We start from the raw sequence: 114770 nt of genomic DNA, 5'->3' as shown, positions 1-114770 counted from the left end.
GCGGATCAGGCGACTGGTGTCGTCTATGGCGACCGCCCTCGCGTGGTGGCGTTGATCGGCATTGATGATGTGATCGTTGTTGATACTGCTGATGCGCTGCTGGTGACGACGAAGGAGCATGCGCAGCGGGTGAAACAGACGGTGCAGACGCTTAAAGATCAGGGTCGTGTCGATCTTTTGTGATAAATGCGCCCGCGTTTCATGAATGCAGCTATTTTTCAAGAAATGCATCCGACTAGGCAATATATAATCTAGATAGCCATCCGATGTGATGTCTATCATATATATTACTAATATATCAAGACCTTGATATTGGCTTAATTCCGTTGCTAGGCTCAAACGCCATGAGTACCGAGAATGAATCCGGGATGAGACCCGGGCCAATGATCGAGAGTTCGCCGAGCCAAGAAGAACCAAAGACCCGCATCAACAAAGTGGTGTTCTATGGTTCGGCCATCGGCGTCTTGGCCATCGCCCTGTGGGCCATCTTCGACAAGGAATCCGCCGATACGGTGATGACCGCCATGGTCACCTGGATCGGCAAGAACCTGGGGTGGTACTACACCCTGGTCGTGGTCAGCGTGCTGGTGTTCGTCGTGCTGGTGGCGCTGAGCAAGGTGGGCAAGACCCGACTGGGTCCGGACCACTCGCGCCCGACCTTCAACTTCTTCACCTGGACCTCGATGCTGTTCGCCGCAGGCATCGGCATCGATTTGATGTTCTTCTCGGTGTCCGAGCCGGTGACCCAGTACCTGGCGCCGCCGCGTGGCGACGGCTCCACCGCGGAGGCCGCCCGCCAGGCGCTGGTGTGGACGCTGTTCCACTACGGCCTGATCGGCTGGGGCCTGTACGCGCTGGTCGGCATGGCGCTGGGCTACTTCGCCTACCGCCACAACCTGCCGCTGAGCATTCGCTCGGCCCTTTACCCGATTTTCGGCAAGAAGATCAACGGCCCGATCGGCCACGGCGTGGACATCGCCGCGGTGCTGGGCACGATCTTCGGCATCGCCACCTCGCTGGGCATCGGCGTCGCCCAGCTGAACTACGGCCTGTACTTCATCTTCGGCGTCCCTGAGAACAATGCCTGGAAGATCGCGCTGATCGGCCTGTCGGTGGTCATGGCGACCATCTCGGTGCTCACCGGCGTGGAGAAGGGCATCCGCCGCCTCTCCGAGCTGAACGTGATCCTGTGCATTGTGCTGATGCTCTACGTGCTGGTCACCGGCAAGACCGCGTTCCTGATGGATGCGATGATCAGCAATGTGGGCGACATGCTCGCGCAGTTCCCGTTCATGGCGCTGGACACCTTTGCATATGACCGCCCGGATGCCTGGCTGAACGGCTGGACCCTGTTCTTCTGGGCCTGGTGGATCGCCTGGGCCCCGTTCGTCGGCCTGTTCCTGGCGCGCATCTCCCGCGGCCGCACCATCCGCCAGTTCGTTTTCAGCGTGCTGATCGTGCCGATGGCCTTCATCCTGACCTGGATCTCCATCTTCGGCAACAGCGCACTGGCGCTGATCATGGACGGCAATGCGCAGTTCGGCGAGATCGCCATGAACACCCCGGAGCGCGCGTTCTACTCGCTGCTTGAGCAGTACCCGGCCGTGCCGCTGGTGGCGGGCATCGCCACCTTTACCGGCCTGCTGTTCTACGTGACCAGCGCCGACTCCGGCGCCCTGGTGATGGCGAACTTCACCTCACACCTGAAGGACTCCGAGGCCGACGGCTCCAAGCCGGTGCGCCTGTTCTGGTCGCTGGCCATCGGCATCCTGACCCTGGCCATGCTGCTGGTGGGCGGCGTGCCGACCCTGCAGGGGGCCACAGTGATCATGGGCCTGCCGTTCTCGGTGGTGCTGGTCTTCGTGATGGTCGGCCTGTACAAGTCGCTGCGCGTGGAATCGGCCCTGGCCAATAGCTACGACAGCACGCTGCACTCGGTGCTCAGCAGCCGCAGCAGCTCCCTGAGCGACCGGCGCAACTGGCGCCAGCGCCTTTCGCGCCAGGTCAGCTACTCGGGGCTGGAGCAGACCGAGGCATTCATCACCGACACCGTCAAGCCGGCGCTGCGCGAGGTCTACGAGGAATTCCTGGCCCAGGGCGTGGACGTCGAGCTGGAAATCCAGCAGGTCGGCGGCCTGCAGCTGGAGTCGGTGGACCTGATCGTCGTCACCCACAAGGAGCAGCGCCCGTTCAAGTACCAGGTGTACCCGGTGCGCGTGAACATGCCGTCCTATGCGCGCATGACCACCAGCGCGGATGTCTACTACCGCCTGGAAGCCTTCAACCAGGAAGGCAGCCATGGGCACGATTTGATCGGCCTGTCCGAAGAGCAGATCATCGCCGATGTGCTGGACCAGTACGAATCCCATATGGCATTCATCCACCACCAGTCGCTGAGCGCCGAACGCAGCCAGATCAACGAGGACGGCTGCGTGAAGACCGACTGGAAGCGGGACTTCGACACCGGAATGATCCCGGTCCTCGAACCGAAGGCCCACGATGTGCTGGATGAAGAACTCGAAAACCTAGACAAGAACCAACAAGAAACGATGAGGGAGAACTCATGACCGTGAGCAGCGCAGAATCGCTAACCAAGAGCCCGAACCAGCAGTTGCTGACCACCGGAGAAACGATCTTCATCGACGGGGCCTTCGGCCCGGCGGCTTCCGGGGAGACCACCGGAATCTACTGCCCGGCCGACGGGGCGCAGGTGGCGCTGGTATCGGCCGCCAGCCAGGAAGATTCGGAACGCGCCATCGCCGCGGCCCGCAAGGCCTTCGACTCGGGCGTATGGACCAGCGTGCAGGCTCCGGAGCGCGGCGCCTTCCTGCTGAAGGTCGCGGCCCGACTGCGCGAGCGCAAGGAAGAGTTCGCCACCGCCGAGACCCTGGACACCGGCAAGCGCATCATCGAATCGCGCATCGACATGGACGATATCATCGCCTGCTTCGAATACTTCGGCCGCCTGGCAGGCCAGGATTCGGGACGCATCGTGGACGCCAACGACGCGAACGTGCTCAGCCGCATCGTCTACGAACCGCTGGGCGTGGCAGCGATGATCACCCCGTGGAACTACCCGCTGCTGCAGGCCGCGTGGAAGATCGCCCCGGCGCTGGCCGCCGGCTGCTCCTTCGTGCTCAAGCCGGCCGAGCTGACCCCGTCCACCTCCATCCTGATGATGGATGTGCTCAACGAGCTCGGCCTGCCTGCCGGCGTGGCCAACCTGGTCACCGGCACCGGCTCCAAGGCCGGAGCGATCCTCTCCGAGCACCCGGACGTTGACCTGGTCTCCTTCACCGGCGGCCTGATCACCGGACGCAAGATCGCCGCGGCCGCTGCAGGCACCGTGAAGAAGCTTGCGCTGGAACTGGGCGGCAAGAACCCGAACGTGATCTTCGCCGACGCGGACTTCGACGCGGCAGTGGACAACGCGCTGAACGGCGCCTTCGTCCACTCGGGCCAGGTCTGCTCGGCAGGCTCCCGCCTGCTGGTTGAAGAGAGCATCGCCGAAAAGTTCGTGGACGCGCTGGTGCGCAAGGCGGAGCAGATCACCCTGGGCGGCCCCTTCGACGAGAAGTCGGAAACCGGCCCGCTGATCTCCGCCGACCACCTGTCCAAGGTCCACGCCTACGTGCAGGGCGGCATCGCCGAGGGCGCCCGCGTGCGCTGCGGCGGACGCAAGGCCACCGAAGAGGACGGCGAGGGCCTGAGCCAGGGCCACTACTACCTGCCGACCGTGATCGACCAGGTCACCAGCGACATGAGCGTGGCGCAGGACGAGGCCTTCGGCCCGACCGTCACGGTGGAGACCTTCAGCTCTGAAGATGAGGCAGTGAAGATTGCCAACGACACCGTGTACGGCCTGGCCGGCGCGGTGTGGACCCAGGACGCCGGCAAGGCGCAGCGCGTGGCAAACCGCCTGCGCCACGGCACTATCTGGATCAACGACTACCACCCATACCTGCCGCAGGCGGAATGGGGCGGTTTTGGCCAGTCCGGCAACGGCCGTGAACTTGGCCCGACAGGGCTTGCCGAGTACCAGGAAGCAAAGCACATCTACCAAAACCTGAACCCGCAGGTTACCGGCTGGTTTGCCGAGAAGTAACGAGAAAGGGCGAAAAATTGAACATTGAAAAGAAGGACTTCGACTACATTGTGATCGGCGGCGGTTCTGCCGGCGCTGCGGTGGCTTCTCGCCTGAGCGAGGATCCATCGGTGAGTGTTGCACTGGTTGAAGCAGGTCCCGACGACCGCGGCTACGATGAAGTGCTGCAGCTGGACCGCTGGATGGAACTGCTGGAATCCGGCTTGGACTGGGACTACCCGATCGAACCGCAGGAAAACGGCAACTCGTTCATGCGCCATGCCCGTGCCAAGGTCATGGGCGGCTGCTCCAGCCACAACTCCTGCATCGCCTTCTGGGCGCCGCGTGAGGACCTTGACGAGTGGGAGTCGAAGTTCGGCGCCACCGGCTGGAACTCCGAGATGGCCTACCGCCTGTACAAGAAGCTGGAAACCAATGAGGACGCCGGACCGGATGCACCGCACCACGGCGACTCGGGCCCGGTCAAGCTGATGAACGTGCCGCCGGTGGACCCCTGCGGCGTGGCAATCCTGGACGCCGCAGAGCAGGCAGGCATCCCGCGCGCCAAGTTCAACAACAACGAGACGGTCATCAACGGCGCGAACTTCTTCCAGATCAACCGCCTGCCCGACGGTACCCGAGCCTCCTCCTCGGTCTCCTACATCCACCCGATCGAGGGACGCGAGAACTTCTTCCTGCTCACCGGGCTGCAGGCGCGCAAGCTGAACTTCGACGCCGACAAGCGCTGCACCGGCGTGGACGTGGTGGACGGGGCCTTTGGCCGCACCGTGACGCTGAACGCCGCCCGCGAGGTCGTCGTCTCCGCCGGCGCCATTGACTCGCCGAAGCTGCTGATGCTCTCCGGCATCGGACCTGCCGAACACCTCAAGGAGGTCGGCGTCGAGGTGCTCGTCGACGCTCCAGGCGTGGGCGAACACCTGCAGGACCACCCGGAAGGCGTGATCCAGTGGGAGGCTAAGAAGCCGATGGTTGAAACCTCCACCCAGTGGTGGGAAATCGGCATCTTCGCACCGACCCAGGAAGGCCTCGACCGTCCGGATCTGATGATGCACTACGGTTCGGTGCCCTTCGACATGCACACCCTGCGTTGGGGCTACCCGACCAGCGAGAACACCTTCTGCCTGACCCCGAATGTCACCCATGCGAAGTCGCGCGGCACCGTGCGCCTACGCAGCTGCGACTTCCGCGACAAGCCGAAGGTCGACCCTCGTTACTTCACCGATCCAGAGGGCCACGACAAGCGAGTGATGACCTTCGGCATCCGCAAGGCCCGCGAGATCGTCGCCCAGTCGCCGATGGCAGAGTGGGCCGGCGAGGAGCAGTTCCCGGGCAAGGACGTGCAGACTGACGAAGAGATCTTCGACTACCTGCGCCGCTGCCACAACACCGTCTACCACCCGGCTGGTTCGGTGCGCATGGGCTCCGAGGACGATGTGATGAGCCCGTTGGATCCGCAGCTGCGGGTCAAGGGAGTCTCGGGCCTGCGCGTGGCCGACGCTTCGGTGATGCCAGAGCTGGTCACCGTGAACCCGAACATCACCGTGATGATGATCGGTGAACGCTGCGCCGAGCTGATTCAGGAAAATCCTGTGGAAGCCCGCCAGAGCGAACTGGTTAGCGAAGCCTAGTACACGCCGCCGGGGCGCCGCCAGTATTGGCGGCGCCCCGGCGCTGTGTTGCGTCTTTGACATTCACATTACGGATAAACTGTCTTCCCTAGGCTCAGGACGCGTATCGTCGAAAGGTGTCTTCAGTGAGTGAAATCGGCAGTTTGAGGTCCGTGGACGAATGGACCCGATCCCTGATGCCTGCGTTGATTAATTTCCGCCGCGAACTGCACCGCAATCCGGAACTGTCCTTTGCCGAGTTCCAGACCACCGAGCGGATCCTCGAAGTGTTGCGTGCCGGCGGGCTTGAGCCTGTCAAAATGCAGGAGACCGGCGCCTATGTTGACATTGGCGAGGGCCCCATCTGCCTGGGCCTGCGCGCGGACATCGACGCCCTGCCGGTGCTTGAAGAAACCGACCTGGACTACAGCTCAAGCATCGAGGGAGTGGCCCACGCCTGCGGCCACGACATCCACACCACCATCATGCTCGGCGTCGCCCTGGCCCTGGCCAAGATCCGCGACGCGGGAGAACTGCAGGGCAAGATCCGCGTGATCTTCCAGCCGGCAGAGGAGAAGCTTCCCGGCGGCGCGCTCTCGGTCATCGAGCAGGGGCTGCTCGACGACGTGCCGCGCGTGCTCGCGCTGCACTGCGACCCGCGCATCGACGCCGGCAAGATCGGCACCCGCATCGGCGCGATCACCTCGGCCAGCGACACCATCCGCATCGAGGTCAACGGCCGCGGCGGGCACACCTCGCGCCCGCACCTGACCGAAGACATCGTCTTCGCCATGAGCCAGATCGCCACCCAGGTCCCTGCGGTGCTCGGCCGCAAGGTCGACGTGCGTTCGGCAGTATCTGTGGTCTGGGGCCAGATCCATGCGGGCAGTGCGCCCAACGCGATCCCTGCCACCGGCTACCTGGCCGGCACCATGCGCTGCCTGGACGGGGACATCTGGTACGAGGCTGGCGAGCTGCTTGACGCGGCGGTGCGCCAGATCGCCGCGCCCTATGGCGTGGAGATCAAGCTGCAGCACACCCGCGGCGTGCCCCCGGTGCTCAACGCCCCCGATGAGACGGCGCTGATCGAGTCGGCGGCCCGCCGCGAATTCGGCTCGGAGGCCATCGAGTTGACCCCGCAGTCGATGGGTGGGGAGGACTTCGCCTGGATGACCCAGAAGGTCCCCGGGGCGATGCTGCGCCTGGGCACCCGCACCCCGGGCGGGAAGACCTATGACCTGCACCGCGGGGACTACATCCCCGACGAGCGCTGCATCGAGGTCGGCGTGCGGATCATGTGCGCCGCTGCGGTGCAGGCGATCGCCGAAGCCGTGGCCGATTAGGGCAAACGCAGAAAATTCGGCAAAGTTTTTGCTGTGGCCAGTTGAGTTAATCAATTGCCTTAGTGACTTGGACTTTGACGTTAAGCGCTTGCCGTTTTGCGTCTGAATATCGCCCAAAATGTAATGTTTGGCGTCTTTACGTCTGTGATATCTCCGATAGGCTATGGAGACGATGGGAACGTTTGCACAGTGCTGTGCAATCGGAGGGCTTGGGTAATGGTGCCCTACGCGGGAAGAAAGACCCCGTGACTCCCGGTTATCTCGCATAACTTTTTGGAGGAAAAGATGCGCTTCGTATCGCGCAAGACCGGTTTGGCCGCGGCCATGATCGGCATCTCGGCTTTGACTTTGAGCGCCTGTGGCGCCGCACCGGAAGAATCAGGCGCTAAGGCCGAGAATTCCGACTACATCGGCTGCATCGTTTCCGACTCCGGCGGATTCGACGACCAGTCCTTCAACGAATCTTCCTACCGCGGTCTGCAGAACGCCAAGAAGGATCTCGGCATTCAGGTGCGCGACGCAGAGTCCAAGCAGAACTCCGACTTCGCCCGCAACCTCGACGGCATGATGGGTGCAAACTGCAACCTGACCGTCACCGTCGGCTTCCTGCTGGCAGACGCCACCGCAGATGCAGCGGCGAAGAACCCTGAGAAGCATTTCGCGATCGTCGACAACCAGTACAAAGAGCCGATCAAGAACGTCAAGCCGATCATCTATGACACGGCTCAGGCCGCCTACCTGGCCGGCTACGTTGCCGCCGCCACCTCCAAGACCGGCACTGTCGCCACCTTCGGCGGCATGAAGATTCCTACCGTCACCATCTTCATGGACGGCTTCGCCGACGGCGTTGCCAAGTACAACGAAGACAAGGGCAAGGACGTTAAGCTCCTTGGCTGGGACAAGAAGAAGCAGGACGGCACCTTTACCGGCGACTTCGAGAAGCAGGACAAGGGCAAGCAGGTCACCAAGAACTTCATCGCCGCCGGTGCTGACGTCGTCATGCCAGTGGCAGGCCCAGTGGGCAAGGGCGCAGGCGCCGCAATCCAGGAAGCCAACAAGGCAGGCTCCGACGCCATGCTGGTATGGGTTGACTCCGACGGCTTCCTGACCGCTCCCGACTACAAGGACATCATGCTGACCTCGGTCATCAAGACCATGGACAAGGCTGTCGAGGATGTCATCGCGGCAGACGTCAAGGGCGAGTTCAGCGCAGACCCATACGTCGGCACCCTGGAGAACACCGGCGTGGACATCGCGCCATTCCACGACTTCGATTCAAAGGTCTCCGAAGACACCAAGAAGGAAGTTGCCGCACTGAAGGAAGCCATCATCAAGGGCGACCTGAAGGTTGAATCGCCAGCGAGCCCAAAGAAGTAGTCAAGGCACGCTAACCATGGAGCGCGCTACCGCCCACCGCAATCGCTGGTGAGACGGTAGCGCGCTCTATGAGTGCCCAAGGGCAATCCAAGTCTGAACTACTTGATACAACGAACAACGAAGATGGTGGAATCGTGAAACTCGAACTGCGAGGAATCTCGAAAGCCTTCGGTTCTTTCTACGCCAACAAGAACATCGACCTGACGGTCGACGACGCACAGATCCACTGCTTGCTCGGTGAGAACGGCGCAGGAAAGTCCACGCTGATGAACGTCCTCTACGGGCTGTACCAGCCGACCGAGGGACAGATCCTGCTTGACGGCAAGCCGGTTGAATTTTCCGGTCCGGGCGACGCGATGGCAGCTGGCATCGGCATGGTGCACCAGCACTTCATGCTCATCCCAGTCTTCACCGTGGCAGAGAACATCGCCCTGGGCGCGGAAGCTACCAAGGCCGGCGGCGTGCTGGATTTGGCTGTCACCCGCAAGAAGATCCGCGAGATCTCGGACCGCTACAACTTTGACGTGGATCCAGACGCGCTGGTCGAAGACCTGCCGGTGGGCGTGCAGCAGCGCGTGGAGATCATCAAGGCGCTGGTGCGCGATGCACGGGTGCTGATCCTCGACGAGCCCACCGCGGTGCTGACCCCGCAGGAAACCGATGAGCTGCTGGAGATCATGCGCCAGCTCAAGGCCAATGGCACTTCCATCGTCTTCATCTCCCACAAGCTGCGCGAAGTCCGCGCGGTCTCCGATGTGATCACCGTGATCCGCCGCGGCCAGGTCATCGATTCGGTATCGCCAGAATCATCCACCACCGAACTGGCCAACCTGATGGTGGGCCGCGCGGTGGAACTGAACCTCTACAAGGAAGCAGCAGCCCCAGGCCAGGCCACCTTGCAGGTTCGCGATCTGAGCGTCGTCAACGCCGCCGGAACCACCACGCTGGATGCGGTGTCATTCGACATCCACCAGGGAGAAATCCTTGCCGTGGCAGGCGTCCAGGGCAATGGCCAGACCGAATTGACTGAAGCCATCCTGGGCACCCAGCCGGTCACGGCAGGTTCGGTCAAGCTCGAAGGCACCGAACTGGTCGGTAAGTCCGTCAAGCAGGTGCTGCGCTCCGGCGTCGGGTTCGTCCCCGAAGACCGCTCGGTGCATGGACTGGTCACCCAGTTCACCATCGAGGAGAACTTGGTGCTCGACCTCTACGACAGGGCTCCTTTCGGCAAGGGCATCTCCATGAACCTCGGCGCCGTCAAGAAGAACGCGACCCAGCAGATCGCCGACTTCGACATCCGCACCGACAACCAGCTGAACCCGGCATCCAGCCTCTCGGGCGGCAACCAGCAGAAGGTTGTCATGGCCCGCGAGCTCTCCCGCGACCTGAAGCTGTTCATCGCCTCGCAGCCTACCCGCGGCGTGGACGTGGGATCCATCGAGTTCCTGCACCGCCGCATCGTGGCTGAACGCGACAAGGGCACCCCGGTGATGATCGTGTCCACCGAGCTGGACGAGGTCATGGAGCTGGCCGACCGCATCGCAGTGCTCTACAAGGGCAGGATCAACGGGATCGTGCCGGGGGACACCTCGCGCGAAGTCCTGGGCTTGATGATGGCAGGCGCCAGCGCCGAGGAAGCCTTCGCCCAGGCCGAATATGCCAAATCAGATAACGAGCCGGTGGAAGCCAAGCCGGTTCCCGTCGAACACCAGGAAGGAGAAGCCCAGTGACCAAGCAGAAATCTGAGAGCGATCTGTTCCGCCAGATCACCCAGGGTCCGGGGCTGGTCTCCGTCCTCGGCGTTTTCGTGGCGCTGCTCATCGGCGGCCTGCTGATTGCCGCCACCGATTCGAAGGTCGCCGAGACCGCAGGCTACCTCTTCGCCCGCCCCTCCGACTTCTTCTCCGCAGTGTGGGCCGCGGGAACAGACAGCTACATCGCCCTGTTCAACGGAGCCATCTACAACTCCTCGCAGGGGTTCAAGCCATTCCTTGAAACGCTGACGGTGGCCACCCCACTGATCTGCGCCGGCCTGGGCGTGGCCCTGTCATTCCGCGCTGGCCTGTTCAACATCGGCGCCCAGGGCCAGATCATCATCGGCGCTGTCATGGCAGGCTATGTGGGCTTTGCCTGGCACCTGCCGGTAGGCCTGCACCTGCTGCTGGTAGTCATCTTCGGCTTGATCGGCGGTGCCCTGTGGGGCGGGCTGGTCGGCCTGCTCAAGGCAAAGACCGGCGCCCACGAAGTGATCCTGACGATCATGTTCAACTACGTGGCGCTGTACCTGATCGACTACCTGATGAACACCGAGGCCTTCCGCCGCCCGGGGGAGACCAACCCGATCTCCCCGATCCTCGATGCCAGCGCGGTCTTCCCCTCGCTGCCCGGCTCGAACTTGCACCTGGGCTTCGTGATGGCAATTCTGCTGACCCTTGCTGTGGCATGGATCTTGAAGCGCTCGACCATCGGCTTTGAATTCCGCGCCGTGGGCCACAACCCGGAAGCAGCGAAGACCGCCGGCGTCAACGTCGCACGTACCACCATCTTGGTCATGGCGCTGGCCGGCGCACTGGCAGGCGCCGCGGGCGTAGCCCAGGTCGCCGGCACCGAAAAGGTGCTGACCAACGGCATCGCCGGGTCGCTGGGCTTTGACGCCATCACCGTGGCGCTGCTGGGCCGCTCCACCCCGTGGGGAACCTTCTTTGCAGGCCTGCTCTTCGGCGCCTTCCAAGCAGGCGCGGTGAATATGCAGATCGCCACCGGCACGCCGATCGACATCGTCTTGGTGGTGCAGTCCTTGATCGTCCTGTTCATCGCCGCCCCACCTTTGGTGAAGACCATCTTTGGTTTGAATCCCAAGAAGAAGCGCGCAGCAACATCGGAACCAGTGAAGGCAGGTGCCAAGTGACCACCACCTTGCAGCCGGCAATAACCATTCTGCCGAGCAAAAAGACCCCGATCATCCTTTCGGTGATCGCTGTCATCGTCTTCCTGTTCTTCGGAATCATGGGCAACAGCGACGTCGCGCACTTCAAGCTGGACAGCGCAGGCGACGCCTTCGCCCTGCCCGAGCTGGCATTCCCCGGCAAGGTCAGCAACATCATCATCGGCGTGATCCTGCTGGCGGTGGCCGCCTATTCCTGGATGCTGCGCAGCAAGGCCCAGCAGCTGGCCACCTGGATCATCGGCGTCGCCTCCGGACTGTTCGTCCTGTCGTTCTTGATCTGGGTTGTCTCCGGCGCGAATATCACCACCATCTCGCTGTCCAGCCTGCTGGCCGGCGCAGTGGTGCTGGCCGTGCCGCTGGTCTTCGGCTCCCTGTCCGGTGTGCTCTGCGAGCGTTCGGGCGTGGTGAACATCGCCATTGAAGGCCAGCTGCTCGGCGGCGCCTTCACCGCGGCCCTGGTGTCATCGATGACCAAGAACGCGTTCTTCGGCCTGATCGCCGCCGGCATCGCCGGCGCACTGGTATCCCTGGTCCTGGCGCTGTTCTCCATCAAGTACGTGGTCAACCAGATCATCGTCGGCGTGGTGCTCAACGTGCTGGTCTCCGGCATCACCGGCTTCTTGTTCACCACCGTGATGCAGGAAGACCCGGAGCTGTACAACTCGCCGGTCCACCTGCCAGTCATCGCGATCCCCGGCCTGTCAGCCATTCCGGTGATCGGCCCGATCCTCTTCCGCCAGTCGGTCATCGGCTACCTGATGTACATTGCCGTGTTCGTAGTCTGGTTCGGCCTGTTCAAGACCAAATGGGGCCTGCGCGTGCGCGCCGTGGGCGAGCACCCGAAGGCCGCCGACACCCTGGGCATCAAGGTCAACCGCACCCGCTTCTGGAATGTCACCCTGGGCGGCATCGTGGCAGGCATCGGCGGCTCCTTCTTCACCTTGGTGGCCATCGACTCCTTCACCAAGGAAATCTCCGGCGGCCGCGGCTTCATCGCCCTGGCGGCGGTGATCTTCGGACGCTGGAACCCGATCGGCGCCTTCCTGGCCGCGCTGCTCTTCGGCTTTGCCGACAACCTGCAGGTGATCCTGACGATCATCGGCACCCCGGTGCCGAGCCAGTTCATGGCCATGATGCCGTACCTGGTCACGATCTTCGCCGTGGCAGGCCTGGTAGGACGCTCCCGCGGACCAGCCTCGGTCGGCGAACCGTATGTTAAGGAATAACGGGAACACAATGGAAAACAACACCGCGCCGTGGCCGCAGCTTGAAGCTGCGGCTGCGGCCGCGCTGTCCAAGGCCTATGCACCCTACTCGAACTTCCGCGTAGGGTCGGCGGCCTTGACCAGCGATGGTCGGCTGGTCTCCGGCTGCAATATTGAAAACGCCGCCTACGGGGTCACCCTGTGCGCCGAATGCTCCATGGTCGGCGAACTGTTCGCCACCGGCGGCGGCACCCTTGACTACTTTATGTGCTTCGGCCAGCTGGGCGATGGCCCGCTGGAGCTGATCACCCCGTGCGGCCGCTGCCGGCAGCTGCTCTTCGAACATCGCGGCCGCAATCTGCAGATCAAGCTGGCCCAGGGAATCGTCGGCATCGACTACCTGCTGCCCGAGGCCTTCGGCCCGCACAACATCACCGCTTAACACCTGCCTAGGAGAATTGGAGGCCCACCCATGGCTGCCGAGAAATTCAGCGCCGTCGAAGTCATCCGCACCAAGCGCGACGGCGGCGAGCTGAGCGCGGAAATGATCGACTGGACCATCGACGCCTACACCCGTGGCGTGATTGCCGAAGAGCAGATGTCAGCGCTGAACATGGCGATCTTCTTCCAGGGCATGAACCGCACGGAAATCTCGCACTGGACTTCCGCCATGATCAATTCGGGCGAACGCATGGACTTCTCCGCGCTGGCCGACCCGGCGGGGAAGATCCTCGCCACCACCGACAAGCACTCCACCGGCGGCGTGGGGGACAAGATCACCCTTCCGCTCGCGCCCCTGGTGGCAAGCTTCGGCGTGGCAGTGCCGCAGCTCTCCGGCCGCGGCCTGGGCCACACCGGCGGCACCCTGGACAAGCTGGAGGCGATCCCCGGATGGCGTGCAGAGCTGTCCAACGACCAGCTGTTCTCCCAGCTGTCCACCGTCGGCGCTGTCATCTGCGCGGCGGGCACCGGGCTGGCCCCGGCGGACAAGAAGCTGTACGCGCTGCGCGATGTCACCTCCACCGTTGAATCGATCCCGCTGATCGCCTCCTCGATCATGAGCAAGAAGATCGCCGAGGGCACCGGAACCCTGGTGCTGGACGTCAAGGTCGGCTCCGGCGCGTTCATGAAGAATGAGTCCAACGCCCGCGAACTGGCCGAGACCATGGTGAACCTGGGCACCGACGCCGGGGTGAACACCGTGGCCCTGCTGACCAATATGGACACCCCGCTGGGCCTGACCGCCGGCAACGCGATCGAGGTGGAGGAATCCGTCGAGGTGCTCGCCGGCGGCGGACCGGAAGACGTAGTGGAACTGACCGTCGCGCTGGCCGTCGAGATGCTGGCGGGCGCCGGGATCAAGGACGTGGACGTACGCGCGGCGCTGAACGATGGCCGGGCTATGGACAAGTGGCGCGCCATGATCAGCGCCCAGGGCGGCGACCCGGACGCCAAGCTGCCGGTGGCCAAGGAATCGCACACGGTGGTGGCCCCGGCCGAGGGCGTGCTGCTGAAGCTGGACGCCATGGACATCGGGCTGGCTGCCTGGACCCTGGGCGCAGGACGCGCCCGCAAGGAAGACTCGGTGCAGGCCGGGGCGGGCGTGCGGCTGCACGTGAAGCCAGGTGCGCTGGTGCGCCGCGGCGAACCGATCGCCACCCTGCTCACCGATACCCCTGAGAAGCTGGAGCGCGCCATCGAACTGGTGCAGCGCGCAGTCATGATCGGCTCCGAGGCAGACCGCCCGGACATGCGCCTGATCCTTGACAGGATCTCGGCGAGCTGACCTTTTCGTCTGAAGAAGCACCCGCTGCGCGCGGGTGCTTCTTCAGTTAAACCGGCAGAACGGATGAACTTCTCAGCAACCTTTCGGGAACTTCTTGCGTGTTGCCAGTCGTTGAACAGGTCAGCTCCACCCACGGTCTGGTGTCCGCTGTGATAACAATCGGCCAGAAGTTTGATGCGTGCGCGCGGGCGCTCGAGTGAAAATGGAAGGGTGCGGCGCACATTGCTCGCACTGGGGGAAAGAGTTTTAACACATGATGGAACTGGTCAACGAGGCAATCAGCCAGGCTGCAAGCGCCTGGTGGGTGTTGCCCCTGCTTTTCCTCTTTTGCATGCTCGACGCAATCTTCCCCATTGTCCCCAGCGAATCATTCGTTGTTTCCCTCGCCTCGGTGGGCGTGCACACCGGCACCCCCAACCTGTGGCTGGTAGGCCTGCTGGCCGCGGCCGGAGCGATCATCGGCGACCAGATCACCTACTTCATCGGCCGCAAGCTCGGCTCGCGCGGTTTCAAATGGATGAACAACCCCAGGGCGCACAAGGTCTTGACCTATGCGGAGAAGAAGCTTGAAACCTCCGGGGCGCTGCTGATCTTCACCGCCCGCTACATTCCCATCGGCCGCGTGGCGGTGAACCTGACCGCCGGGGCCACCGGCTTCAGCCACCGCCGCTTCACCTTCTTCGACACCATCGGCGTCATCACCTGGGCAGTGTATTCGGTGGGCATCGGCGCCCTGGCCGGCAACTGGATGCACGACAACAAAATCCTTGGCATTGCGGTGTCCATCGTGGCCGCGGTGATCCTCGGATTCGTGATCGACCGCATTGTGAACTGGCTGCTGGGACGCTACCACAAGCGCATCGAGCAGCATCAGCAGAAGCTTGACTCCAAGGTGCTTGAAACGGTGCCGCCGGCGGCGGAAGAGCGTTAACCAGCCGGTTTGACCAGCGTCACATCTTGGCAGGCAGATCTTTACCCGCTAGAACTGTCAGTCGGCGCATTTTGCGACTAGGCTCAGTGGTGTGACTGAAGAACTGATTCATACTGCCTACGATCCCGAATTCGACTTCCGGGATCTGCCTAAAGTTTCACTGCATGACCACCTTGACGGCGGCCTGCGTCCAGAGACCATCATTGAGCTCGCCGCCGAGATCGGCCACGAGCTGCCTACCACTGACGCCGAAGCTTTGGGCGACTGGTTCCGTGAATCAGCCGACTCGGGATCCCTTCCACGTTACCTGGAGACCTTCGAGCACACGGTTGCCGTGATGCAGACCCGCGAAGCGCTGATCCGCGTGGCCCGCGAGTTCGTCGAAGACCTGGCCGACGACGGCGTGATCTACGGCGAGGTGCGCTATGCACCCGAGCAGCACCTGCGCAACGGCCTGAGCCTGGATGACGTCGTCGACGCCGTGCAGGAAGGCCTGGACCAGGGCTGCGAAGAGCTGAACAGCGAGGGCCACCCGATGCAGGTGGGCCAGATCCTCTCCGCCATGCGCCACGCAGACAACGGCTTGGAGATCGCCAAGCTGGCCCTGCGTCACCGCGGCCGCGGCGTGGTCGGCTTTGACATCGCCGGCGCTGAGGAGGGCTTCCCTCCTTCGCGGATGAAGGACGCCTTCGACCTGCTGGCAGACAACCTGTTCCCGACCACCGTGCATGCGGGCGAGGCGGCAGGCTTAGACTCCATCAAGGACGCCATCCTGGTGGGCCGCGCCCAGCGCCTAGGCCACGGCGTGCGCGTTGCCGAGGACATCGAGATCGAATTCGGCGGCGTTGACGACGACGGCGAAGAGGTCAGCGAAGACACCGGCCTGGTCTCCCTGGGCCCGGTGGCCAACTGGGTGCGCGAACGCGGCATCCCGCTGGAGATCTGCCCTTCCTCCAACCTGCAGACCGGCGCCACCGCAGAATTCGGCGAGGGCATCGAGTCCCACCCGATCGACCTGCTGGTGCAGACAGGCTTCAACGTCACCATCTCGCCGGACAACCGCCTGATGTCCGGCACGAGCCTGTCCGACGAATACGAGCTGCTGGTCGAGGCCTTCGACTACGATCTGGAAGATCTGCTGGACCTGACCTTGAACGCGGCGGAAGCCGCCTTCGTGCCGCTGGAAATGCGCGAGCTGCTGGTCGAGTACATCAACGACTACTACGACCACCTGCTGGACGATGACGACGAAGACCTCGACGAGGACTACGAAGAGAACTAGACGCCATCTTTAGCCGCCAGTCGGCACCAAGAACGCCCGCAGGAATTCCTGCGGGCGTTCTTCGCCTCTGGCCTGTCATGTTGTAGTTTTGGGCTTAGCAGTAAGCCAGCACCAAGGAGCGATGATGATCGAAATTCTCAGTCCCGCCGAACTGCTCAAGGCGCAGGCCGCCGGCGAACTGGTGGGCACGATCCTGGCGAGACTGAAAAGCGAATGCGCCGTCGGCACGAACCTGCTGGAGATCGACAGGCGCACCAAGGCAATGATCGAACAGGCAGGGGCAGTCTCCTGCTATGTGGACTATGCGCCGTCCTTCGGCCGCGGCCCCTTTGGCCACTACATCTGCACCGCGGTCAACGACGCGGTGCTGCACGGAAAGCCGCACAACTACAAGCTGAAGAACGGGGACCTGCTCACCCTGGATCTGGCGGTGACGCTGAACGGGATTTCAGCCGACGCCGCCATCAGCTTCATCATCGGGGACAAGCAGGATCCGGCCGACCAGAGGATGATCGACGCCACCGAAGCAGCGCTGGCCGCCGGAATCCAGGCGGCCCAGCCCGGGGCGCGCATCGGGGACATCTCCTACGCCATCGGCGGCGTGCTCTCGGCCGCCGGATACCGGATCAACCTTGAATACGGCGGCCACGGCATCGGCTCGACCATGCACCAAGACCCGCACATCTCCAACAACGGCAAGCCGGGGCGCGGCTATGTGCTGCAGCCGGGACTGCTGCTGGCCATCGAGCCATGGGTCATGAAGGACACGAACCGGCTGAAAATCGATGCCGACGGCTGGACGCTGCGCAGCGCCACCGGCGCCCGCACCGCGCACACCGAACACACCATCGCCGTTACCGAGGACGGCCCGCAGATCCTGACGCTGCCTGCGCCCTAGCCGGCCTGCGGCGGCGGGTGCGGGCGATAGCATGAAGCCATGCCTAGTTTCCACAGCCCCATGGATGAACTGATCGCCACGGTCCAGATACTGCGCGAGCGCTGCGCCTGGACCAGGGCGCTGACCCATGAAAGCCTGCGCACCTACCTGATCGAGGAGAGCTATGAGGTGCTCGACGCGATCGGCGCGAAGGATCCGGCGCTGCTGAAGGAAGAGCTGGGAGACCTGCTGTTCCAGATCCTGCTGCATTCGCTCATCGAGCAGGAGGCTGAGGCTTTCACCCTGCAGGATGTCGCCGCGGCGCTGAACGCGAAGCTGCTGCGCCGCAACCAGCATGTTTTCGATGCGCAAGGACATATTCGGCCAGAGATTACTAAGGACATTCAGGAGATCATCCGCGTCTGGGATGCCGCCAAGCAGGCCGAGCGGGCGCAGGGTGAAAGGCCTCGGAAAAATGCGGGCCTGCCTGCCGGGCTGCCCTCGCTCACCCTGGCCCAGAAGCTGCTCGATCGCCATTCCCGCGCCGATTCGCCTGCGGCCGCCGGGCACCGCGGCACTGCTCAGCTGCGCGAAAGGGTGCAGGATGAAAAGCAGCTGGCGGCCGAGCTGATGGCGCTGACGGCACGGGCCCAGGAGCTGGGATTGGATGCAGAATCGGTGCTGCGTGAGCAAATCCAGCGCAGCTACGGCACCGCGCAGGACGAAACATCATCGTCGGAATTGCCCGCGAAGCGCTAGGCTAGAGACAGGCAAAGGCGCCGACGGTCACTCAGCGACCGCTGGCTGGCCAGCCCTTAGACCACCCCTTTCTACAAGGAGTCCATACTCATGGCATTGATTGACGCCATTCACGCGCGCGAAATCCTTGATTCCCGCGGCAATCCGACCGTTGAGGTCGAGGTACTGCTCACCGATGGCTCGCACGGGCGTGCAGCCGTTCCTTCGGGCGCATCCACCGGCCAGTTCGAGGCTGTAGAGCGCCGCGACGGCGACAAGGACCGCTACCTGGGCAAGGGCGTGCTCGGTGCAGTCGAGTCCGTCATCGACGAGATCGCCGAAGAGCTCGAGGGCCTTGACGCCACCGACCAGCGCGCCATCGACCAGGCCATGCTGGACCTGGACGGCACCAGCAACAAGTCCAAGCTGGGCGCCAACGCCATCCTGGGCGTCTCCCTGGCAGTTGCCAACGCCGCAGCAGTCAGCGCAAACCTGCCGCTGTTCAAGTACCTGGGCGGCCCTAACGGCCACGTCCTGCCGGTGCCGCTGATGAACATCCTCAACGGCGGCTCGCACGCCGACTCGGATGTCGACATCCAGGAATTCATGATCGCTCCGCTGGGCGCCGAGTCCTTCTCCGAGGGCCTGCGCTGGGGCGTCGAGGTCTACCACAACCTCAAGTCCGTACTGAAGGAAAAGGGCCTGTCCACCGGCCTGGGCGACGAGGGCGGCTTCGCCCCGAACCTGCCTAGCAACCGCGCGGCACTGGAACTGATCACCGAAGCAATCCAGCGCGCCGGCTACACCCCGGGCGCCGACATCGCACTGGCACTGGACGTCGCCTCCTCGGAGTTCTTCGAGAACGGCGCCTACCAGTTCGAGGGCGAAGGCCGCTCGGCACAGTGGATGAGCGACTACTACGGCCAGCTCGTCGCCGACTTCCCGCTGGTGTCCATCGAGGACCCGCTGGATGAGAACGACTGGGACGGCTGGAAGACCCTGACCGACGCCATCGGCGACAAGGTGCAGCTGGTGGGCGACGACCTGTTCGTCACCAACCCTGAGCGTCTGGCCGAGGGCATCGAAAAGGGCACCGCCAACTCGCTGCTGGTGAAGGTCAACCAGATCGGCACCCTGACCGAGACCCTGGACGCCATCACCCTGGCCCAGCGCGCCGGCTACACCACCATCACCTCGCACCGTTCGGGCGAGACCGAAGACGTGACCATCGCAGACATCTGCGTTGCCACCAACGCAGGTCAGATCAAGACCGGTGCACCGGCTCGCTCCGAGCGCGTGGCTAAGTACAACCAGCTGCTGCGCATCGAAGAGGACCTGGGTGCTTCGGCTGTTTACGCTGGCAAGAGCGCTTTCCCGCGTTTCAACAGCTAATCACCAGCAATAGCGAATAAGCTCGTCGGTAGTGGATACCGGCGGGCTTTTCGTTATTTAATGGAATTATCGCGGTGAATTCCGCGAAGCACCGAACGGAAAACGCACCATGGGGAATGGGGGAATATGGCTCAGCGACCACCGCGCATGCCACGGCGGAATACCCCGAACCCGGGGGAGAATGAGCCAGCACCACAGGCAGCGGCGCAGGAATCTGCGCCTTTTGCGCCGACAGGCGCGGTCCACGACGCGGAGCCTGCCACCGACGCGCTGCATATCGTCGATTCAGGTTCCGAAGAATCCAGGACGCCGCGCATCCCCAAGATTCCACGGCCTTCCGCCGCGCGAAGCACCCCAGCCCCAAGCCGCGCGAACCCCGGACGACGGGCCAAGCCCGAAGAACCGGCGGCCGGCGCGGTATCGGATGCATCACACCAGTCCCAGGCCTCCGGCAAGCCCGTGGCCAAGAAGCCGCTGCGCGAGCGCGCCAAGGCAAAGCAGAACGAACGCCGCCGCGAAGACCGTGCGAAGTTCTCCATGGCGGTGCGCCGCAAGCCAGGCCAGAAGCCTGAACCTGCGCAACCAGTAGAGCAGGGCCAACCGGTGGCAGCGCACAGGTTCTCCGGGCGCATTGCCGCGCTGATCGTCGTCTTCGGCTTCTTCGCCGTCATGCTGGTGCCCACGGTGAATTACTACCGCACCCAGATGGCCGAGATCAGCGAGCTGCGCGCATCGATTTCCAGCATGGAGGCGCAGCGCGACGACCTGAAGGCGGAGATCGCCCGCTGGGACGATCCGCTGTACATCAAGCAGCAGGCCCGCGAGCGGATAAACTTAGTGATGCCCGGGGAGAAGCTGTACATGGTCGTCGGCCAGAAGCCAGAAGACCAGAGCGCAAGCACCGGCAACGGCAGCACCTACGAGGTGCGCCAGGAACTGCCATGGGTTGATGCACTGATCGATTCGGTCCATCGCTCCGCCACCGATTAATCAACGAAGCAAAGAGAATCATCGTGACTGAACAGCCCATCCGTGAAGCCCTGGACGCAGCCGGCCGAGTACCCAGCGAACAGGACCTGGACACCCTCAGCCGCCAGCTGAACCGTCCGGTGCGCGATGTGGTGGAGATCGGCGCGCGCTGCGTGTGCGGCAACCCGCTGGTAGCCACCACGGCTCCGCGCCTGAGCTCCGGAATCCCGTTCCCCACCACCTACTACCTGACCCACCCGGTGATCACTTCCGCCGTCTCGCGCCTGGAAGCCGCCGGCCTGATGAACGAGATGAACGAACGCCTGGGCGAAGACTCGGCACTGGCCGCGGCCTACACCGCGGCCCATGAAGCCTACCTGGCCAACCGCGACGCCATCGGCGAGCGTTCGGGCACCGGGGCCGTGCCGGAGATCGCAGGGGTCTCCGCGGGAGGCATGCCCACGCGCGTCAAGTGCCTGCACGTGCTGGTGGGCCACTCGCTGGCAGCCGGCGAAGGCGTGAACCCGCTGGGCGATGAGGCCCTGGCGGGCATCGCTCAGTGGTGGACCAAGGACAAGTGCTACTGTGTCGGCGCCTGGGACACCGACAGCGCGGTGCCGAGCCAAGACCGCTCGCGCCATGTGAAGACCCAGGAAAAAGCCGAGGACCCGGAAGTCAAGCGCGCTGCGCGCGCCGCCAAGCGGGCCGCCCGGGAAGCTGCACAACAAGCGGGGGAGCAGGACTGATGCGCGTCGCAGGAATCGACTGCGGAACGAACTCCATCCGCCTGCTGATCGCTGATGCCACCACCGGCGAATCCGGGACCCAGCTGAACGACGTGCTGCGCACCATGAAGATCGTGCGCCTGGGCCAGGGCGTGGACGCCACCGGCGCCTTCGCGCCCGAAGCACTTGAGCGCACCTTCGCCGCGGCCAAGGAATACAAGAAGCTGTGCGACGAGCACCAGGTCGAGGCCATCCGCTTCGTGGCCACCTCCGCAGCCCGCGACGCATCGAACCGGGAGTTGTTCATCTCCACCATCACCTCGATTCTGGGCGTGGAGCCCGAGGTCATCTCCGGCGACGAAGAGGCATCACTGTCCTTCGCCGGCGCCGCCTCGGTGCTCGGCGCGCAGCAGGGCCAGGCGCTGGTCATCGACCTGGGCGGCGGATCCACCGAATTCGTGGTGGGAGACGCCTCCGGCCCGCTGGCAGCCAAGAGCCTGGACATGGGCTGCGTCCGGGTCACCGAGCGGTTCCACCTCGACGGCCTGCGCTCCCCGCAGAGCCTTGCCTTCATCGACAGCACCCTGGGCACCCTTGCCGGTGCTGTGGACCTCTCGCAGGTCAAGCAGGTCATCATGGTGGCCGGCACCTTCACCACGCTGACCGCGCAGGCGCTGGGGCTCAAGGAGTACCAGTCGGAGGCCATCCACGGCGCACGGCTGAGCTTTGACCAGATGCGCCAGGCCACCGCCTCCATGCTTTCCTATTCGCGCGAGCAGCGCCTGGCCCTGGGCTTCATGCATCCGGGCCGCGTGGATGTCATCCAGGCGGGCGCCGTCATCGTCGAGCGGATCCTGAAGTACCTGGAGGAAGCCACCGGCAGCAAGGACCTGGTCCTTGTTGCGTCCGAGCACGACATCCTCGACGGCATCGCGGCATCCGCTGCGGACCGCACCCAGTAACAGCACTGGAGAACCCGGCAAGGAGATGAACTTGAACCCACCAGTATCCACTGGCTATTCCCTGATGCGCACAGCGGTGTCGTTCGCGCTCGTCGCCTTGCTGGCATTTGTTTTCCTGCTGCCAAGCCCCGCCGCCCGCGCCGATGACATGCGAGATGCCGAATACTGGCTGAAATCCCTGGGCATCGCCGAAGCGCAGAAAGAAACGAAGGGCGAAGGCGTCAAGGTAGCGATTATCGACACCGGCATCGACGCCAGCCACCGCGACCTGAAGGGCGCAGTGGTCGGCGGCGCCGACATGTCCGGCTCGGGCGAGGCGAACGGCGAAAAGCCCATCGGCATCATGAGCGAGCACGGCACCCTGGTGGCTACGCTGCTGGCCGGACGAGGCAACAACCAGCAGGAAATCGACCGGATCAAGTCCGAGAACCAGCGTTTGAAGTCTGCCTGGGAACAGGAAAAGAAGAACGTTGAGGAAAACAACAAGGACGAGGACAAAGAGCACAAGGACGTCCCCGAAGAACCCACCTATGAGGATGTTCCCGAGCCGGGCAAGGGCAAGAACGGCGTGCTCGGCGTAGCGCCCAAGGCCGAGCTGCTCTCGGTTTCGCTGTGGATGGGCGAAGGCAATCCTTCGGGGATTTCTGTGGAACAGCAGATCCCCCGTGCCGTGAAGTGGGCTGTGGACAACGGAGCCAGCGTCATCAACATGTCCTTGGGCTCCACCAGCCCCGCCTGGCCAGAAAGCTGGGACGAAGCATTCAAATACGCCGAAGAGCACGACGTGGTCATCGTGGCAGCGGCGGGCAACCGTTCCGGCGGCATGAACCAGGTCGGTGCCCCTGCGACAATTCCAGGCGTGCTGACCGTGGCCGGCGTGGACGAGAACGGCAAGGCATCCCAGGATTCCTCCACCGAAGGCATCTCCATCGGCGTTGCCGCACCGGCCGAGAAGCTGGTCGGCGGCCTGCCCGACAACGGCTATGCCCGCTGGTCCGGAACGTCCGGCGCTGCCCCGCTGGTGGCAGGCGTCGCAGCGCTGATCCGTTCCAAGTACCCGGACATGTCGGCCAACCAGGTGATCAACAGGATCCTGAAAACTGCCAAGGACACCGGTGCCCCTGGAACCGACAACCTCTACGGCTACGGCATTCTCGACGCCAACGCGGCGGTCAATGCGGCAGTGCCCATCGTGAAGGACAACCCGCTGGGAACCATCACCGAATGGATCCGCGTGCATCGCCGCAATGCTGAAGAAAGCCCCGAATCCACCGATCCGGGCGTCTCCATGGAGAAATCGAATTTGAAGCAGGTGGCAGCTCCGGAGCCGATCGCACCGGATGACTCGGTCCCGCTCACGCAGCCGGTCATCGTGATCGGGGGAGCGGCGCTCCTGGCGCTGCTACTATTGGTCGGCTCGCTGCAGCTTGGACGGGCAGCGCGCAGGCAGAAGCTTACGGCCAGCGTCTCGTCGGCGAAGATCAGCGATCTGAACGTCAGCGGCGGCAAGGCCGACAGGGATATCTTCGACGACATCCCGGAAGACGATAAATAGAAAAACCTGGGCAGCGGCGGGAATCAATCCACGAATTGATTCCCGCCGCTGCACTTCATCCGCAATCGATGATGTGTCCTATGACACTTAATGTGAACTTCGCCGTATTCTAGCGGTTTTTGAGTGTCCAACGGCACTGAATTCATTAGTGAATGTTTTCACTAACTCCGAAAATCCGCGTAGAATCAACAGTATGTCGATCATCGAAAGCTCCTCCCAGAAGCGTCCGCGCATTCTCGTCGTCGGCGGCGGCTATGTTGGCCTGTACGTCGCGATGAAACTGCAGAAGAAGGTCAAGAGCCACGGTGGCATCGTTACCGTGGTCGACCCAAACCCATACATGACTTACCAGCCGTTCCTGCCAGAAGTTGCAGGCGGCCAGATTGAGCCACGCCACGTCGTGGTGTCCCACCGTCAGCACCTGAAGCATGCAGAGCTGGTCAACGGCCGCGTGCTGAGCATCGACCACGCCGGCAAGAAGGCTGTCATCGCTCCAGTGAACGGTGACGAGTTCGAGATGGAGTACACCGACATCGTGATGTCGGCAGGCGCCGTCACCCGCACCTTCCCAATCACCGGCCTGGCTGAGACCGGCATCGGCCTGAAGACCATCGAAGAGGCCATCGCCCTGCGCAACAAGGTTGCCGAGCGCATTGAGTCCGCTTCGAACATGACCGATCCGGAAGCCCGCAAGCGCGCCCTGACCTTCGTGGTCGTCGGCGGCGGCTTCGCCGGCATCGAAACCATCGCCGAGCTTGAGGACATGGCCCGCCACCTGGTCAACCTCAACGACCGCGTCGAGCTGAGCGAACTGCGCTTCGTCCTGGTTGAGGCCATGGGCCGCATCATGCCAGAAGTTACCGCAGAGCAGGCCGAATGGGTTGTCGAGCACCTGCGTAGCCGCGGCATCGAGGTGCTGCTGAACACCTCGCTGGCCGACGCCACCGACGGCTACATGCAGCTGATCAACATGGCTGACAAGTCCCCAGCCGACCAGTTTGGCGCGGACACCTTGATCTGGTGTGCAGGCGTCATGGCAAACCCAATGGTCCGCTCCACCGACTTCCCGATTGAGCAGCGCGGCCGCATCGAGACCCGCACCGACCTTCGCATCAAGGACGCGAATGGCGATGCGCTGGACGGCGCTTGGGCTGCCGGCGATATTTCCGCAGTCAAGGACGTCACCGGCGGCCTGCCGGACGGCACCTGCGTACCGAACGCACAGCACGCAGTGCGCCAGGCAAAGCTGCTGGCAAAGAACCTCTACGCAGTACGCTACGGCGTGGGCAGCGTGAAGGAATACAAGCACAAGAACCTCGGCGCAGTTGCCGGCTTCGGCCGCAACAAGGGCGTTGCCAAGGTCGTTGGCATCAAGCTCAAGGGCTGGCCAGCATGGATGGCCCACCGCGGCTACCACGGCATGGCCATGCCGACCTTCGAGCGCAAGTTCCGCGTTCTGGGCGACTGGATGGTTGCCTTCTTCTTCACCCGCGACGCGCTGCAGCTGAACAACCTTGAAGCTCCGCGCACCGCTTTCGAAGAAACCGCTAAGCCAAAGAAGTAGCGCTTAGCCAGCGATGACCGACATGATCGATGGGGACCTTTGAAACAAGGTCCCCATCGACCGCGTCTGGGAGAATTTTATGTTTTCCGAATCGATCGCGTAGGATTTGAGAGTCCTGCCCCTATGGTGGAATTGGCATACACGGCTGACTTAAAATCAGCTGCCGCAAGGCTTGTGGGTTCGAGTCCCACTGGGGGCACCGGAAGAAGGCCGCATACATCCCAGACGGGAAGTATGCGGCCTTTTCGTATTGTTTTGGACCGTTCCAAGACACTCGTCGACGAGGTGAATCGTTGATCCGGGAGGCACTTGAAATCATCCCTTTGACTGAGTCATTTCACAGCAAGTTTTACTAGGCTTAACAGCAGGAATAACCGCACAAACAGTGCGAGCCGACCACACTACCTACGGGGGAATAATTTTGAGCGGCAACCCAATTTTTGGTTCGAAGAGCCAGTCTGAGGCGTGGGGCACCAAGCCCGGTGCCCCGGTTGGATTCCGTGACACTGCAAACCTGAGCGCTGACCAGCTGAACACCATGTACCAGCAGCCAGCCGCAACCGGTGCGGACATGGGTCGAATGACCGTCGGCGACACCATCAACAAGACGATCTTCTGTCTTGCGCTGGTCGTCATCGGTGCAGCGATCGGCTGGGTTGTTCCCGCGCTGATGCTCCCGGGCGCGCTGGTCGGTTTCGTGCTGGGCCTGGTCAATGCCTTCAAGAAGGTCCCATCGCCAGCATTGATCCTGGTGTACTCGGCGGCCCAGGGCCTGTTCCTCGGAGGCCTGTCCGAATTCCTCGACGGCCTCTACAAGGGCGTCGCCATCCAGGCAGTCGTCGCGACCTTCTGCGTCGCCGGCGTGACCCTCGCGCTGTACCGCTCGGGCAAGTACCGCATGACTCCGAAGCTGAACAAGATGTTCTTCATCGCGATGATCGGCCTGGTCGTTTTCTCGCTGGTGAACATGGTCATGATGCTCACTGGCACCGTTGAAGGCATGTTCGGCATGCGCAGCGGCATGCTGGGACTGGCCATCGGCGTGATCGCAGTGCTGCTGGCTACCTACGCACTGGTTTCGGACTTCACCATGATCGAAGAGCTTTCCCGCCAGGGCGCTCCGGCGATTATGGCATGGCGCGGCGCTTTCGGCCTGACGATGACCCTGATCTGGCTCTACACCGAGATTCTGCGCATTCTGGCCATTCTTCGAGAGAACTAACCTTCAAATCGAAAAGATTTTTCTGGACCAGTGCCCAATATGGGCACTGGTCCTTAGTTTTTGTCACAATTCAGCATGGACTGAAAGTCCTACTAAATGACGGGGTAGCGTAGGGATATGAAGACTAATCGGCTAGAGCGCCTGCGAAGACTGCGCAGCACGCTTCCGAGTCCGCGACGCGACGCCACCCCTACGTCGAGTGTCGAGGACCTTAATCTGCGAACCGCAGAAGATATGCCTTACCCGGTACGTCTTGCGGCAAGCTGGGCTTGGCGATTCCTGATTATCGTGGCAGCACTGGGCGTCATCTTTTGGCTGATTTCCAAGGTATCGCTGCTGGTGATTTCGGTATTGATCGCCACCCTGATCACAAGCCTGCTGGCGCCACTGGTCAAGACCCTGCACAGCAAATTCGCGGTTCCCAAGGGACTTGCCGTAGGCATCACCCTCATCGGGTTCCTGGCCCTGGTGAGCGCCGGGCTCTCGCTGGCAGGCCAAAGGCTCGGCGTCGGCTTCGCGGACTTGTGGAACCAGGCACTGATCGGAATCCAGCAGGTCCAAGACTGGCTGTTCAACGGTCCGCTGAAGCTGACCAACGACGATGTACAGAAGGTCCTGGACGATACGCTCACGGGACTGCGCGGCAACGCGACGAATATCTTGAGCGAGGCCATCAGCTGGGGATCGGCCGTAGGACAGATCCTCACCGGGGTCCTGCTGACATTCTTCACCGTCATCTTCCTGCTGCTTGACGGACGCAGGATCGGGCTGTTCCTGATCAACCTGCTGCCGCGCCGCGCCCGCCCCGCCATGGACGGCGCGCTGACCCGCGGCTGGACCTCCCTGGTCCGCTACGTCAGGGTGCAGATGCTGGTTGCGCTGATCGACGCAGCTGGCATTGGACTGGGAGCATTCTTCCTGGGCGTCCCGCTGGCCATGCCATTGGGCGTGCTGGTCTTCCTCGGCTCGTTCATTCCGATCGTCGGCGCCCTGTTGACCGGAGCGCTCGCGGTCCTGCTGGCGCTGGTGTCCAATGGGTGGATCAATGCATTGATCATGCTGGCCATTGTGCTGGCAGTGCAGCAGGCTGAATCGCACATCCTGCAGCCGCTGATCATGGGCAAGGCTGTCAGCCTGCACCCGTTGGCAGTGGTGCTTGCGGTGGCCGGCGGCACCATGATCGCCGGCATCCCCGGAGCGCTGTTCGCTGTGCCGATGCTGGCAGTACTGAATACCGTGGTCAAATACATCGCAGGAAGAACCTGGGAAAAGGATCCCTACGTAGCCGAGATCTACGGGGAGGAACTGGCATCAGCCGGACCTCCGCCGGAAGCCGCCGACCCCGAAGAGTCTTCACCGCCAACCACAAAAACTTCACCCCAGCCGGAAACCCGGCAACCAGAAAAATCGGTAAACGAGGAATAAACAATGAGCACTGAGACGAAACTGCCTGTCACCCTGGCTGATATCGAAGCCGCAGCGAAAGTGCTCAAACCAGTTATTGACCGGACCCCGGTGGAGCACTCCAGGGTTCTCTCGCAGCACGTGGGCAGCGAGGTCTACCTCAAGTGCGAAAACATGCAGCGCGCCGGCTCCTTCAAGGTCCGCGGCGCCTATGTCCGCATGGCAAAGCTCAGCGACGAAGACAAGGCCCGCGGTGTCGTGGCGGCCTCTGCAGGCAACCATGCCCAGGGCGTGGCCCAGGCGGCAAGCCAGCTGGGCATCAAGGCCCGCATCTACATGCCGCTGGGCGTGGCGCTGCCCAAGCTGACGGCGACCCGGGACCACGGGGCCGAGGTAGTGCTCTTCGGCAGCAATGTGGACGAGGCCCTGGCCGAAGCCCAGCGCTATGCCGATGAATCCGGCGCCGTCTTCGTGCACCCCTTCGACCACCCTGACATCATCGCCGGGCAGGGAACCATCGGTCTGGAACTGCTCGAACAGCTGCCGGATGTGGACACCGTGCTGATGGGTGTGGGCGGCGGCGGACTGCTGGCAGGCGTCGCCATCGCGTTGAAGGAACGCGCCCGCCAGCTGGGGCGCACCATCCGCGTGGTCGGCGTCCAGGCGGAGAACGCTGCTGCCTACCCGCCATCGCTGGCGGCCGACGCCCTGGTGCCGCTGGACACCGTGCACACCATTGCCGACGGCATCGCCGTGGGCAAGCCCGGCCAGCTGCCCTTCGCCATCATCAAGGAGCTCGTGGACGACGTGGTCACGGTCTCTGAAGACGCCCTGGCCCGCGCGCTGGTGGTGCTGCTCGAACGCAACAAGCTGGTAGTGGAACCCGCCGGCGCGGTGGGCGTTGCAGCCCTGCTGGAGAACCGCTTGGAGGAGCACGGGATCAACCCGGCAACGACAGCTGTGATCCTTTCCGGCGGCAACATCGACCCGCTGCTGATGCTCAAGGTGATCCAGCGCGGTCTGTCGGCTGCTGGCCGCTTCCTGACCATTCGCATGATGCTCCCCGACCGCCCGGGCGCCCTGGCCCAGATCTCCCGCATCATCGCCGAATCAGACGCCAACGTCACCCGACTGGATCACACCCGCATCGGCGGCTCCCTGTCCATGGGCGATGTGGCGATCACCATCGATTTGGAAACCAAGGGCCACGAGCATTCAAAGCAGGTGCTGGGCAACCTTCGCGCCGAGGGCTTCGACCCGCACATCACCAATACCGCGGGCGGCTCGGTCGCCTAGGTGAGCCCGGGCACGGCGAAGGCGCCGGCATCCACGAGCAATCGTGGACGCCGGCGCCTTGCGCGTTGCCTGGAACTTAGGCGGAGTATGGCTTGGCGGAGATGATCTCCACCTTGATGTCGCGGCCGTTAGGGGCCACGTAGGTCAGCTTGTCGCCGACCTTGGCGCCATGGACAGCCACGCCGATAGGGGACTGCTCCGAGTAGACCTCAAGGTCGGTGTCGCCGGCGACTTCGCGCGAGCCGAACAGGAACGTGGTCTCATCGCCCGCGATGTTGGCGACAACCAGCATGCCAGGCTCGACGATTCCGTCATCCGCAGGTGCCTCGCCGACGTGGGCGCGGCGCAGCAGATCCTTCAGGTAGAGGATACGTGCCTCTGCCTTGCCCTGCTCTTCGCGAGCAGCATGGTAGCCGCCGTTTTCCTTCAGATCACCCTCGGAACGCGCCTGTTCGATACGAGCGACGATCTCGGCGCGGCCTGGGCCGGAGAGGAAAGTCAGTTCGTCATTCAGCCGGTCGTAGGCTTCCTGAGTCAGCCATACGACAGGTTCGTTGCTGTTGGTGCTCACGGTGGTACTTCCTTTGGTCAGTCAGGACATCGTCGGCTTCCCGGTCTGGAAAGTGGAAAGCCACCTCAACGGTGGCATCGACGACGTCGGATTCGGTACGCTCAGCGGGTGCAAGTATTCAAATGATGCAAGCAAAGACCCCGCCAGCTTGGTGTTCCGGGATGGTTTGTCCGGGACATGCGCAATGCGGGGCGAAACGTATCTTTTCATCGATAGTAGTCGCGATTGCGCAATAAACCCAATAGTTTCAGCTATTAGGGGAGGAATCAGAGGGAATGTTAACCTGCGAAGTTCTGCGGCACGACGTAGCAGGCTTCGACTCCGGCGGTAACTGCCTTATTGTCGGTGTGCAGATCGACGGTCACCGTTTCCTTGATGACACCGGTCCGCTCGCCTGGATCCATTAGCAGGGTCTTGAAGCCAACCACTGCCTTCGACTCGTTCAACGCGCGCACATCGCACTGCACGCGGTCTTTGGCGTTGTACTCCACCGAGATGGTTGCCTGGGCCTGGGTCGGGGAGTCGATGGCGAATCCGACATCCTGGAAGGAGAGCGCTTCGTAGTTCGAAAAACCCATATAGGCCGCCCCGCCGACGCCCACTACCAGCGCAGCACCGATGAGGATGTTGCGATTTTTCCTTGAAAGGTTACGTTTCTTGGGGTTGTTGTAGCGAGCCGTTAAGCTTGGATCAGACATTACGTGCCTTGCACCACTCTCTTGCCTTAGCGGCGGCCCGCGTCATGTTTCGGGGCAGCCGTTTTTTGGGTCCTAGGGGTTAAGTTTAGCGCCCTGTTGCCCAAGGGAATAATGAGTGGTCGGACCGTGGTTGTTAAACATGGCGGGACTTTTGGGCTCCGCCAGCCTGTGCCGGTGTAAAAGGAAGAAAACCAGTGGTGAACCACGAGATTAAGAAGATCGGCCCCTCCGAGGGGCTGCGCCTCATGGCAATTCATGCCCACCCGGATGATGAATCCTCCAAGGGAGCCGCCACCATGGCCGCCTACGTGGAAGCCGGGGCCGAGGTCATGGTCGTGAGCTGCACCGGAGGAGAACGCGGGGATATTCTCAACGCCGCCGCCGGCGAGCTGGCCCATGCGCATCGCGATCTTGCAGGTGTGCGCCGCACGGAAATGGCCGAGGCGGCCGCAGTGCTGGGCATCAAGCACCGCTGGCTGGGATACGTCGATTCGGGCCTGCCGGAAGGCGACCCGCTGCCGGACCTTCCCTTCGGCGCCTTCGCCCTGCAGCCCGTCGAGGTTGCCGCCGCAGGCGTGATCAAGCTGATCCGCGAATTCCGCCCGCACGTGATCGTCACCTACGACGAGAACGGCGGATACCCGCACCCGGACCACATCCACACCCACAAGGTCTCCACCTTTGCTTTCGAACATGCGGGCAATCCGGAGATGTATCCAGAGCTGGGCGAACCCTGGTCGGTAGGCAAGCTGTACTACGACCGCGCCTTCTCCCCGGAGCGCTTCCGCACCCTGCACTACGCCATGCTGGAAGCTGGCTACGAGTCGCCCTACACCGAGCGCGTGGCGCAGTGGGAAGCCGACGAAGAGAACCAGATGTTCAAGTGGGTTTCACCACACACCACCACGACGCAGATCTACTGCGCCGACCATTTCTCTCAGCGTGATCAGGCTCTGCTGGCCCACCGCACCCAGATCGACCCGGAAGGCTTCTTCTTCGCCGTCCCGGAACACGTCTATGCTGAAAGCTGGCCATGGGAGGACTACACCTTGATTTCTTCCAAGGTTCCTACCGATCTGCCAGAGTCCGACCTGTTTGCAGGACTAAGATAGTAACTAGAGATTTCTAGCTGAGAAAAGAGTTGTCTTAACACCGTGAATGCGATCTACGCGTCAGTGATCCTAGCCTCCGGGACCAGCTTCGGCACTGAAAAAGCCAGTGACTACGGCCCCGGATTCCTGGGCTTCATCTTCACTGCCTTTATGGTCATCATGGGCATCTTCCTGATCCGCGACATGATCCGTCGAGTCCGCCGCGTGCGCTACCAGTCCGATGCTGAGGCGCGACAGGAAAAGATGGTCAGCGACGGCGAGCAGCGCCGCCTGCAGGAACCTGAAGCTCCGATCGACCCGAAGACCAGCGAAGGCTAAGACTAAGTGCTAGCTTGGAGGCGTGGCACAACGACTCTCAAGCTCATCCAGCGCCTACCTGCGCCAGCATGCACACCAGGAAGTTGACTGGTTCCCGTATTCTGACGAGGCGTTCGAACAAGCGCGCCTGCGCGACGTTCCGGTCATGCTCTCCATTGGGTATTCTGCATGCCACTGGTGCCACGTCATGAGCCACGAGTCTTTTGACGACCCGGCAGTCGCCCAGCTGCTTAACGACAACTTTGTTGCCATCAAGGTGGACCGCGAGGAACACCCGCTGGTGGACGACACCTACATGATGGCCACCCAGGCGCTGACCGACGCCGGGGGATGGCCCATGACCATCTTTGCCCTGCCCGACGGCCGGACCTTCCATGCCGGAACCTACTACCCGGCGCAGCCGCGGGGCCGGACCCCCTCCTTCACCCAGGTGCTCACTGCGGTGCACGACGCCTGGGAAAACCGGCGCGCGGCGCTGGCCGAACAGGCTCAGATGCTGGCCGGACACCTCGCCGAGCTGGGCAGCCGGCAAAATGCGCTGCTGAGCCTGCCGGCGGATACTCCCTCGCACGAAGCGCTGGCAGCCGCCAGCGACGTGTGGATCGCCGAAACTAAGCCCGAAGGCGGGCTGACACCAGCCCCCAAATTCCCCGCCACCTGGGCATTGAAAACTCTGTGGCGGTCGGTGCTCCTGGACGCCGAACGCAGCGAAGCGGCCTTTGACGCGGCGGCAGCCAACCTTGAGGCAATTCTCCATGGAGGGCTGCAGGACCACGTTGGCGGCGGATTCGCCCGCTACTGCGTGGACGAGCACTGGTCGGTTCCGCACTTTGAAAAAATGCTGTATGACAACGCGGGGCTGCTTAGCCTCTGCGCCCGCACCGCGGTTTTCGCCCAGCACTACGCCCAAGAGGACGGCGGCAGGCAGCAGCAGCGGGCACTAGCGCTGGCGGCCACCGCACGCACTGCCGCGCTGCGGGCCGCGGACTTCCTTGAAAACCAGCTGCTCACCGGATCCGCCGGAGACAAACACCGCGCCTTCGCCAGCTCGCTGGATGCCGACTCGCACCGCGACGGGCGCAGCGTTGAAGGCGCCTACTACACCTACACTCGGGCAGAGATCAACCAGGTGCTCGAACGCCTTGAAGCGCTGCCCGCCAATCTGGTCCGCCTGGCTGAAGTGGCCGAAGATCCGGGGCACTTCCACCTTTCGCTGAACCGTGCTCCGCAGGGAAGCGAAGTGCAGGTCTGGGAGGAGTTCACAGGCCAGCTGCTTGCCCTGCGCTCGGAAAGAGCGCTGCCGGGACGCGATGAAAAGATCATTGCAGGGTGGAACGGACTGGCTATCGAAGCGCTCTGCGAGGCCTCCATTCTGCTTGATGCTCCGAACCTGCTTGAGCTTGCCGCACAGGTGGCGGCCAGCCTGTGGGAAGTGCACTATGACGAATCCGCAGGCACACTGGCGCGAGTGAGCTTCGGCGGGAAGGCAGCCAGCGGCAATGAGGCGACGCTGCAGGACTATGCCGCGCTGGCCCTTGGCTTTGAAGCGCTGGCCTCAGCCTTGGGGCGCAGCACCGAACAAGGGAAGCTGTGGGCGCAGCGCACGGATTCGCTGCTGCAGCGGGCCGCCGAATTCATCGATCCCGAGACCTCGATTCCCCGGGATTCGATCCAGCTGGACGCGCGGCTAGACTCGCAGCGCAACTCAACCACCGCCGCCAGCGTGCTGGACGACGCGCTGCCGGCCGCCGGGGCGCTGTACGCCAAAGCACTGGCCCAGCATGCCATCGCGGCGATGGCTGCGGGAACATCTGCGGCCGCGGACGAAGCCGACTTTGAACTGGCAGGCAAGCTGTCGGCCCATGCCCTCGCGCTGGCACCGCAGGCGCCGACGCAGGTGGCCACCGCCCTGGAAGTCCAATCGGTGATCTCGGGGCAGGTCCACTATGCCGCAGTCAATGATGCAGCCCGCGAACAGGCTCAGGCCCTGCGCAAATTGTGCACCGCGCTGGGTTTGAGGTACCGCATCGATCCGGCCCTGGAACATCAGGGAACCGGCCTGCAGATCCAGCCGTGCAGGCACCAGCTGTGCAAGCTTCCCGTTTCGTCGATCGCGTCTTTCATGCAGGTGCTGCGCACGGAATAAACCGGCGGCGCCCAGAGCGCTGATGAATCGAACCGGGGGCCGAACGCGGTAGATTTAATAACGACAGTTTTTGGCATTCGACGAAAGGCAGGGCCAGGTGCGGCTTCCCAACCTTGTGTACCGTTACTATGAACGGCGCTTGGCGAAGTCCCTTCCTGCCGACAAGCTGCCGCACCACATCGGCGTAATGGTCGACGGCAACCGCCGCTGGGCCAAGCTCGCCGGCACCCCGACCGTCACCGGGCACCAGGCGGGCGCCGACAAGATCCTGGAATTCCTCGACTGGTGTGAAGAGCTGGATATCAAGCTCGTCACCTTGTACATGCTCTCGACCGACAACCTCAACCGGGAACCAGCCGAGCTGCGCGACCTTCTGGAAGTCATCGGCTCCACCCTTGACCGCCTGGGTGAAACCAACAGGGTCAAGGTCCAGCAAGTAGGTGCCCGCGACCTGCTGCCCGAAGAACTGGCGCAGAAGCTCACCGCGCTTGAAGCCGCCACCGCCAACCGCACCGGTGTGCACGTGAACGTCGCCATCGGCTACGGAGGCCGCCGCGAGATCCTCGACGCCATCCGATCCCTGCTCAAGGACGCCGCCAAGGATGGGCGCACCTTGGAACAGGTGACCGAGAACCTGAGCACCGATGACATCGAATCCTACCTTTACACCAAGGGCCAGCCGGATCCCGACCTGGTGATTCGAACCAGCGGGGAGCAGCGGCTCAGCGGATTCCTGACCTGGCAGAGCGCCTATTCCGAGTTCTACTTCTGTGAAGCGCTGTGGCCAGACTTCCGCCGCGTCGACTTCCTGCGCGCCCTGCGCGACTTTGCCGACCGGCAGCGCCGCTTTGGAGCCTAGGAAATTCTTCTGAGGGGCGAAGGTTTTCCTGATGGAAAGAAGTTATTCACCCCCACCCCATGTTCTAGTCAGGGCAACCGGTCTATGGTGAGCAGTAAGGCAGTGGCATACAGCCGCTGCTGAGCGAAGGGTTTCTCACTAGATGACCACAGCAGCGTTCACCGGTGTCAGCACCGGATTCGCCGTGAGGCATCCGGTGTCGGGATTCCCCACATTTGCGTGGGGGGATACCCCACGCCGGATATGAGAATAGGTGCGCTGCCATGACCCGAAACGCTGATGAGGGTGTCCGGACCTACGTAATCGATACTTCGGTTCTGCTCTCTGACCCGAAGGCGATGTTCCACTTTGAGGAACATGACGTGGTGATCCCATTGACCGTTATCACGGAGTTGGAACACAAGCGCAAAGACCCGGAGCTGGGGTATTTTGCCCGCCAGGCCCTGCGGCTGCTTGATGATTTGATTGCCAGCCATGGTGGGCTGGCCAAGGCGGTGCCAGTATCCGACGCCGGCGGAACGCTGCGCATTGAATTGAACCATATTGCCGCTGATGTGCTTCCCGTTGGCATGCGCGGCGCCGACAATGACACGCGCATCCTCGCCGTAGCCAAGAGCCTGCTCGACGAGGGCAAAGACGTGGCGCTGGTGACCAAGGACCTGCCGATGCGCATCAAGGCGTCAGCCATCGGCATCTTGGCGGAGGTCTACCGCAACGAGCTGAGCCCCTCCACCGGGTGGACAGGGGTGCAGCAGCTGGAACTCGACGAGCAGTCGATGGCTGCACTGTATGAGCGGGAGCACCTGAGCAACCTCGAAGCGGCCGCCGACGCACCGGTGAACACCGGTTTTGTGATTACCTCCCCGCGGGGCAGCGCGCTGGCGCGCAAGACGGACGCCACTACCTTGAAACTGGTGCGCGGCGACCAGCAGGTCTTCGGGCTGCACGGACGCAGCGCCGAACAGCGCATCGCCATCGACCTGCTCACCGATCCGAGCGTGGGCATCGTCTCCCTGGGCGGCAACGCCGGCACCGGCAAGTCAGCGCTGGCGCTGTGCGCTGGCATGGAAGCTGTGCTGGAGCGGCGCGAACACCGCAAGATCACCGTGTTCCGTCCGCTGTATGCCGTGGGCGGGCAGGAGCTGGGCTACCTGCCGGGCTCCGAGGGGGAGAAGATGGGCCCCTGGGCCCAGGCGGTCTTCGACACCCTGGGCTCCATCGTCTCCAAGAACGTCATCGACGAGGTGGTCGACCGAGGCATGCTCGAAGTCCTGCCGCTGACCCACATCCGCGGACGCTCGCTGCATGACTCGTTCGTCATCGTGGACGAGGCACAGTCGCTGGAACGCAATGTGCTGCTCACGGTGCTTTCGCGCATCGGCCAGAATTCAAAGGTGGTGCTCACCCATGACGTGGCCCAGCGCGACAACCTGCATGTGGGCCGCCACGACGGCGTCGCGGCGGTGGTTGAGCAGCTCAAGGGGCATTCATTGTTCGGCCACGTGACCCTGATGCGCTCGGAGCGCTCTGCCATCGCGGCGCTGGTTACCGAAATGCTCGATGCGCCGTTTATGAGCTAGGAGCTCTTCCGTTCATTTCGCAGCTCCCACGGGATCGGCGCACGGACGTCGGTCAGCGTGGGAGCCGGCGAAGTGAACAGGGAATCAATGTAGTACTCGTTGTGCGCCACGATGCTCAGCTGGACATCCTCGGCGTCCGACCCGGGGTCGAGAATCTGCCGGTTGACGCAGATGCCGGTTGCCAGATCCAGCATGATCAGTGCGTGGGATCCTGCCGGGACCAGCGGAAAATCATCGTTGACGGCTTTGTAGCTGTAGCCGGCGGAGAGCACCGCCGCCAGCACCGGCCGGTCGTTGAATGTCGTCTCGGCCAGCTCATGGATGAAGGTCGGATGGTCGAAGGCCAACTCCAGGGAAGCCGGTTCGGTGCCTGCCAGCTCGAAAGGGTCAAGCATCGAGGCAAGATAGTCCAGCGGCAGCAGGCCATCGAATCCGGCGATCTCGGGCCGGCGCAGGATCAGATGCCCTTCGGTATATACCGGGGAAGTGAGCGATGCGGGCAGCTGCCACGAGGACATGCTGGCCGCCACGTAGTCGCGCCCGCGGTCAGCGGTGAAGAACTCCTTCTGGTACACCAGCTGGTCGTCCTCGTTGTGCACTGCGACGGCTTCACGCTGGCGGATGATCAGATCCAGATTTCCGCTCAGCGAGCGCGCCGGGTCGGCAAATAGTGCGGGAACCTGGAATTTCAGCCTCAGCGAGGTGGACAGCCAGGGTGCAGAACGGGCCAAGGCGCGGAACCTGCGCCGTGCAGCGGATCCTGGTGCGGGCTGCCCGGGGAACAGAAGCGGAGCTGATGGCTCAATCATGAGTCCAGTCTAGGAGCTGTGGGCCGAGTTATCACTGCTTTTGCACAACTGCCATGCAGTCCGCCTGCAGCGCCAAACTCGCGCCTATGCTGTAGGCATGATGGTCTTCGGCTCGCTGTCGCTCACCTCCGTGGCCAGGGAATCCTGGCCGGCGGCGCTGCTCGTCGCGCTGCTGTTGGGGCTGTTCCTGTGGTTTGGGGCCCGGCTGTCGGCCAAGGATCTTGCCACCCATCGGCTGCCCAATACCTTGGTGGCCCGGTGGCTGCTGGCTTCCTTCATCCTGCTGGCGGTGCTCAGCGCCATCAGGATGGACTTCTGGCCAATGCTGCAGGCAGTGCTTGGCATGGCGCTGCTGTGCGGGGGATATCTGCTGGTGGCGCTGCTTTCTTCCGGCGCCATGGGCATGGGAGATGTGAAGCTTGCAGCGGTGCTGGGCCTGAACCTGGGCTATTTCTCCCTGGTGGCGCTGTTTGCGGCCACGGTGATCAGTTTTGTGCTGGCCAGCGTGGTGGTGCTCATTGGAGTTCTGCTGCGCAGATTGACCTTGAAGTCTGCTGTTCCCTTTGGCCCGTTCATGCTCGTTGGCGCGTTGGCCGCTTTGCTTATGGCACGATAGGCCTATGCCTACACCTCAGTTCATTAACGATCTCAGAGCCCATATTGGACATGACATGCTGTGGCTGTCGGGGGTGAAGATCGTGGTGTTCAAGGAGAACAGCGTGCTGCTGGTCAAGCGGGCCGACAACGGCAAATGGACGCTTCCGGCGGGCATAATCGAGCCAGGCGAGGAAGCTTCGCATACCGCCTACCGCGAGGTGCTTGAAGAAACCGGCATTGTCAGCGAGGTGACCCATCTGGTGGGGATCGGCGTGACTGCCCCGACCATGTATCCCAACGGGGACCATGCCCAGTATCTGGACGTGGTCTTCAGGGCAAAGCATGTCGAAGGGCAGGCTAGGGTGCATGACGACGAGAATCTGGAGGTGCAGTACTTTGAGCTCGATGACCGTCCAGCGCTTCCGCCGCTGCATGAACGCGCCATTGCCTGGGCGCTGGAGCCGAAGCCGGGTGGGTACTTCGCCGCCTAGCGGCCGCCACAGATCCTAGGCGGCAAAAAAGGGGGATGCACCTCTTCGTTTGGAAAAGGTGCATCCCCTCATTGGCGGGTGCTGCTATTTCGTGCCAGCGTCCGAGCCGGGATCGGAGCTGTGCGCGGCCTCGTTCGTCGACGCCGCGGCTTCCTTCTGCGCGGCTTCGATGGCTTCAGCTTCCTCGCCGCCCACTGCTTCGCCGCGGGCCACCATGCCGGCCTGGTCGGAAAGCGGGATCTGCTTGAGGAACAGCGCCAGCGCGAAGGCGACGACAAGGAACGGAATCAGGTACCAGAACACCGGTGCCAGCGAATCCGCGTAGGCGGTGACGATTCCGTCCTGCAGCTGCTGCGGCAGCTGGGACATGGCAGCTGGATCCAAGGTCGCGGTGGCCTGGCCGGCATCGGCGGCGCTGGCCCCGGCGCCGGAGAAGACGTCCATGAGCTTCTCGGAGAGCCGGTTGGTAAACATTGCGCCGAAAATGGCCACGCCCAGCGAGGCGCCGACCTCGCGGAAGTAGTTGTTGGTGGAGGTGGCCACGCCGACCATTTCAGGGGCCACTGCGTTCTGCACCACCAGCACCACGACCTGCATGATCAGGCCCATGCCCGCACCCAGGATGAACAGGTACACGCAGATCAGCCACAGCGCGGTGTCGGCGCTCAGCGTGGTGAAGCAGACCATTGCCGCCAGGGTGATGATGGTGCCTGCGATCGGGTAGCCCTTGTAGCGTCCGGACTTGGTGATGGCGATGCCGGAGTAGATTGAGGTGCCCATCATGCCGGCCATCATCGGGAGCATCAGCAGGCCGGATACCGCCGCCGAGGTGCCCGAAGACATCTGCAGGAAGGTCGGGACGAAGGCGATGGCGGAGAACATGCCGATGCCCAGGGTGAAGCCGATGGCCGTCGCGTTGATGAATACCTTGTTCTTGAACAGGCTCAGCGGAATGATCGGATCCTCCGCGCGCGCCTCGACCGCCAGGAAGATGAGCATAGCAACGACCAGGCCTGCGCCCCAGGCCCAGGTTTCCAGTGCATCCCAGCCGTGGGCGGACGAACCGCCGAAGTCGGTGAAGAAGATCAGGCAGGTGGTGGCGATGGAAAGGAAGACCACGCCGAGGATGTCGATCTTCTTTTCGGCCTTCTTGTTCGGGATGGTCAGGGCAAACCAGGCGATCAGGAAGGCCGCGACGCCAACAGGGATGTTGATGTAGAACGCCCACTGCCAGGTCATGTGGTCCACGAAGAATCCGCCCAGCAGCGGGCCGGCTACTGCCGACAGGCCGAAGATGCCGCCCAGCGGCCCCATGTATTTGCCTCGTTCAGAGGCCGGAACGATGTCGGCGATGATGGCCTGCGACAGGATCATCAAGCCGCCGCCGCCAAGGCCCTGCATGGCGCGGAAGACCACGAAGGTCCAGAAGTCGGTGGAGAATGCTGCGCCGACCGAGGCCAGCGTGAACAGCGCAATGGCGATGAGGAACAGATTGCGCCGTCCCAGTACGTCGCCGAACTTGCCGTAGATCGGCATCACGATGGTGGTCGCCAAGAGATACGCGGTGGTGATCCACGCCTGGTGTTCCACGCCGCCCAGCTGGCCGACGATGGTAGGCATCGCCGTAGAGACGATGGTCTGGTCCAGGGATGACAAAAGCATGCCGGCGATCAAGGCGGAGAAGATGATCCAGATGCGCCGCTGGGTCAAAAGCAGCGGTGCATCACCCGGTGACTTCCGGGGTTCTGCGGTGGTTGTCATGGTGTTCCTTGCGAGTAGGAATGGAAGTTTTAGTCGTGGGGGAGGAAGAGCGGCTGGGAGAAGAGCTCCTTCGCCGCAGTCAGCACGGTGATGAATTCATCGGCAAGGCTCTTGGCCCCGGCGTTGGCGACGTAGTTGTCGATGGCTTTCATGCAGCAGAAGCGCATCGCGTGGGCCAGGAAATGGAACATCGGATGGTCTGCCGGGACGCCTTCGCGCTGGGAGAGCAGGTCGAGGAACTCCTGCTCCTTTTTCGGTCCCATCTGCATCATGCGCTGCAGCAGCTCGGGTTCGCGGTGGGCCACCTTGAACATTCCGTGGGTGCAGACGATCGCCTGCTCGTCGAAGGTGAGCTGTTCGAGAACCAGTGCGACGGTATCCGCCAGCAGTGTGGGGGAGATGCCGGTGATTCCTTCGGGGCGCGCCGCGATGAACCGTTCCAGCGCGCCCTCTGGCATGTCGTCGCTGCTGTGCCCGAAGATGGCGTCGAGTTTTCCGGGGAAGTAGTTGAAGAAGGTGCGGCGGGAGATTCCCACCTGTTCGCACAGCTGCTCGATGGTGAAGCCGTTGTATCCCAGCTCGGCGGTCAGGGCGCGGGCGGTGCGGGTGATGGACAAGCGGGTCTTCAGCATCCGCTTGCTCAGTCCTTCAGCGGCTGGCTCCGCCGAGTCGCTATCTTTTGCACTATTTCCCATACGGTGCAGTTTTGCACTATTTGACTGATAGTGCAACAAATGTGATTTGCTCCATAAGCCCGCCCCGACCAGGCCGCCGTCGCGAAGTTGGGGCGGCTGGCCAAACGTGCCTAAGCTGACTTGATGGAAGCAATTGAACTGCGCAAACCCACCGCCGCCCTCCACGCCTCATGGCTGCAAAGCTGGGAAGAATGGGGCACGACAGATCAGGACGGCGCATCGGTGTTCTTTGCCGAAAAGTTCGGCTGGGACCTGTCCACTGCGGCCGGCTTCAGCCAATGGGTGCAGCTGCTGAACGACCTGGAAAACCCGCAGTTCCAGCCGCCGGCCGGATTCGTTGCCCAAAGCACCCTGTGGGTCTGCCAAGGCGACGAGTATCTCGGGGCAGTCAGCCTGCGCCATGAGCTGGCCAATGACTACCTTGCCGTCGTCGGCGGCCACATAGGCTACGGCATCAGGCCAGGAGCCAGGCGCCGGGGACTGGCGAAACTTGCGCTCGCCGGAGCCTTGGACGAGGCACGCGGGCTGGGCCTGGAACGCGTGCTAGTCACCTGCAATGATTCGAATGTCGGGTCATATAAGACCATCGAGTCGCAGGGCAGCGTGCTGGAACGGGTCATTCCTCGGGCCGAGATTGCCGAAACTTTCGGTGCGCAGGATGCGGTGCGGCGCTACTGGATCGAGTTGTAGGCGGCGGGTCTAGGACTCGGGCAGCACTTCCTTGAGCACCCGGATGGTGTTGCCGCCCATAATGGCTGCGATCTCCGATTCCGAGTGGCCGCGCTGCAGCAGTTCCTGGGTAATCAGCGCGATCTGACTGGCGTCCCACGCGACTTCGGTGGCCCCGTCAAAGTCGCTTCCCAGGCCTACGCTCTGGATTCCGCCGACCTTGATGACGTGTTCGATGGCGTCAACCACTGCGCCGACGCTGAGCGTGCAGACTGCCGCATCCCAATAGCCGATGCCAACCATGCCTCCGGTGGCTGCGATCCTGCGGATCTGCTCGTCGCTGAGATTGCGATTGACCTTGCAGGTGGCCTGCACCCCGCCATGGCTGAAGACCACCGGACGGGTGGCCATGGACAGCACGTCATCGATGCTCTGTTCGCTGGCATGGGCAAGATCCACCACGATGCCCAACTGTTCCATGCGCTTGACGGCCGCGCGGCCAAGATCGGTCAGCCCTCCCTTGGCTTCGCCGTGCATGGAACCGGCAACTTCGTTGTCGAAGAAGTGCGTCAGCCCCGCCATGCGCATGCCATCTGCATACAACAGGTCGAGGTTCGCCAGGTCGCCTTCCAGGTTCTGCAGACCCTCCACCGAAAAGAGTGCTCCGGTGACCTTGTCGCCCTGTGCCCTGTCGGCCAGCAGCTGCTCCAGCTGACCCTTTGTGGTGATGGTCCGCAGCGATCCGTTCGAGCGTGCCGCGTTGTCCTTGAGCTTTTGGGCGTGGAACCGCGAGCGTTCCAGCAGGGAGAACCAAGTCCTGGGAGGCTGCAGCTGGGCGATGCTCAGCAGGGTGATGTTATCCGAGTCGGCGCTGTTCGAATCATAGTTCTGCCCCACCGGGGATTTCGACACCGAAGAGAAAATCTGCAGCGCAACATTGCCTTCCTGCAGCCGCGGCAGATCCACGTGGCCTCGCTGAGCCCGTGTGAGCAGTGAACGGTCCCACATCAGCGTGTCCGCATGCATATCGGCAATTGCCAGCTTGTTGTGCAGCGCTTGGGCAGGTTCATCTACCGCGGGCAGGTCGGTCTTCGCCAGCTGGTTTCTGCCGCGTTCAACGATGCCCGGGGCAACAACGAAGAACGCTGCCAGGGCAAGGGCCAGACCGGCGCCGATGCCCAGCAGCAGGCGTTTGGTACGAGATGATGTGGCCTGGCTCATGAGCCGAGACTAGCAGAGCAGACCCTAGCCGCGGCCAGAATCCCCGGGAATGAACCAAGCCCGCGAGTGTTCGAAGCGCCGGGCATGTCCATTGATGCCGGCAGGCCGCAGGTCGATCTCGTCCAGGCGGCCCACCGACGGCGGGGCGCCTGGGGCAGTCATGGGTTCTGCGGCGTCTTCCTGATCCGGGTCGAAATAGGCGGAATCATTGATTTCAACCGCACCCTCAGAGTTGATCCGGCCGGGGAATCCGGTGAATGCCGCACCGGCGAACCCAACCAGCAGGCGGGTCTGGGAGGACGTGGCGGCAGAACGCGGCACCTCGGAGAGCATTTCCCACAGCCATGACGCTTCGGCGACGCGGCAGAACTCTTCCGTGCTCAAGGAGTTGACTGCAGTGATTCCGTGCGCAGGACAGTGGGTGCTGGCGCTGATGAAGTCGCTGTCGCGGATCTCCTGCGCATCATCGGGAAAGAGCTGGATGAGCTCAGAAAGGCAGATGCAGCGATCCGCCAGTGCGTCATTCGCGGTGGAAATGTCGCCGCCTGCCAAGCCGTCGTCGAAGACCATCCCCAGTTCCGCTTCCACCTGTCCGAGGTCCCAGACCACCGGCCCCACGGCGGAGCGGGCCGCCAATGCGGTGGCTGTCCGGAAGATCCAGACCACGCCGATGCAGCCCAGCAGAAGCGCGCCGGCCATCACAACGTCGGAGAAGCTCTGGTCCTCCAGCTCTTGGGCGCTGCGGCCGGCCTCGTCGGCAAAGACCTTGCCGGCAAACCAATACAGCGCCCCCGCGGCGGCCAGCGAAACGAACGCCCAGAAAAGATTGAAGCCCATCATCCCGCGCAGCGCCGCCGCGGCGTCGCCATCCAGCTTCAGGTCCTGGCCCGCCGCGCTGTTGCGCGCCAGCCGGCGCAGGTAGCGGATCTGCGCGGTGAGCAGGACGGAATCGATGAGCAGGGGGATGGATGCCGCAGCTGCTCCGGCAGTCCAGAAGACTGCCTCCGGGGAGCCGTCAATGAAGTGGGTGGCAGCCGCTATGCCCAGCAGTATCGGCGCCAGGGCGGTATTGAATCCCCGGACCAGCCATCCTGCCGCGCAGAACAGCACGACCAGTCCGATGCTGGCAAGCCCGAACATGTCAATCCTGCGGTAGAGGCCGTCGAAGACCGGCGCGTCGAAATCCTCGAAGTGGTTGAAGCTGAAGAAGATGGCCACGGCGGTGGCCAGGACAACCAGCCATGAGGCCATCTGCATGCCGCGGCGTGAAAAGCGCCGGGGGATCTGGGCCCACTGCCTGCTGGTGGGGACAACCCGGCGGAAGCCTGCTGGTCTGGATGATCTTTGCATGCCTCATTCTCCGTTGCGGCGGGTTAGATCACCAATTCTGCAGGCCCGTCACGGTCCCTGCAGGAACGGCGAAGCGCCCGGGGCAGTTCACGCTGAACTGCGCCCGGGCGCTTTGCCGGTATTCCTTGGGACCCAGCCGGCTAGTGCTTGCCGACCATGGTGGAAACATCCAGCAGCGTGTCCAGCTGTGCTTCGGTCACTTCGCCGCGTTCGACAAAGCCCAAGGCGATGGTCGCCTCGCGGACGGTCAGCCCGTCGGCGATCGCCTTCTTGGCGATCTTCGCCGCATTCTCGTAGCCGATCAGCTTGTTCAGCGGCGTCACGATGGACGGCGAGGCTTCAGCCAGGAAGCGTGCGCGCTCAACGTTGGCGGTGATGCCGTCGATCATCTTGCGCGCCATCACGGTGGTGACGTTGGAGAGCAGGCGGATGGACTCCAGGAGGTTGGAAGCCATGACCGGGATGCCCACGTTCAGCTCGAAGGCGCCGTTGGTGCCAGCCCAGGCGATCGTGGTGTCATTGCCGATGACCTGTGCGGCTACCTGGACGGTGGCCTCGGAGATCACGGGATTGACCTTGCCCGGCATGATCGAGGAGCCCGGCTGCAGGTCGGGGATGGAGATTTCGCCCAGACCGGTATTTGGGCCGGAGCCCATCCAGCGCAGGTCGTTGGCGATCTTCATCAGCGAGATGGCGATGGTGCGCAGCGCCGCGGAAGCCTCGACCAGCGCGTCGCGGTTTGCCTGGGCTTCAAAGTGGTTGCGGGCCTCGGTGATCGGCAGGCCGGTGTCTTCGCCCAGCAGCTTGATGACCTGCTGCGGGAATCCTTCAGGGGTATTGATGCCGGTGCCCACCGCAGTGCCGCCCAAAGGCACCTCTGCTACGCGCGGCAGCGCGGCCTGGATGCGTTCGATCCCGTAGCGGACCTGTGCCGCATAGCCGCCGAATTCCTGGCCCAGGGTGACCGGGGTGGCGTCCATGAGGTGGGTGCGGCCGGACTTGACCACGTCCTTGAACTCGGCCGACTTGGCTTCCAGGGAGGCGGCAAGGGTATCCAGGGAAGGGATCAGGTCGTTGAGCAGGGCGTCGGTGGCTGCCACATGGACCGAAGTAGGGAACACGTCGTTGGACGACTGGGAAGCGTTCACATGGTCGTTGGGGTGCACCTCGGTGGTGCTGCCTGATGCTTTCAATGCGCGGGTTGCCAGTTCGGCGATGACCTCGTTGGCATTCATATTCGAGCTGGTGCCCGAACCGGTCTGGAAGACGTCGATGGGGAAGTGGGCGTCGAATTCTCCGGTGGCCACCTGGTCTGCGGCGTGGATGATGGCTTGCGCGCGCTCATCGTCCAGGACGTTCAGGGCCAAGTTGGCGCGGGCGGCGGCCTTCTTCACCTGGGCCAGTGCCTTGATATGCGCTGACTCCAAGCCCTTGCCGGAGATGGGGAAGTTCTCCACGGCACGCTGGGTCTGGGCTCGGTAGAGGGCTGCGGCGGGTACGCGGACCTCGCCCATGGTGTCATGTTCAATGCGGAATTCGTCACTGTTGGTCATAGGGCCAGATTACGCCCGATCTGCAAATAAATAACAGACCTATGCCGTAAATATCACAACCAACAGTGACGTTCCACGAAGTAGGGAATAAACCTCTTAGTCGAGGTCCAGTCCGAGGCTTGAAACCAGCTGCGCCTGTCCGTCTTCCAGCACGTAGGCGACGCCTGCCACAGCGGTGCGGCCCTCGTCGATGGCCTTGGCAATCACGGTGGAGAGTTCAACCAGGCGATCGGTGGTCTGCTTCACGTGTTCGATGACGGTGCCGTTGACGTCGGTGATGCCCTGGCGTTCCGCCGCCTGCACGGACGGGGCGATGTGCTCAATGAGGTCGCGGACGAAGCCCTTGGGCATCTCGCCGTCGTTCTTCGCGTCGATGGCGCCGGTGACAGCGCCGCAGGAGTTGTGTCCGAGGATGACGATTAGCGGCACGTTGAGCAGGTCCACGGCGAATTCCAGCGAGCCCAGGCTTGCCAGATCGATGACATGCCCCGCGGTGCGCACCACGAACATGTCGCCCAGGCCCACGTCGAAGATGATCTCCGCGGCCAGGCGGGAATCCGAACAGCCGAAAATTACGGCGAAAGGTTCCTGGCTGTTCACCAGCGACTGGCGGCGGGCGCTGTCCTGGTTGGGGTGTTCGGTTTCTTCATTGACGAAGCGGAGGTTGCCTTCGCGAAGGCGGGCCCAAGCTTCGTTGGGAGTCATAGACTGCTCTACGGTTTCATGAGGCATAGTTAGGATTCTACGGGGTGCAGTGTTCGATTATCGAATGAATCCCGTTTTGCCGGTGAAACATTAAGAAATCTAGTCCAGCTGGGCGTCGACCTTTTTGGCCATTTCCACCAGCTCTTCCTGGCCGGTATCGCTGGAGAGGATGATCGTGGACTTGCCCTGTTCGGAGATTAAGTAGGTATTCGCATCCTTGGTGCGCTTCTCCCACGAAACTCCGTCGATCTGCTCGGTTCCGGCGGGAGCCGCCGCATCGGTGATCAGCGCAACCCAGGTGGGGTTGGCATCCTTGGCCTGGCGTACCCAGACGAAGCTCTTGTCATCGGAGACCACGCCGAACTCCCAGTAGGGAACCCCTTGGACCGCGTTGTTCTGCCAGCGGGCGAAGTTGGCGTACTGGCCTTCGTCCAATGGAGGGGCCAGCAGCTCGTAGCCCACGGCGTCACCGGCCTGCTGCGCGGTGGCAGCCAAATCGACCTTGGAATCGAAGGCCTTGTCGCTGGGCTGCGGGTTGAGCAGGTACAGCGGAAGAAAGACTGCAATGCAGAAGCCGATGGACAGCAGCATGCCCTTGAGGGTCTGGTTGGCGCGCTTTGCCTGCTTTTCGGTCAGCTGCGGCTTGTAGGGGAGATCCTCAAAAGTAGCGTTGGGGTCGTCAATGCCCCGGCGCTGGGTTTCAACGTTTCCGGAATCGGCGTTGCTGGAAGCGGAATCGGGCATGGCGTTCTGGTTATTCTCGGGCTGCACAACACTTATTCTCCCCGAACTTCCTGTGTAATTCGAACTTCAGTGCCATAGCCCACGTCGGGCTGTGTGCGAAGCGTCGACGACACGCAACGCCCCGGGAAAACCAAACACGGTAGAATAGAGGTGTTTGCATAGGTGCAAGACTACGACTGAAGTGATTGGATCTTTCGTGACCGAAAAGAACAATTTTGCCCACCTTTCTTCGCGACTGTCGGTAACCGACGCGGAGCCGGACCGCAACCTGGCGCTGGAGCTTGTCCGCGCCACGGAGGCGGCTGCCATTGCCTCCTCGCCATGGGTTGGCTTCGGTGACAAGAACTCCGCCGACGGCGCAGCAGTGGACGCAATGCGCGGCCTGCTCTCCACCGTCAACTTCAACGGTGTCGTGGTGATCGGCGAAGGCGAAAAAGACGAAGCCCCGATGCTGTTCAACGGCGAGCAGGTCGGCAACGGCGAAGGCGCCGAGTGCGACGTGGCAGTCGACCCGATCGACGGCACCCGCCTGACCGCACTGGGCCTGAACAACGCACTGTCCGTGCTGGCAGTAGCCGACCGCGGCACCATGTTCGACCCATCGGCAGTCTTCTACATGGAGAAGCTGGTGACCGGTCCGGAAGCAGCCGAACTGGTTGACCTACGCCTGCCGGTCAAGCAGAACCTGCACCTGATCGCCAAGGCCAAGGGCAAGAAGATCAGCCAGGTCACCGTGACCGTGCTGGATCGCCCGCGCCACGCAGGCCTGATCGAAGAGATCCGCGAGGCAGGCGCCCGCACCAAGCTGATCATGGACGGCGACGTTGCCGGCGCCATCGCCGCAACCCGCGAAGGCACCGGCGTGGATGCGCTGATGGGCATCGGCGGCACCCCTGAGGGCATCGTCACCGCCTGCGCCATCAAGTCGCTGGGCGGCGTGATCCAGGGCCGCCTGTGGCCAACCGATGACGAAGAGAAGCAGAAGGCCATCGACGCAGGCCACGAGCTGGGCCGCGTGCTGACCACCAACGACCTGGTGACCTCGGACAACTGCTACTTCGCAGCCACCGGCATCACCGATGGCGACCTGCTGCGCGGCGTGCGCTACAAGAACGGCCGCATCTCCACCCAGTCGATCGTGATGCGTTCCAAGTCCGGAACCATCCGTTTCGTCGAGGGCGAGCACAAGCAGGACAAGTGGGATGCCTACACCCGCTAAGCCAGCGGTCAGGCAGCCATAAGACACCGCGAGCCGCGAACCACCATCTGGTGGTTCGCGGCTCGCGGGTTTAACAGCGGAAGTGCGTCAGCGCTCTTGGGCACTAGCGGCGAACAGCGTGCCGGCCTCAAGGGCAGCGGCGGAGGCTGGCAGCTCGTCGGCGCCGACCAGCACGGACTGGCCGCGGGTGAGCGTCTTTTCTGCCTGCGCGGTGCGCACGGTGAAAGATCCAGCGGTGCACAGCAGTACCGAGGCCCCGTGCAGCTGCAGTGTCACCGGCTCCTGCGCCTGGGGGCAGTCGATGACCTGCAGCTGGAACTCATCGAAGTCCGGCTGGTAGAGGCTGCTGTTCTCCGCGGCCCCAACTGGTTCGAGCAGGGGAGCGGGGGCTGGCTGGGCAATGGTGACATCCAACAGCTCGGCCACGTCGATGTGCTTGCTGGTCAGCCCGCCGCGCAGCACGTTATCCGAGTTAGCCATCACTTCGATGCCCAAGCCGCGAAGGTAGGCATGGACATTGCCCGCGGCCAGGCTGATGGCCTGGCCCGGGCGAAGGAACACCAGGTTCAGCAGCAGCGCCACCAGCACTCCGCAGTCGCCAGGATAGACCTGGTTGATGCGCACCAGCTCGGCCAGCTGCACCTGGGCGCAAAGCCCTGCATCGGCGGCGATCGCGGCGCACAGGTCCGTCACGACAGCTGCGATGTCCTGGTCCGAACCCAGCACGAACTCAAGAGCCTGCGCCAGCGGGTCGGGCCCCTGCAGAACCTCGACGAGCTGCGCAAGCACGGCGGCGCTGTCTGCATTGACATGAGGCTGCAGTGCAGCCAGGTCGTTGATGATGGCCGCTGGTTCGCGGAAGCCTGACAGCGCCGCGAAGTCGGTCAGCGCATAGAGCATCTCCGGCTTGTGGTTGGCGTCCTTGTAGTTGCGGTCGGCTGCATCCAGCGGCTTGCCGGAGGCGTTTTCCTTGGCAAAGCGCGACTTGGCCTGTTCCAAGGTCGGGTGGACCTGGATTGACAGCGGCTGGGCCGCCGAGAGGACCTTGACCAAGAACGGCAGCGAACCGTAGCGCTGGGCGATGTCCGCCCCCAGAATCCGCTGCGGGTCTTCCGCGATCACCTGATCGAGGCCTGCTCCCTGCACGGTGCGGCTGGGGCACCCGGGATGGGCGCCCAGCCACATTTCAGCCTGCGGGCTGATGGATTCCTCCAGCCCAAGCAGCTCGGTGATCTGATTTTCGGATCCCCAATGGTAGTCCCTGATCGTGTTGTTCAGTTCAAACACGTCTGATTGCCTATACCTTTCACAAACGGATACGGGTTGCCAGTCGGTTGGGGGGGTCTTAACCGTTTAGGGCACCGAGCATTCGTCGTTGTTGGCGGCGATCGCCGCAATGCGCGAAGTGTAGCCGTTGATCTCAAGCTGGACCAGGTACTCTTCGGTGATCGGGCTACCGTCCGGCTGGAGGAACTCTGAGCTGTCGCCGTTGGACAGCTTCGGGGCGTTGTTGATGTCCGAAGCGTCATCGGTCTCTTCGGCGGACTCAGTGGCAGGTGCGGTCGAGGATTCGGCCGCCTCGGTGGACTTGGCAGGATCTTCCGACTTCTTGGATTCTTCCTGCTTCTTCTCCTTCTTCGGAGCGCTCTGCTTCTCGATGATCGACTGGATGCGCTCCTGGATCTTGTCGAATTCAGGATAGGTGGAGAAGGAACGCGGGAAGTCCGGAGCGCCGAGGGTCAGACGGGCGAAGGGCTGGGAGGAGACCTTCTCCGCCACGGCGACGAACGACGAGAGCTGGCTTGCAGGAATATTCGTCTCCACCAGCTGCTCGCCGGCAGACATGATATTCGTGAAGTTCGTCAGAATGGTCTGCGGGGTGGCCTGCTTGATGATTGCCTGCTGCAGGCACTGCTGGCGCTTGATGCGGTGGTAGTCGTCGGTGAAATCGCGGGAGCGGGCGAACCACAGCGCCTGCTTGCCGTTGAAGGTCTGGGTGCCGGGGGCGAACCAGTGGGTGCGCACGTTGGTGCCTTCCCACTTCTTGGCGTTGTAGGGGACCCAGCCGCCGGAGTTGATAGTCACTCCGCCCAGCGCGTCGACGAAGGTGGAGAAGCCAGCCATGTCGACCATGACGTAGCCCTGGACCTTCAGGCCGGTGGTGCCTTCCAGCGCATCCATGGCCGCCTGGGCGCCGACGTTCTTCACCGACTTCGGGAAGAGGTCTGCATGGTTGTCCACCGCGTCGCGGTAGATCGCGTTGAACAGGCATTCGTTGCCGCAGTTGTAGCCGTCGGGCCAGGCCTTGGTCATCGGGGAGCCGGGGGCGAAGCGTGCGCCCTGGAAGTTGCGCGGCATGGAGATCAGCAGGGTCTTGCCGGTCTTTGCGTCCACTGACATCAATGCCACGGAGTCGGTGCGCACGCCGTCGCGGTTCGAGCCCGAGTCGGCGCCGAACACTGCAATGTTGTAGCGGCCGTCCACCGGGTCGAAGGCAGGTCCTGCCTCGAAGACCTTCTCAATGGTCTGGCGTCCGGTATTCAGCAGCGAAGCGCCGTAGATGAACACGCCGCTAGTGGCCACCACCGCGGCCAAGGTGAAGACCGTGACGATCACGCGCATGCCCGGGGCGAGCATCTTCGGCTTGATGATGACCAGCGTGTTGATGAACATGATCAGCCACAGCACCGCGAGGGTGCCGAGCACAATGATCAGAAACAGCTGGAAGTTGGGGTGTGCCACCCATCCGAGGATGATGGAGCGGTTGGTGAAGTAGATGACCACCAGCCCGATCACTGCAAGCCAGCACAGCATGGTGACCGAGACGGCGATGCGTCCCAGCTTGCGGTTGCCGGCGATAAGCTGTGCGCTGCCCGGGAAGAAGATGGTCATCAAGACCAGTATCAGGGCGCGCTTGCTGCGCTGCGGAGAGCTAATGGTCTCCGGGTTGCGCAGGGGACTCGGAGCGCGGTGAGTGGCTGAACCCATGTACTTGTGTGACTTTCCCTAGGAGGCGAAATTCTCGTTGGCGACCTCTGCACGCAGCGAAGCGCCCTTGGCGTGGGCTGAATCGCGCAGAGAATCTGCGAACTGAAGCAACTTTACCTGCAACGACTGTGCAAGCTCGTCGGTTCCAGCTGCGAGCATGCGCACTGCGAGCAGGCCTGCGTTGCGCGCGCCGCCGATGGAAACGGTTGCTACGGGCACGCCTGCCGGCATCTGGACGATGGACAGCAGGGAGTCCATTCCATCGAGCTTAGCCAACGGAACTGGTACTCCGATGACAGGAAGCGGTGTAACTGATGCAAGCATGCCGGGCAGGTGGGCGGCGCCGCCGGCACCGGCGATGATGATCCGCAGCCCGCGCTCGTGGGCCTGCTTGCCGTACTCGATCATTTCGGTGGGCATGCGGTGTGCGGAGACCACATCTGCTTCGAAGGGGATGCCGAACTCGGCCAGGGCCTGGGCCGCAAGGCGCATAACTGGCCAGTCGGAGTCCGAGCCCATGACAAGGCCGACAAGTGGTGCTTGGGTCATTGCAGTGTTTCCTTGGGTGTCGTGAATAAAGCGCCGCCGCCGTTGTGCAACAGCGGCAGCGCTCGTGAAAATATTAGGCTTCGGCCGGTACGCCGTCGCGGATCAGCGCGGCGACCTGGTCGGCCTTTGCGCGAAGTTCATCAACGGTTTCACCGTTGTTTCCCACGACGTTCACATGCCCGATCTTGCGGCCGGGGCGGACCGACTTGCCGTAGGCATGGACCTTGACCTCTGGCGCGGCCGCCAGTGCCGCGGCAAAGGAGGAGAACAGGTCCTGGTTTGCGCCGCCGAGGTAGTTCTTCATCACGGTGACGCCAAGTTCGCGGGTTTCGCCCAGCGGCAGGTCGAGCACCGCACGCAGGTGCTGTTCGAACTGGCTGGTGACCGAACCGTTCATGGTCCAGTGCCCGGTATTGTGAGGGCGCATGGCCAGCTCGTTGATCACGAAGCCGGCGCCGACGCCTGGAGTCTCAAAGAGTTCGGCGGCCATCACGCCGGTAACGCCGAATTCTTCGGCGATGCGCAGCGCCGCATCTGCGGCGGTCTTGGCGGTCTCGTCGGAAATGTCTTGGGCGGGGGCGATCACTTCGTCGCAGACGCCGTCGACCTGGATGGTGTGCACAACCGGCCAGGCCTTGGCCTCGCCGGAGGGGGTGCGGGCGACCAGCGCCGAGAGCTCGCGGGAGAAATCGACCTTGTCTTCGGCCAGCAGGGCGCCGTTGGTGAACCAGTCGGCGGAGTCGCGGGCATCGTCGGCCGAGTCGAGGATGCGTACGCCCTTGCCGTCGTAGCCGCCGCGCGGGGTCTTGAGCACGATCGGCCAGCCGATCTTCTCGCCGAAGGCCACCAGCTGTTCGACATCTTCGACCTTGGCCCATTCAGGGTTGGGCAGGCCCAGCTTTTCAATGGCCGCGCGCATGACCAGCTTGTCCTGGGCATGGATCAGCGCCGCCGGGCGCGGCTGGATGTTGACGCCCTCATTGATCAAGGTGGTGAGGAATTCATTGGGCACGTGCTCGTGGTCAAAGGTGACGACGTCCTTGCCCTTGGCGAATTCACGCAGGGTCTCCAGGTCCTTGTAGTCGCCGACTGGAGCGTCGGGGACGCTGCGGGCGGCCGAGACGTCGGGTCCTTCGGCCAGAACGTGGAGTTCAAATCCGAGATTCAGGGCCTCAGGGGCCATCATGCGGGCCAGCTGCCCGCCACCAATTACACCAATTTTTGGAAAGCTCACCCCTCTAGATTAGCGAATTGCTGGGCATCCTTTTTCTGCAGGGCGGGTAATGCGAGCAGATGCTCGGACAATTGCCAGAAAAATTCGATAAAATGAACGAATATTGCCTTTGCTTTGAAGCGGTGGAGACAATACCTAATTCATACCGTGTGAGGCAGCCGATCCTGCCTCGACCAATCTGACGAACCGCCGCCAGGGCCTTGGCTCTGCGGCCGCGGCAGGTGTTCTCTGGAGGAAAATGTTCGAGCGGATCAGGCAGAAAATCACTGGACTCGTCTCGCTGTTATGGCGTGAAGTGGCGAAGTTCGGTGTTGTCGGAGGCATTGCGTTCATCATTGACTCCGGCATCTACGTATGGCTGCTGCACGGTCCGATGAGCAATTCCCAGGTGAAGGCGAAGATCATCGCAGGCATCGTGGCGACCATCTTCTCCTGGCTTGCCAACCGCTACTGGACCTTCCGCCACCGCCGCCAGGCAAATGTCGTGCGCGAACTGGTGATGTTCCTGATCATGAACGCCATCGGCTTGGGCATCGCCGCCGCCTGCGTGTGGGTCACCAAGTATTGGATCGGCCTGACCGACGCCACCAGCCTGTTTATTGCAGGTTCCGTGGTCGGCCTGATCCTGGGAACGATCTTCCGATTCTTCGCCTACCGCTTTTGGGTCTTCGGCGCGGAAATGGATCAGGAGGAGAAGTTCGCCCACGATCACGAGCTGCTGGGCACCGCATCCCATGACGTGGTTTCCACCAAGACCCAGGAAGCTTCCGGAAGCGACGGTTCGACAAACGAATCATCGGACACCGGAAGCGTTCCTACCGTCTAATCCCTGCTGGCACTAATCTCTGTCGACTGGGCGTCTAGGGCAGGTAGTCGAAGGTGATTCGTTCACCTTCGTGAAGGCGCTCGGTGGCCTCGACGCCTTCGCCGAGCAGCACAATGGCATCTCCTGCGCGCCACTGGGCCACCGCATAGGGCAGCAGCTCAAGCAGCGGAATCTCGGCGCGAACCAAAATGGTTCCCCTGGACTCGGCCTGAGCATCGAACAGCGACTGCAGTGTCAGCGGCTCTGCGCCGGTGGAGCCGATGATGGCTGCCGCAGTACCGGAGACAGCGCTGGGGTAGAACTGGTCGGCATAGGTGCGTACCGAAGCATTGAAATCTTCTGCCACTGGCCCCAGGTCGTCCCCGAAGGACAGCGCCAGGGCGGCGGGGTTGACGGCGAGGATCTCCGCGGAAGCAGGAATCTGTGCGTCATTCGGAGCATCGGTAATCCACAACGCAGCCTCGGCGGCCAGTTCGCCGCCGGCATCTACCAGCGTTGCGCCATGGTGCAGCGAAGCCAGCGCCAGCACGAGGGACTTCCAGTGTGACGAAAGATTCACCACGACGATGTCGCCTTCATCCAAGCTGAACAGCTCGGAAAGCATATTCGCGCTTTTAGCCACCCAATTGTCGAATACCCGACCCGAAAGCTCGATGCGCTCACCGTTGGCTGCATACCAAGTCAACCAAGGAGAAGCCGAGCGCCGGTGGGGGGAAAGCAGGTCTTCGACGAATGTGCTGGAAGTCAAGTTTTTACTCACCTATGCCTTGATTTTCTATGCTGAGAATTCACCAAGAATTCAGGCAAGTTGCGACTCGCCCGGTTGATCAGCGTGTTTATACGGCGTGTTGTGCCGAGAGTTTCCTGAGAAGTGTTCTTAGAATACCGTTCCCGCTTGACTCTAGCCGAGTTACACAGATGTAATTAGATGGTGAGTTTGGCCCTGCCATCATTTCCAATACTTTGATGGACTAAATGGTGCCGAATGGATCGGGAGCTTTGAAACCCGGTCTTCTCAAATCAACGTGAAAGGTCAACATCACCATGGCGAAGGTGGAGCAGGGGTACTCCGAATATTCGACCTCGGCTGTTGCGTCTGCTCAGTATGGGCTGGAAAACGCACCGTCGGATTGGTTTGTCGATCCGCAAGCCGGAGAATTTTCCCGGCTTGCCGTGGCAGCAGATCTTGAATCGGCTGCAGACGATCTGCGCAAGGGCAGCGACTCTATTGCGGACGTCGAAGAGGTTTCGGCTGCGGGCTCGTGGGCGCCGCAGCTTGATGAAGACGATGAGACGCGCGAATCGATTAAGGCTGTCTGGCTCGGAGTCGGGCAGGAAGTCGATGAAGGAGAGCTGGGCTGGCAGGCCCGGGCGCTGTGCGCCCAGACCGATCCGGAAGCGTTCTTCCCAGAAAAGGGCGGCTCAACCCGCGACGCTAAACGAGTTTGCGGCGCTTGTGTAGTACGTTCGGAGTGTTTGGAATACGCGTTGAGCAACGATGAGCGTTTTGGAATTTGGGGAGGGCTCTCGGAGCGCGAACGCCGCCGTCTACGGAAACGAGCAATCTAATTCGTCCGCCAATTCACGTCACCGCCATCGTTGCTACGCACGATGGCGCTGACTTTTTACCACGTACCTTGGCCGCGCTGCGCAACCAGTCGCGGCCTGTTGAACGCTACATCGGTGTTGATGCATCATCCACCGATGGATCCCTTGAAGTACTCAAGGCAAATCTGCCGTCGAACGCAGCGCTGCTGGTCGCTGATGAAGGTTCGTTGGGCCTGTCTGTGGACGTGGCAGTCTCGCAATTGCCCGAAGCACGCGCCGACCGCGACGAATGGTTGTGGATCATCCACGACGACTCCATGCCGGCCCCCGACGCACTGGAGCATTTAACCGGTGCCGTAGAAGCGTCCGAATCGGTGTCCATTGCCGGTTGCAAGCTGCTGGATATCGACAACCCGCGCCACCTGGTGGAAGTTGGCCTGAGCGTTGACCGCAAGGCCCAGCGCCTGACCCTGATCGATACCGACGAAGTCGACCAGGGGCAATACGACGGACGCAGCGACTACTTCGCCGTCTCCTCGGCAGGCATGTTCATCCGCCGCGAGGTCTTCGAATACCTCGGCGGATTCGACCAGGCGATTCCCGGCCGCGGCGACGACGTGGACCTGTGCTGGCGCAACCGCCTGGCCGGCTACCGTGTGGTGGTCGTGCCGGAAGCGAAGATGTACCACCAGGTTGAGGTCGTCGAAGCGCTGGCAGGACCGCGGGAAGCCAAGCGCTCCGAAGTATTCCAGCGCCTGAAGTTTGCCTCCCCGCTGGGCCTGCCCTTCCTGTGGGTGGGCATCCTGCTCGGCGGAATCGGCCATTTCCTCACGGCCCTGCTGGCCAAGGATCCGGGACACGGGTTCAGCTACCTGGGCTCCACGCTGCGCGGACTGTTCTCGACGGTGAAGCTCGGGGCCTCGCGGCGCAATGTCAGGGACATCCGCAACGTTCCGCGCCGCCAGGTGCGCAAGCTCATGGCCAGCGGCTCCCAGGTGCGCGAATACCGCCGCAACCTCGATACCGGCCGCGAAGACTCCCGCGTCTTCGGCGATGGCAGCGGCTCGGACGGGGCAGTGGAGCCAAGCGGCGACAACTTCTCCGACTTTGTGCGCATCGCCAGGCCGCCGCGTACCACCGCGGTGTTCTCGCTGCTGCTCGCCCTGATCATTTCCACAGGCGTGTCAATGGTGGCGTGGCGTTCGCTGTTCGGCGCGAGCGCGCTGTCCGGGGGCGCAGCCCGTCCGTTCTCCACCACCATGACAGAGATCGGAGCCAACGCGCTGTCCTGGTGGCAGAGCGTCTCCACCGGCTTGAGCGCGCCCGCGGACAATACCGACTCGCTGTTCTGGATCTACTCTGCGCTCAGCTTCAACCACGCCAACGACGCAGCGGTGTACATGTTTTACGCCGCCATGCCGCTGGCCGCACTGAGTGCCTGGTGGGGGATCGGCGTGGTCAGCCGCTCGCGTGCCGTGCGCTTCATCGCGGCCCTGGTGTGCGCGTTCTCGCCGTCGCTGGTCTCTTCTCTGGCTACCGGCCGAGTCGGTTCGGTGCTGGTGCACATCATGGCCCCGCTGCTGTTCCTTGCGGTGCTGCGCGCCATGGGCACCAGCGTGCCGGTTGAGGGCAAGCTGCCACCGACCGCCGTCCAGGCCAACCGCACCGCGTGGACTGCATCTGCCTGCGCGGCGTTGATCCTGTGGATCGTGTCTGCCGGCTCCATGGCCTTCTTCCTCTTGGCAGTGCTTGCCATCTACCTTCTTGCAGCCTTCTCGCCGCTGCGGGCCAAAACCCTGTGGTGGGTGCCGCTGCCTGCAGTGGTTTGGAACCTGCCGTTGCTGATCGCGGCGCTGTCCAACCCGCGGTTGCTGTTCACCGAACCCGGTGCTGCCACCGCCTTCAACCCGGCCCCGCTGTGGCAGATGGCGCTTGGCTTCCCTGAAGAATTCGACGCGGCCGCCGCGCCGCTGGGCTTCGGATTCCTGCCGCAGGGCCCGTGGGCTCTGGTGGCGGCGCTGCTGGTCGGCGCCCCGATCGTGCTGCTGGCACTGGCCGGCGCCATCGGCGCCTCGGCAAGCACCGATGGGTCCATGCGCCGCAACTCGCGCCGGCTGGTTTGGGCCGCGGCGCTGTCGCTGGCCGGAGGCTGGGCCGTCGGGTTCATCCCTGTGGGTCTTGACTCGCACACCACCGTCAGCGCCTATACCGGGCCGTTCGTCTCCTTCGCCATGTTCGCGCTGATTGCCGCTGCGGCCAACGCCTGCGCCGCACTGCGCCACGAGCAGCTGCCGCGCACCGTGCGCCGCCCAGCCAGCAGGGGCCTGCTGGCAGTGATGGCAGGCCTGTCGGCGGTGGTGATTATCGCCAGCGGTGCCATTGGCTTGGCCGCCCAGCTCAACAGTGAGAACCCCGAGGGCAAGCTCGCTGTGCTGGCGGCTCCGCTGCAGGTGCACCCGTCGAACCAGCGCACCATCCCCGCCACGGCGGCGGATGCCGGCCGCTCGGAGATCCATGAGCGCACCCTGGTGCTGACCCCGCGCGCCTCCGGCGAGGTGGACAGCCGGATCGTTGCCGGCAACGGCGAGACCGTAGATACGCTCAGCCGCTATTCGCAGGTGGCCCAGTTGACCGGACCGCTGCTGGACCCGAAGCGCAACGACTCGGCCGCGGCTGAAAACGTGCAGCGCCAAGTGGTGGCAATGCTGCTCTCCGAATCGGGACTCGATGCCCGCGAACAGCTGCGCGACCTGGGCATCGGCTATGTGGTGCTCAACGTCGGCGGCGAAGCGGTGTCCTCCACCGTGCGCGTGCTTGACGCCGCCACCGGCTTGGCCTCCGTGGGCCAGACCGACAGCGGCTGGCTGTGGCGCGTGGACTACCAGAGCACCGAAGCCAACCAGGGCGCCGGCTTTGCCCGCCTGGTCAACGCGGACGGCTCGGTCACCGTGCTTGAAAGCAGCCGGGCGGCGATCCAGGACGTGGAAATTCCCGCCGCTGATTCGCCTCGGACCCTGGTGCTTGCCACCGCGGCGGATCCCAAGCTGCGCGCCTACCTGGGCTCCGAATCCCTGCGCAGCGTCGGCTACCCGGTGGACTCGAAGAACCAGTGGGCCCAGGCCTATGAAGTTCCGGCCTCTGGCGGGACGCTGAGCCTGGTGCACCGCGAGCCGATGGCCATGCCGATGCTCGTGATTTCCTCGGTGCTGCTGCTGGTCACCGTGCTGCTGGCGATTCCGGTGCCAAGTTCGCGCCGCTTCGCGAACTACCGCAATGACAGCTACAAGGTGCGCGAAGAACAGCACGGCGCCCAGCCAGTGGCCGACGGGGAGGCCGTGCTTGCGGCCGCCGAGCCGGTCACCGGCATGGTTGCCCAGACCGACCACCCGCTCAGCCGCCGCGAAGCGCGCGAGCGCGCCTCGGCGCTGCGCGAAAACCTTGAGCCCAAGGGCAGCGACAGATTCACCGACGACGAGCCAGGGCAGGAGAAGAACTAGTGAGTGACGAGTTGAACGTGAACGATCAGGATTCTTCCGCACAGCCTCCGCTGCCCGCTCCGAAGCCGGCATCCGACAAGCCCGCTCCGAAGCCGGCAGGGGACACGACTCCGGAACCGGTGCCTGCCAACCAGGCAAAGGATCAGGCGGACAAGGACCAGCAGGACAAGAGTCAGGCTGAAAATATCCAGGCCGAAGCGGCCCAGAAGACCGCACCTGCCAAGGATGCTGCGCCGGCTGTCGAGCAGGAACAGGCCAAGCAGCCTGAACCAGCCGAGAAGCCCGCACCAGCCAAGAAGCCTGAAGCACAACAGCCGGAGCGCAAGCCTGCGGGGGAAGAAGATAACCCCACCGCGAGCAAGCGCCGGCAGAAGCTGGACAAGGCCCGGGCGGCCGCCGTGCGCGAGGCGGAGCATTCTCCGGGACGCAAGAAGACCGGCGCAGTGCTGCTCAGCCTGGCCGCCGTCGTGGCATCCGCTGGATTGATCACCGCAGGTTCCCTGCTGGCACCGGCGGCCAACCCCATTGCAATGCCGGCAGGCGTCACCAGCCTGCCCGCAGGAGATGCCATCAGCGTCTGCGCCGCCACTCCGGCACTGCTCAAGGGCGTCGACGGCACCGACCCGCAGTTCGCGCCGGGCGCCAAGGACGTCTCCAGCAACCTGCGCAGCGCCGTGGTGTCAGACCTGGCCAAGCGCCTGCCCGGATCCAGCATCTCGAACGTGGACGGCACCGTGAACAAGTCGCTGACCGACAGGATCAGCGACGAGGACGCGGCCCAGGTGCGCAGCGCCGACGACCAGGGGCTGACCGGACGCACCGCCAAGGTCAGCACCTCCAACAACGCCAATGCGCAGCAGCTGTACACGGTGCAGCCGCTGGGCGGCCTGCCGTCCATCGGCAGCAGCCTGCGCAGCTTCCAGGCCAAGGACGGCGACCTGGCCGGCTTGGCCGCTGCGACCTGCCAGGCCCCAGCAGCGAACTGGCGCTTCACCGGGCTGCAGACCACCACCGGGTCCACCTCGGTGCTGCACCTGAGCAACCCAACCAGCACCTCCGCGCAGGTGGCCATCGACCTGCGCGGCCCAGAAGGGCTGGTCGACACCTCCACGCTGCAGAACATTGTGATCGCCCCGGGCCAGCAGCGCGCCATCGTGCTCGGCGGCTACGCCCAGAACCTGGACTCGGTAGCTGCCACCGTGACCAGCACCGGTGGCAAGGTCAGCGCCTATGTGCAGCAGGCGGCGCTGCGCGGGCTGACGCCATCGGGCGTCGAGCTGGTTGCGCCGAATGCCTCGGCGTCCAACACCCAGGTGATTCCGGGCGTGTGGATCGACAACAAGGACAACGCGAAGAAGCTCGCGGACGCAGACAAGTCGCTGGTTCCGCAGCTTCACGTCGCGGCCACCGGCTCGCAGGGCGCCGGCTACAAGGTCAAGGTGCTGGGCACCGACGGCGAAGTCGCCGCAAGCTTCGAATCGAACCTGGCTGCCGCCTCCAACGCCACGTCCGTCGTGAACCTGGACCAGCTGGCGGCCGGATACTATTCGATCGTGGTGGAGGCTGACGCCCCGGTGACCGCCGCGGTGCGCATGGTGCGCGGCTCCAACCCCAAGGACCCGACGGATACCGCATGGGCGGCCAGCGCCGCGGCGCTGGCCGGTAACCAGGTGATGCCGCTGTCCGCCAACGGCACCGGCAAGTTCGTCATCGCCGCACCGGCAGCCGACTCGTCGATCGACGCAGTCGTCGTGTCCAAGGACGGGAAGCTGCAGAAATCGCAGAAGCTGAACGTCAAGGCGGGGCAGAGCCTGGTCTTCGACCCGCGCGACGCCAGCGAGGATGCCCAAGCGGTGATCTTCTCCTCGGATGCCAACGCGTACATCGGGCAGGTCATCCTCGGCTCGGAGCAGTCGATCGCCTGGGCCGGCATGCCGCAGGCGAATGTCGGCCGCGACGGCATCGTCGTCAACGTCGGTGGCTGAGAACTGCCGAAAACAGAGGTCGAGGGCAGCGCATCCGCGCTGCCCTCGACCGTTTAACGGCTAGAAATCCGGGTCCTCCGGGAAATACTCTGGATCGATCTCATGCACCGGAATCATCCACAGCTCAGAGACCTCATGCACAATGCACTGGTGCACCAGATCCACCAGCTCCACCGGGGATGAGGCAATCTGCTCCAGCGGCAGGCGGTAGATGCTCACCCTGGCCCGCCGGCTGGCGGTTGCGGAACGTGAAGAAGACAGCGGCACCCTGTCGCCGGCCGCCTGGGCCATGTCCAGAAGCTTGTCGCTGGGCACCGGAAGGATGCGGAAGTCGATGAGCACCATGCGCGATTCCCAGCGCTGCGCCAGGCGCTGGGCGCTGGCCATGACCGCGTCGTCGAAGCGCTCCGGCCGCGAGCGGTAGCCCGGCAGGTGCATCGGCACCAGCGGCCCGCGCCGTCCCCGGCCATGCCGGCCGCGCCGCCCTGCACTGGGCTGATCAGGCAGTTTCTCGAACATGCTCCAACACTACCGCTGGAGCGGGCATTACCGCTGAAACACCGGGCGAGGAAGTAGACTTGGAGCGTGGAAGGTCTTCGTCTTTGCTCCCGCCCGGCCTGTCGTGAGACGGCACGCGCTACCCTCACCTACGTGTACGCGGATTCAACCGCAGTGCTGGGGCCGCTGGCGACCTACCCGGAACCGCACTGCTACGACCTGTGCGCCCGCCACGCAAACCGGCTGACAGTTCCCAGCGGCTGGAGCCTGATCCGCGGAACCATCCCAGATGTGCTCGAACCCGAAGATGAGCTGAACGCCCTGGTCGACGCTGTGCGCGAACCACGGCGGAGCACCCGAACCGCAAGGCATGCCGCCGGCCCGGGTGACGAGACCCCGGCAGTCCATCAGGTGCGCGGTCCGCGCCTGGACGGCAGGGTTCGGCTCTCGGTCCTGCCCGATGATTCCCCTGATGAACAGCGGTAATTTCTAGATCCCTTCATCAGCCCATGCATTGTGGTGTGGCTATCCATGCCGCGGGACAGGTTGCTGGTTATGCTGAAATCGCGGAGCCTTGCTATGCGCTCGTCTCGCAACCCCAAAAACTCATCACATGATCGTGCAATAAGCAGGAGGACCCCTCATGGCTGATGCTGCAAAGGACCCCAACGGGACTTCGGAAGCCGCGGCTGCGCAGATGCCCAAGGCCTCGCTGAGCCAGAAGGCTGAAGAGCTGGCTGCACGCCTTGAAGCACATAAGATCCAGGCCCAGGCGGAAGCGGCGGCCAAGGCCGACGCTGAACGCAAAGCCGACATCCAGGCTGCCTTCAATCGTGGTCCTGCCCAGAAGCCAGTGCAGCAAGCCGCGGCCGCTCAGCCGGAGAAGACTACTGTGCTGCCACGGGCCAGCGAGCCGGAGGAGTCAATTGAAGACGTGATCCGCGCGATCAAGCTTCCGCATGAAGTCGATGCCCAAGAACAGCCTAAGCCGCAGCCGAAGCCCGAGGCCAAGACCGAAGTGCAGAAGCCTGCCGCCGTCGCGGCGCCTGCGCCTACCACCGTGCAGCCGAAAGCGGAGCCGGCAGCTGCGCAGAAGATGCCTGCGCCCAAAGCTTCGGTGCCGCAGCCAGCTTCCGCACAGTCGAAAGATGAAGTGAATTCGACTACCGCAGCGGCGGTGGCGGAGGCTCGTTCGCGGGTCTTGGGAAACCACGGCTCCAGCGAAGCTCCTTCAGAGGCTGCGATGAAGCGCCGTGTTGCCCGCGACCGCGCGCTGAACTCCAAGCCTGCGCTGGCACGCCCCATGCAGATTCTCGTGGCGATCATTTTCCCGGTGCTCACCTTGATTGCAGCAATCCGCCTGGTCGCCACCCCTGGGTTCCTTGCCTTCTCCTATGCCCGTGCCGGCTTCCCTGCAGACATGTTTGGATTCAGCGCCCAGGAACGCCTGACCTATGGCAGCTATGGGGTTGACTACCTGAACAACTTTGCAGGTCCTGAGTACCTTTCGGGACTGGTCTTGCCCAACGGTTCCCAGCTGTTTACCGCTGGCGAAGTCCAGCACATGGTCGACGTAAAGAACCTGATCGGCTTCGCCTACGTCCTTGGACTGGTGTTGGCGGTCATCTTCATCATCGGTATCTGGTACTTGGCCAAGCGCTACGCCGGCGGCGTGCGCAGGGCGCTGTTCTCCGGCGCCCTGGTCAGCCTTGGTTTGATTGCGCTGCTGACGGTGGCGGCGCTGACCGGGTGGGAGCGCTTCTTCAGCGGCTTCCACGCATTGTTCTTCTCTGAGGGAACCTGGACCTTTAGCGTCAAAGACACCTTGATCCGGTTGTACCCGGAACAGTTCTGGATGGATTCAGCGCTGGCCATTGCAGGACTGATCGTCCTGACCATCATCATTGTGCTGATCACCTGCTGGCCCACTGGCCGCCGCCGCGAAGCCGCCCGGCTGCGTCAAGAAGCCCGGGTGTTCGGGATCAACAACTAGAAACAGTACCTAGCAAACAACTAGAAACAGTACCTAGCAATAGAGCCTGGTCGTATTGAACTGCTCCCCAAAAGTTGGACCGAAAAAGTCAAAAGTACTTTTGGGGAGTTTTTCATGCACTTGCGAAACACGCACCGAAAACCAGCAAGCACAACGGTTGGTTGAATCGTTCGAACAGGGACAACGCTTCAATGACGCTAATTCAAAAGCTCCCCATCCACTTCAAGTGAGATAAGTTTCGTTTACCCGACGACGTACAGCATGTAAACGCTCGCCCCGAAAAAGCTGGAAACCAAGAATATCGTCGGTAGAATCCACCATCGCCAAGGTAATGGCTGTTCCCTATACTTCGCGAGATTCTCATCAAACCACGATGTTTTCGCAATGTACGCGAACGAGCAAAAGCCAACCATTGCAGAGGCAAGAACAAACCCTCCTGGTAGGACGCGATTTTCGTACGACAACGTTCCCATAATGAAAGTGATCAGCGACGTACCAGCAACCAAAACTATGCTCCATGCGCCAATCTTCCGAAACACTCGGATCGATCGTGCCACCGGTGGGTAATCCGGAGATTTGCGATGTCGTTTGATCATTTCATCGTCCACCTAGAATTGCTCCGTATCTACCGATCACGGTCCGATTGGCCCACCGATTCGTAGGCATCGTCCATTTTCATTTCAACTCCAGTGCCTATGCGCCCGCCCAATGCCTGCCTCAAAGTACTTTAGCTCCCCGGAGTCTAGGCAGGAACTTGAAGCCCATGTTCATCAACGATCCACTGATGAGATGACCCCAAGCCTTCGAACGAGAAAGTTGTGAATCCACGATGGCGCATCTATAAAAACACTACTTTCTCGCAAGTAGAGAGCACTGGCGTTGAGCAATAGCGGTGCACCAGTGCCGCGTGCTGAAGGAAGGGCCATCATAAAAAGCCTCGAACAGGATGATTCTGACGCTCGACAAGACTGTTAACTGCAGGACTGGCCACCCAAATAACCTGGATGGCCAGTCTCTATTCTTTGTGCGGAATATATATCTACCGCTGGTACAGGTTATCGATCTCCTGCGCATAATCCTTGATGACTTCTTGGCGCTTGAGCTTCAAGGTGCTTGTCAGGTGCCCTGAATCCTCGGTGAACTCCACCGGAAGCACTACGAACTTGCGCACCGATTCGGCCTTGGACACCGTGAGATTCGCGGTGTCCACATAGGACTGGATCTCCTGGAGAACCTGCTGGTTCTGTGCGGCTTCCTCAAGGCTCAGATTCCCCAAGCCCTTGGCCTTCGCCCAGAGCAGCAGCTCTTCCGGGTCGAGCGAAATCAGCGCCGCGATAAACGGGCGGTTGTCGCCCACCAGAACGCACTGTGCGGCGATGCGGCCGGCGCGGATCATTTCCTCCAACGGACCGGGGGAGACGTTCTTTCCTCCGGCGGTGACAATGAGTTCCTTCTTGCGGCCGGTGATCTTCAAGAATCCCGCATCATCAAGCACACCAGTGTCCCCGGTCTTGAAATAGCCGTCCTCATCAAAAGCCTGGGCGGTGGCGGCGGGGTTCTCGTGGTATCCGGCAAAGACGCCGATGCCCTTGATCAGGACTTCTCCATCATCGGCGATTTTGACGCTGGTGCCGGGGATCGGCCTGCCAACGGTGCCCACCCGGGTGTTCGCCGCCTGGTTGACAGTGGCCGGGGCCGTGGTCTCGGTCAGACCGTAGCCTTCGACCAGCTGGACGCCGGCGCCGCGGAAGAAATGTGCCAAGTCTTCGTTCAGGGCGCTGGCTCCGGAAATCGCGTAGCCGCATTCGCCGCCGAAGACCGCGCGCAGCTTTGGATAGAGGACCTTGTTGAACAGGGCAAAGCGCAGGCGCAGCCCCAGCGGCATGCGAGCCTTCTGGCCGCGTGCACGGGCATCACGGATCTTGGATACCTCGATGGCGCACTGCTCTGCCTTTAAGAAAAGCTCAGCCTTGCCGCCCTCCTCGGCCTTGGACAGCGCCGTGGTGCGGATCTTTTCAAAGACGCGTGGAACTGCCAGCAGGAAGCCTGGCTTGACGGCTGCCATGTCCTCCACGAGCGTTGCGGTGGAATTTGAATGGGCAAGAATTGTGCCGCCGTGGATGCAGGTCTGCTGCACTGCGCGGGCCAGCACATGGGCCAGGGGCAGGAACATCAGGGTGCGGCGCTTGTCGCCGAGGATGTCCAGCATATGCGCAGCCAAGTTGTGGGCAACCAGCGCAAAATTGGCGTGGGTCATGTTGCAGCCCTTGGGGCGCCCGGTGGTGCCGGAGGTGTAGACCATGGTTGCCACGTCGTCGAGCTTCATCGACGAACGGCGGGCTTCGAGCAGTTGATCGTCGACCTGCTGCTCGTCCACCAGCAGCTTGTGCAATCCGGCCGAAGGGATCAGCTGGCTGTTGGCGCTGGATGAGCCTTCAAACATGTGGGTAATGACTTCTTCGCCCAGTTGGGCCACTGCCTGGCGCACATGGGCGCGCAGCTCGTGGTTTTCCGCGAAGACGATGCGGGCCCCTGAATCGCGCAGGATCCATTCGATCTGGAAGGGGCTTGACGTCTCATAGATTGGCACGGAAATTCCGCCGGCAAACCAGATGGCTTCTTCTGCCAGCGCCCACTCGTAGCGGGTGCGGGAAATGATGGCGACCTTGTCGCCGGCCTTCAGGCCGTCCTTGACCAGCCGCATGGCCAAGCGCTTGACGTCGCGCAGGAAGTCTTGGGCGGTGACGTCTACCCAATTGGCGCCGCGCTGCACCATGAACAGCGGTTCGGCGCCGGTGGCGGCAACACGGTCTAGAAGCAGGTTCGTGACATTCACTTCGGGGGATAACTCGGTGAGTGGTTGAACGTGCACTTCTTGCATGGAAGAAAGTCCTTTGAACTCGTCGGTGTTCGGCCTTGCCCAGGCGAACCGTGCAGGGCGCGGACGTCTAGCTCCAGTTGGGGATCCACACGTGGGCGCGCCAGTATTCATCCGGAATCATTTCACCGCTCCAAATGGGCCAGAAGAACGCGGAAACCAGCAGCACGACAGCTAGGAATACTGCCACTGCTGCAACCCGCGTCCGGTAGAGCGGACTGCGCCGAGGTTCGGCGGGGATGAACTTGCCTATCATATACGCCAGGGCAAGCATCAAGAACGGAACCATGGGCAGCGTGTAGAAGAAGAACATGGTGCGTTCCGGGTACTGCAGCCACGGTAGGAAGCCTGCCGCGGCGCCCGCCAGAATGGCGCCGGCGCGCCAGTCACGTGCGCCAATCCACCAGAGAATCAGCAGCAGCAGGCTCAGCCAGCAGGCCCACCACATCACGGGATTGGGCAGGTCGGTGATGACCTCGGTGCAGCGCTTGATATCGCACCCGTTCACGCCCTGGTCATAGCCTTCAAAGTAGAAGAGCACCGGGCGGCCGGCAAAGGGCCAGGTCCACGGGGAGGACTGCCAGCCGTGTTCGCTGCTCAGCCCCGTATGGAAGGTGTAGCCGGCCTGGTGGTACTGCCACAGGGAGCGCAGCGGGGCAGGAAGCCAGCTGACTCCCTCGCCCGGATTCTCCTGCGCCCAGTTGCGGTAGCGTCCGCCGGTGGTTGCCAGCCACCCGGTCCAGGTGGCCAGATAGGTGGCCAGCAGCAGCGGAATCATGGTGAAGAACGCATAGATGCCGTCACGAGTCAGGGCCGAGAACCACCATTTGTGGATGCCTGCGGTGCGCCGGGCGGAGAAGTCCCACAGCACGGCCATGACGCAGAAGACTGCAACAAATGAGAGCGCAGACCACTTCACGCCCACGGCACAGCCCATCATGACGGCGGCCGCCAAACGCCATGGGCGCCACCAGAGCATCGGGCCATAGACCAGCAGGAAGTCATCCGGCCGGTTGCCTGCAGGAACAGCGAGCAGCCTTGCGAGCTTCATCCTGCCGTAGCGCCGGTCAAGCAGCAGCGCATAGAAGGCCGCCAGGATGAAAAACATCAAGAAGATGTCCAGCAGCGCGGTGCGGGACATGACGATCGAGTGCCCGTCCACAGCCATCAGCAGGCCGGCCACTCCAGCCAGGAAGTGGGACTTGAACAGCAGCTGCGCGCACAGGGTGACCAGCAGCACCGCCAGCGTGCCGAACAACGCGGTGGAGAAGCGCCAGCCGAAGCCGTTGAAATCTCCGAAGAGCAGCATGCCCACGCCGATCAGCCACTTGCCCAGCGGCGGATGCACCACGAAGGATGCATCCTGGCTCAGCTGCGGGTCGCCGGCGGCGAACTGCTCGTCGACCTCGTCGCCCCATTCGCGCTCATAGCCGCTTTGCAGCAGCGAGTAGGCGTCCTTGACGTAGTAGGTCTCGTCAAAGATCAACAGGTGCGGATGGGAAAGGTTCACAAAGCGCAGGATGCCAGCCAACACGGTGACCGCCAGCGGAATGATCCACAGCAGCGGGCCGCTTAGCGTGGCGGCTCCCAGCAGCCGGTATTTCAGGCTCTGAAAGGTGAAGGCCTCGCGTGCAGACTGCACATGGCCGGCGTCTTTGGTGTTCAGGGCCGTGATGCTCATCATTTGTCATGCTACCGGGGAGGGTGGGGGAATACGCGCTTTTCGTACTTCGCGTAGGCTAAAGATTGTGCAGAATTCAGAGAATGACGGCGTGATCGTCCTGGGGGCGACCCCGATTGGCAACCTGTCCGACGCCTCCCCGCGCTTGCGCGAGATGATGGTGACCGCGGATGTGATCGCCGCGGAAGACACCCGCAACTTCCACCACCTGGCCAATGCGCTGGGATTGAAGATCACCGCGAAGGTCATGAGCCTGCACGAACACAACGAGGCGCACAAGCTCGCCGAGGTGATCGAATTGGCCAAGAGCGGTGCGACGATCCTGGTGGTCTCCGATGCGGGCATGCCCGCGGTCTCCGATCCCGGGTACCCGCTGGTCGCCGCAGCCATGGGCGAAGGCATCAGGGTCACTGCGGTGCCTGGCCCCTCAGCGGTGCTCACCGCGCTGTCGCTGTCAGGCCTGCCCACCGGCCGCTTCACCTTCGAGGGGTTTTTGCCGCGCAAGGCAGGGGAGCGGCGCAAGCGCCTGGATGCGCTGTTGGCCGAAGAGCGCACCATGGTGTTCTTCGAAGCACCGCACCGCCTGGATGACTTCCTTGAAGCCGCCGTCGAGGCATTTGGCACGGACCGCCAGGCGGCGGTGGCCCGCGAACTGACCAAGAAGTTCGAGGAGGTGCGCCGAGCCAGCCTCGGCGAGCTGCTGCAGTGGGCCCGCGAAGGGGTGCGCGGGGAAATCGTGGTGGTCGTCGCCGGCGCACCGGAGCCTGAGGCCGCGACCATCGAGGATCTGTTGCCGCAGGTGGCGCAGCTGGTCGAGGCCGGTACCCGCATGAAGCAGGCAGTGGCCGAGGTTGCCGAGAAGGCTGGAGTGAAGAAGCGCGAGCTGTATGAGGCAGTTTTGGAGCAGAAGCAGCAAAAGCAGGATTGAGCTTCAGGCATAGGCGAGTTGCACAATGAATCCGCAGTTTCATAGTGCATAGGGCGATTTACAGTCGTGGCCGCCAAGCATAGCGTAGGTAGCAACAACGACTAGCCTCAGTAACAGTTTCAGGAGATGTGCGTATGTCGATTACCGCCCAGCGCGAAGCAGAGCTGCTCGCCCAGGTACCAACCGGCCTTTTGATCAACGGTGAATGGCGCGACGCCTCCGACGGCGGCACCTTCGACGTGCTCGACCCGGCCACCGGCGAAAAGCTGCTGACCCTTGCCAGTGCCACCAGCGAAGATGCGATGGCCGCCCTGGACGCAGCAGATGCAGCCCAGGCCAAGTGGGCGCTGACCGCTCCACGCGAGCGTGCGGAGATCCTGCGCCGCGCCTTCGACCTGGTCACCGAGCGCAAGGACGACTTTGCGCTGCTGATGAGCCTTGAAATGGGCAAGCCACTGGCCGAGGCCTACGGCGAGGTTACCTATGGTGCCGAGTTCCTGCGCTGGTTCTCCGAAGAGACCGTGCGCCACTACGGCCGCTACCTGACCACCCCAGAGGGCAAGAACAAGATCCTGGTCCAGCACAAGCCTGTCGGCCCGTGCCTGCTGATCACCCCATGGAACTTCCCGCTGGCCATGGCCACCCGCAAGGTCGGCCCGGCAGTAGCCGCAGGCTGCACCATGGTGCTCAAGCCAGCCAAGCTGACCCCGCTGACCAGCCAGCTGTTCGCAGCAGTGATGATGGAAGCAGGCCTGCCAGCAGGTGTGCTGAACGTCGTCTCCGGCGCTTCGGCTTCCATGATCTCCGGCCCGATCATGGCCGACGACCGCCTGCGCAAGGTGTCCTTCACCGGCTCCACCCCAGTGGGCAAGCAGCTGATGAAGGACGCAGCTGACAAGGTACTGCGCACCTCGATGGAACTGGGCGGCAACGCACCGTTCATCGTGTTCGAAGACGCAGACCTGGACGCAGCAGTCGAGGGCGCCATGGCCGCCAAGATGCGCAACATGGGCGAGGCCTGCACCGCAGCCAACCGCTTCCTGGTCCACGCAGACGTTGCCGAGGAATTCACCGCCAAGTTCGCCGCGGCGATGAAGGCGCTGAAGCCAGGACGCGGCACCGAAGCCGACTCCACCGTCGGCCCGCTGGTTGAAGAGAAGGCCCGCGACGAGGTACACGCACTAGTTGAGGCAGCTGTTGCCAACGGCGCCACCGCGGTGACCGGCGGCGCGCCGGTCGACGGCCCAGGCTACTTCTACCAGCCAACCGTGCTGGCCAACGTAGCCAACGACGCCAAGATCCTGAACCAGGAAATCTTCGGCCCAGTGGCACCGGTGACCACCTTCACCTCCGAAGAGCAGGCCATCAAGCTGGCCAACGCCACCGAGTACGGCCTGGCTTCCTACATCTACTCCAAGGACTTCAACCGCCTGTTCCGCGTTGCAGAGCAGATCGAGTTCGGCCTGGTCGGCTTCAACGCGGGCGTGATCTCCAACGCCGCTGCTCCATTCGGCGGCATGAAGCAGTCCGGCCTGGGCCGCGAAGGCGGCGCCGAAGGCCTGGCAGAGTACACCACCGTGCAGTACATCGGCATTGCCGATCCATACGCTGCCAAGTAGTCGACAGCCGTAAAGGCCTCGGGGACCAGTCCATCATGAACTGGTCCCCGAGGCCTTTAACCCTGCCGAAGACTTCTAGACGCGGGTGCGTTCCCTGCCCGGCACGGTGCGCAGCTTCGCCTGGCGCAGCGAGGCAGGGAACAGGGCGGCGCCCAGACGCTGGCCCACCGGAAGCGATTGATGCAGCTGGTGCCGTACCCGCTCAAGGCTGTGGCGCAGCTGCTGCGACTGCTGCGCTGAAGGATGACGCGCAGCATAGAAGCTCTCCTGAATGCCCTGGCCTAAGATTTCAAGATCCTGTGCGCAGTGCTCGTGCTTTTGGGCAAGTCGCTGGGTATAGGAGCTGACCGTCTCATTCGGCTCCGCCGGGTTGTGAGTATCCGCGCCTACTGCCTGAAGCTCCAGCCACAGTGATGCCGCGAGTTGGCCTTCGCCGCCTGATTCGTCCCGGCGCTGCTGCCACAGCCTCCTGCGCCGCAGCGGAGCGAGGCTCAAGACGGCAGCCGCCGCCACGAGGACGCCGGCGACCGCCCACCAGGTGCTGGGTGCAGCAGGCGCTTCCTGCTGTGCTGCAACCGGAGTGTCCTGTGTCGGGGCGGAATCGGATTCAGGAAGCCTTGGGGTGGCCCGAGTGGTCGGCACCTCGTTCACCGACGGCGCCGCGGCCTCTGGCTTCTTGGTTTCCTCCGGAGCATAGCTGGGGACTTGGCCTTGTCCTGGGGTGGGCTCGAAGGGTATCCAGCCCAAAGCGCCGAGGTACAGTTCTGGCCAGGAATGCGAATTTTTGCCGGAGACAGAGTAGCCGGTCAGCTCGGCGTCAGGCTCCAACGACATGTTCAAGTTGCCGTTCAATGCGATGTCATCGGCTTTCATTGTTTTGCCGTTGGCCGTGCCCGGCGAGTAGCCGATGGCAATGCGAGAGGGGATGCCAGCTTCCCGGGCCATTAACGCCATGGCTGCCGAGAAATGTACGCAGTAGCCTTGGCGGCGTTCTAGGAAGGATTCGACAACTCGCTTGTTGGCCCCATCGTAGCCTTCGCGCAGCGGGGTGCGTTCGGAATACACGAATTTGGGCGAGCGCAGGTAGTCCTGGATCGCGGCTGCCTTTTCCAGATCGCTTCGAGGATCGTCGGCCCCTGCATAGGCTTCCTTCAGGGCTTGATCGAGCGCAGTTTTTAGAGTTTGTTCCGGGTCTTCAGGCAGCTGCCGATAGACAGGTCCAGGCATGTCGTCTGGGATGCCGCCGTAGAACTCTAGAGATTTCGCAATCTGTGGACTGAGGTCGAGTTCAGCATAGGAAACTGAAATGCTCTTAGTTTGAGCTATGGCTTCTCCGCTGAGCCGGGCGACCGAAGTTTCTCGGGTCCAATCCCAATCTCCCACAATTCCTTGGACAAAATTGCTGCGGTTCGGCAGTGGAAGTATCGCTGACTTGATTCCGCCGCTGTAATCAAGCACCGCCATCTGCTCCGTGGCATTGAAGTTCGTGAAGCTGTTCTCCATCATCGTGTCGCCGAAGTAGGCATCATGGTCAAGAGATTCGGTAGGTTCCCACCGTGGGGTGCTGAGGTCGCCGATGACTGCGGTACGCAGGTAGGGGGCCTTCTTTGACGAGGTGTAGTAGTCCAAAATTGTCGCCCCGGAATTTGAGCGCAAATCCCTGCCCAGATTCAGCATTGGGTCGACATTGCTTGCCAGCAGGTCCCCTGAGGGACGTTGTCCTTCGTGGAACATTCCTTGGCGGAATCCCGGCATCCAGAAACTGGCAGCCAGCAACGCGGCGATGCAGGCGAATGCGCTAGCCGAGAGGAAGCCCAGCTGCTTACGCGAAGGGAACCGGGGATGATGCTTTGGCGCCGCACCCCGGTAGAGGAAGGGCACCAGCGCTGTGAAGACCAGAATGCCTGCAACGACCAGCGCCAGGTAGCCGATGCCTGCTCCTTCCTGCTTGAACAGCGAAGCAACCACCGGAGCCAGGCTCAGGGGGATGATGACCAGCAGGGCAAGCTTCTTGAAGGTGATGAGCACCTCCACCAGCAGGCTGATGAAAACGGCCAGCAGCAGGATGGCGAATGCCGCATAGCGCGAATAGGCCACCGGAGGGACTTGGGTGGAGAACTGCAGAACAGCTTCGGACAGCACTGCCATGAACCATTGGAAGCCGGTGACCGAATAGCCGGTGGCCCGCATGGCTTCGTGCTGCATGAGCGCCATGAACCCGATCAGCAGGGCAACAGGCAGGGCAAGGAAGCGCAGCCCCCAAATGCCGCGCAGCAGTCCCGAACACAAGTGGATGGCAAGGACTGGAATCACTAGGGCCGGGAACCAAGCATGGCCCTCGATGACCCCGGTCAGCGAGGCGAATCCTGCGAGCACCGACATGGACAGCGCCAGCGCAGCGATGCTTCGGGCCAGCAGATTGTGGGCAACTACGCTGGAGGCCCGCTCCTGCGACGGGCCAGCGGGCTGGTGCAGCGCGGGAGTTTCGTGAATGGCAGTGCTCATAACATGTCCTGCGCTGACTCCATCGATGCATTTCCTGAAAGAATATTCACGCTCCAGCCGGTGCGGGCCAATGCCTGCTGTACTTCGGTTTCGCGTTCCGGATGGGCTGGCAGGTAGAAAAGCTGTACCTGGCGGATTGAGCGCGAAAGCGCCGCCAGCACGTTGGCCTGCGCAACACTCAGCCGTCCAAGGATCATCAAAATCGGCTCCTCGCGCATGCCTTGGAGTTCTTTGAGCAGTGCGGGGGAGAGCAGCTCCGGATCCAGCGCTTCGGTGCCGCGCGTTGCCAGCGCGAGGTCGGCGCTGGCAAGGTGGAAGTCCTCAAAACTGGTCAGGGCCCCGTTCTCAGAGAGCTGGTGAACCTGTCCAGGAATCAGCGAAGTTCCCTGCAAATCGCGGAACAGCAGCTGGTATCCGCTGGCTGCGTAGCGCTGTCCCAGGCTGCAGGCCAAAGACAGGGCATTTTCAAAACGGCGGCTGCTGGAGAGCGCAGCCCCAGTTCCCTGGGGGATGTCCAGCCGCAGATCTGCCGCATCGATGATCCAATGCTCGGCCGTACGGTCCAGGACCAGCAGTGCTTGGGCGGTGGCAACGTGGTTCTCCTGGCGCACCATCAGCTTGCCGTGCCGGGCGGTGGCCTTCCAGTGCACCTGCCTGATGGAGTCGCCCTGCTGGTAGTCGCGGGTTGCCACATCGTAGTAGTCGGCGGTGGTGCTGCGGGAGAACCGAGCGTCGCCGGTGAGCATGCGCTCGCCCACCGAAGCGAAGCGCGCCAGCGGATGCAGCTGCGCCCGGACCGGAACCGGCTGCGGCTCGCCGATGGAAACCAGTCCACGGATCAGCCCCAGCGGATCGGAGATCACCTGCCGGGCAGGACCCAGCAGGTGGACGCCCCGGGAGCGGAAGACCAGCTCATAGTCCACAGCGCCTGGGCCAGCGAGTTCGGGGCCGGGCCCAAATCCCTCGGGCAGCGTCTCCTTGATGCTGACATCGTCGGGGCATTCGAGGCTGATGCGCACGGCTTCTGCCACGGTCGCCGCAGGGGAGTGCAGCCGCCTTCGCACCCCGGTGGAACGGCGGGCCCGCAGCACCAGAAGCCAGCTGCTCAGCGCCAGGGCTACCAGGCCTACACCCAGCGCCATCAGTTCGTGGCGTCCCAGCAGATAAGCCAGGAACACCAAGCCAGCGCCGGAGCCGAGGACACTCCAGCCGCGCCGCGTAAACAGGTCAAGATGCCAGCGCCGCAGCGACTCGGGGCCCTCCGTGGACCGGGTCCAGGTCAGGGCGTCGCGGGAATCAAATCGTTGTGGCTTGTCCATCATGAAGTCCTGCTAGCTGATGGGGGTGCCGGAGATGATTTCCTGCACCACATTTTCAACGTCGACTCCGTCGGCCAGGGCGCGGCGGGTGAGGATGAGTCGATGGCTGAGCACCATGGGCGCCACCGCGCGAACGTCTTCGGGCAGGACATGGTCCCTGCCATTGATCGCAGCATAGGACTTGGATGCCCGCACCCATTGCAACAGGGCGCGCGGGGATGCTCCCAGCGAAACCTGCGGGTGCTGGCGAGTGGCCCGGCCCAGGTCGACAACATAGGCGCCCAGGCGTTCGGTGACGGTGACTAGGTTGACCTGTTCAATCATCATTTGCAGGTCGACCTGGCGCAGCACTGGGACCAGCGACTCCAGCGGCTGATGACTGTGGTGGGAGGTGAGCATCGAGACTTCGGCATCGCGGGCAGGATAGCCCATGGAGATCCGTCCCATGAACCGGTCCCGCTGTGCTTCTGGCAGTGCGAATGTTCCTTCAGAGTCCACGGGGTTTTGCGTGGCGACTACCATGAAGGGACGCTGCAGAGGATGGGTGATCGAGTCGACGGTTACCTGCTGTTCTTCCATGCATTCGAGCAGGGCCGACTGGGTTTTGGCATTGGCGCGGTTGATCTCGTCGGCAATGACGATATTCGCGAAAATTGGCCCGGGATGGAAGGTGAATTCGTGGGTTTGGGGAGAGTAGACAGATACGCCGGTCACGTCGCTGGGCAGCAGGTCCGGGGTGAACTGGATGCGGTGCACCGTGCAGTCCACGCTGCGTGCCAGAGATTTGGCAAGCATGGTCTTTCCAACTCCGGGAACGTCTTCAACTAGAAGATGGCCTTGGGCAAGAAGCACCACCAGCGCATTCGTAATGGCTTCGGGCTTTCCAGTAATGACCGACTGCACTGCTTCGGATACTCGTTGGCAGTTGCTGCGGAAGCTTGCATCGAGCGAGGGCAAGGTTGGCTGTGCGCTCATGCGCGTCCTCCTGACAGGCTCATCATTTTTCCCAGAGGTTTTGTTGGGATGACGAATCTCTAGTTGTGTTCCACCTATCGTATGGGCATCTTTTATCCGGTAACAGACGCTAATTGCCTTTTGGCACCATCAGTTATTCGGCTATTAGTGAAGTGCAGTGACAGAATTGTCTACAGGGTACGAAGCCGCCCCTCACCTGCGCATGTTGGCTTAGAAGGAGCCCGGAAGAATAAAGATGGAAAACGTTGAAGATCCCTACGCTGGAATTCCCCAGGCCTACCGACCAGTTTCCGACGCAACGCCGGCCGAGAACGGCGAGCGGGCACGGTCGCAGAACAACGAAAAAGGCGGATCAAAGCGCAACCTGCGCTACCCCGACGCCCCGCAAGCGCTGCCGGTCAGCGTCGTGGACAACCACACCCATCTCGATTTTCTCGACGGCACGGTCAAAGTCGACCCCGCCCAAGCTCTCGACGCGGCGGCGGCGGTAGGAGTCAAAGGCCTGATCCAGGTGGGCTGCGACGTTGAATCGTCCCAGTTTGCAGTCAAGGTCGCCAACGAATTCCCGAATGTTTTGGCGGCGGTGGCGATTCATCCGAACGATGCCGCCCGGCTGGCCGAACGCGGCGAACTGGACAACGCCATCGCACAGATCGAACAACTGGCGGCCGATGAACGAGTGCGCGCCATCGGCGAAACCGGCCTGGACTACTTCCGCACCCAGCCGGAGGGCCGCGGTGCGCAGGAAGAATCATTCCGCGAACACCTGCGCATGGCGGTGGAACAGGGCAAGGCCCTGCAGATCCACGACCGGGACGCACACGAGGATGTTGTCCGCATTCTCAAGGATTCGGTGCTGCCTGAACACGTGGTGTTCCACTGCTTCTCCGGCGATGCGCAGCTAGCCCAGATCTGCAATGACAATGGCTGGTACATGTCCTTCTCAGGAACGGTGACTTTCAAGAACTCCCATGACCTGCGGGACGCGTTGAACCTTGCCAGGCCCGAGCTGCTGCTGGTGGAAACCGACGCGCCGTTCCTGACGCCGCATCCGTTCCGCGGCCGCCCCAACGCCAGCTACATGATTCCCTACACCGCTCGCTTCATGGCCGAAACCAAGGACATCGACCTGGCACAGTTCTGCGCGCAGATCGACGCAAACACTCGGGAAGTGTATGGCGAATTCTAAGCACTGAAGGTGTGTTGCTCCTCATAAGACTGTTGCTAGAAATGTAACAATTCGGTTACGGTAGAAAAGATGCGTTGTTCAACGAGCCTAATTTCGGGTGTTGACGGACAAAACGCAGCCTGATCCTGGCGCACCAAGCATTTGGGAAACACGGCGAAGAAACTGAACGATAGACAAGCGGCACCGCTGCCGGATTGAACAGCTTGTACTGGTTTATCCACCAGGGTTCAATCTACAAACGATGGGGATCTCACTACCGTGACTCACTTGCTCAAGAATCGCTGGGCCAAATATCTGGTCCAGGCGCTTGCCGTGGCGTTGGTTATTGCCGGCACCGTCTTCTACATTGCCGGACAGAAATCCGTCACGATCTCGGTCGACGGCGAAAGCCGGGTAGTTTCCACCCGCGCCGACACCGTTTCCGCAGTTCTTGAACAGCAGGACATCGCCCTGGACGAGCGTGATGAGATCTCCGCAGATCCAAGCTCCGATGTGGTGAACAACCAGACCATCGACATCAAGCGCAACAAGTCGATCCAGGTGACCTTGGATGGCACCGACCGCGTAGTGCACACCACCGGCATGACCGTGGCCGATCTGGTTGACGAGCTGAACCTTGAAGAAGGCTCCGAAGTTTCGCTGGACGAGTCCAAGGACCTGTCCACCGTCAGCAACGACATCGAGATCATCACTCCCAAAGACGTGACCCTGGTCGTCGACAAGAAGAAGACCAAGGTCGCCACCACCGCGCAGAGCGTCAAGGAACTGCTCGACGAGCAGAAGATTTCCCTGGGCGGCGATGACGAGGTCAACGTCAAGCTGGACAAGGACACCGAGAAGGACGTCGAGACCAGCACCAAGATCGCCAATGGCCAGCAGATCGAGGTCATCAAGGTCAGCATCAAGACCTGGGATGAAACCCGGGACATCAAGTTTGAGACCAAGAAGGTCAAGGACAAGAAGCTTGAAAAGGGCAAGACCGAGGTCGAGACCAAGGGCGAAAAGGGCGAGCGCGAGCTGACCCTGCGCCAGGAAACCCGCAACGGCGAAAAGGGCGAGGAAGAAGTCCTGAAATCGAAGGTGACCAAGGAACCGGTCGCCGAAGTCATCAAGGTCGGCACCAAGGTGGAGAAGAAGGAATCCTCTTCTTCGAAGTCCTCCAGCAAGTCTGACAACACCACCGTCTCCGGCGTATGGAATGCCATCGCCAAGTGCGAGTCCGGCGGCAACTGGTCGATCAACACCGGCAACGGCTACTATGGCGGCCTGCAGTTCAACCTCGGCACCTGGCGCGCCTACGGCGGCTCCGGCCTGCCAAGCGATGCATCCAAGGCAGAACAGGTGCGCATCGCCAAGAAGGTTCAGAAGGCACAGGGCTGGGGCGCATGGCCAGCCTGCACCAGCAAGCTGGGTCTGCGCTAAGCCTTCAGGGCTTGGCCGGAATTCAAAACTTACTGCGCGGCGCGCTCACCATCACGGTGGGTGCGCCGCGTTTTTCTCTTGAGAAGAATTTGGCTGAACTAGAATTGGATTTGTGATGTCTAAGGAATCTTTACCACTGCTTTCAGCCACCGATATTCGCCGGCTGGCCGATGAGCTAGGAATCCGGCCTACCAAGACGCTGGGCCAGAATTTTGTGATCGACGGAAACACCATCCGTCGCATCATTGCTTCTGCCGACGTTTCTCCCGAAGAGACGGTGCTGGAAGTTGGTCCGGGCCTCGGCTCGCTGACCCTTGGCATCATGGACGCGGCCGCCAAGGTGGTTGCGGTAGAAATCGATCCGCCGCTGGCCAAGCGCTTGCCCCAGACCATGGCGGAGTTCCGCCCGGGGCGCGAAGACGACCTCACGGTGATCCTCAGCGACGCCATGAAGGTTACCGAACTTCCCGGCGAGCCCACTGCCCTGGTGGCGAACCTTCCCTACAACGTAGCGGTGCCGGTGGTGCTGCATCTGCTGGAGCATTTCCCCTCGATCCGGCACGGACTGGTCATGGTCCAGGACGAGGTCGCAGACCGGATGAGCGCCACCCCGGGCAATAAGATCTACGGCGTGCCCTCGGTCAAGGGTGCATGGTACGGCACCATGCGCAAGGCGGGGGTGATTGGCATGAACGTGTTCTGGCCCGCCCCGAAGATCCATTCCGGTCTGGTCTCCTTCACCCGCGACAAAGACCGCAGCGAGACACCTGACCGCAAGGACGTGTTCGCGATCATCGATGCAGCCTTCGCCCAGCGCCGCAAGACCCTGCGCGCCGCTCTGTCCTCCTGGGCAGGTTCGGGGGCCCGCGCGGAGCAGATCCTGGTGGCCGCCGGAATCGATCCGAAGGAACGTGGCGAAAAGCTTGATATCGACGCCTACATCGCCATTGCCAAGGCCGCCGAACAGGTCCCGGCCGAAGCGAAGACCGAAGGGTAGCCAGTGCTAAAGCAACGAGTCATCGCCACAGCCCCGGGCAAGATCAACGTGTACTTCAGGGTCGGCCCTCCGCGCGAGGACGGATATCACGAAGTCGCGAGCCTCTACGTTGCGGTGTCGCTGCTCGAACAGATCGAAGCGACGCTGCGCCATGATTCAGAACTCCAGCTGAGCCTCGAACCAGGCTCTACGGTGGTCTCGGACCCGGAGAACTTCCCGTTGGGCGAAGCCAACCTGGTGTACAAGGCCGCGCAACTGCTGCGCGAGCACACCGGATGCACGCTGGGGGCAAACCTGCACATCACCAAGCGCGTGCCGATTGCCGGCGGCATGGGCGGAGGCTCGGCCGACGCGGCGGCGGCGCTGGTCGCCTGCAATGAGCTGTGGCAGACGGGGCTGGACCGCGAAGAACTAGGCCGCCTGGGCGCGCGCCTGGGAGCGGATGTTCCTTTCGCCCTGATGGGCGGGGCTGCCATCGGGTTGGGCGTGGGAGACCAGCTGGCACCGCTGCTGACCCGCGCCAAAACCCACTGGGTGCTGATTCCTGCCAGCTACGGGCTGTCCACCCCACGCGTCTATGCGATGCTGGACCGCCTGCGAGCCGGCCAAGAACTCGAGGTGCCGCAGGAAGTCGACCCCGAGGTGATCAAGGCCCTCATGGAATCTGATGCCCAGGCACTCTCGCAGGTTCTGATCAATGACCTGACGCAGGCGTCCCTGGCCCTGGCCCCGGAGCTGGGCACGGTGCGGGATCTTGCCGAGGGAGCAGGCGCCCTGCGCGCGATGGTGTCCGGCTCGGGCCCCACCCTTGCCCTGCTGGTGGAAGACGCCGAGCACGCAGAGCAGGTGATGGCGCAGCTGGGCGACGAGGTCGGGGTGGCAACCCTTGCTGTCAGCGCCCCGGCTCCTGGTGCACGGGTTGTGCTGTCCGAAGACCTCGACGGCGCAGAGGAATCCAGATAAGCCCCTAGCCGCAATCCTCATGGCGGGTTAGGCTCGGGCCATGAGGTATTCGCGAAGCAGCTGGCTTTGGCTCAGCTGCGCTGTGGTTCTATTGATGGGCGGCGCCAGCATCAGTACTTGGCTGCATCTGGGAGCTTTGGGCTGGGGTGCGCAAGGGCTGGGCATCATCGCGCTGATCATCGGGGTCACCAGGGAACGGGTTCGGCGCTCAAGCTAATTGGTGTTTGCCGCCGTCATGGACATCATGTCGGTGAGTTCGAATAGCCTGTGGTGATGCACCAAATTCATACAGCACGCCTGAATGCCTCTATGCCGAGCTCCGCCGACCTGGAGGAGCTGTTTGCGCTGTGCAGCGACGAGCGACTCTGGGCACATCGCCCCAGTTCCCGACATCAGAGTCCGGAGCAGACCAAGACCATGATGGACGCTTGGTGCAACAGCTGGGACGAATGTGGGTTGGGAACGTGGGTCATCCGTGCCCGTGAGGGAGAGAAGCTGATCGGCTACGGCGGCTGCAGCCTCATTGGCGGTTCCTATTGGAACCTCGGTTATCGTTTTGCCGTCGCATCGCAGGGCCAAGGCTTCGCCACCGAAATTGCGCGCGCTGCGGTAGAGCGGGCCCGAGAAAAGCTGCCTGCCGTTCCCGTTGCCGCTTCGATTCTTGAACATAATCCTGCATCGAGCGCGGTGGCACAGAAATTGGGATTCACACTTGCCTATCGTGGGCTGGATGAGGGAAACCCGGACCCGAAGGCCATCCGCCTGATCTATGCCGACCGGGCCTTGAGCTTTGAACAGATTGCCCAGATCGCCGCTCCGAGTCATTAAGCGATTCAGCATCGCCTCGCAGCAGGACATGGCAGAATTTCAGCCATGACTCTTGAAACCTTGGCACATGGCACCACCGGTTATTTTTTGCGCAGGGCCGTCGCCGAAGACATCGGAGCCATCATCGAGCTCATGGCCAATGACGCGATCAGGAAAGCCGAGTATCAAGAAGCCGAAACAACTGCTGCCGGCTATCTTGCGGCCTTCCACGCAATCGACTCGGATCCCGCCCACTTCCTGGCCGTCGTTGAGGACGAGCACGGGAAAATCGTGGGCACGATGCAGCTGACGCTTCTTCCCGGCTTGGCGAGGGCCGGCGCCACACGGATGCAGATTGAGGCAGTCAGGGTGGATGAAGAACTTCGCGGTCGGGGAATCGGCTCGGCAATGATCCAATGGGCCGTTGCCGAAGCCAAGCGCAGGGGCGCGGGACTGGTCCAGCTGACCAGCGACAGTGCGCGCACCGAGGCGCATCGCTTCTATGAACGGTTGGGATTCACCGGATCCCACGTGGGATTCAAGATGAGAATCGCCGGGGAATAGTTGTAGCTTCGAGGAAGTTACATGTGTATGAATGAAATCGAATTCGGTGTAGATACCTTCGGCGGCGTAACCAAGGACGAATCGGGGATCCCAGTTGAGCACCCACAAGTCATCCGCGACCTGATCGACGATGCGGTCCTTGCAGACCAGCTGGGCCTTGATTTCTTCGGAATCGGAGAACACCACCGCCCGGACTTCGCGGTGTCGAGCCCCGAAATGGTGCTGGCTTCCATTGCCTCCCTGACCAAGAATATTCGCCTGGGCTCAACCGTGACCGTGCTTAGCTCCGATGACCCGGTACGGGTCTTCCAGCGTTTTGCCACTTTGGATGCAGCTTCCAACGGCCGCGCCGAGATCGTGGCGGGCCGCGGTTCGTTCACCGAATCTTTCCCGCTCTTCGGCTACGACCTGCAGGACTACGAAGTGCTTTTTGAAGAGAAGCTGGACCTGCTGGCCAAGCTGGTCAAGGAGAAGCCGGTGACCTGGGAAGGTAAAACCCGCGCCGGCCTGCGGGCGCAGCGCGTCTTCCCGACCACGGCCAACGGGATCCCCACCTGGGTGGGGGTCGGCGGCAGCCCTGAATCGGTGATCCGTACAGCACGCCACGGGTTCGGGCTGTTCCTGGCGATTATCGGTGGCTCAGCCGAACGCTTCGCCCCGTATATTGACCTGTTCGAGCGGGCGCAGGACCAGTTCGGCGTCCCCCCACAAGCCGGTGGCGGTCCACTCGCCGGGGCTGGTAGCGCCAACCGATGAAGAAGCCCGCGAGCTGGTCCACGACGGCTGGCTGAAAATGCGCACCCGCATGGGGGAGGAGCGCGGCTGGCCGGCTCCGCAGCCAGGCCAATTCGAGCATGAGATCGAGCACGGGGCGCTGTATGTCGGCTCGCCGGAAACCGTGGCGAAGAAGATTGCCGCGACCCTCAAGACGCTGAAGGTGAACCGCTTCGACTTCAAATACGACCAGCCGGTGACCCATGCAGCCCACCAGCAGAGCATCGGACTCTACGGCGAAAAGGTGGTCCCCATGGTCAAGGACATGATCGCCTAGAACTATCGCAGAGGTTTAATCAGCGGGAGGTGGCCAAGTGTGATGGCCACCTTCCATACACGAGTAAATGTTAGGGATTCAAGAACCTGGGCATGTCTGATAGCTCCCAGGAACGGTAGCGCTCAAGGATGATGGGGCTGAGCTTATCGAAGGTCTCCCAAGTATCAGGTACTGAATAAATGTCATTAGCTTGAACGTTGAAGAGATCTAAATAGTCGTCAACATAAAGGGCATCGTCGTTCTTGCCTACGTAATATGCGACTGCAAAAGCATTGCCTAGACTCGAAAGATCATCACTTGAGAATTTTTCGTCGAACAGTTCACGAAGAAAAGCGCCTGGTGTCATCTTGCGTTGATACAGCAGGTCAAGGTCCTCGCCTAGATCTTCGAGAGTTTCCTCTTCAGCCAGATCATGGAGCACACACCATGCTAGAAATATGCCTATATGGGTAGAGGCGGCCTCCGGCCTCAAATCATCAGGGAACGCGCCGCCGTAGTGCCAGCTGGCATCATCATATTTCGTCATGGACTCAGTGTGCCACGTGCCTGTGGGCTCTTTTATGCGACAAAAATAATGCCTCGGAAACAAAAGGATGTTTCCGAGGCATTCATGCAATGAGGCCTAGCCGATGATCTCGGACAGTTCCAGCCAGCGTTCCTCAAGCTGGTCAACCTGCTCCTGCAGCTCGTTCATCTCCGCAGTGAACTTGCCCAAGCCCTCGTAGTCGCTCTGGTCATGGGCCGCCATCTTCTCGTGGATCTTGGCGATCTTGTCGTTCAGCTGGCCGACCTTGCGCTCGTTGGCATTCATTTCTTTCTGCGCTGCGCGGATCTCCGCACCCGAGGGCCCGGAAGCTTTCTGAGGGGTCGCTTGGCTCGCAGCATTCGAAGGGTTGGAGCCTGAATTCGATGCCTGGCTGCTGCGCAGCTGCAGGTATTCGTCAACGCCGCCCGGCACGTGGCGGAACTTGCCATCGAGGATCGCATACTGCTGGTCGGTGACGCGCTCCAGCAGGTAGCGGTCGTGGGAGACCACGATCAAGGTTCCAGGCCAAGAATCAAGCAGGTCTTCCAGGGCCGCGAGCATGTCGGTGTCAACGTCGTTGGTCGGCTCATCGAGGATCATGACGTTCGGCTCGTTCATCAAGATCATCAGCAGCTGCAGTCGGCGGCGCTGGCCGCCGGAGAGCTCATTGACCTTGGTGGACAGGTGGGCGGAGGAGAAGCCCAGGCGTTCAAGCAGCTGCGCCGGGGTCAGGTCCTTGCCGTCCACGTTAAACGTGGTGCGGAATCGGCCCAGGACTTCGCGGACCTTGTCCTCGCCGATATGCTCCAGCTCGCGGAACTGCTGGTCAAGCACCGCAAGCTTGACCGTCTGGCCGCGCTTCACCCGTCCGCCGGTCGGCTCGACGGTGCCTGCGATCAGGCCCAGCAGGGTGGACTTGCCGGCACCGTTGGCTCCCAGCAGGCCCGAGCGCTCGCCCGGGCCGATGCGCCAGGTGAAGGGCTTGAGGATCTGCTTGTCGCCAAAGGAAACCTCGGTGTCCAGTAGGTCGATGACGTCCTTGCCCAAGCGGCTGGTGGCCATCTTCTGCAGTTCCAGTGGGTTGCGCACCGGGGGAACATCGGCAATCAGCTGGTTGGCCGCCTCGATGCGGAACTTCGGCTTGGAAGTTCGCGCTGGGGCGCCGCGGCGCAGCCAGGCAAGTTCCTTCTTCATCATGTTCTGGCGCTTGGATTCGGTCACCGCTGCAATGCGGTCGCGTTCAACGCGCTGCAGCACGTAGGCGGCATAGCCGCCTTCGAATGGCTCCACGATGCGGTCGTGGACTTCCCAGGTGGTGGTGCAAACCGCGTCGAGGAACCAGCGGTCGTGGGTGACGACCATCAGGCCACCAGCGTTCTTGGACCAGCGGTTGTTAATATGTTCGGCCAGCCAGGAGATGCCTTCAACGTCAAGGTGGTTGGTGGGCTCGTCCAGGATGATGACATCCCAGTCCTGCACCAGCAGGGCGGCCAGGGCAACGCGGCGGCGCTGGCCGCCGGAGAGCGTTCCCACGGTGGCTTCCCAATCCAGATCTGCAACGAGGCCGGAGATGATGTCGCGGATGCGCGCTTCGCCTGCCCACTCGTGGTCTGCCATGTCTCCGACCACCGAATAGTGGATCGTGGCATTCGAATCCAAGGTATCGGACTGGTCAAGCACGCCGACGCGCAGGCCGTTGCGCTTGGTGACCCGGCCCGAATTCGGTTCGATCTTGTCCGAAAGCATGCCCAGCAGGGACGATTTGCCTTCGCCGTTGCGACCCACCAGACCGATGCGGTCGCCGTCGGAGATTCCGATGGTAACCGAGTCAAAGACTACGTGGGTGGGATATTCAAGATGCAGGGCTTCGCCCCCGAGTAAATGAGCCACAGTTCTATTTTACGGACCGGTGCAAATCGGTACTTCAACAGGCAAACACCTCAACGGTACAGGTAGGAAAGGAGGCGTCCGTACCCTGCTTCGGCGATTTCGCGCTGACCGGATGAACATGGCAGAATATAGAACGTGTTTGGACGGATCATCCGCTGACCACATTTTCCGCCCTGGTGTAATGGCAACACGCCAGCCTTTGGAGCTGTGCATTCTAGGTTCGAATCCTAGGGGCGGAACCACTTGCCAGCGCCGCCTTGAGCGGCGCTTTCTTTTTGTCTTTATTCGGCTGGGGTACCTGTGGGCGCTAGACTGGGTGATGGGTTTTCTTAATTGTCTAAAACCCTGAATCGACCCGCAGGAGAATACAACTTGAGCGATCAGGTCAACGCACCAGTTGCTGTTATCGTCCTCGCCGCTGGCGCTGGTACGCGAATGAAATCGGCCAAGCCTAAGATTTTGCATGAAATTGCAGGTCGCTCCATGGTTTCCCACGCACTCCACGCCGCTTCGGCGCTTGACCCGCTCAACCTCGTTACGGTTGTCAGGCACCAGCGGGACCTGGTTGCAGAGCATATCCTCTCCCAGTTCCCAGGCATCATCATTGCCGACCAGGACGAAATCCCGGGCACCGGCCGCGCGGTCCAGCAGGGCCTTGACGCCGTAGATCCTGCATTGGAAGGCACCGTTGTAGTGACCTATGGCGATGTGCCATTGCTCACCAGCGAAGTTCTGCTGAACCTGGTCGCAACCCACGAGGCCAACGACAACTCGGTCACGGTATTGACCACCGAGCTTGAAGATCCCACCGGCTACGGCCGCATCCTGCGCGACGAGCACGGCGACGTTGCAGGCATCCGCGAACAGAAGGATGCTTCTGCCCAGGAGCTGGAGATCAAGGAAATCAACTCCGGCATCTACGCCTTCGACGCACAGCTGCTGCGCTCGGCGCTGCTGGAAGTCACCACCGAAAACGCCCAGGGCGAAATGTACCTGACCGACGTGCTGGCCATTGCCCGCGCCAAGGGCGGCCGCGTTGCTTCCAAGCAGATTGCCGACCGTTGGCAGATCGAAGGCGCGAACGACCGCGTGCAGATCTCCAACCTGGCCCGCATCTACAACCAGCGCAAGAACGAATTCTGGATGCGCCAGGGCGTGACCATCGTGGATCCCGCAACCACCTGGATCGATGCGGACGTGATGATCGGCCAGGACGCCACCATCAAGCCGGGCACCCAGCTGCACGGCGAAACCCTGATCGGTTCCAACGCCGTGATCGGCCCGGACTCGACCTTGACCAATGTGCGGGTCGGCAAGGGTGCCACCGTCAAACGCACCGATGCCACCGATTCGCGCATCGCCGACAATGCCACTGTCGGCCCGTTCACTTACCTGCGGCCGGGCACGGACCTGGGCGCGGACGGCAAGATCGGCGCCTTCTACGAAACCAAGAACGTGACCATCGGTCGCGGCACCAAGCTCTCGCACCTCGGCTACGCCGGGGATGCTGAAATCGGTGAGTACACCAACATCGGGTGTGGCAACATCACCGCAAACTACGACGGCGTGAACAAGCACCGCACCAAGATCGGTTCGCATGTCCGCACCAGCTCCAACACGGTCTTCGTGGCTCCGGTGGAAATCGGGGACGGCGCCTACACCGGCGCCGGAGCAGTCGTCCGCAAAAACGTCCCGGCCGGTGCCTTGGCACTGTCTGTGGCTCCGCAGCGCAATACCGAGGGATGGACGCTTGAAAAGCGCCCGGGCACCTCTTCGGCAGACGCAGCATTCAAATCCTCACTGAACTCCTCGACTTCCGAGAAGTAAAGCCACGGATTTTTATTTCCTCAGAACACCTCATACGTGATAGCGAAGCGAGCGAGAAAGCATAACAATGAGTGAAATCCGCCATAACGTCGACAAAGAGCTGGTACTTGCCAGCGGACGTGCGCACCCGGAACTAGCCGCAGAAGTAGCAAAAGAGCTTGGCATCGAGCTGCTGCCGCTGAACGCCTACGACTTCGCCAACGGCGAGATCTACGTGCGTTCGGATGAATCGGTCCGCGGTAAGGATGTCTTCCTGCTGCAGTCCTACCCGGCTCCTTTGAACAACTGGCTGATGGAACAGCTGATCATGATCGATTCGATGAAGCGCGCCTCGGCACGCCGCATCACCGTCGTGGCTCCGTTCTACCCCTACGCACGCCAGGACAAGAAGGGCCGCGGCCGCGAGCCGATTTCGGCACGTCTGGTGGCAGACCTCTTCAAGACCGCCGGCGCTGACCGCGTGATCACTACCGATCTGCACACCGCGCAGATCCAGGGCTTCTTCGACGGCCCGGTCGACCACCTGTTCGGCTTCCCGCTGCTGGCTGACTACATCAAGTCCAAGGTGGATGTCTCCGAGGTTACCGTGGTGTCCCCAGATACCGGCCGCGTCCGCGTTGCCGAGCAGTGGGCAGACCGCCTGGGCGGCGCACCGCTGGCCTTCGTGCACAAGTCCCGCGACCTGACCGTGCCTAATCAGGCCGAGTCCAAGACCGTGGTTGGCCAGGTTGAGGGCCGCACCGCGATCCTGATCGACGACATGATCGACACCGGCGGAACCATCGCGGGCGCAGTGCGCGTGCTGAAGGAAGCCGGCGCCAAGGATGTCATCATCGCCGCTACCCACGCAGTATTCTCGGATCCTGCAGCTCAGCGCCTGGCTGACTGCGGCGCCCGCGAGGTTGTTGTCACCAACACCCTGCCAATCCCAGAAGAGAAGCGCTTCGAGAACCTCACCGTTCTGTCGATCGCCCCGATGCTCGCCCGCGCGATCTCCGAGGTCTTCCACGACGGTTCGGTCACGAACCTCTTCGACGGCCGCGCCTAGCAGCCCTCGTTTCGCAACGCCTGACGGCCGGCACCATTGATGGTGCCGGCCGTCAGGTCGTTAACTGCTCAAGAATCATATGGTGGCGCTGACGCCAGGTGCAGCTCGGCGAGCAGCCGCTGGGCGGATTGAAGCGGGGAATCGCCGTCGGTGTGCAGCGTGGTGGTCGCAAGTCGCCTGGCCAACGGGTCATCAAGCCACTGCGCGAGAAAATCATGGGACTCCCGAATCCAATCAGTATTCTTGGAAGCGACAGACCGATTGCGCAGGATCTGCAGCGATTTTGCGCGGTCTTCGCAGGGCTCGACAAAGACGACGTGCGCAACTTGTCTCAGCGCCTCGGCGACCTGATGCGCATACTGCGCCTGGGAAAAAGAGGAATGGCCGGCGCCGAAGGCAATGACGGCATTGTTGAAGTCCGTGAGAGCCCTCGAAACAGCGTGAGCCCGGGCAACTTCCCATTCACGCTCGGCTGCCACACGGCCGACCAGTTCAATGCGCTCCACCAAGCGCGGGATGCTCCATCCAACCTCCTCGTAGTAGGGGGCGCTGACCTCGTCGAGATCCACGAACTGAACCTCAAGCTCGTCCGCCAAGATTTTTCCGAGTGTCGACTTTCCGCTGGCGGCCGGTCCAATGAGAACGAGATTCGCTTCAAGTGTCATAGATTGAGTCTTGCACGAAACGATGATCACGATTGGCGGGGACAATTCTCTTGCGACCGATGGAAGTGGAAATTGGCGGCCTGACCGTTGATGAGCTCAAGCTGCGTTTAAGCTCGGCTGGGGTCCAGCTCAATGACTATGCCCAGTTGCTGATGCGGCATCCACTCTTTGAGCGGGCTAGCGACCCGAAGAAAATAACCGTGCGCAGCTACAGCGTCGAGGAGCTGGGGGTGCGCACTGCGGCAACTCTGCCACGCATTTACGAGCAAGCCCAAGGCATGGGATTGGAACTGTGCCCTGCAGTGACCGGTCCATACCTGCGCTTGGCTTTCATGGGGCAGGAGTCGTCGAGCAATTCGATTCTGAGCGCCGGCAGGAAGCCTGCCGATTCATTGACCATTGCCTCGCCGAGCCTTGGCGATGACAGCTACCCCAAGGGGTTCTATTTGCGGGCAGTGGACTCAGTGCCTTGGCTGCGGGGATATCGCTGCGACGATGCGTATGAATTCTCTGCGGAGGACAGGTTCATATTCCAAGCACCAATACTGGAATGACGGTAGAAGTGGCATTCGCTACAGATTTTTTCCTCAAGCAGTGCAACTGGTAGAATTGTTCACTGTGCCCAGGCGAGGGAATCACTAGCGATGGTGGATCCGTTATCGACAAGGCCGGAAAAGCTCTTTCATCTCCTAGATGTTGGATGCTTCCCGAGTCCACGCAAGGGCGTAAGAAGAAGCATCCATTTCCTAAGGAGAATTATCATGGCATCAGTCAACCTTGACGCAGTAGTACGCACCGACTTCGGTAAGGGTGCATCCCGCCAGGCTCGCCGTGCAGGCCAGATCCCAGCAGTTGTTTACGGTGCAGGCTCCGAGCCACAGCACGTTCTGCTGCCAGCTCAGGAAACCACCCTGGCTGTTCGCGACCGCAGCGTTGAGCTGGTTCTGAACATCGACGGCAAGGAAGTTAAGACCACCGTCAAGGACATCCAGATCCACGCTCTGCACCGCACCGTTGATCACCTGGACCTGCTGGTCGCTGCCTAAGCTTAGCGATAAGGCATTTAGCTAAGCATCATGAGTAGTGACACTTGGCTGGTAGCCGGGCTCGGGAATCCCGGGCCCGGCTACGCTGGCAATAGGCACAATATCGGGCAGATGGTCTTGGACGAGCTTGCCCAGCGGGCAGGCTCAAAGTTCAAGACGCACTCGTCCCGTGCGCAGATTATCCAGGGGCGACTGGGCGTCGGCGGGCCGCGCGTAGTTCTGGCGAAACCAATGACCTACATGAACCTTTCCGGTGGGCCCGTGGCAAACCTGGCGAAGTTCTTCAACATTGGTCTGGAAAATCTCATCGTTGTCCATGACGAGATCGACATCCCCTTTGACACCATCAAGCTCAAACGCGGTGGGGGAGAAGGCGGCCACAACGGCTTGCGGGATATTTCCAAGGCCATGGGCTCCAAAGACTACCTGCGGGTTCGCACGGGAGTCGGACGTCCTCCGGGCCGGATGGACACCGCCGACTGGGTTCTGCAAGACTTCTCCAAGACGGAAAAGCAGGCGCTGCCGTTCTTGATCGACAACGCCGCCGACGCGGTGGAGCTGCTCATGTCTCACGGACTTGAAGCAGCCCAGGGAAAATTTCACACTGCCTAGACTTTAAACGCTCCAGAATCCAATTCTGGGGCGTTTTTCGTCATCGCTGAGGCGTTGCTTACTAAGGACAAACTTAGGTGTTTTCTTGGAACCACAGTGGAATAATTACCTAATGTACCCATTGCCTAATCGGGTTTTCGCCGGGAATCACGGCGGTCTGAGCAGGCAATCACCAACGAACTTTCGGAGGCTCCGTGCATACGATGGCCGGTCAGACTGAAACAGCTCAGGCGCTTACCCCATCAGAGGTTGCCCGCATCAAGGCTGATTTCGAAATTCTTGAACACCAGGTCAACGGAATCGACGTGGTGTACCTGGATTCCGGCGCCACGAGCCAAAAACCGCGTTGCGTCTACGAAGCCGAACAGCATTACTACGAGAACGCCAACGCGGCAGTGCACCGCGGCGCTCACACCCTCGCCGTAGAAGCCACCGAGATCTACGAACAGGCGCGTGAAACCGTAGCCAAGTTCATCGGGGCGAAAACCAATGAGGTCGTGTGGACCTCCAACGCCACCGAAGCGCTGAACCTCATTGCCTACTCCATGTCCAATGCGTCCCTTGGCCGCGGCGGCGAAGAAGCGGCCCGCTTCCGATTGGGCCCCGGCGATGAAATCTTGACCACCGAGCTGGAGCACCACGCCAACCTGATCCCTTGGCAGGAACTTGCCTTCCGCACTGGAGCCACCCTGCGCTATGTCCCGATCGCCGAGGACGGGTCGCTGCGCTATGACCTGATTGATTCGCTGGTCAATGAAAACACCAAGCTGGTGGCCTTCACCCACGTCTCAAACGTTCTGGGCACGATTACCGACACCCAGCGCTTCGTCGACGCTGCGCGCAAGGTCGGTGCACTGACGGTCTTGGACGGCTGCCAGTCGGTGCCGCACCTGCCTATCGACGTGAAGGCATTGGACGTTGATTTCATGGCATTCTCCGGCCATAAGATGCTCGGCCCGACCGGCATCGGCGCATTGTACGGCCGTGAAGAACTGCTCAACGCCATGCCTCCTTTCCTGACCGGCGGATCGATGATCACCGTGGTGGATATGGAGCACGCAGAATTCCTGCCTGCTCCACAGCGTTTTGAAGCCGGCACCCAGCGCATCGCCCAGGTCCATGGCCTGGCTACCGCTGCCAGCTACCTCAGCGAGATCGGCATGGAACACATCGCGGCTTGGGAAGAGCACCTGGGAGCGATGCTCTTTGAAGGGCTGTCCCAGCTGGAAGGCGTTCGTGTCTTCGGGCCTTCGGATGCACCACGCATCGGCACCGTGCCATTCGAAGTCATTGGCGTGCACCCGCACGATGTTGGCCAGTACCTGGATTCACGCGGCATCGCGGTCCGGGTAGGCCATCACTGCGCCCAGCCGCTGCACCGGGCCCTTGGGGTCTCCGCGACAACCCGCGCAAGCACCTACCTCTACAACACGGAAGAAGACATCACGGCATTGATCAAGGCCGTTGCTTCCGTGCGCGAATATTTTGGAGTCTAAATGAACGAACTAGATCAGCTATACCAGCAGGTCATCCTCGACCATTCAAAGCAGCGCATCGGCTCGCCTCTGGTTGAATCGGCGGCAGGCCACCAGCATGGCGAAACTCATCAGCACAACCCGATCTGCGGAGACCAGATCCGAGTCCGGGTTGAACTGGACGGCGACAAGTTCGTGGGCATGAGCTGGGAAGGCGACGGCTGTTCCATTTCCATGGCATCGGCATCGGTGCTGAGCGAAATGATCCCTGAACTGACCAAGGAAGAGTTTGAAGCCAAGAAGGACGCATTCAAGGAAATGATGCGTTCGAAGGGCGCCGTCGCACCGGATGAAGACGTGCTTGAAGACGCCGTAGCCTTTGTCGGGGTCTCGAAGTTCCCGGCCCGCGTTAAGTGCGCGATGCTGGCTTGGGTTGCTGCCGAAGTGGCAATGTTAGAGGCAGTCTAGAAGAGACCTAGAAGCGGCTTTACGACAGACGCGGAGGGCCTTCAACCTTGATGGTTGAAGGCCCTCCGCATCTGTATATTTAGGCTGCTGGAGTTCCTAGCAGCCAAGGCTTCTGAGGACCGCTGCAACTGTCGTATTTTCCAACCAGAAGAACTCTTCCAGTACCAGCAGCAGATCGTCCACCAGCGAATCTGGTGAAGACTCTTCGGTGTCTTGGCGATTCGCAAGCACTGCCGAAACAATATTCGCCATGGCATTGCGCCTCATCGGGCCTGTGAGCGTCTGATTCTGCAGGTCTTTCAGGTAGCGCTCCAGCAATGAGCGCAGCTCCAGGGCGGATACTTCGCCACTCCCGCTGTTTCCTGTTGCCTGCCGCATCTGAAGAACCGCGACTGCCGGATCCGGCAGCGGTTTGCAATCCTCTAAAGTTTCCAGCGTTTTCCTGCGAAACTCTGGGTCTTGATTGTCGGCTTCGACGTAGTCGACGATGCTTCCTATGCCAGGCCGAAAATTCACCATGAACTTCCCCTAATCTAGGCGGACCGCTCTAGTTTCCTTTTTCATCCTGCTGGTAGACATCCGGGATGCCGTCCTTGTTCGCGTCCATGCTCTCGCGCAGCGCCAATTCCCGGTAGCGGCGGTTGCGTGGCACCAGCCACAGTGCACCAAGAACGGCAGCACCGAGGGAACCAGCAAGAATTGCCACCTTGGCATGCTCATAGTGGGCAGACTCAAGTCCGAAGGACAGTTCAGAAACGAGCAGTGATACTGTGAAGCCGATGCCGGCCAGCAGGGTGACGCCGAATAGATCGGACCACTTGGTATCCGGGTCCAATTCCGCCTTGGTGAACTTGGTCAGCACCCAGGTCGACGCCATGATGCCGATCGGCTTGCCGCAGATCAGGCCCAGGACGATGCCCCAGAAGACCGGGTCGGTGAAGAGCGTGGAACCCGAGGATCCGGTGTTGATCACGGTGACGCCGGCTGCGAAGAATGCGAATACAGGGATGCAGAAACCGGAAGACAGCGGGCGGAAGCGGTGTTCGAACTGCTCTGCCAGCCCCTTCTTCGGCAGGCCGTCCTTGCGGCGTACAGGCACGCAGAAACCGAGGACCACGCCGGCAATGGTTGAGTGGATACCGGAGCCGAAGACCATGATCCAGGTGATGATGCCCAGCGGGAGCAGGATGACCCAGGCGGCCCAGGCGTGCTTCTCGAAGAACTTCGGGAAGAACCGGGCCAGGCAGAAGAATAGGGCGATGGGGATCAGCGCCAGTGCCAGATAGCCTAGCTGGAGGTCTTCGGTGAAGACCACAGCGATGATCACGATGGCGATCAGGTCGTCGACGACGGCCAGGGTTAGCAGGAAGATGCGCAGGGCGGCTGGCAGCGCCGAGCCGATCACTGCAAGCACAGCGACGGCGAAGGCAATATCTGTTGCCGTGGGGATCGCCCAGCCCTTGAGCGTTTCGGCGCCGCCGGTCGGGGCGTTGATGGCAACGAAGATTAGCGCGGGAACCAAGACGCCGCCAAAAGCTGCAGTCACGGGTACCAATGCGGTCTTGATGTTGTGCAGGTCGCCGATGACGAATTCCTTCTTCAACTCCAGACCCGTGAGGAAGAAGAAGACTGCCAGCAATGCGTCAGCGGCCCAGTGGCCGAGGGAGAGGTTTAGGTCTACGCCGAAAATCGTCGGCCCGAAGTGGAAATCGCGCAGTTCGAAGTAGGAATCTTTGAGCGGGGTGTTGGCCCAAATCAGCGCCAGCACGGCACCTGCGATGAGGACCAGGCCGCCAACGGTTTCCTTGCGGAGGATGTCGCCGATGCGCAGCGATTCGCTGTAGCTTGGCCGGGAAAATAGTTTCTTCGGTGTACCCGAAGAAGAGTTGTTGCTCATGCTCTGCACTCGCTTACTTCTTTAAATGGACAGTTCACGCCGACCAGACTTCCCGGCACACCAGAGTTCAAGCCTAACGCAAACAGCCCTTCAGATGACGAACGCCCGGAACCGCAACAAAGAATATGAAGCGATTCCGGGCGTGGTCTCAGCGCCTTTCGGGCGCGTCAGGAGACTACTTGCTCAGCCAAGCGGTGACCTGTGAAGCCTGCAGCTTCAGTGCCTTGGCCAGGTACGGCTCTGCAGCGGAAGCCAGCTTGCCGCCGATGAATGGGATCGAGGAAGAAACCTTGCCCTCGATGGCGAAATCGGTGTTGTCGCCCTGGGCAGTTAGGGTTTCGCTGCCGGATACCGAAACTGGAACGCCGCCGACGGTGATCTTCACGTTGGCAGTGCGGCTGCCGGAGGCATCTGGAGCGCTCCACTCTTCAACCTGGGTCACGTCGATGGAGGAACCGACGAACTTGCGGGCAATGTCAGGCACGCGATCGGTTGGCATGGCGCGGACGGTGGTCAGGGTGAAAGCGCCAGCGGTGTCGCCGTCGACGGTGAAGTCCTGGAGGGTGCCGTTGGCCAGCGAAGTCAGGTGCTCAGCGAAGCCGCGGTCTGCCAAGGTGGCAATTACCTGATCTGCCGGGTGAGCGATCTGAGTGCTTGCGTTCAATGCCATGAAAGGTATCCCAATCTAAAAATCAAGGCGGCCCGGGACACGGCAAAAGCCAACCCGGGATAAGGACAGCTTTAAGCCTATCTGGTTCACGGCATTAGGTAGGCTAGGAAGGCATCAAAACAACATATTGGCATTTAGCCGGCCGCGGAATTCATTTGCGGTCGGTGTTCGTGGTGTCATACCGGGACCAGCGCCGCCCAAGGAATGCTGCATCCCACAATCTGCACGAGAGGACACGAAAGCCGCATGAGCCTAGTTGGACTTCATGATTTCCTGCGCGAGGAACCATCCTTCCGACGCATCCGACAAAGTGCAGCACACAGCTATTCTTCACGCAGCGAGGAACTTGAAATCGCTGCCCCGCAGGGCATGCGTTCCATTCTCAGCGCCCACGTCAGTCAGGGGCTTCAGGACGGCAACAACGGAGCTGTCACCCTGATCGTCACCGCGACCGGGCGCGAGGCCGAGGAAGTCTCCTCCTCGCTGAGCGCGTACCTTCCGGCTGAGCAGATTGCTGAGTTCCCCTCCTGGGAGACTCTGCCGCATGAGCGCCTCTCACCGCGTTCGGACACCGTGGGCCGGCGCCTTGAGGTGCTGCGCCGCTTGCATGACGGGGACACCGGACTGAAGGTCATCATCGCCCCAATCCGCGCGGTGCTCCAGCCGCTGGTGGCCGGGCTCGGCGCCCTGCGCCCGGTCAGTCTTGAGCTCGATGCCGAGCCCGGCTTCGACTCGGTGATCAGGGACCTGGCAGCCGCCGCCTACGCCCGCGTGGACATGGTGACCCACCGCGGCGAGTTCGCGGTGCGCGGCGGCATCATCGACGTGTTCCCGCCAACCCTCGAACACCCGGTGCGCATCGACTTCTTCGGGGACCAGATCGATTCCATGCGCTACTTCTCGATCGCCGACCAGCGCTCCCATGAGGGTGCAGGCCCCAAGAGCATCATCGCCACCCCCTGCCGTGAAATGCTCATCACCCCGCAGGTGATGAGCCGCGCGGCCAACCTCAAGGCCAGCTTCCCAGCCGCCGCCGAAATGCTCACCAAGATCGCCGGCGGCATCGCGGTGGAAGGCATGGAGTCCCTGGCTCCGCTCCTGGTGGATGACATGGTGCCGCTGCTCTCGCTGCTGCCTGAATCCTCGATCGCGCTGGTCATGGAGCCCGAGCGCGTCCGAGCCCGCGCCCATGACCTGAACGAAACCAACGCTGAATTCCTTGCCGCCGCCTGGGCCACCGCCTCCGATGGGGGAGCGGCTCCGCTGGATTTGAGCACCGCAGATTCGGCTCGCAAACTTGCCACCGGCGACTTCGCATCGCTGGCGCAGACCGTCGAGCATGCACATGCTGCGAAGGTGTCCTGGTGGGCCATCACCTCCCTGGGCGCCGATGAAGAGCTGGGCCTGGGAGCTGCAACCATCCGGGTTCCGGCCCGCGAACCGCACGGCTACCAGGGCGATATCGAAGGGATGATGGAGTTCATTTCCTCCCGCGTCTCCGACGGCTGGCGCTTGGTGGTGGCCACCGAAGGGCCCGGCCCGGCAGCACGCCTGTCCGAGCTGTTCGCCGAGTTCAAGATCCCGGCGCACCGCGTGGAAGACCTGTCCCAGGCTCCGACCGAGGGGCTGATCGAAATCACCCAGGCGGTGGCGGGCCGCGGCTTCGTCTTCGAGGAGCTGAAGACCGGCCTGCTGACCGAAGCCGATCTGCTGGGCCGCTCCAGCGCCTACCCCAACCGCAAGGGACGCAAGCTCACCGTGAAGCGCAAGCGCAATGCGGTGGACCCGCTGAGCCTGCAGGCTGGCGACTTCATTGTGCACGAGCAGCACGGCATCGGAAAGTTCGTGGAGCTGGTGGCCCGCAAGGTCAACGGCTCGGGCAAGGACGCCAAGCGCGAATACCTGGTCGTCGAATACGCCTCCTCCAAGCGCGGCGCGCCGGGGGACAAGTTGTTCGTCCCCACCGACCAGCTGCACCTGATCACCCGCTATGTGGGCGGCGAGGCGCCGACCCTGTCGAAGATGGGTGGCTCGGACTGGGCTAGCACCAAGTCCAAGGCCCGCAAAGCGGTCAAGGAGATCGCCGGGGATCTGATCAAGCTGTACTCGGCCCGCATGGCAAGCCGAGGCCACGCCTTCGCCACCGACACCCCGTGGCAGCATGAGTTGGAGGAGGCCTTCGCCTTCATCGAGACCCCTGACCAGCTCACCGCGATCAACGAGGTCAAAACGGATATGGAGAAGGAGATCCCGATGGATCGCCTGATCTCCGGCGACGTGGGCTTCGGCAAGACCGAAATTGCCGTGCGCGCGGCGTTCAAGGCGGTGCAGGATTCCAAGCAGGTGGCGGTGCTGGTGCCCACCACGCTGCTTGCCTCCCAGCACTACCAGACCTTCACCGAGCGCTACTCCGGTTTCCCGGTGCGCGTGAAGACCCTGTCCCGCTTCCAGACCGCCAAGGAATCCAAGGAGATCCTCGCCGGCCTGAAGGACGGCTCGGTGGACATCGTGATCGGTACCCACCGCCTGTTGTCCAAGACCGTGGAGTTCAAGAACCTGGGCCTGGTGATCATCGACGAGGAGCAGCGCTTCGGCGTGGAGCACAAGGAAGAGCTCAAGAAGATGCGCACCAATGTGGACGTGCTGGCCATGAGCGCCACCCCGATCCCGCGCACCCTGGAGATGTCCCTGACTGGCATCCGCGAGACCTCCACCTTGGCCACCCCGCCGGAGGAGCGCCACCCGGTGCTCACCTATGTGGGTCCGCGCAGCGACAAGCAGATCAGCGCCGCGATCAAGCGCGAGCTGATGCGCGACGGCCAGGTGTTCTTTGTGCACAACCGCGTCTCCTCCATCGACAAGATCGCCGCCGAGCTGCGCGAACTGGTGCCCGAAGCCCGCGTGGAGGTGGCCCACGGCAAGATGAGCGAATCCCGTCTGGAACGGATCATCCAGGACTTCTGGGAAAAGAAGTTCGACGTGCTGGTCTCCACCACCATCATCGAAACGGGCCTGGACATCTCCAACGCCAACACGCTGATCGTGGATAGGGCGAACAACTACGGCCTGTCCCAGCTGCACCAGCTGCGCGGGCGCGTGGGCCGCGGCCGCGAACGCGCCTACGCCTACTTCCTCTGGGACGCCGAAAAGCCGCTGGGCGAGGTGGCCCTTGAACGCCTGAAGGCAGTGGCTGCCCACAACGAATTGGGCTCCGGCTACCAGCTGGCCATGAAGGACCTTGAACTGCGCGGAGCGGGCAACCTACTCGGCGGCGAACAGTCGGGCCATATCGCCGGTGTGGGCTTCGACCTCTACCTGCGCCTGGTCGGGGAGGCCGTCGCCGACTACAAGGGCGAGGGCGAAGAAGAAGCCACCGAGATGAAGATCGATCTGCCGGTCAACGCGCACCTGCCGCACGACTACGTGCCCGGGGAGCGCCTGCGCCTTGAGGCCTACCGGAATATCGCGGCCGCCGAGACCGATGAGGCGCTCGCCGAGGTCCGCGAGGAGCTTGAGGACCGCTATGGCAAGCCGCCGGCACCGGTCCAGAACCTGCTGCGGGTCGCCGCCCTGCGCATCCGCGCCCGCGCGGTGGGGCTGCATGACATCCAGCAGATCGGCAACAACATCAAGCTGGCGCCAGCCAAGATCGAGGACCTGCCGGCCAGCCGCCAGGTGCGTTTGGAACGGCTCTACCCGGGCTCGGCCAACAAGCCTGCGTTGAATGCGATCTTCGTACCCAAGCCGAAGAGTTCGCCGATCGGCGGACGGGACCTGGCCGATGAGGCGATCTTGGAGTGGGCGGAGAAGCTGATCTACGCGATCTTCGAGCCGACCCCTCCGGCTGCCGAGGGCAAGAACTAGCCGCGTTCTGCCAGGTCCTGGGCATAGCGCTGCACCGGCCGCGAATAGATTTTCATGGCCGGTGCCAGCGCCTGCAGGGCTGTGGCTACCGCTGATTCGGGCTTTCCTGCATCGAGCAGCGCCAGGGCAAGGAATCCCTGAGCGTCGGTGAACAGCGGATCATCGGCGCTGATTTGTCCCAACAGCTTTGCCGCCGCCTGGGGCTGCCCGATATTGCGCAGGCTGCTGCCCAGCTGGATGATCGCTTCGCTGCGCTTGGCCTCGGCCAAGCCCGATTCAAGCGCATGCCGGTAGAGTCCTACCGCTTGGGATTCTTCGCCGAGGTAGTCGTGCAGGCTGGCGCGTTCAAAGAGGACGTTGGCCTCGGGAACATCTGGGCCCAGCAGGATATTGAGCTCTTCGTGCAGCTGCGCCGCGGTTTTTCCCTGCGCCTGGGTCCAGAAGCCGTCAATCGCGGCCTGCCATGAATCCTGCATGTGGTCCTCCAGAGGCTCTGAGCGGTGCAGGAAACTCCTGCACCGCATCCAGCCTAGTTCAGCGTCGCGGTGTCGATGACGAAGCGGTAGCGCACATCCGAGGCGAGCACGCGGTCGTAGGCTTCGTTGATCTGATCAGCGGAGATGACCTCGATGTCCGCGCCCAGATGGTGCTGCGCGCAGAAGTCCAGCATCTGCTGGGTTTCGGCGATGCCTCCGATCATGGACCCGGCGAAGGACCGGCGCCCGCCGATCAGCGCCATGGCGTTCACCGGCAGCGGTTCTGCAGGCGCCCCTACATTGACCATGGCTCCGTCCACGCGCAGCAGGTCCAGGTAGGAGCTGATGTTCAGCGGGGCGCTGACGGTGTTGATGATCAGATCGAAGCTTGAAGCCAGCTTCTCAAAGGTCTCAGGGTCCTTGGTTGCGTAGTAGTGCTGTGCTCCCAGGCGCAAGCCGTCAGCCTGCTTGGACAGCGACTGCGAAAGCACAGTGACTTCGGCGCCCATGGCGGCGGCGATCTTCACCGCCATATGTCCCAGCCCGCCCAGCCCGACGATGGCCACCTTCTTCCCAGGTCCTGCGCCCCAGCGCTGGAGCGGGGAGAAGGTGGTGATGCCGGCGCAGAGCAGCGGGGCGGCGACATCCAAGTCGAGGCCCTCGGGGATCGAGAGCACGAAGTCCTCGGTGACGACCACGTGGGTGCTGTAGCCGCCCTGGGTGATGCTGCCGTCGCGGTCCACGGCTCCGTAGGTCCCGAGCATGCCGTTGCGGCAGTATTGTTCGTCGCCGGCTTCACAGTAGTCGCAGGTGCCGCAGGAATTGACCATGCAGCCGACGCCCACCCGGTCTCCTACCTTGTACTTGGTGACAGCGTTGCCCACTTCGGCGACGATGCCTGCAATTTCGTGGCCCGGCACCAGGGGGTATGACTGCTCTCCCCATTCTCCGCGCACCGTGTGGATGTCGGAGTGGCAGATGCCGGCGAACTTCACGTCGATCAGGACGTCGTGTGCTCCGACGCTGCGGCGCTCGATGTCAATCGGACGCAGGGCTTCGCCCGCGGCTGGGGCTGCATAGGCCTTGGCTAATGTCATTTTTTATTCCTTTGGGTCGTGGTGGGAAAAGTCTACGATGCAGTAGCAGCGCTGGTATGAGGTTTGGCAAGAAAAGTGGCGGGGATCAACGTCAGGGCAGCGACCGCCATGCCGAGCAGGACTGGCCCCTGAGCCCCGAAGCAGGTGTCCAGCATCTTGCCGCCGAAGAATGAAGCTGCCATGGTTCCGAGGTTGAATGCCGCGACGCTGAGCGACGAGCCCAGAGCAGGAGCCTGTTGCGAGTACCGCAGCGCCAGCGAGATCAGCACCGGATTGGCGCTGAGTCCGCTCAGACCGAGTAGTCCGATGGAGGCGACGAGTAGGACTGGACTGGAGGAGCTGACATAGATCAGGCCCAACAGCAGTGTGCTCGCGACCGGTACCAGAATTGTCAGCAGGTGCGGGTGCCGATCGCCGATTCGGCCGCCGAGGATCGCGCCGATAAATGAACCTGTGCCGAAGGCTGCAAGGATCCACGGAACCGCCGCCGGGCTGAAACTGGCTGACTGGGTGAGCATGGGCGCGATGTAGGAATAGGCTGCCAGGACGCCGCCGGTGGTCGTTGCACAGGCAGCGAGAACCAGCCATAGCCGCGGGGAGCGCAGGCCCGCAACTTCGGAGCGCAGGGAGAACTGGCTGTGATCATTGTTTTGGGTGGGAATGCATGTGCCAATGACCCCTGCAACTAGCAGCGCCAAGAAGCCCAAGGCCACAAATGTTCCCCGCCATCCGGTGACCTGTGCGAAGAATGCGCCGATGGGCACGCCGAGCACCGTGGCAAGCATACCGCCGGCAGTGATGATGCCCAGCGCCCTCGAAGCGGACCCTGCAGGGGCGAGCCTTGCAGCGACAACACTGGCAACGGACCAGAAAGCTCCGGTTGCCAGAGCGGTCAAGAACCTCGCGCCCAGCAGCAGCGCAAGACTGCTGCTCAGGGCGACCGCTACATGCCCGGCTGAAAATACCAGCAGTGCCAGAATCAGCGTGAGCTTGTTGGGCAGCTTGATCGTCAGCATTGCCATAAGCGGTGATCCGATGACCATTCCCGCTGCGAAGACGGTGATCAGCGAACCGGCTGCGGGCAGTGAGATGTCCAAGTCTGCCGCGATCTGTGGGAGCATCCCGGCGATGATGAATTCGGTCGTCAGCATCAGGAAGGTGCCCAGCGCCAGGATATATATCGACAGCGGCAGCTTTGATGATGCAGACACCGCTTTCAGTGATGTTTCTTGGGTGTTCGTTTGACTCAAGTGGGCCATTCTTCTTTCGGAGGAAGCGTGAATTTCTGTCGATTTCAAGTACACAGAAGTTCAGCTGTTCGAAGAAGGCCCAGGTTATAGGGGTACAAATTCTGCCCCCATAATTCACGCTGACTGGTTTACCGTTGAACTATGAACGACTCCGGCGACATGCGTGCTGACATCAAGGAATTCCTGACCAGCAGGAGGGCGCGCATCAGCCCCTCGCAGGTAGGGCTCCCCGAAAGCAGCCGCAGAAGGGTCCCGGGCCTGCGCCGCGAAGAGGTAGCGGTTCTCGCTGGCGTCAGCCCCGAGTGGTACACCCGGTTGGAAAAGGGAAACATTGCCGGCGTCTCCGAGGAGGTGCTGTCAGCGGTGGCTACGGCGCTGCAGCTGACCGACGAGGAACGCAGCTATCTGTGGGAGCTTGCCAGTTCTGCCCGTGGCACCTATCGCAAAGCCGCGAAGCGAAAGCCGCAACAGGTACCGTCTGCTCAAATGCAGTGGCTGCTTGATTCCATGACCGGCGCCGCCGGGTTCGTCAGGAACGGTAGGTTGGATGTCATTGCCGCCAACGATTTGGGTAGAGCATTGCACCAGCCGATGTTCGAGAGTGCAACGACCAGGGAACACGGACATGCCAATTTTGCCCGGTATCATTTCCTGGATCCCGCGTCCCGCGACTTCTTCATTGATTGGGAGGGTGGAGCGCATGCAACCGCCGCACTGCTGAGGGTAGAAGCCAGCCGAGAACCACACGATGCGTCACTGCGCGAGTTGATTGGTGAATTATCAACGATGAGTGCCGAATTCCGTGATCTGTGGGCCAAACACAACATTAGGTTCGTCCACGAAGGGGCCAAGCGGCTGAATCATCCAGTAGTCGGCCCGATCGAACTCTACTACCAGACCTTGACCACACCGAGCCAGCCGCGGTCATCACTCGAGTTCACTACGTACACAGCCCAGCCGGGAAGCACCTCGGCTGAGAAGCTGGCGCTATTGGCCAGCTGGGCCAAGAGCGAAAGCCAGCGACAGCAAGAGCCCAAGACACACGGTTAAATGGTGATGGGCGGGCCCAAAGGCCCGCCCATCACAGTAAAGCGATATTACTTCTGGAATTCCGAAGCAGCTTCAACGATCTCGTTGGCGCTCTCGCTGCGGCGCAGCAGGTGCATTGGCACCGCGAAAGCGATCAGAACCAGCGCGAAGCAAGCCAGAGTTGGAATCCATGCGTTCTCGAAAGTCCAGAAGGACAGTGCGTAGAGCGAGCCGCAGAAAGCGACGAAGAAGATCACGAACGTGACGATGTTGCCTACCAGACGACCTTCACCGGAGTGGGCCGTATTCTTGCCGTTCGAGTACACTTTTTCTCCTTGTTGAACTCTTGGTGCGGCGGCTTAGTAGCCGGAACCGCCTTGCTCTCCTTCTAGGATAGCAACTCCTGAGCTAGAACCTAGACGGGTTGCGCCTGCGGCAATCATTGCGCGGGCAGTTTCGAGGCTGCGCACGCCGCCCGAAGCCTTGACTCCCATCTCCGGACCGACAGTCTTGCGCATCAGTGCGACGTCTTCGACGGTGGCGCCGCCGGTGGAGAAGCCGGTGGAGGTCTTCACAAAGTCGGCGCCCGCCGCCTTGGCAGCCTCGCACGCGAGCACCTTGGCATCCTCGGTGAGCAGGCAGGTTTCGATGATGACCTTCAGGATCGCGCCGCCCTCGTGGGCGGCCTGGGCGATGGCGAAGATCTCATTGACCAGTGCATCGCGGTCACCGCGCAGGGCGGCGGCCACGTCGATCACCATGTCGATCTCGTTGGCTCCATCGGCAACCGCATGCTTGGTCTCGAAGACCTTCACGTCCGTGGCTGAGGCGCCCAGCGGGAAGCCGATGACCGAGCAGGTCAAAACATTCGACTCTTCCAGTTCGCGGGCCACGGTGGAAACCCACAGCGGGTTCACGCATACGGACTTGAACTCGTACTTCTTTGCTTCTTCGCAGATCTTCACGATCTGTTCGCGCGAGGCGTTCTGCGCCAGCAGGGTGTGGTCAATGTAGCCGGCGATGTCGCGGGCTGAAAGTTCACTCATGGTCTTCCTTCTGAGTTTCTTATTCGGCGTTCAGGTATTCGGAGAGCTGTTCCTTGATCCACACGATCTGCTCATTGGCGATGCGGCGGGAGTTGGCCAGCTCGGAGGGCTCATTGACCGGTTCAATGGTTTCCAGGTAGCACTTCAACTTCGGCTCGGTGCCCGACGGGCGGATGATCACCCGGTCTCCGGAGAAGGTGTGCAGCACCACCGCGTCGGTGGCGGGCAGCCTTTCGGAGCCCTTGGCCAGGTCGGTGAGCTCGCTGATGGCCGAGCCTCCCAGATGCACCGGGGGATCGGTGCGGACCTTGTCCATCAGCACGGCGATCTTCGACAGGTCGGTGAAGCGCAGCGAGAGCTGGTCGGTCAGGTGCACGCCGTGCTTGATGGCCAGTTCATCGAGGCGTTCGGTGATGCTGGAGCCCTGCGCCTTCAGCGAGGCGGCCAGGTCGGCGAGCATCAGGCCGGCGGAAATGCCGTCCTTGTCTCGGACCAGTTCGGGGGCCACGCAGTAGCCCAAGGCTTCCTCATAGCCGAAGCCGAGGTTCTCCACCCGGGAGATCCACTTGAAACCGGTCAGGGTTTCTTCGTGCTCGCGTCCAGCATCCTTGGCAATGGATGCCAGCATGCGCGAGGAGACGATCGAATTGGCAAGGACCCTGCCCTCGGGCAGGGTACGGGCCAGGTGGTCGCCCAGCAGCCAGCCCACCTCGTCGCCGCGCAGCATCCGCCACTCGCCGTTGTCCTTGATGGCGGCGCCGCAGCGGTCGGCATCCGGGTCGTTGGCGATCACCAGGTCGGCGCCCACGGCGCGGGCCAGGGTCAGCGACAGGTCGATGGCGCCTGGTTCTTCCGGGTTCGGGAACTTCACCGTCGGGAAGTCCGGGTCCGGATCCTCCTGCTCGGAAACCATGTGCACGTCGCTGAAACCGGCGTCCAGCAGCGCCTGCTTCATGGTGTGCCCGCCCACGCCGTGCATGGCGGTGACCACCAGGCGCAGCTGCTCGCGTTCTGCGCCCTGCTCATCGATGACAGGGTGGATAGCGGCCAGGTATTCGGCCTCGATGTCGCCTTCTTCTCCAGCGCCGGGCAGCACGCTCCAGCCGGAAATTGACCGCGGGATCGCGCCGATGTTCTCGTCGGGGTCGATCAGCACGGAGATCATGGCGTCGATGGGGGAGACGATCTGGGCGCCGCGGCCGGTGTCTTGGGCCACGCGCCCGCCCACGTAGACCTTGTAGCCGTTGTCCTTGGGCGGATTGTGGCTGGCGGTGACCATGATGCCTGCCTCCGCCTCGAAGCGGCGCACAGCCCAGGCGAGGACCGGGGTGGGAAGGGCCGCGGGCATCAGCAGCACCTCGAAACCGGCGGCGTGGAAGACCGCGGCGGAATCGCGGGCGAAGACATCCGAGTTGTACCGTGCGTCGTAGCCGATGACCACGCGCGGCTGGTACTTGCCGTTGGCTTCCGCGGTCAGGAAGCGGGCGATGCCGCGGGCGGTGCGCAGCACCACTATGCGGTTCATCCGCATCGGGCCGGCGCCGAGTTCTGCGCGCAGGCCTGCGGTGCCGAATTCAAGCACGCCGCTGAAGCGGTCGTCCAGCTCTGCGATGGCCACCTCGTCGCCGTCCTGTGCGCGGACGATCAGCGCCCCGAGCTCTTCCTGGGTTGCCGCATCCGGGTCCTGCTCGGCCCAGTTCACTGCCTGTGCCAGCAGCTGCTTAGTTTCCTTCACGCTTCCTTCTCCTGTAAAAAATCTGTGCTGGTATCCATCGCCTGCCTAGAGCTTGGCGATGATCTGGGCCAGCAGCTTGGAGATGCGCGGGCCTGCTGCCTGGCCTGCCTCGATGACCTCTTCATGGCTCAGCGGCACCGGGCTGATGCCGGCGGCGAGGTTGGTCACCAGGGACATGCCGAAGATTTCCATGCCAGCATGGCGGGCGGCGATGGCTTCCAGCGCGGTGGACATGCCCACCAGGTCGGCGCCGATGCGCTTGGCCATCTGCACCTCGGCAGGGGTCTCGTAGTGCGGGCCGGTGAACTGCGCATAGACGCCCTCATCCAGGCTCGGGTCGACCTCGCGGGCGATCGCGCGGATGCGCGAGGAATACAGGTCGGTCAAATCAACGAAGGTGGCGCCTTCCAGCGGGGAGGCGGCGGTGAGGTTGATGTGGTCGGAGATCATCACCGGGGTGCCGGCGCTCCAGTTCTCGTTCAAGCCTCCGCAGCCGTTGGTCAGCACCAGCTGGGTGCAGCCTGCCGCGGCGGCGGCGCGGATGCCATGGACGACGGCGCGCACGCCGTGGCCCTCGTAGAAGTGGGTGCGGGCGCCGAGCACCAACACGCGCTTTCCGGTGGAGGTCAGGATCGAGGAGATGCTGCCCTTGTGGCCGGGAACTGCCGACGCGTGGAAGCCGGGGATTTCGGTGGCGTCCAGGACGTGGGTGGTCTCGCCAACCAGTTCGGCGGCGGCGCCCCAGCCGGAGCCGAGGACCAGTGCGATGTCGTGCTTGGCTACGCCGGTGCGCTCGGCAATTACCTTGGCAGCAGCGGCTGCGAGGGTCTGTGGGTCATTATGCATATCAGTCACCCAAATTACGGTACAGCGCGTTAAGCGCTTTGTCAGGCGATTGACCGTGGGCACAACAAAAATCACGTTGCTTAGTGCACATGATGATGTGCGCAATGCACATGCATCATGGACAATGGATAACGTGAGCGCAGAACGTAAAAATGAAGCAACCCGGTTAGTTATTCTCGGCGGCGGCCCCGGCGGCTATGAAGCTGCCATGGGCGCAGCTCAGCTCGGTGCCAGCGTCACGGTGGTGGAGCGTGCAGGCATGGGCGGTTCAGCGGTGCTGACCGACGTTGTGCCCTCCAAGACCCTGATCGCCACGGCGGATGCCGTGCGCCGCGTGAAGCAGGCCGAGGCATTCGGCGTCCACGTGGACGGTCTGGACTCGGCTGTCACCGACTTCTCAGTGGTCAACCACCGTTTGCTTGATCTTGCCAAGGAGCAGTCGGCGGATATCCGCACCGGACTGGAGCGCGCAGGCGTGCGCATCCTGATCGGCGAAGGCCGCCTGGTGGACAACAACACGGTTGCCGTCACCCACCCGGACGGCTCCGAACAGAACATCGATGCGGACGCGATCCTGCTGGCAGTGGGCGCCCACCCGCGCGAGCTGCCCACCGCAAAGCCGGATGGAGAGCGCATCTTCAACTGGACCCAGATCTACAACATGAACGAGGTGCCCGAGCACCTGATCGTGATCGGTTCCGGCGTCACCGGCGCCGAGTTCGCCTCCGCCTACAACCTGCTTGGCGCCAAGGTGACCTTGGTCTCCTCGCGCGACCGCGTGCTCCCCGGGGAGGATGCGGATGCGGCCGGCGTACTTGAAGACGTCTTCAAGGAGAACGGCGTGAACGTCGTGGCGCAGGCCCGCGCAGAAGGCGTGGAGCGCAAGGGCGACAAGGTCTACGTCACCCTGGCCGACGGCCGGGTGCTGGAAGGCAGCCACTGCCTGGTGGCCGTGGGCTCCATCCCGAACACCGCAGGCATCGGCTTGGAAGAAGCCGGCGTCCAGCTCACCGATTCGGGGCACATCAAGGTGGACGGCGTCTCGCGCACCACCGTCACCAACATCTACGCCGCAGGCGACTGCACCGGCGTCTTCGCGCTGGCCTCCGTGGCTGCCATGCAGGGCCGCATCGCCGTGGCCCACCTTTTGGGCGACTCGGTCAAGCCGCTGAACCTAGACCGCGTAGCCTCCAACATCTTCACCTCGCCGGAGATCGCCACCGTGGGCGTCAGCCAGCGGGCAGTGGCCGAAGGCAAGTACCAGGCAAACATCATCAAGGTGGACCTGAACTCCAACGCCCGCGCCAAGATGATGAACGTCGAGCAGGGCTTCGTGAAGATCGTTTCGCGCAAGGGCTCCGGCACCGTCATCGGCGGCGTCGTGGTGGCTCCGCGCGCCAGTGAACTGATCTACTCGTTGGCACTGGCAGTGCAGAATGCGCTGCATGTGGACGACGTGGCGGAGACCTTTACCGTGTACCCGTCGCTGTCCGGTTCGCTGGCCGAAGCCGCACGCCGCCTGCACCGCCACGGCTAGGGCACGCCGAAGAACTTTGCGCAGTTAAGCGCATCCAGGGGCGCCTCTTGCTGATTTTTGATCAGCAGGAGGCGCCCCTTTTGTCGTTAATTGACGGTGTCCGGGACGAACGATAGTCATAATGTCCAAATTGTGGACACGAGTATCCAAATGCTGGTCATCCGGGTTTAGGATTATTTCATTCACGTCAGCCCCGGCATCAGGGGCGGTCACTCGTTAGCCATCAAAGGAGACGCACCCCCATGTCTCAGTCGACAGCCAAGGTAGCGCCAAAGGAAAACACCCGCGGTCGCGTACTCTTCGCCAGCATGATCGGAACAACTGTCGAATTCTTCGACTTCTACGCCTACGCCACAGCGTCGGTGCTGGTGTTCCCTGCTCTGTTCTTCCCGAACGCAAGCAATATCAACGCCATCCTTTCCTCCTTCGCCATTTTCGGCGTCGCCTTCCTTGCCCGCCCGCTGGGCTCGATCATCTTCGGGCACTACGGAGACAAGCTGGGGCGCAAGGGGACCCTTGTTGCCTCCCTGCTGCTGATGGGTATTTCAACCTTCTTGATCGGCTTCCTGCCGCCGGCCCAGGGATTCTGGACGGTCATGGCACCGCTGGCCTTGGTGCTGCTGCGCTTCGCCCAGGGCCTGGCCCTTGGCGGCGAGTGGTCTGGCGCCGCGCTGCTGGCAACTGAGAACGCTCCGAAGAACCGCCGTGCCGTCTACGGAACCTTCCCGCAGCTGGGTGCACCGGTCGGCTTCATCATTGCCAACCTGCTCTTCGTAGGCCTGCAGACTTACCTGACCCAGGAGCAGTTCATGGCCTGGGGCTGGCGCATCCCGTTCTTCTTCTCTGCAGTCATGGTGGTCATCGGCCTGTGGGTCCGCCTGAAGCTGGTTGAATCTCTGTCCTTCCAGAAGGTCCTTGCGCAGAACAAGGTCGTGAAGTCTCCGTTCGCGGTGACCATCAAGCGCCACTGGCGCCCGACCTTGGCTGGCACCTTCATCATGCTGGCCACCTACGTGCTGTTCTACCTGATGACTTCCTTCACCCTGACCTACGGAACCGCGCCAGCCTCTGCGGAGGTAGCCCGTGCGGCGGCAGAAGCCAAGGGCAAGGCCTTCGACGCGGCGGCGTTCGTCCCGGGCCTGGGCATCGACCGCCCGGTCTTCTTGACCATGCTGATCATCGGCGTTGTCTTCTTCGGCATCTTCACCGTGGTCTCCGGCCCGTTGGCTGAAAAGTTCGGACGCCGCAAGTTCCTGATCTGGGTCACTGCCGGCATCTTGGTCTTCGGCGCCACCTGGACCTTGTTCTTCGGCCCGGGCCAAGCAGCCGCCATGGTCGGCCTGATTGTGGGCTTCACGCTCATGGGCCTGACCTTCGGCCCGATGGCCGCCTACCTGCCAGAGCTCTTCCCGTCCAATGTCCGCTACACCGGTTCTGCCGTGGCCTACAACCTGTCATCGGTCATCGGCGCGGCGCCAGCTTCCTTCGTGGCCATTGCGCTCTGGAACGCCGGCGGCGGCAACACCCTGGGCGTCGGCATCTACCTGGCCGTCGCAGCGGTGTTGACCTTGGTGGCCCTGTTCCTGACCCGCGACACCAGCGATGTAGATCTTGAGAACTTCGTCGACTAGCTGATCGAAGTACTGCTCGATAACAGCGATGGCCGTGCACCTCTGGCAAGGGGAGCACGGCCATCGCTGTTTTCTGCGTGCTAGGGAAGGATGGAATCTACGTAGCCGCCGTCGACGCGCAGTGCGCCGCCGGTGGTTGCAGAGGCTAGGTCCGAGGCAAGATAGGCGACCATGTTGGCAATCTCCACCGGTTCGATCAGGCGCTGGATAAGCGACTGCGGGCGGTGCAGCTTCATGAACTCGCGCTGCGCCTGCTCCCATGGCAGGTCCTTGCTGACCAGCTGATAGACGAAGTCTTCGACGCCAGGGGTATGGGTGGGGCCAGCAATGACTGAATTGACGGTGACGCCGGTGCCCGCGGCTGCCTTGGCGAAACCGCGCGAAACGCCCAGCAGTGCGGTCTTGGAAACTCCGTAGTGGATCATCTCTGCCGGGATCACCGTGGCTGAGTCGCTGGCGATATTCAAGATGCGGCCCCAGCCGCGCTCCTGCATACCGGGCAGAAGCAGCCGGGTCAGGCGCACTGCTGAGAGCACATTGACCTCAAAGTAGCGCAGCCACTGATCGTCGCTGATTTCCAATGGCTCGGCGGCCCCGAAGATCCCGAGGTTGTTGACGAGGATGTCCACGGCTCCGGCCTGTTCAACCAGTGCCGCTGCGCCCTCGGCGGTCGTGACGTCCGCTGCGATGCCGTGGAGCTTTCGCTTCGGTGTTTCTGCCAGCATCGCGTCAACTGCCTTGCCGACGCTGCCCTCCGAACGTCCATTGATGATGACAGTGGCCCCTGCATCGGCCAGATTGCTGGCGATGGCAAATCCGATGCCGGCTGTAGATCCAGTGACGATAGCGGTTTTTCCGGTCAGATCAATCTGCAGCATTCATGCCTCCTTGTGTGTGCGCTTCTCACGCCAGCCTAAGCCACTGGTTCGGCAAGGGATAGGCATGTACCGTTGGCAGATCCTGAAAACCCGCGGTGAAGACACGGGCGAGCCCTTACCTGGCGCGTGCGAACGTGCAAGCATTGGCACTAGACACGGCCATGGATTCAAGGGGAGGGCAGCGCAGTGCGCATCGCAGTTGCAGGCGGAACCGGAGTGATTGGAAAACAGGTTGTCCAGGCGGTGGAGGACGCAGGGCATGAGGCGCTGATCTTGTCCCGGTCTGCGGGCTGCGACCTGACCAATGAGAACTCCGTGCGCCAATGGCTGGTCGACTGCCAGGCAGTCATTGACGTCTCTGGCTCCTCAACCACCAGCGTGTCGAGTTCGATGAAGTATTTCAGCCAGTCGACAGCGAACCTGCTCATTGTCGGACGGGAAATCGGGGTACAGAACCATGTTGCGCTTTCCATCGTCGGCGCCGCGGCCATCGACTCCGGATACTACGCCGGCAAGGCGGTGCAAGAACGGATGCTGCGAGTGCTGCCCGGCGGCTACACCCTGCTGCGGACTACCCAGTTCCATGAGTTCGTCGGCCAGAATATCGGACGCTTGTCTGCCGGGCCGATCCAGGTGGCTCCGAAGATGCGCCTGCAACCGGTAGCTGGAAGCGAAGTTGCGCAAGCGTTGGCGCAATTGGCCGGGCAGCCTGCGGCGGGAATTGTCCAGGATCTTGCGGGTCCGCAGGAAGAATGGATGCCGGATCTCTTTGCGCAGTATCTGGCTAAGCAGGGGCAGTCGCCGAAGATCGTAGAAGTCCCTTTGCCGGGAGCTATGGGCAAGGCCATGCGGGAAGGGGGAATCCTTCCGGATTCAAACGCGCGGCTGGCAGCAGAAACCTATACGGATTGGCTAGCTAAGCAGTAGCCGCTGCCGGGGGAACCTGAGGATCCCGCTTGTGGAGCAGGGCGGCAATGGTTGCACCGGCTGCGGGGAGCAAGGCGAGGGCGCTTGCCAGATACATCGGCCATTCATACTCGAAGGCTGCATCGGGATACCAGTCGTAGAAGGTGTCGCCGACGGAATTAAGATTACCGAACGCCGCAAAGAAATAAGCCGGCGCTCCCAAGAAGAGAATTCCAGCCCAGAACAGCAGCAGCGTATGCCCTCGGTAATTCTTGCGGCCCAGAATTGCCAGCAGGCTCCATGCCACAGCCAGAAGTACGCCTATCGCCGCAAACCCAAATCCGTCCAATTTGCTGTAGTTCTGACCGGCAGCCCTCAGTTCTGCGATGGCAGTTTCAATGGGGACGCCACTGGCGGCGGCCACCGCGAAGTCATTGATCACGAACATGCCGTACAGGCTGTAGGCGATGATGATCGCCGTACCGGAAAGAATCAAAACGTAGCGCATGGGTTGAGTCTATAGAGGCAGCGGCAGATACTGTGCAAGGCTGGCTGTGCCAAGCAAAACAGAAATTGGACTGCGGGATGACCACTATTCTTTTATGGAGTCAAAAGGACATGAAGCCGAAGGTGGGTTGTCTGAGTGGCTAGTGTTGAAACATGGACAAGGTGATTCTTCATGAAAGTCAATGGGAACAATGGCGTGAGCGCGCGCAGAGGGAAATCACGGAACTGGTGCCGCTCGTCGGCGAAGCAAAACTGGAGCATATAGGCTCAACATCGGTACCGCAGATGCCGGCTAAGGATGTCGTTGACATTCTTATTGGCGTTGAACCGCAACGGATTCAACTGCTTGCCCAAGAACTCAAAGCACATGGGTATGATCTCGAAGGAAACTTCCCAGACCATTGCTGGTTAAGTTTGCCTTCCAGACAGAATCGGCAAAGCATCATTCACATCGTCCAGATCGACTCCCGACGGTGGACTCGTCGAATCGCATTTCGCGATCTCCTGCGCGAAAGTGCCAGTGCACGTGCCAAGTACTTGTCGATCAAAAGAGAAGCCGCTGGATCGACTGAGAACTGGGACGCATACACCCAATCAAAGACTCAAGTAGTCAACGAGCTTCTTTCAAGCATTGGCATTGAGTAGTGAGCTGGCTGAAACCAGCACTTAAAGTGACTTGGGACTGCGAACGAAGGTATTAGTCCCTGAAGGAAAATCCGACAGTGAACAGCCAGAAAGGCACCCTCTTGCTGGGAAGAATCAGGAAACCCAGGCCGGAACGCTTTACTGAAAGACAGGTTTACGCCGTGAATCAGCATCTCCAAGGGCTTGGGGAAAGCCCCATGGACGGTGCCGTAGAACGGCTCTTGGCTTCAGCTGAATTCAAGGAAGGAAGTGCGAGAGCGTTCTCCCTTTTTATGCCACTAAGTGTTGCCGCTATCGCTGTAATGGTGAGTATTCTTCTTGCAGTCGGCGAGCTGGAAATCGCTCAGCTGGCAGTAAGCCAATTCGCCATAGTCGTTGTTGCGCTGCTTGCAGTTTTAGCGATCTGGGCAATGGGTGCGGCGCAAACCGGCGTTGCTTCCAGACGAGCTGCTATTGCGATTTATCAGCAGAGGCATCGTTGAGAAAATATGTGAATTACGAACTGATATCTGCGACTTCCTGACTCATTCAATGGATTGTGCTTGTCTGTCTGTCCCATAGGTTACCGAGAACACAACCTGTAATTACGCTGAGGAGAGTGTTTCACCAGGTTCGTGGGGACGCATTGTTGACCAATCAGATTTCACGACTGAACGGCTCACTTCATCTCAAACATGCCTTCCACTGCTTCAAAGAAACCTGATGCACAGCGATAACGTCCTGGCCGTGGCATGGCTGGCTGCTGGTGGCTGACATTCAAAAAAGTTTTGACGGATTAGAGATCACGACAAGTACCGAGCCCAGTCGTGACTGCGGAAAACAGCAACGGGGTTCTGCTCAATTGAGCAGAACCCCGTTGCCGTGATGTGCAGCTGCTAGCGCTTACTTCGCATCATCGATGGTTGCGATCACAGCGCCAGACGAGAGGGTCTCGCCTGGGGTGACTTCCAGGCCGGAGACTACGCCGTCGCGGTGGGCGGTGATCGGCTGTTCCATTTTCATGGCTTCGAGGACCACGATCAAGTCGCCCTCGGCTACCTCGGCGCCATTCTCCACGGCAACCTTCACGATGGTGCCCTGCATCGGGGAGCGCAGCTCAGCGGAGTTGCCGCCGGCGGCTCCAGCGGCCTTGCGGCCCGGCTTGCGCTTCTTCTTGGCTGCAGCGCCTGCCTTGTCGGCACTGTGGTTCGAAGACACTGAACCCAGTGATGCAGGAAGGGTGACTTCCAAGCGCTTGCCGCCAACCTCTACGGTGACGGATGTGCGCTCGTTGTCTTCTTCCTCGGCCTGCTCGGTTGGGAACGGGTGAGGCGCGATGAAGGTGTCGAATTCGGTCTCGATCCAGCGGGTGTGGACCCGGAACGGCCCTTCTGCCGGAACGAAGGCCGGGTCGCTCATCACTGCGCGGTGGAATGGCAGCACGGTGGCCATGCCTTCGATCTGGAACTCTTCCAGGGCGCGGCGTGCGCGAGCGGCGGCAATCTGTCGGGTTGGGCCGGTCACGATCAGCTTGGCGATCATCGAGTCGAAATTGCCGGAGACGCTTTCGCCCTGCTCGATGCCCGAGTCGACGCGGACGCCGGGACCCGAAGGCAGGTTCATCTTGGAGATGGTGCCCGGAGTTGGCATGAAGCCTCGGCCTGCATCCTCACCGTTGATGCGGAATTCGAAGGAGTGGCCGCGCAGTGCTGGATCCTCGTAGCCCAGCTCTTCGCCGCGGGCGATGCGGAACTGCTCGCGGACCAGGTCTAGGCCGGAGATTTCTTCCGATACCGGGTGCTCAACCTGCAAGCGGGTGTTGACTTCGAGGAAGGAGATGACGCCGTCCTGCCCGACAAGGAACTCGCAGGTGCCCGCGCCGTTGTACTGTGCTTCGCGCAGGATGGCCTTGGAGGACTCGTAGAGCCGGGCAACCTGCTCTTCGCTCAAGTATGGAGCTGGCGCCTCTTCGACGAGCTTCTGGTTGCGGCGCTGCAGCGAGCAGTCGCGGGTGGAGACGACGACCACGTTGCCGTGGGTGTCTGCCAGGCACTGGGTTTCCACATGGCGCGGCGCATCAAGGAAGCGCTCGATGAAGCATTCGCCACGGCCGAAGGCCGCTACCGCTTCGCGCACTGCGGACTCGTAGAGTTCGCCGATCTCTTCGCGGTTGCGGACGACCTTGATGCCTCGTCCGCCGCCGCCGTAGGCGGCCTTGATGGCCAGCGGCAGGCCGTGCTCGTCGGCGAAGGCGTAGACCTCTTCGGCCGAAGCCACGGGATCCTTGGTGCCAGGAACCAGAGGAGCGCCGACCTTCTCTGCAATGTGGCGGGCCTTGACCTTGTCGCCCAGCTTGTCGATGGCCTCAGGGGAAGGGCCGATCCAGGTCAGGCCCGCATCGATGACAGCCTGCGCAAATTCGGCGTTCTCGGAGAGGAAGCCGTAGCCCGGGTGGATGGCGTCGGCGCCGGAGCGCTCTGCGGCATCCAGGATCTTCTCAATGCGAAGGTACGATTCTGCTGCGGTGGTGCCGCCCAGTGCATAGGCTTCATCAGCCAAGCGGACGTGCAGGGCATCGCGGTCGGAGTCTGCGTAGACCGCAACCGACTCGATCCCTTCGTCGCGGGCGGCGCGAATAATGCGCACAGCAATTTCGCCACGGTTGGCGATCAGCACCTTCGTCAATGGATTCATCGTTGACCTTGTCTTCAAAAATTAGAGTTTCTCACCTAGGAGCCTATCGTTTTTGTGGGAACTATATGTAGTTAACCGCTCAAACTGGGGTGTTAGCCGTAAAATTTTGGAGGTTTCCTACAAAA

97 protein-coding genes, 2 tRNA genes and 3 pseudogenes are annotated in these 114770 nt (G+C 62.2%); 65 read left to right on the top strand and 37 right to left on the bottom strand.

The window, feature by feature from the left end; all coding sequences use genetic code 11:
• The 25 genes and pseudogenes from AUR04nite_RS11805 to ilvA all read left to right on the top strand — a co-directional run.
• A pseudogene (locus AUR04nite_RS11805) lies at nt 1–183 on the top strand (mannose-1-phosphate guanylyltransferase); the annotation flags it as partial.
• A gap of 161 nt (nt 184–344) precedes the next feature.
• The gene (gene betT, locus AUR04nite_RS11800; protein WP_407646693.1) at nt 345–2567 is read left to right on the top strand and encodes a choline BCCT transporter BetT; all 2223 of its coding nucleotides are present in this window, start codon (nt 345–347) and stop codon (nt 2565–2567) included.
• A gap of 2 nt (nt 2568–2569) precedes the next feature.
• Complete coding sequence (locus tag AUR04nite_RS11795; protein WP_246055508.1) at nt 2570–4105, top strand: aldehyde dehydrogenase family protein; 1536 nt, start codon at nt 2570–2572, stop codon at nt 4103–4105.
• Nucleotides 4106–4122: 17 nt separating this feature from the next.
• The gene (locus AUR04nite_RS11790; protein ID WP_141365215.1) at nt 4123–5733 is read left to right on the top strand and encodes a GMC family oxidoreductase; all 1611 of its coding nucleotides are present in this window, start codon (nt 4123–4125) and stop codon (nt 5731–5733) included.
• Between the two features lie 176 nt (nt 5734–5909).
• Nucleotides 5910–7055, top strand: a complete 1146-nt coding sequence (locus AUR04nite_RS11785; protein WP_141365252.1) for an amidohydrolase — start codon at nt 5910–5912, stop codon at nt 7053–7055.
• Between the two features lie 285 nt (nt 7056–7340).
• Nucleotides 7341–8432, top strand: coding sequence for a BMP family lipoprotein (locus tag AUR04nite_RS11780; protein WP_141365213.1), 1092 nt, complete (start codon nt 7341–7343; stop codon nt 8430–8432).
• Between the two features lie 134 nt (nt 8433–8566).
• Complete coding sequence (locus AUR04nite_RS11775) at nt 8567–10162, top strand: ABC transporter ATP-binding protein (protein WP_141365211.1); 1596 nt, start codon at nt 8567–8569, stop codon at nt 10160–10162.
• The gene (locus tag AUR04nite_RS11770; RefSeq protein WP_141365209.1) at nt 10159–11340 is read left to right on the top strand and encodes an ABC transporter permease; all 1182 of its coding nucleotides are present in this window, start codon (nt 10159–10161) and stop codon (nt 11338–11340) included. The genes AUR04nite_RS11775 and AUR04nite_RS11770 overlap by 4 nt, the downstream gene beginning before the upstream one ends.
• A complete protein-coding gene (locus AUR04nite_RS11765) occupies nt 11337–12605 on the top strand; it encodes an ABC transporter permease (RefSeq protein ID WP_174787879.1) in 1269 nt (422 codons plus the stop codon). The genes AUR04nite_RS11770 and AUR04nite_RS11765 overlap by 4 nt, the downstream gene beginning before the upstream one ends.
• A gap of 10 nt (nt 12606–12615) precedes the next feature.
• A complete protein-coding gene (locus AUR04nite_RS11760) occupies nt 12616–13026 on the top strand; it encodes a cytidine deaminase (RefSeq protein WP_141365207.1) in 411 nt (136 codons plus the stop codon).
• A 30-nt stretch (nt 13027–13056) separates the two neighbouring features.
• Nucleotides 13057–14370: a thymidine phosphorylase gene (locus AUR04nite_RS11755; protein ID WP_141365205.1), complete on the top strand. Its 1314-nt coding sequence runs from the start codon at nt 13057–13059 to the stop codon at nt 14368–14370.
• 253 nt (nt 14371–14623) lie between these two features.
• The gene (locus AUR04nite_RS11750; RefSeq protein ID WP_246055507.1) at nt 14624–15301 is read left to right on the top strand and encodes a DedA family protein; all 678 of its coding nucleotides are present in this window, start codon (nt 14624–14626) and stop codon (nt 15299–15301) included.
• 91 nt (nt 15302–15392) lie between these two features.
• Nucleotides 15393–16583, top strand: coding sequence for an adenosine deaminase (locus AUR04nite_RS11745; protein ID WP_141365203.1), 1191 nt, complete (start codon nt 15393–15395; stop codon nt 16581–16583).
• 124 nt (nt 16584–16707) lie between these two features.
• The gene (map, locus tag AUR04nite_RS11740) at nt 16708–17481 is read left to right on the top strand and encodes a type I methionyl aminopeptidase (RefSeq protein WP_141365201.1); all 774 of its coding nucleotides are present in this window, start codon (nt 16708–16710) and stop codon (nt 17479–17481) included.
• Between the two features lie 39 nt (nt 17482–17520).
• Nucleotides 17521–18219 carry a MazG nucleotide pyrophosphohydrolase domain-containing protein gene (locus AUR04nite_RS11735; RefSeq protein WP_141365199.1) on the top strand — a complete coding sequence of 233 codons (699 nt, stop codon included), beginning with the start codon at nt 17521–17523 and terminating at the stop codon, nt 18217–18219.
• 90 nt (nt 18220–18309) lie between these two features.
• Nucleotides 18310–19590, top strand: a complete 1281-nt coding sequence (gene eno, locus AUR04nite_RS11730) for a phosphopyruvate hydratase (protein ID WP_141365197.1) — start codon at nt 18310–18312, stop codon at nt 19588–19590.
• A 126-nt stretch (nt 19591–19716) separates the two neighbouring features.
• Nucleotides 19717–20580, top strand: a complete 864-nt coding sequence (locus AUR04nite_RS11725) for an FtsB family cell division protein (protein ID WP_141365196.1) — start codon at nt 19717–19719, stop codon at nt 20578–20580.
• A gap of 23 nt (nt 20581–20603) precedes the next feature.
• Nucleotides 20604–21305 (top strand): DUF501 domain-containing protein, encoded by a 702-nt coding sequence (locus tag AUR04nite_RS11720; protein WP_141365195.1) that lies wholly within the window; start codon nt 20604–20606, stop codon nt 21303–21305.
• Nucleotides 21305–22246, top strand: a complete 942-nt coding sequence (locus AUR04nite_RS11715) for a Ppx/GppA phosphatase family protein (protein WP_174787878.1) — start codon at nt 21305–21307, stop codon at nt 22244–22246. The genes AUR04nite_RS11720 and AUR04nite_RS11715 overlap by 1 nt, the downstream gene beginning before the upstream one ends.
• 64 nt (nt 22247–22310) lie before the next feature.
• On the top strand, nt 22311–23801 hold the full coding sequence (locus AUR04nite_RS11710; RefSeq protein WP_246055510.1) for a S8 family peptidase: 1491 nt from the start codon (nt 22311–22313) through the stop codon (nt 23799–23801).
• Nucleotides 23802–23994: 193 nt separating this feature from the next.
• Nucleotides 23995–25365, top strand: a complete 1371-nt coding sequence (locus AUR04nite_RS11705) for an NAD(P)/FAD-dependent oxidoreductase (protein ID WP_141365194.1) — start codon at nt 23995–23997, stop codon at nt 25363–25365.
• Between the two features lie 117 nt (nt 25366–25482).
• Nucleotides 25483–25564, top strand: a tRNA-Leu gene (locus AUR04nite_RS11700).
• 216 nt (nt 25565–25780) lie between these two features.
• Complete coding sequence (locus tag AUR04nite_RS11695) at nt 25781–26587, top strand: Bax inhibitor-1/YccA family protein (protein ID WP_407646694.1); 807 nt, start codon at nt 25781–25783, stop codon at nt 26585–26587.
• A 234-nt stretch (nt 26588–26821) separates the two neighbouring features.
• Nucleotides 26822–28012 carry an AI-2E family transporter gene (locus AUR04nite_RS11690; protein WP_246055506.1) on the top strand — a complete coding sequence of 397 codons (1191 nt, stop codon included), beginning with the start codon at nt 26822–26824 and terminating at the stop codon, nt 28010–28012.
• A gap of 3 nt (nt 28013–28015) precedes the next feature.
• Nucleotides 28016–29287, top strand: coding sequence for a threonine ammonia-lyase (gene ilvA / locus AUR04nite_RS11685; protein ID WP_141365191.1), 1272 nt, complete (start codon nt 28016–28018; stop codon nt 29285–29287).
• A 76-nt stretch (nt 29288–29363) separates the two neighbouring features.
• Here ilvA and greA read toward each other — a convergent pair whose 3' ends face one another.
• Together greA and AUR04nite_RS11675 are read right to left on the bottom strand one after the other, a co-directional pair.
• Entirely contained in the window at nt 29364–29858 is a 495-nt protein-coding gene (gene greA / locus AUR04nite_RS11680) for a transcription elongation factor GreA (protein ID WP_141365190.1), read from the bottom strand.
• Between the two features lie 278 nt (nt 29859–30136).
• Nucleotides 30137–30556 carry a DUF4307 domain-containing protein gene (locus AUR04nite_RS11675; RefSeq protein ID WP_141365189.1) on the bottom strand — a complete coding sequence of 140 codons (420 nt, stop codon included), beginning with the start codon at nt 30554–30556 and terminating at the stop codon, nt 30137–30139.
• A gap of 245 nt (nt 30557–30801) precedes the next feature.
• Here AUR04nite_RS11675 and mca point away from each other — a divergent pair, with 245 nt between their 5' ends.
• From mca to AUR04nite_RS11650, 5 genes are all read left to right on the top strand, one after another.
• Nucleotides 30802–31668, top strand: a complete 867-nt coding sequence (mca, locus tag AUR04nite_RS11670; RefSeq protein ID WP_141365241.1) for a mycothiol conjugate amidase Mca — start codon at nt 30802–30804, stop codon at nt 31666–31668.
• A 42-nt stretch (nt 31669–31710) separates the two neighbouring features.
• Nucleotides 31711–31986 carry a hypothetical protein gene (locus tag AUR04nite_RS11665; RefSeq protein WP_141365186.1) on the top strand — a complete coding sequence of 92 codons (276 nt, stop codon included), beginning with the start codon at nt 31711–31713 and terminating at the stop codon, nt 31984–31986.
• A 22-nt stretch (nt 31987–32008) separates the two neighbouring features.
• Nucleotides 32009–34132: a thioredoxin domain-containing protein gene (locus AUR04nite_RS11660; protein WP_141365184.1), complete on the top strand. Its 2124-nt coding sequence runs from the start codon at nt 32009–32011 to the stop codon at nt 34130–34132.
• 97 nt (nt 34133–34229) lie between these two features.
• Nucleotides 34230–34991, top strand: coding sequence for an isoprenyl transferase (locus AUR04nite_RS11655; protein WP_141365239.1), 762 nt, complete (start codon nt 34230–34232; stop codon nt 34989–34991).
• Between the two features lie 263 nt (nt 34992–35254).
• Nucleotides 35255–36571, top strand: a complete 1317-nt coding sequence (locus AUR04nite_RS11650; RefSeq protein ID WP_141365182.1) for a PhoH family protein — start codon at nt 35255–35257, stop codon at nt 36569–36571.
• Here the strand turns inward: AUR04nite_RS11650 and AUR04nite_RS11645 are convergent.
• A complete protein-coding gene (locus AUR04nite_RS11645; protein ID WP_141365180.1) occupies nt 36568–37380 on the bottom strand; it encodes a hypothetical protein in 813 nt (270 codons plus the stop codon). The two genes, AUR04nite_RS11650 and AUR04nite_RS11645, sit on opposite strands and share 4 nt — an antisense overlap.
• Before the next feature lie 97 nt (nt 37381–37477).
• Between AUR04nite_RS11645 and AUR04nite_RS11640 the strand changes: the two genes are divergently transcribed.
• Together AUR04nite_RS11640 and AUR04nite_RS11635 are read left to right on the top strand one after the other, a co-directional pair.
• A complete protein-coding gene (locus AUR04nite_RS11640) occupies nt 37478–37996 on the top strand; it encodes a prepilin peptidase (protein WP_141365178.1) in 519 nt (172 codons plus the stop codon).
• A 55-nt stretch (nt 37997–38051) separates the two neighbouring features.
• Nucleotides 38052–38468, top strand: a complete 417-nt coding sequence (locus AUR04nite_RS11635) for an NUDIX domain-containing protein (RefSeq protein ID WP_246055505.1) — start codon at nt 38052–38054, stop codon at nt 38466–38468.
• Between the two features lie 84 nt (nt 38469–38552).
• Here AUR04nite_RS11635 and AUR04nite_RS11630 read toward each other — a convergent pair whose 3' ends face one another.
• Together AUR04nite_RS11630 and AUR04nite_RS11625 are read right to left on the bottom strand one after the other, a co-directional pair.
• Nucleotides 38553–40229, bottom strand: coding sequence for an MDR family MFS transporter (locus tag AUR04nite_RS11630; protein ID WP_141365175.1), 1677 nt, complete (start codon nt 40227–40229; stop codon nt 38553–38555).
• 29 nt (nt 40230–40258) lie between these two features.
• On the bottom strand, nt 40259–40924 hold the full coding sequence (locus AUR04nite_RS11625; protein WP_141365172.1) for a TetR/AcrR family transcriptional regulator: 666 nt from the start codon (nt 40922–40924) through the stop codon (nt 40259–40261).
• Nucleotides 40925–41047: 123 nt separating this feature from the next.
• Here AUR04nite_RS11625 and AUR04nite_RS11620 point away from each other — a divergent pair, with 123 nt between their 5' ends.
• On the top strand, nt 41048–41614 hold the full coding sequence (locus AUR04nite_RS11620) for a GNAT family N-acetyltransferase (RefSeq protein WP_141365170.1): 567 nt from the start codon (nt 41048–41050) through the stop codon (nt 41612–41614).
• Between the two features lie 9 nt (nt 41615–41623).
• On the opposite strand, the gene AUR04nite_RS11615 is transcribed toward AUR04nite_RS11620, so the two are convergent.
• The 5 genes from AUR04nite_RS11615 to AUR04nite_RS11595 form a co-directional block, all read right to left on the bottom strand.
• Complete coding sequence (locus AUR04nite_RS11615; RefSeq protein WP_141365168.1) at nt 41624–42814, bottom strand: dipeptidase; 1191 nt, start codon at nt 42812–42814, stop codon at nt 41624–41626.
• 24 nt (nt 42815–42838) lie between these two features.
• Nucleotides 42839–44164, bottom strand: coding sequence for a hypothetical protein (locus AUR04nite_RS11610; RefSeq protein ID WP_141365166.1), 1326 nt, complete (start codon nt 44162–44164; stop codon nt 42839–42841).
• 140 nt (nt 44165–44304) lie between these two features.
• Nucleotides 44305–45717, bottom strand: coding sequence for a class II fumarate hydratase (locus AUR04nite_RS11605; protein ID WP_141365164.1), 1413 nt, complete (start codon nt 45715–45717; stop codon nt 44305–44307).
• A gap of 96 nt (nt 45718–45813) precedes the next feature.
• Nucleotides 45814–46449, bottom strand: a complete 636-nt coding sequence (locus AUR04nite_RS11600; RefSeq protein ID WP_141365162.1) for a carbonic anhydrase — start codon at nt 46447–46449, stop codon at nt 45814–45816.
• Between the two features lie 72 nt (nt 46450–46521).
• On the bottom strand, nt 46522–47193 hold the full coding sequence (locus AUR04nite_RS11595; RefSeq protein ID WP_141365160.1) for a DUF4245 domain-containing protein: 672 nt from the start codon (nt 47191–47193) through the stop codon (nt 46522–46524).
• 169 nt (nt 47194–47362) lie between these two features.
• On the opposite strand from AUR04nite_RS11595, the gene glpX reads away from it, so the two are divergent.
• On the top strand, nt 47363–48385 hold the full coding sequence (gene glpX / locus AUR04nite_RS11590) for a class II fructose-bisphosphatase (protein WP_141365158.1): 1023 nt from the start codon (nt 47363–47365) through the stop codon (nt 48383–48385).
• 87 nt (nt 48386–48472) lie between these two features.
• Here the strand turns inward: glpX and manA are convergent, their stop codons facing one another.
• The 4 genes from manA to AUR04nite_RS11570 all read right to left on the bottom strand — a co-directional run bounded on the left by manA (nt 48473) and on the right by AUR04nite_RS11570 (nt 53156).
• Nucleotides 48473–49672, bottom strand: coding sequence for a mannose-6-phosphate isomerase, class I (manA, locus tag AUR04nite_RS11585; RefSeq protein WP_141365156.1), 1200 nt, complete (start codon nt 49670–49672; stop codon nt 48473–48475).
• Nucleotides 49673–49738: 66 nt separating this feature from the next.
• Entirely contained in the window at nt 49739–51373 is a 1635-nt protein-coding gene (locus AUR04nite_RS11580; protein ID WP_141365154.1) for an LCP family glycopolymer transferase, read from the bottom strand.
• A gap of 18 nt (nt 51374–51391) precedes the next feature.
• On the bottom strand, nt 51392–51922 hold the full coding sequence (gene purE, locus AUR04nite_RS11575; RefSeq protein WP_141365151.1) for a 5-(carboxyamino)imidazole ribonucleotide mutase: 531 nt from the start codon (nt 51920–51922) through the stop codon (nt 51392–51394).
• Nucleotides 51923–51995: 73 nt separating this feature from the next.
• Complete coding sequence (locus AUR04nite_RS11570; protein ID WP_141365149.1) at nt 51996–53156, bottom strand: 5-(carboxyamino)imidazole ribonucleotide synthase; 1161 nt, start codon at nt 53154–53156, stop codon at nt 51996–51998.
• A 238-nt stretch (nt 53157–53394) separates the two neighbouring features.
• Here AUR04nite_RS11570 and AUR04nite_RS11565 point away from each other — a divergent pair, with 238 nt between their 5' ends.
• Nucleotides 53395–53982, top strand: a complete 588-nt coding sequence (locus AUR04nite_RS11565; RefSeq protein ID WP_141365147.1) for a GtrA family protein — start codon at nt 53395–53397, stop codon at nt 53980–53982.
• A gap of 34 nt (nt 53983–54016) precedes the next feature.
• Here AUR04nite_RS11565 and AUR04nite_RS11560 read toward each other — a convergent pair whose 3' ends face one another.
• Nucleotides 54017–54730 carry a TIGR03089 family protein gene (locus tag AUR04nite_RS11560; protein WP_141365145.1) on the bottom strand — a complete coding sequence of 238 codons (714 nt, stop codon included), beginning with the start codon at nt 54728–54730 and terminating at the stop codon, nt 54017–54019.
• A 296-nt stretch (nt 54731–55026) separates the two neighbouring features.
• On the opposite strand from AUR04nite_RS11560, the gene AUR04nite_RS18435 reads away from it, so the two are divergent.
• The 3 genes from AUR04nite_RS18435 to AUR04nite_RS11545 are packed head-to-tail and all read left to right on the top strand — an operon-like array spanning nt 55027 to nt 61012.
• Complete coding sequence (locus AUR04nite_RS18435) at nt 55027–55551, top strand: WhiB family transcriptional regulator (RefSeq protein ID WP_141365143.1); 525 nt, start codon at nt 55027–55029, stop codon at nt 55549–55551.
• A complete protein-coding gene (locus tag AUR04nite_RS11550; protein ID WP_141365141.1) occupies nt 55497–59027 on the top strand; it encodes a glycosyltransferase in 3531 nt (1176 codons plus the stop codon). The genes AUR04nite_RS18435 and AUR04nite_RS11550 overlap by 55 nt, the downstream gene beginning before the upstream one ends.
• Entirely contained in the window at nt 59027–61012 is a 1986-nt protein-coding gene (locus AUR04nite_RS11545; RefSeq protein WP_141365139.1) for a DUF5719 family protein, read from the top strand. Before AUR04nite_RS11550 ends, AUR04nite_RS11545 begins: the two co-directional genes overlap by 1 nt.
• Nucleotides 61013–61072: 60 nt before the next feature.
• On the opposite strand, the gene AUR04nite_RS11540 is transcribed toward AUR04nite_RS11545, so the two are convergent.
• Entirely contained in the window at nt 61073–61531 is a 459-nt protein-coding gene (locus AUR04nite_RS11540) for a metallopeptidase family protein (protein ID WP_141365137.1), read from the bottom strand.
• A gap of 66 nt (nt 61532–61597) precedes the next feature.
• On the opposite strand from AUR04nite_RS11540, the gene AUR04nite_RS11535 reads away from it, so the two are divergent.
• Together AUR04nite_RS11535 and AUR04nite_RS11530 are read left to right on the top strand one after the other, a co-directional pair.
• A complete protein-coding gene (locus tag AUR04nite_RS11535) occupies nt 61598–61996 on the top strand; it encodes a DUF3499 domain-containing protein (protein ID WP_141365135.1) in 399 nt (132 codons plus the stop codon).
• 157 nt (nt 61997–62153) lie between these two features.
• Nucleotides 62154–63503, top strand: a complete 1350-nt coding sequence (locus AUR04nite_RS11530; protein WP_141365133.1) for a TIGR01906 family membrane protein — start codon at nt 62154–62156, stop codon at nt 63501–63503.
• A gap of 1039 nt (nt 63504–64542) precedes the next feature.
• Here AUR04nite_RS11530 and AUR04nite_RS11525 read toward each other — a convergent pair.
• A complete protein-coding gene (locus AUR04nite_RS11525) occupies nt 64543–66384 on the bottom strand; it encodes an AMP-dependent synthetase/ligase (RefSeq protein ID WP_141365131.1) in 1842 nt (613 codons plus the stop codon).
• 67 nt (nt 66385–66451) lie between these two features.
• Nucleotides 66452–68062: a dolichyl-phosphate-mannose--protein mannosyltransferase gene (locus AUR04nite_RS11520; protein ID WP_141365129.1), complete on the bottom strand. Its 1611-nt coding sequence runs from the start codon at nt 68060–68062 to the stop codon at nt 66452–66454.
• Between the two features lie 67 nt (nt 68063–68129).
• Between AUR04nite_RS11520 and rsmI the strand changes: the two genes are divergently transcribed.
• Entirely contained in the window at nt 68130–68990 is an 861-nt protein-coding gene (gene rsmI, locus AUR04nite_RS11515) for a 16S rRNA (cytidine(1402)-2'-O)-methyltransferase (protein ID WP_246055504.1), read from the top strand.
• Between the two features lie 134 nt (nt 68991–69124).
• On the top strand, nt 69125–70609 hold the full coding sequence (locus tag AUR04nite_RS11510) for an NAD-dependent succinate-semialdehyde dehydrogenase (protein WP_141365127.1): 1485 nt from the start codon (nt 69125–69127) through the stop codon (nt 70607–70609).
• 75 nt (nt 70610–70684) lie between these two features.
• Here the strand turns inward: AUR04nite_RS11510 and AUR04nite_RS11505 are convergent, their stop codons facing one another.
• Genes AUR04nite_RS11505 through AUR04nite_RS11495 form a run of 3 tightly spaced genes read right to left on the bottom strand, consistent with a single transcriptional unit; the run spans nt 70685 to nt 75408 of the window.
• Complete coding sequence (locus AUR04nite_RS11505) at nt 70685–73114, bottom strand: transglutaminase family protein (RefSeq protein WP_141365125.1); 2430 nt, start codon at nt 73112–73114, stop codon at nt 70685–70687.
• Nucleotides 73111–74433, bottom strand: a complete 1323-nt coding sequence (locus AUR04nite_RS11500; RefSeq protein ID WP_170184191.1) for a DUF58 domain-containing protein — start codon at nt 74431–74433, stop codon at nt 73111–73113. Before AUR04nite_RS11500 ends, AUR04nite_RS11505 begins: the two co-directional genes overlap by 4 nt.
• A 12-nt stretch (nt 74434–74445) precedes the next feature.
• A complete protein-coding gene (locus tag AUR04nite_RS11495; RefSeq protein WP_141365121.1) occupies nt 74446–75408 on the bottom strand; it encodes an AAA family ATPase in 963 nt (320 codons plus the stop codon).
• Between the two features lie 235 nt (nt 75409–75643).
• Here AUR04nite_RS11495 and AUR04nite_RS11490 point away from each other — a divergent pair, with 235 nt between their 5' ends.
• The 8 genes and pseudogenes from AUR04nite_RS11490 to AUR04nite_RS11460 all read left to right on the top strand — a co-directional run bounded on the left by AUR04nite_RS11490 (nt 75644) and on the right by AUR04nite_RS11460 (nt 82401).
• Nucleotides 75644–76597: a TatD family hydrolase gene (locus AUR04nite_RS11490; protein WP_141365119.1), complete on the top strand. Its 954-nt coding sequence runs from the start codon at nt 75644–75646 to the stop codon at nt 76595–76597.
• A gap of 258 nt (nt 76598–76855) precedes the next feature.
• Nucleotides 76856–78019, top strand: a complete 1164-nt coding sequence (locus tag AUR04nite_RS18430; RefSeq protein ID WP_141365116.1) for a resuscitation-promoting factor — start codon at nt 76856–76858, stop codon at nt 78017–78019.
• A gap of 115 nt (nt 78020–78134) precedes the next feature.
• On the top strand, nt 78135–79016 hold the full coding sequence (gene rsmA / locus AUR04nite_RS11480) for a 16S rRNA (adenine(1518)-N(6)/adenine(1519)-N(6))-dimethyltransferase RsmA (RefSeq protein ID WP_141365235.1): 882 nt from the start codon (nt 78135–78137) through the stop codon (nt 79014–79016).
• Nucleotides 79017–79019: 3 nt separating this feature from the next.
• Entirely contained in the window at nt 79020–79979 is a 960-nt protein-coding gene (locus tag AUR04nite_RS11475; RefSeq protein ID WP_141365114.1) for a 4-(cytidine 5'-diphospho)-2-C-methyl-D-erythritol kinase, read from the top strand.
• A 40-nt stretch (nt 79980–80019) separates the two neighbouring features.
• Nucleotides 80020–80196 (top strand): hypothetical protein, encoded by a 177-nt coding sequence (locus tag AUR04nite_RS17930; RefSeq protein WP_170184190.1) that lies wholly within the window; start codon nt 80020–80022, stop codon nt 80194–80196.
• 56 nt (nt 80197–80252) lie between these two features.
• Nucleotides 80253–80807, top strand: coding sequence for a GNAT family N-acetyltransferase (locus AUR04nite_RS11470; protein ID WP_141365112.1), 555 nt, complete (start codon nt 80253–80255; stop codon nt 80805–80807).
• 45 nt (nt 80808–80852) lie between these two features.
• Nucleotides 80853–81350 carry a GNAT family N-acetyltransferase gene (locus AUR04nite_RS11465; protein ID WP_141365110.1) on the top strand — a complete coding sequence of 166 codons (498 nt, stop codon included), beginning with the start codon at nt 80853–80855 and terminating at the stop codon, nt 81348–81350.
• A 27-nt stretch (nt 81351–81377) separates the two neighbouring features.
• Nucleotides 81378–82401, top strand: a pseudogene (locus AUR04nite_RS11460) (LLM class flavin-dependent oxidoreductase).
• A gap of 70 nt (nt 82402–82471) precedes the next feature.
• On the opposite strand, the gene AUR04nite_RS11455 reads toward AUR04nite_RS11460, so the two are convergent.
• The gene (locus AUR04nite_RS11455; RefSeq protein ID WP_141365108.1) at nt 82472–82927 is read right to left on the bottom strand and encodes a DUF7832 domain-containing protein; all 456 of its coding nucleotides are present in this window, start codon (nt 82925–82927) and stop codon (nt 82472–82474) included.
• A gap of 96 nt (nt 82928–83023) precedes the next feature.
• A complete protein-coding gene (locus tag AUR04nite_RS11450) occupies nt 83024–84817 on the bottom strand; it encodes an ABC-F family ATP-binding cassette domain-containing protein (RefSeq protein WP_141365106.1) in 1794 nt (597 codons plus the stop codon).
• 167 nt (nt 84818–84984) lie between these two features.
• Here AUR04nite_RS11450 and AUR04nite_RS11445 point away from each other — a divergent pair.
• The 3 genes from AUR04nite_RS11445 to AUR04nite_RS11435 all read left to right on the top strand — a co-directional run bounded on the left by AUR04nite_RS11445 (nt 84985) and on the right by AUR04nite_RS11435 (nt 87692).
• Nucleotides 84985–85059: transfer RNA gene (locus AUR04nite_RS11445), tRNA-Gln, on the top strand.
• Between the two features lie 130 nt (nt 85060–85189).
• Nucleotides 85190–86644, top strand: coding sequence for a bifunctional UDP-N-acetylglucosamine diphosphorylase/glucosamine-1-phosphate N-acetyltransferase GlmU (gene glmU / locus AUR04nite_RS11440; protein WP_141365104.1), 1455 nt, complete (start codon nt 85190–85192; stop codon nt 86642–86644).
• Between the two features lie 67 nt (nt 86645–86711).
• Nucleotides 86712–87692, top strand: coding sequence for a ribose-phosphate diphosphokinase (locus AUR04nite_RS11435; protein ID WP_141365102.1), 981 nt, complete (start codon nt 86712–86714; stop codon nt 87690–87692).
• Nucleotides 87693–87760: 68 nt separating this feature from the next.
• Here AUR04nite_RS11435 and AUR04nite_RS11430 read toward each other — a convergent pair whose 3' ends face one another.
• On the bottom strand, nt 87761–88357 hold the full coding sequence (locus tag AUR04nite_RS11430) for a shikimate kinase (protein WP_141365100.1): 597 nt from the start codon (nt 88355–88357) through the stop codon (nt 87761–87763).
• 59 nt (nt 88358–88416) lie between these two features.
• On the opposite strand from AUR04nite_RS11430, the gene AUR04nite_RS11425 reads away from it, so the two are divergent.
• The 5 genes and pseudogenes from AUR04nite_RS11425 to sufU all read left to right on the top strand — a co-directional run bounded on the left by AUR04nite_RS11425 (nt 88417) and on the right by sufU (nt 91958).
• A complete protein-coding gene (locus AUR04nite_RS11425) occupies nt 88417–88911 on the top strand; it encodes a hypothetical protein (RefSeq protein ID WP_141365098.1) in 495 nt (164 codons plus the stop codon).
• A 204-nt stretch (nt 88912–89115) separates the two neighbouring features.
• A pseudogene (locus AUR04nite_RS11420) lies at nt 89116–89391 on the top strand (50S ribosomal protein L25); the annotation flags it as partial.
• Between the two features lie 42 nt (nt 89392–89433).
• Nucleotides 89434–90015, top strand: coding sequence for an aminoacyl-tRNA hydrolase (gene pth, locus AUR04nite_RS11415; protein WP_141365093.1), 582 nt, complete (start codon nt 89434–89436; stop codon nt 90013–90015).
• Nucleotides 90016–90218: 203 nt separating this feature from the next.
• Nucleotides 90219–91511 (top strand): SufS family cysteine desulfurase, encoded by a 1293-nt coding sequence (locus AUR04nite_RS11410; RefSeq protein ID WP_141365091.1) that lies wholly within the window; start codon nt 90219–90221, stop codon nt 91509–91511.
• Nucleotides 91512–91958, top strand: coding sequence for a Fe-S cluster assembly sulfur transfer protein SufU (gene sufU / locus AUR04nite_RS11405; RefSeq protein ID WP_141365089.1), 447 nt, complete (start codon nt 91512–91514; stop codon nt 91956–91958).
• Nucleotides 91959–92054: 96 nt separating this feature from the next.
• Here the strand turns inward: sufU and AUR04nite_RS11400 are convergent, their stop codons facing one another.
• The 3 genes from AUR04nite_RS11400 to AUR04nite_RS11390 all read right to left on the bottom strand — a co-directional run bounded on the left by AUR04nite_RS11400 (nt 92055) and on the right by AUR04nite_RS11390 (nt 94525).
• Nucleotides 92055–92477: a hypothetical protein gene (locus tag AUR04nite_RS11400; protein ID WP_141365087.1), complete on the bottom strand. Its 423-nt coding sequence runs from the start codon at nt 92475–92477 to the stop codon at nt 92055–92057.
• A 28-nt stretch (nt 92478–92505) separates the two neighbouring features.
• Nucleotides 92506–93855: a Na+/H+ antiporter NhaA gene (nhaA, locus tag AUR04nite_RS11395; RefSeq protein WP_141365085.1), complete on the bottom strand. Its 1350-nt coding sequence runs from the start codon at nt 93853–93855 to the stop codon at nt 92506–92508.
• 175 nt (nt 93856–94030) lie between these two features.
• On the bottom strand, nt 94031–94525 hold the full coding sequence (locus AUR04nite_RS11390) for a DUF2505 domain-containing protein (protein ID WP_141365083.1): 495 nt from the start codon (nt 94523–94525) through the stop codon (nt 94031–94033).
• 246 nt (nt 94526–94771) lie between these two features.
• Here AUR04nite_RS11390 and mfd point away from each other — a divergent pair, with 246 nt between their 5' ends.
• Nucleotides 94772–98389 carry a transcription-repair coupling factor gene (mfd, locus tag AUR04nite_RS11385; RefSeq protein ID WP_141365081.1) on the top strand — a complete coding sequence of 1206 codons (3618 nt, stop codon included), beginning with the start codon at nt 94772–94774 and terminating at the stop codon, nt 98387–98389.
• Here the strand turns inward: mfd and AUR04nite_RS11380 are convergent.
• The 3 genes from AUR04nite_RS11380 to AUR04nite_RS11370 are packed head-to-tail and all read right to left on the bottom strand — an operon-like array spanning nt 98386 to nt 101212.
• Nucleotides 98386–98865 carry a tetratricopeptide repeat protein gene (locus AUR04nite_RS11380; protein WP_170184189.1) on the bottom strand — a complete coding sequence of 160 codons (480 nt, stop codon included), beginning with the start codon at nt 98863–98865 and terminating at the stop codon, nt 98386–98388. The genes mfd and AUR04nite_RS11380 overlap by 4 nt on opposite strands.
• A gap of 53 nt (nt 98866–98918) precedes the next feature.
• Nucleotides 98919–99962, bottom strand: coding sequence for an NAD(P)-dependent alcohol dehydrogenase (locus AUR04nite_RS11375; protein WP_141365077.1), 1044 nt, complete (start codon nt 99960–99962; stop codon nt 98919–98921).
• A 32-nt stretch (nt 99963–99994) separates the two neighbouring features.
• Nucleotides 99995–101212, bottom strand: coding sequence for an MFS transporter (locus AUR04nite_RS11370; protein ID WP_218024679.1), 1218 nt, complete (start codon nt 101210–101212; stop codon nt 99995–99997).
• Between the two features lie 141 nt (nt 101213–101353).
• Here AUR04nite_RS11370 and AUR04nite_RS11365 point away from each other — a divergent pair, with 141 nt between their 5' ends.
• Nucleotides 101354–102262 carry a helix-turn-helix transcriptional regulator gene (locus AUR04nite_RS11365; RefSeq protein WP_141365073.1) on the top strand — a complete coding sequence of 303 codons (909 nt, stop codon included), beginning with the start codon at nt 101354–101356 and terminating at the stop codon, nt 102260–102262.
• A 47-nt stretch (nt 102263–102309) separates the two neighbouring features.
• Here the strand turns inward: AUR04nite_RS11365 and AUR04nite_RS11360 are convergent, their stop codons facing one another.
• The 4 genes from AUR04nite_RS11360 to AUR04nite_RS11345 are packed head-to-tail and all read right to left on the bottom strand — an operon-like array spanning nt 102310 to nt 105868.
• On the bottom strand, nt 102310–102567 hold the full coding sequence (locus tag AUR04nite_RS11360) for a hypothetical protein (protein WP_141365072.1): 258 nt from the start codon (nt 102565–102567) through the stop codon (nt 102310–102312).
• Nucleotides 102568–102600: 33 nt separating this feature from the next.
• Nucleotides 102601–103287, bottom strand: coding sequence for a deoxyribose-phosphate aldolase (gene deoC, locus AUR04nite_RS11355; RefSeq protein ID WP_141365070.1), 687 nt, complete (start codon nt 103285–103287; stop codon nt 102601–102603).
• Nucleotides 103288–103306: 19 nt separating this feature from the next.
• Nucleotides 103307–105022: a phospho-sugar mutase gene (locus AUR04nite_RS11350; RefSeq protein WP_141365068.1), complete on the bottom strand. Its 1716-nt coding sequence runs from the start codon at nt 105020–105022 to the stop codon at nt 103307–103309.
• A gap of 45 nt (nt 105023–105067) precedes the next feature.
• Nucleotides 105068–105868, bottom strand: a complete 801-nt coding sequence (locus AUR04nite_RS11345) for a purine-nucleoside phosphorylase (protein WP_174787877.1) — start codon at nt 105866–105868, stop codon at nt 105068–105070.
• A gap of 124 nt (nt 105869–105992) precedes the next feature.
• Here AUR04nite_RS11345 and AUR04nite_RS11340 point away from each other — a divergent pair, with 124 nt between their 5' ends.
• Complete coding sequence (locus tag AUR04nite_RS11340) at nt 105993–107405, top strand: NAD(P)H-quinone dehydrogenase (protein ID WP_141365066.1); 1413 nt, start codon at nt 105993–105995, stop codon at nt 107403–107405.
• Nucleotides 107406–107647: 242 nt separating this feature from the next.
• Nucleotides 107648–109036, top strand: a complete 1389-nt coding sequence (locus AUR04nite_RS11335; protein WP_141365064.1) for an MFS transporter — start codon at nt 107648–107650, stop codon at nt 109034–109036.
• 80 nt (nt 109037–109116) lie between these two features.
• On the opposite strand, the gene AUR04nite_RS11330 is transcribed toward AUR04nite_RS11335, so the two are convergent.
• The gene (locus AUR04nite_RS11330; protein ID WP_141365231.1) at nt 109117–109911 is read right to left on the bottom strand and encodes an SDR family NAD(P)-dependent oxidoreductase; all 795 of its coding nucleotides are present in this window, start codon (nt 109909–109911) and stop codon (nt 109117–109119) included.
• A gap of 189 nt (nt 109912–110100) precedes the next feature.
• Between AUR04nite_RS11330 and AUR04nite_RS11325 the strand changes: the two genes are divergently transcribed.
• Nucleotides 110101–110841 (top strand): SDR family oxidoreductase, encoded by a 741-nt coding sequence (locus tag AUR04nite_RS11325; protein WP_141365062.1) that lies wholly within the window; start codon nt 110101–110103, stop codon nt 110839–110841.
• Here AUR04nite_RS11325 and AUR04nite_RS11320 read toward each other — a convergent pair.
• A complete protein-coding gene (locus AUR04nite_RS11320) occupies nt 110831–111328 on the bottom strand; it encodes a hypothetical protein (RefSeq protein ID WP_141365060.1) in 498 nt (165 codons plus the stop codon). The genes AUR04nite_RS11325 and AUR04nite_RS11320 overlap by 11 nt on opposite strands.
• Nucleotides 111329–111480: 152 nt before the next feature.
• Between AUR04nite_RS11320 and AUR04nite_RS11315 the strand changes: the two genes are divergently transcribed.
• Entirely contained in the window at nt 111481–111972 is a 492-nt protein-coding gene (locus tag AUR04nite_RS11315; protein WP_141365058.1) for a GrpB family protein, read from the top strand.
• A 77-nt stretch (nt 111973–112049) separates the two neighbouring features.
• Nucleotides 112050–112454, top strand: coding sequence for a hypothetical protein (locus tag AUR04nite_RS11310; protein ID WP_141365056.1), 405 nt, complete (start codon nt 112050–112052; stop codon nt 112452–112454).
• A 400-nt stretch (nt 112455–112854) separates the two neighbouring features.
• On the opposite strand, the gene AUR04nite_RS11305 is transcribed toward AUR04nite_RS11310, so the two are convergent.
• Nucleotides 112855–114645, bottom strand: a complete 1791-nt coding sequence (locus tag AUR04nite_RS11305; RefSeq protein ID WP_141365054.1) for an acetyl/propionyl/methylcrotonyl-CoA carboxylase subunit alpha — start codon at nt 114643–114645, stop codon at nt 112855–112857.
• Nucleotides 114646–114770: the final 125 nt, after the last annotated feature.

The sequence above is a fragment of the Glutamicibacter uratoxydans genome (genome assembly GCF_006539925.1).
Taxonomy (GTDB): domain Bacteria; phylum Actinomycetota; class Actinomycetes; order Actinomycetales; family Micrococcaceae; genus Glutamicibacter; species Glutamicibacter uratoxydans.
Note: the sequence above shows the minus strand (reverse complement) of the source record. Positions and strands in the feature narration are given on the sequence as shown.

Bases quoted from the DNA above. Each gene is read 5' to 3' on its own strand.
- betT (WP_407646693.1), top strand. From the start codon at position 345: ATGAGTACCGAGAATGAATCCGGGATGAGACCCGGGCCAATGATCGAG.
- AUR04nite_RS11785 (WP_141365252.1), top strand. From the start codon at position 5,910: ATGCCTGCGTTGATTAATTTCCGCCGCGAACTGCACCGCAATCCGGAA.
- AUR04nite_RS11780 (WP_141365213.1), top strand. From the start codon at position 7,341: ATGCGCTTCGTATCGCGCAAGACCGGTTTGGCCGCGGCCATGATCGGC.
- AUR04nite_RS11760 (WP_141365207.1), top strand. From the start codon at position 12,616: ATGGAAAACAACACCGCGCCGTGGCCGCAGCTTGAAGCTGCGGCTGCG.
- AUR04nite_RS11755 (WP_141365205.1), top strand. From the start codon at position 13,057: ATGGCTGCCGAGAAATTCAGCGCCGTCGAAGTCATCCGCACCAAGCGC.
- AUR04nite_RS11750 (WP_246055507.1), top strand. From the start codon at position 14,624: ATGATGGAACTGGTCAACGAGGCAATCAGCCAGGCTGCAAGCGCCTGG.
- map (WP_141365201.1), top strand. From the start codon at position 16,708: ATGATCGAAATTCTCAGTCCCGCCGAACTGCTCAAGGCGCAGGCCGCC.
- AUR04nite_RS11735 (WP_141365199.1), top strand. From the start codon at position 17,521: ATGCCTAGTTTCCACAGCCCCATGGATGAACTGATCGCCACGGTCCAG.
- eno (WP_141365197.1), top strand. From the start codon at position 18,310: ATGGCATTGATTGACGCCATTCACGCGCGCGAAATCCTTGATTCCCGC.
- AUR04nite_RS11725 (WP_141365196.1), top strand. From the start codon at position 19,717: ATGGCTCAGCGACCACCGCGCATGCCACGGCGGAATACCCCGAACCCG.
- AUR04nite_RS11715 (WP_174787878.1), top strand. From the start codon at position 21,305: ATGCGCGTCGCAGGAATCGACTGCGGAACGAACTCCATCCGCCTGCTG.
- AUR04nite_RS11710 (WP_246055510.1), top strand. From the start codon at position 22,311: ATGCGCACAGCGGTGTCGTTCGCGCTCGTCGCCTTGCTGGCATTTGTT.
- AUR04nite_RS11705 (WP_141365194.1), top strand. From the start codon at position 23,995: ATGTCGATCATCGAAAGCTCCTCCCAGAAGCGTCCGCGCATTCTCGTC.
- AUR04nite_RS11690 (WP_246055506.1), top strand. From the start codon at position 26,822: ATGCCTTACCCGGTACGTCTTGCGGCAAGCTGGGCTTGGCGATTCCTG.
- ilvA (WP_141365191.1), top strand. From the start codon at position 28,016: ATGAGCACTGAGACGAAACTGCCTGTCACCCTGGCTGATATCGAAGCC.
- AUR04nite_RS11675 (WP_141365189.1), bottom strand. From the start codon at position 30,556: ATGTCTGATCCAAGCTTAACGGCTCGCTACAACAACCCCAAGAAACGT.
- mca (WP_141365241.1), top strand. From the start codon at position 30,802: ATGGCAATTCATGCCCACCCGGATGATGAATCCTCCAAGGGAGCCGCC.
- AUR04nite_RS11650 (WP_141365182.1), top strand. From the start codon at position 35,255: ATGACCCGAAACGCTGATGAGGGTGTCCGGACCTACGTAATCGATACT.
- AUR04nite_RS11645 (WP_141365180.1), bottom strand. From the start codon at position 37,380: ATGATTGAGCCATCAGCTCCGCTTCTGTTCCCCGGGCAGCCCGCACCA.
- AUR04nite_RS11640 (WP_141365178.1), top strand. From the start codon at position 37,478: ATGATGGTCTTCGGCTCGCTGTCGCTCACCTCCGTGGCCAGGGAATCC.
- AUR04nite_RS11635 (WP_246055505.1), top strand. From the start codon at position 38,052: ATGCTGTGGCTGTCGGGGGTGAAGATCGTGGTGTTCAAGGAGAACAGC.
- AUR04nite_RS11630 (WP_141365175.1), bottom strand. From the start codon at position 40,229: ATGACAACCACCGCAGAACCCCGGAAGTCACCGGGTGATGCACCGCTG.
- AUR04nite_RS11625 (WP_141365172.1), bottom strand. From the start codon at position 40,924: ATGGGAAATAGTGCAAAAGATAGCGACTCGGCGGAGCCAGCCGCTGAA.
- AUR04nite_RS11620 (WP_141365170.1), top strand. From the start codon at position 41,048: ATGGAAGCAATTGAACTGCGCAAACCCACCGCCGCCCTCCACGCCTCA.
- AUR04nite_RS11615 (WP_141365168.1), bottom strand. From the start codon at position 42,814: ATGAGCCAGGCCACATCATCTCGTACCAAACGCCTGCTGCTGGGCATC.
- AUR04nite_RS11610 (WP_141365166.1), bottom strand. From the start codon at position 44,164: ATGCAAAGATCATCCAGACCAGCAGGCTTCCGCCGGGTTGTCCCCACC.
- AUR04nite_RS11605 (WP_141365164.1), bottom strand. From the start codon at position 45,717: ATGACCAACAGTGACGAATTCCGCATTGAACATGACACCATGGGCGAG.
- AUR04nite_RS11600 (WP_141365162.1), bottom strand. From the start codon at position 46,449: ATGCCTCATGAAACCGTAGAGCAGTCTATGACTCCCAACGAAGCTTGG.
- AUR04nite_RS11580 (WP_141365154.1), bottom strand. From the start codon at position 51,373: ATGGGTTCAGCCACTCACCGCGCTCCGAGTCCCCTGCGCAACCCGGAG.
- purE (WP_141365151.1), bottom strand. From the start codon at position 51,922: ATGACCCAAGCACCACTTGTCGGCCTTGTCATGGGCTCGGACTCCGAC.
- AUR04nite_RS11565 (WP_141365147.1), top strand. From the start codon at position 53,395: ATGTTCGAGCGGATCAGGCAGAAAATCACTGGACTCGTCTCGCTGTTA.
- AUR04nite_RS18435 (WP_141365143.1), top strand. From the start codon at position 55,027: ATGGCGAAGGTGGAGCAGGGGTACTCCGAATATTCGACCTCGGCTGTT.
- AUR04nite_RS11540 (WP_141365137.1), bottom strand. From the start codon at position 61,531: ATGTTCGAGAAACTGCCTGATCAGCCCAGTGCAGGGCGGCGCGGCCGG.
- AUR04nite_RS11530 (WP_141365133.1), top strand. From the start codon at position 62,154: ATGGCTGATGCTGCAAAGGACCCCAACGGGACTTCGGAAGCCGCGGCT.
- AUR04nite_RS11525 (WP_141365131.1), bottom strand. From the start codon at position 66,384: ATGCAAGAAGTGCACGTTCAACCACTCACCGAGTTATCCCCCGAAGTG.
- AUR04nite_RS11520 (WP_141365129.1), bottom strand. From the start codon at position 68,062: ATGAGCATCACGGCCCTGAACACCAAAGACGCCGGCCATGTGCAGTCT.
- AUR04nite_RS11510 (WP_141365127.1), top strand. From the start codon at position 69,125: ATGTCGATTACCGCCCAGCGCGAAGCAGAGCTGCTCGCCCAGGTACCA.
- AUR04nite_RS11505 (WP_141365125.1), bottom strand. From the start codon at position 73,114: ATGAGCACTGCCATTCACGAAACTCCCGCGCTGCACCAGCCCGCTGGC.
- AUR04nite_RS11500 (WP_170184191.1), bottom strand. From the start codon at position 74,433: ATGGACAAGCCACAACGATTTGATTCCCGCGACGCCCTGACCTGGACC.
- AUR04nite_RS11495 (WP_141365121.1), bottom strand. From the start codon at position 75,408: ATGAGCGCACAGCCAACCTTGCCCTCGCTCGATGCAAGCTTCCGCAGC.
- AUR04nite_RS11490 (WP_141365119.1), top strand. From the start codon at position 75,644: ATGGAAAACGTTGAAGATCCCTACGCTGGAATTCCCCAGGCCTACCGA.
- rsmA (WP_141365235.1), top strand. From the start codon at position 78,135: ATGTCTAAGGAATCTTTACCACTGCTTTCAGCCACCGATATTCGCCGG.
- AUR04nite_RS17930 (WP_170184190.1), top strand. From the start codon at position 80,020: ATGAGGTATTCGCGAAGCAGCTGGCTTTGGCTCAGCTGCGCTGTGGTT.
- AUR04nite_RS11470 (WP_141365112.1), top strand. From the start codon at position 80,253: ATGCACCAAATTCATACAGCACGCCTGAATGCCTCTATGCCGAGCTCC.
- AUR04nite_RS11465 (WP_141365110.1), top strand. From the start codon at position 80,853: ATGACTCTTGAAACCTTGGCACATGGCACCACCGGTTATTTTTTGCGC.
- AUR04nite_RS11455 (WP_141365108.1), bottom strand. From the start codon at position 82,927: ATGACGAAATATGATGATGCCAGCTGGCACTACGGCGGCGCGTTCCCT.
- AUR04nite_RS11435 (WP_141365102.1), top strand. From the start codon at position 86,712: ATGAGTGAAATCCGCCATAACGTCGACAAAGAGCTGGTACTTGCCAGC.
- AUR04nite_RS11430 (WP_141365100.1), bottom strand. From the start codon at position 88,357: ATGACACTTGAAGCGAATCTCGTTCTCATTGGACCGGCCGCCAGCGGA.
- AUR04nite_RS11425 (WP_141365098.1), top strand. From the start codon at position 88,417: ATGGAAGTGGAAATTGGCGGCCTGACCGTTGATGAGCTCAAGCTGCGT.
- pth (WP_141365093.1), top strand. From the start codon at position 89,434: ATGAGTAGTGACACTTGGCTGGTAGCCGGGCTCGGGAATCCCGGGCCC.
- AUR04nite_RS11410 (WP_141365091.1), top strand. From the start codon at position 90,219: ATGGCCGGTCAGACTGAAACAGCTCAGGCGCTTACCCCATCAGAGGTT.
- sufU (WP_141365089.1), top strand. From the start codon at position 91,512: ATGAACGAACTAGATCAGCTATACCAGCAGGTCATCCTCGACCATTCA.
- AUR04nite_RS11400 (WP_141365087.1), bottom strand. From the start codon at position 92,477: ATGGTGAATTTTCGGCCTGGCATAGGAAGCATCGTCGACTACGTCGAA.
- nhaA (WP_141365085.1), bottom strand. From the start codon at position 93,855: ATGAGCAACAACTCTTCTTCGGGTACACCGAAGAAACTATTTTCCCGG.
- AUR04nite_RS11390 (WP_141365083.1), bottom strand. From the start codon at position 94,525: ATGGCATTGAACGCAAGCACTCAGATCGCTCACCCGGCAGATCAGGTA.
- mfd (WP_141365081.1), top strand. From the start codon at position 94,772: ATGAGCCTAGTTGGACTTCATGATTTCCTGCGCGAGGAACCATCCTTC.
- AUR04nite_RS11380 (WP_170184189.1), bottom strand. From the start codon at position 98,865: ATGCAGGATTCATGGCAGGCCGCGATTGACGGCTTCTGGACCCAGGCG.
- AUR04nite_RS11375 (WP_141365077.1), bottom strand. From the start codon at position 99,962: ATGACATTAGCCAAGGCCTATGCAGCCCCAGCCGCGGGCGAAGCCCTG.
- AUR04nite_RS11365 (WP_141365073.1), top strand. From the start codon at position 101,354: ATGAACGACTCCGGCGACATGCGTGCTGACATCAAGGAATTCCTGACC.
- deoC (WP_141365070.1), bottom strand. From the start codon at position 103,287: ATGAGTGAACTTTCAGCCCGCGACATCGCCGGCTACATTGACCACACC.
- AUR04nite_RS11345 (WP_174787877.1), bottom strand. From the start codon at position 105,868: ATGCATAATGACCCACAGACCCTCGCAGCCGCTGCTGCCAAGGTAATT.
- AUR04nite_RS11340 (WP_141365066.1), top strand. From the start codon at position 105,993: ATGGATAACGTGAGCGCAGAACGTAAAAATGAAGCAACCCGGTTAGTT.
- AUR04nite_RS11335 (WP_141365064.1), top strand. From the start codon at position 107,648: ATGTCTCAGTCGACAGCCAAGGTAGCGCCAAAGGAAAACACCCGCGGT.
- AUR04nite_RS11320 (WP_141365060.1), bottom strand. From the start codon at position 111,328: ATGCGCTACGTTTTGATTCTTTCCGGTACGGCGATCATCATCGCCTAC.
- AUR04nite_RS11315 (WP_141365058.1), top strand. From the start codon at position 111,481: ATGGACAAGGTGATTCTTCATGAAAGTCAATGGGAACAATGGCGTGAG.
- AUR04nite_RS11305 (WP_141365054.1), bottom strand. From the start codon at position 114,645: ATGAATCCATTGACGAAGGTGCTGATCGCCAACCGTGGCGAAATTGCT.